The organism is Variovorax sp. LG9.2 (genome assembly GCF_035018885.1).
GTDB lineage: Bacteria > Pseudomonadota > Gammaproteobacteria > Burkholderiales > Burkholderiaceae_C > Variovorax.
Genome location: NZ_JASJXB010000014.1, coordinates 1 through 113,531, shown reverse-complemented (window position 1 = coordinate 113,531; position 113,531 = coordinate 1). Strand labels below are relative to the sequence as shown.

The window sequence follows — 113,531 nt, the reverse complement described above, 5'->3', positions numbered from 1 at the left end:
GCTGCCATTGCCTGCATCGACACCGACACCGTGCTCACGGTCGACGGCGACACGCTGCTCGACGTCAAGGCCATCGCAGCCGTGCGCAATGCGTTTTCGGCCGAGCCCGATCTCGTGGCCGCGACGGGCGTCATCACGCCGGTGTGCAGCCGCACACTGGCGGGCCGCTGCTTTCAGTGGTTTCAGACGTACGAGTACATCCGTAATTTTCTGTCGCGCTACGCGTGGATGCGGGTCGACGGGCTGCTGCTGATCTCCGGCGCGTTCGCCGGTTTCCGGCTCGACGCAGTGCGTGCGGTGGGCGGTTTCGACACCGACTGCCTGGTCGAGGACTACGAGCTCATCCACCGCCTGCACCGCTATGCGCAAGCGCACGGATTGCCGTGGACCGTGCGCGTGCTCGGCGATGCACAGGCGCACACCGATGCGCCGAGCGGTGTGATGCCCTTTCTGCGCCAGCGTCGCCGCTGGTTCGGTGGCTTCCTGCAAACGCAGTACTGGTACCGCGCGATGGTCGGCGACCGGCGTTACGGCTGGCTCGGCACGCTGATGCTTCCGGTGAAAGCCATCGACACGCTGCAGCCGCTGTACGGGCTGGCCGCCTTTGCCTTGCTGCTGGTGTACATCGTGGAGGGCAACCTCGGCGCGCTGGCGCCTGCGGCGGGTGTGATCGGGGCCAAGATCGTGCTCGACCTGCTGTTCCATCTGTGGTCGGTGTACCTGTACCGCCGCTGGATCGGCGAGCAGAGCGAGGTGAACATGGTGCAGGCCTTTCTGGCCGCTATCGTCGAGCCGTTTACCTTTCAACTCCTTCGGCACACGGGCGCAGCCTGGGGTTGGTGGACCTTTTTGACCGGGCGCGGCACGTGGGGCCGGCAAACGCGCGTCGGGCTGGTCAACGAAGACGGCGAGACGCGGCGCAGCTGAGGGGCGGTGCGCGTCGACGCCGGGCGCGCAGGACGCACTCAGGCGTTCGCCGCTGTGCCGAACCTGAAGCTCGACACCACGAGTCCGCCCATGAAGGCGTCTTCGTGATAGATCCGCTCGCCGACATCGCCTTCGGCCGCACCCACGGCCACCATCAATGGAATCAGGTGCTCCTCACGCGGATGCGCGATACGTGCTGCCGGCGCTGACGACCACGCCTCCAACTGCTTCGCGCGTTCGGCCGGCGCGCCCTGCACCACCGCATCGTCCAGCCAGTCGTCGAAGGCCTTCGACACGTCGTGCGCCTGCGGGCCGAAGTTGCGCAGGTTGTGATAGCTCAGTCCGCTGCCGACGATGAGCACGTCTTCGTCGCGCAGCGGCGCCAGCGCGCGGCCCAGCGCCAGATGTGCGGCCGGGTCGAGCCCGCGCATCAGTGACAACTGAACGACCGGTACATCCGCTTCGGGATAGATCGCGACCATCGGCGAGTAGGTGCCGTGATCGAAGCCGCGTTCGACATCGAGCGCCACCGGCAGGCCCGCGCCTTCGATCAGTTCCATCACGCGGCGCGCCAGCGTCGGCGAGCCGGGCGCGTTGTATTGCACCTTGTATGTGTGCGCGGGAAAGCCGCCGTAGTCGTAGATCATCTGCGGCCTGGGGTTGCCCATCACCGTGAAGGCGGACTCTTCCCAGTGGGCAGACACCATCAGGATGGCGCGCGGCTTGCGGCCGATTTGCCGCGGCATGTCGGACAGCGAGGCCTCGAGTTGCGCATAGGCGTTGCCCATCTCTTTTTTCATCCAGGGCCAGGGGCCGCCGCCATGGGATATGAAGTAGGTCGGCAAGCGCGGGGTCGCTGGGTTCGTGGTGGCATTCGTGGTCATGGCAAAGCTCCTTCACATCGAATGTAGTGATTTCCCTTGCAGAATTCGAGAGCCGTGCATTCAATGATCGGTTTCTTCTGAGGAAAGCATCGATGGACCGAATGACCAGCCTCCGCGTGTTTCGTGACGTCGTCGAGTCGGGCAGTTTTACGGCAGCAGCCGAGCGGCTTTCGATGTCGCCGCCGATGGTCAGCAAGCACATCGCACAGCTCGAAAAGTCGCTCGGCGCGCGCTTGCTGAACCGCTCCAGCCGTCACCTGAGCCTGACCGAAGCGGGCACCGCCTGGTACGAGCAAAGCGGCCAGGCGCTCGACATGCTCGACGCAGCCGAAGCCACGATCAGCCAGCGCAATGAAGCACCACGCGGCCGGCTCAAAGTGAGTGCGCCGGTCTGGTGTGCGACGCCCCGCTTCGCCCGCGTGCTCGCCGACTATCGCGAGCAGTACCCGGAAGTGTTGATCGACATCCATCTGGAAAACCGCAAGATCGATCTGGCCGCCGATGGCTACGACCTGGCGCTGCGGGCGACGCAGGAGCCTTCTGCCGCGCTGATCGCGCGGTCGCTGTGCAAGGTGCAGTTCCATCTGGTGGCGGCGACCCGCTACGTGCGTCGAATCGGCGAGCCCTCGGCGCCGGCCGACCTCGCCAAGCTCGACGCCATCGTGCCGAGCTACGTCAACATCGAAGGGCTCTCGCTCAAGGGTTCGGGCGGACGACAGGCACCGTTGCGACTGCGGCCGGTGATGTTGTCGGACGACACCACGCTCACATTGCATGCAGTGCGCGCCGGCATGGGCATGGCGTTCTTGCCCGCGTGGCTGGTCGACGACGACCTGGCAAGCGGCGTGCTCACGCGCTTGGTGCCGGACTACGCGGCGCCCGCGGTGACGCTGTTCGCCGTTTACACGAGCCGGCAGTACATGGCACCCAAGCTGCGCAGCTTCATCGACTTTCTGAGCGACCGGCTGAACCCCCGGTTGCGCCCGTAACTTTGGCGAACAGGGGAAGCGGTTGCATGAGAAGCACTTGCGGTCGCGACATAGCCGCACGCACCCGGCGACCATCCCGCATCGCAGACAATTCCACCATCGCGCATCGACGCTGGAGACCGACCCCTTTGCTTGCCTTGTTCCGCTTTTTCGAGAAGCTTCTTCACCCCTATCCGCCCGCCGAACCGCCGCTGCCACCGCACGGTTTCTTCGCCTTCTTGTGGGCCTGCACGGACGGCGTGCGCGGCAAGATCGCGACGATGGCGCTGCTCACCGCAGCCATTTCGTCGTTCGAGGCACTGCTGTTCGCGATGCTCGGTCGCATCGTCGACTGGCTCGGTGGCCAGGTGCCGGCGCGCTTGTGGGACGAGCGCGGCACCACATTGATGTGGCTCGGCTTCGCTCTGGCGGCGAGCATCGGCGTGGTTGCATTGCAGACCATCGTCAAGCACCAGACGCTGGCGGTGAACCTGCCGATGCGCCTGCGCTGGAACTTCCACCGGCTGATGCTGGGGCAGAGCATGGCCTTCTACCAGGACGAGTTCGCCGGCCGCATCACGGCCAAGGTGATGCAGACCGCGCTGGCGGTGCGCGATACCGTCTTCGTGCTGGCCGACGTGCTGGTGGCGATGGGCGTCTACATCGCGACCATGATCGTGCTGGTCGCCGTGCTCGACACGCAACTGATATGGCCCTTCGTGATCTGGCTCGCGCTCTATCTGGCACAGCTCGCTTTCTTCGTGCCGCGCCTCGGCAAGGTCGGCAAGGCGCAGGCCGATGCGCGCGCCTTGATGACCGGCCGCATCACCGATGCGTACACCAACATCGCGACCGTCAAGCTGTTCTCGCACACGCAGCGCGAGGCCGGCTTTGCGCGCGACGCGATGCGCGAGTTCATGCACACCGGCTACGGGCAGATGCGGTTGGTCAGCCTGTTCGAGATCACCAATCACGCACTCAGCATGGGGCTCACCGCCGGCATGTGCGGCATGGCGCTGTGGCTGTGGTCGAACGGCGCGGTCGGCATCGGCGCGGTCGCCGCATCGACCGCCATGGCATTGCGGCTGCAGGGCATGTCGCACTGGATCATGTGGGAAATGACGAGCCTGTTCGAGAACATCGGCACCGTGCAGGACGGCATGAAGACGCTGTCGCTTCCGCGCACGGTGCTCGACGTGCCGGCCGCGACGCAGCTGGTGGTGCCGCGCGGTGAGGTCCGCTTCGATCACGCGAGCTTTCGGTATTCCGATGGCGGCCGCCGCGTCATCGACGATATGACGCTCACCGTGGCGCCGGGTGAAAAGATCGGTCTCGTCGGCCGCTCGGGCGCCGGCAAATCGACACTGGTCAACCTGCTGCTGCGCTTCCACGATCTGGAAAGCGGACGCATCCTGATCGACGGGCAAGACATCGCCAAGGTCACGCAAGACTCGCTGCGGCGCCACATCGGCATGGTCACGCAAGACACGTCGCTGCTGCACCGATCGGTCTCCGACAACATCGACTACGGCCGGCCCGACGCGGGCGACGCTGCCGTGCGTTCAGCCGCAGAGCGTGCCGAGGCGCACGAGTTCATCCAGACGCTCGGCGATGCCAAAGGCCGGCAGGGCTACGACGCGCACGTGGGCGAGCGCGGCGTCAAGCTATCGGGCGGCCAGCGGCAACGCGTTGCCATCGCGCGCGTGATGCTGAAGGACGCGCCGATCCTGTTGCTCGACGAAGCCACCAGCGCGCTCGACTCCGAAGTCGAAGCCGCGATCCAGCAGAGCCTCTACACGCTGATGGAAGGCAAGACGGTGATCGCGATCGCGCACCGGCTGTCGACCATCGCGGCGATGGACCGCCTCATCGTGCTGGACGAAGGCTGCGTGGTCGAAGAAGGCGATCACAAGACGCTGCTGTCGAAGAACGGCCTGTATGCGCGTCTGTGGGCGCACCAGAGCGGTGGCTTTCTGGGCGACGGCAAAGACGACTGATTCGACGGACCGATGAACGACCGCGTTTGATTCGCGAGTCCTACAGCGCGCGCCGACCGCCGCCGACAATCCAATATGCGCTTTGCCACGACCATTCATCCGTCTTAAACAAAGAGGGGTGCTTGCCGTGAATTCCATCATTTATATCGTCGGCCTGGTCGTCGTCGTTGTCGCAGTGCTTTCGTTCTTCGGCCTTCGCTGAAAGCGGATCGAAAGCAACGAGAGCGCATCAGCGCAACGCGATTCCGAGAGGGATGCTTTCAACGGGGCCGTACGCGGCCCCGTTTTCCGTTGTGGTCGTGGCCTGTGTGGCGGGCATAATTTCCGCGCCCTCCCACCAAGACTCATAACGACCAAGGAACTTGTTGAACACGACACTGGCAGACGCGGTCGTCACGGAATCGGTGCGGTGGGTCGAAACGACCGGCCCGTTGGACGACGCGGAGGCTGTGCGTACCGCGATGTCGTCGCTGCATCTCACCGGCGCCGCTCGCATCACCGAACGCGCCCGCATCCTCGGGCGTCGCATCGGGCTCGAAGCCGAAGTCGAACGCATGCGCGCCTCGGCCCCGTGGATCTTGCTGGCCATCGTCGCTGTGGTGGTGCTCGCGGGGCTCGGCGTGGCCGGCAACGTGATCGGCGGCGATCGCAAGATCAACGTGATGGTCGCGCTGGTCAGCCTGCTCGGACTGCACTTGCTGACGCTACTGGTATGGCTCATCGGGCTCGTGCTTCCGTTCGGCTCATTCGGCTCGTTCAGCGCGTCGTTCGGCTCGATCTGGCTCGCACTCACTGCGCATGTGGCGGGTGGCAAGCGCGGGCAAGCGCCGGTGCTGGTGCGCGCGACGACCGGCTTGTTGACACGTGCGCGGCTGCTGCCGTGGGCACTCGGATTCGTGAGCCATACGATCTGGACGCTTTCGTTCGCGGTCATCGTCGCCGCCCTGCTCTTCTCGCTGGCGTTTCGCAACTACACGCTGAGCTGGGAGACGACGATTCTCGAGCCCGGGTTTTTCGTGCGCAGCGTGCAGTGGCTCGGCGCACTGCCATCGTGGCTCGGCTTTCCAGTGCCGGATGCACAGACGGTGCTTTCATCGCCGAGTGCCGCCCCGGATACCGCGTCGCTTGCCGGCCAGCGCGCATGGGCGTTGTGGCTGACCGGCTGCGTCGTGGCCTACGGCCTGTTGCCTCGGCTGCTGCTCGCACTGTTGAGCGCCGCCGTCTGGCAGGCGCGCAAAAGTGCGCTTCAGCCTGACCTGCGCAATGCCTACTACCTGAAGTTGCTGGCACGCTTCGATGCACTTCAAGCGCCCCGCGTGGTCGATGCCGACGGTGGACGCATGCGACAAGGTGCAGTGCCCGGCCTGGCCGCGAGCGACACCTCGAAGGCGCTCTGGATCATCGGTTTCGAGCTGCCCGACGAGGCGCCCTGGCCGCCTGCTCTTGCTGTTCCGGCTGCCGCCCACCATGTTCAAGTCGATGGCAGCGCAGCCCAGCGCGGCGAACTGCTCGCCGCGTTGACTGGGGCGCGACCTGCACGCGTGATCCTCGTGTGCAACGGCGCATCGAGCCCTGACCGTGGTGCGGAACGCTTCGTGCGCGAAGTGCAGAGCCGGTGCGGTGAATGCCGACTTTGGCTGTGGGGCGTGTCGGCCACGCCGGCACGCTGGCGCGACTGGATGGTCGAGGTCGGCATCGCGCCATGGCAGGAGGATGGCGTTTTAAAAGACGACAGCGCAGCGCTCACCGGCCGTGGAGAAGCGGGCGTCCGTTCATGAACGACAAGCTGTCTGTTGCCAGCAGCGACCCTCAAGCCATCGGCATCGCAGTCGTCGGCCATACCAACTCCGGCAAGACCTCGCTGCTGCGCACGCTGACCCGTCGCGTCGATTTTGGCGAGGTGTCGGAGCGGCCCGGCACAACCCGTCATGTCGAGAGCGTCGACCTGCGCATCGACGGCCGCAGCATCGTGCGGTTTTTCGACACGCCGGGGCTTGAAGACGCGGTGTCGCTGCGACAGCATCTCGAAGCCTTCGACACCACGCACACACCGCCCGATCGCATTCGCGCATTCCTTCAGAGCCCCGAGGCGCACGGCACCTTCGAGCAAGAGGCCAAGGTGCTGCGCACGATGCTCGATGTCGATGCGGCATTTCTCGTCATCGATGCACGCGAGCCTGTGCTGCCCAAGTTTCGCGCCGAGATCGAGTTGCTCAATTCATGCGCGCGACCGGTGTTGCCGGTATTGAATTTCGTGCGCGATGCGGCCAGCCGCGAGCCCGCGTGGAAGGAACTGCTGTCGGCTTACGGCCTGCACGTGCTTGTGCGCTTCGACGCGGCAGCGCCCTTTACCGGTGCCGAGCGTGATCTGTATCGCGACCTCGCGACCTTGCTGCGCGATCACCGCGAACCGCTGCATCGGGCTGTCGAACAACTCGAAGCCGAAGCCGCGCATCGACGCCACGCCGCGGCGGCCCGCATCGCCGAACTGCTGGTCGATGCGGCGGCCGTGCGTCGCACAGCGTCGGCCGCAGCGTTCGCCGACGCAGCCCAGCGCCAGGCGATGGTCGCGGCGCTGCGCCAGTCCGTCACCGACAAGGCACAGCGCTGTACGGACGACCTGCTCGCGCTCTACGGGTTTCGGCAAGGCGATGCAGACGAAGCGCCGCTGCAAGCCATCGAGGGCCGCTGGACGCTGGACTTCTTCGAGCCCGAGGCCATGAAGGCGGCCGGCCTGTTGATGGGCAAAGGCGTGGTCGCAGGCGTTGCGGTGGGCGTGGTGGCCGACCTCGCTTTGGCCGGCCTGTCGCTCGGTGCCGGTGCTGCGCTGGGCGGCGCCATCGGCGGTGCGGTGTCGCAAGGCTGGGGGCCGTTCGGCCGCAAGTTGATGAACATGCTGCGCGACGTGCAGGAGCTGAGCATCGAAGACAGCGTGCTGGTGGTGATGGCGGCTTGGCAGCTGCAGTTGGCACAGGCGCTGGAGCGCCGCGGCCACGCGGCGACCGAACGCATCGCAGTCGGCGGCAGCGCCGGTCGCGATGTGGCGCCGGCGGTGCGCGCAGCACGTCCCGCTCGCAGCCATCCCGAATGGGAAAGCACCCGTCGCTTGCGCTGGACTGCACCGGCCGCCCGCGAGGCGCTGGTCGCGCGCGTCGCCGGCCCGCTCGAAGCCGCATTGTCGAGTTGAAGAAGCGGCCATCGAGGTCGTCGGGCGCGCCGATGCGCTCATGCGCGACTTGCCATCCCGCTTCGAAGTCCATGCCGCGCACCAGCTGAGCGCCCTGTCGATTCGATCGCGAACATCGGAACGCGACTACAGAAACGGCTTTGCGTTTGCGCTAAGGTGCTTTCCACCTCCTCTGTCGAAAAGCCCTGCATGTCTACGCCCAACACCGCACCGCCAGCGCGCAAGCACTTCTCGATGATTCGCGGCTTCCATCTGGCTGACATGTTCACGCTCGGCAATGCGGCGTGCGGCGTGGGCGCTGTGTTCCTGGCGATGGCTTTCGTGGCGAGCCAGTCGATCGATCATTTTTTGTGGGCCGCCGCGCTGGCACCGGCTGCTTTTATCTTCGACGTATTCGACGGCCGCATCGCCCGCTGGCGCCAGACGCACTCGGCGCTAGGCCGCGAGCTCGACTCGCTCGCCGACATCATTTCCTTTGGCGTCGCACCCGCTGCGCTGGCGTTTGCCGCCGGGCTCAAGGGAGGTTGGGACTGCCTGTTGCTGATCTATTTCGTGTGCTGCGGCGTGAGCCGGCTGGCGCGCTACAACGTCACCGCCGAGGCGCTGTCCGAAGGCGCCGACAAGGTCAAGTTTTTCGAAGGCACGCCCATTCCAACCAGCGTTGCGCTGGTCGGCGTGCTCGCGCTCGCCGCCTGGCAAGGCCGCATCGGCGAGGCGATCTGGGGCGGCGTCTGGCTGGTTGGCCCGTGGGCCTTGCACCCGCTGACGTTGCTGTTCGGCCTGTCGGGCACGTTGATGATCAGCAAGACCTTGCGCATTCCGAAGTTCTAGCCTGATCGTTCAGGATGCCCGCTCGTTTCCGGCTCTCCACGGCGCTCGTGTCGATGGCCGCGGGCGCCCTGCTTGCTGCCAGTGGCTCTGCGTTGTCGGCCAACGCGCGAAGCGTGACCATCGAGCGAACCACCTTCGGCATCGCGCACATCACGGCGCCTGACTGGGAAGGCCTCGGCTACGGCACCGCCTATGCGCATGCGCAAGACAACGTGTGCCAAACGGCCGAGCACCTGCTCACGCTTCGCGGCGACCGCTCGCAATTCCTCGGCGCCCAGACCGCCGGGGACTTCGGCTTCGTCAAGATGCCCAACGCGCGCATCGATTTTTTCGTGCGCTCTCACATGGACGACGCCGCGCTGGCGCGGGCCGCTGCCACTGCCAGTCCCGATGCGCAGGCGCTGATGCGCGGCTATGTGGCCGGCTACAACCGCTACCTGCAAGACACGGGAATGGCCGGCTTGCCCGAACCCTGTCGCGGCAAGGCGTGGGTGCGCCCGATGACCACGAGCGACCTCGCGCGATCGACCGAGTTGTCGATGGTGCAAGGCGGTATCGGCGCACTGGCGGGTGCGGTGCTGGCGGCGGTGCCTCCGGTAGTCAAAACCGCTGCAGCAGTCGTCCCTGAAGCGTCGATCGCCGAGATCGCGCGCTATAGCTTCAACGCCAACCCGCAAGGCGGCGAACTCGGCTCGAACGGCTGGGCCTTCGGCCGCAACGCGACGCCCGACGGTAAGGGCCTGTTGCTCGGCAACCCGCACTTTCCGTGGGTTGGTATCAACCGCTTCTGGCAGGTTCACCAGACCATTCCCGGCCAGCTCGACGTGATGGGCGCAGCCGGTGCGCTGAGCCCCATCGTGTCGATCGGCTTCAACAAGGATGTCGCCTGGACGCACACCGTGTCGACCGGCAAGCGCTTCACGCTCTACGAACTGAAGCTCGACCCGGCCGACCCGACTGTCTACTGGGTGGACGGCGAGCCCAAGCGCATGGCGGTGCGCACCGTCACCCTGCCGTCCGGCAGCGGGGGAGCAGGTGACTGTGGCGCGCCGCTGCAGCACACCTTTTATTCGACCGATTGGGGTCCGGTGATCTCGCTGCCGCGCGCCGGCCTCGGCTGGACAGCGCAACGCGCCTATGCACTGCGCGACGCCAACACGTTGAACACACGATCGGCCGACAGCTGGATCCGCATGGGCCAGGCGCGCAACGTGAGCGAGTTGCGTGCTGCCATGGGCAACCAGGGCATGCCGTGGATCAACACCATCGCGGCGGACCGTGACGGCAACGCGATGTATGCCGATCTGTCGGTGGTGCCCGATGTGTCGGCGGATATGTTGAAGACCTGCACGCCCTCGCCCGCCGCGGCCGCGCTGCTCAACGCGGCCAATCTGCCGGTGCTCGACGGATCGCGCAGCGCCTGTGCCTGGAGCCGCGACAGCACAGCGGCGTCGCCCGGCCTGATCGCGCCGGCGCGCATGCCGGTCGTCATCACGCCCGACTATGTGCAGAACAGCAACGACAGTTTCTGGCTGAGCAACCCGGACATCGCGCCGATGCCCGGTGTGTCTCCTCTGGTCGGCTTGATCGGCAAGCCGCAACGCTTGCGCACGCGCAGCGGCATCATGGAAATCCGCGGTCGGCTTGCCGGTACCGATGGCCTTCCCGGCAACCGGATGAGCGCTGCAGACTTGCGCAGCGTGATCTTTCGCGACAAGAACCTCGCCGGCACGCTGGTGATGAACGACCTCGCGGCGGCGTGCGCTGAAAGCGCCTCGACATTGACGGCGGATCAGGCTGCCGGCTGCCGTGTACTCACTGCGTGGGACCGCACCAGCAACGCCGCGTCTCGCGGTGCGCCGCTGTTCCGCGAGTTCTGGCGCGCCGCCAAAGACATGCCCGGCGTTTGGCGCGTGGCGTTCGATCCGGCCCAGCCCGTGACAACGCCGGCCGGACTCGGCATGGCAACGCCTGCCATTCGCACGGCCGTATTCAAGGCGCTGGCCGAAGCCGCGAACACGCTGCGAGTCGCGGGTTTCGCGCTCGACACACCCTTGGGCAATCCGCAATCCCGGTTGGTGCGCGGCGAGAAAATCGGCCTGCACGGAGGCGAAGAATTCGAAGGTGTGCTCAACAAGCTCAGCACGCAAGGTCAGACAGCGATCGACTCGAAGGGCTACAACGTCAACTCCGGCACCGGCTACCTGCAGGTCGTGACCTTCGATGAGCGCGGCCCCGTTGCGCAGGGCCTGCTGACGTATGGCCAGAGCAGCGACCCGGCATCGCCACGCGCGTACGATCAACTGCCGATGTTCGCTGCCAAACAATGGCAGCCATTGCCCTTCCATCCGGCGGACGTCCAGGCACAGCGCCAGGGGCGGCCGCTGCAGCTTGTGTATTGAATGACCACACCTTCGACGCCTCCTCATTTCACGGTTCAGCATCCCGCAGGCTACGAAGAACTCGTTCGCCTCGCTGCCGCGGAGCCGCTGACGCCGGCCTGCGATCACTTCTACTTTCTGCGCCACGGTCAGACAGGTCGCAACGCGCTGCGCATTTTTCAGGCGGTCGACGAACCCTTGAGCGAGCTCGGGTTGCAGCAAGCGGCACGAGCGGCCGCAGTGCTTGCGGGCGAGCCGATCCGCACGTTGGTGGCGAGCGACGCGAACCGTGCGCTGACCACCGCGAAAGCCGTGGGCGCCACGCTCAAGCTGGTACCGCTCGAGAGCGAAGACCTGCGCGAGCGCCACTTTGGTGACCTGATCGGCACCTCGTCGGCCAACATCGACTGGGCCTGCGCCCCCGAGAACGGCGAAACGCTGGCGAGCTTCGTCGAGCGCAAGCGCGGGGCGCTGGCAGCCGCGCTGGCCGAGCCGGCGCCCGTGCTGGTGGTGGCGCATGGCGGCACGTTGTATGTGCTTGCCGCGCTGCTCGGCGTACCGATCGGACCCGATGTGCTCGGAAACGCGCAACCTTTGAAGTTCGAGCGAACGGGCAGTAAATGGACGGCGTATGCGCTAGCGCAAAACGTCGACGGCGGCGCCGCCATAGCCTAGACGTTTCTTTTCGGCGTTCATCGGCACACAAGAACACTTCATGGAATTCAAGGACTACTACAAAGCACTCGGCCTCGCGTCGACCGCGTCGGAAGACGAGGTGCGCAAGGCCTATCGCAAGCTCGCACGCAAGTACCACCCCGACGTCAGCAAGGAAGCCGACGCCGAGGTGCGCATGCGCGACATCAACGAAGCTAACGACGTGCTGCGCGACAAGGAAAAGCGCGCCGCCTACGATGCGCTGGCGGCACGTGTAGCGCGTGGTGAAGGCATGGGCGGCCGCGCCGGTAGTCCTGGCGGCCCAGGTGCAGGCGGTGACTTCCAGCCGCCGCCGGGCTGGGACGAAGGCTTCGAGTTCCATCGCGGGCCCCATGATGGCCCGGCCGATCATGCCGATTTCAGCGAGTTCTTCTCTTCCATGTTCGGTGCCTCGGAACGCCGCGGTGCCGAGCGCCGCAACCACCGCGCCAAAGGCGAAGACCATCACGCGGCCATCGAGATTTCGCTCGAAGACGCGATCAACGGTGCCGAGCGCGAGATCACCCTGCGCGCGCTCGACACCGATGCGCAGGGGCAGCCGGCCTTCGTCAACCGCACACTGAGCGTGAAGATTCCGGCCGGCGTGCATCCCGGCCAGTTCATCCGGCTGACGGGCCATGGCATGCCCGGCCAGGGCGGCGAGCCGGCCGGCGACCTGTACCTCGAAGTGCGCATCGCGCCACACAAGCTCTATCGCATCGAAGAGCGCGATCTCTACATGACGCTGCCTGTGACGCCGACCGAAGCGGCGCTGGGCGCGCAGGTGAAGGTGCCGACGCCGGGTGGCGGCGTGGTCGAAGTGACCGTGCCGCGCAATGCGCGCAGCGGGCTCAAGCTACGGCTCAAAGAACGCGGCCTGCCAGGCAAGCCGCGGGGCAATCTCTACCTGCTGCTCGAGATCGCCCTGCCGCCCGCCGACACCGACGCGGCGCGGCAGGCCTACGAGCAACTCGCGAAAGCAGCGCCTTTCGATCCACGTCGCCACCTCGGCATTTCGGGAGACTGAGCATGGCCAGCTACACCATCACTACACACACTGTCACCACGTCTTCAAGCGCGATCAGCGGCGCCCGGCCGCTCGCCGCGAGCGAATTGGCGCACGCGGTCGGCGCCGAGATCGACTGGGTCGTCCAGCTGGTGGAAGTCGGCATCGTCGAGGTCGAAGCGCCCGTGCCGGCGCGCACCGACGACTGGCGCTTTCATAGCGCTGCGCTGCAGCACGCACTAGAAGCACGGCGGCTGGAGCGCGATTTCGGTGTCGGGCTCGATGCCGCGGCGTTGATCCTGGACCTGCAGCACGAGGTGCGTCGGCTCAAGGCGGTGCTCCACGCGCAAGGCCGGCCTTGAGCGCTGCAAACGCAGACGCCGCAAAGGCGCACGCGCAACATCGCTGCGGCTGGGCGGAATCCAACCCCCTGCTGCAGTCGTACCACGACGCCGAATGGGGCGTGCCCGAGCACGACAGCCGCGCGCTATGGGAAAAGCTGATGCTCGACGGCTTCCAGGCGGGGCTCTCATGGCTGACCATTCTTCGCAAGCGCGATGCCTTCCGCAAGGCGTTCAAGAACTTCGATCCCGAGAAAGTCGCGCGCTTCGACGAAGCTGATATCGAGCGGCTGATGCAGGACGCCGGCATCGTGCGCTCGCGAGCCAAGATTCTGGCGACCATCGGCGGCGCGAAGGCCTATCTGGCGATGCAGGCGGCGGGTGAGGACTTTTCGAAATTCGTCTGGGGAATGGCTGGCGACGAGCCGATTCGCAATGCGGGGCCAGAGCGGCTGGTCAAGAGTGAGTTGTCTGAGCAGATGTCCGTGGCGCTGAAGAAGCGCGGTTTCAAATTCGTCGGGCCGGTCATTGTCTACGCGTGGCTGCAGGCGACCGGCGTGGTCAATGACCATTCGGCCGATTGCTTTCGGCGCGACCCGGGGTGAGTCGGCGTAAGGCAAAAAAATAGCGGCCCGATGGGCCCGCTATTTCAGGTTGCGCTGCAGGCGCCGTAGCGCCTTGGCCTTTTACAGACCGGCTTGGCGCGTGTTGGTGCGCTGGATCTTGTACTGCGAAGGCACGACGCTGTTCACGAAGGCTTTGCGGTCCAGATTCTGGTTGGCCGATTGAGCGGTTTCGACAGCTTCGGCACGAACGCCAGCACGGTCGGTCGAGCGGCCCGACAACTGGGTCACGCCTTCGCCAGCTGCGTCGCCGTAGATGTTCCCGCTGCGTGCAGCGACGATGGCCTGGCCGTTGACGGCTTCGCGGCTTTGCTGCGAGCTCACGGCAGTGACGCCTTGGTACGTTTCAGCGTGGGCAGCGCCCGAAGCGGCGATCACGGCGAGTGCAATGGCGGAGAGGAGTTTCGAGACAGTCATTTCAGTTTCCTTCAAATACGTTTTTGGATGATTTCGAACCGGTCTTGAATGAGTACCCGCCTCGTTGAAGGCGGCCTCCTCGCTCGGGGCCCTGTTCACCCAGGCCGGCTGGTGTGCCGATCTGATGGACTGAATTTTGAACTGAATGACTAAGTAAAAACCCTCAAGAAAAGAACCTCGGTGTTCGCGGTATGGAAACAATAGGCGCGTTAAACCGTAGGGTTAAACGCGCCGTTGACATTCAGTCTTCCTTCATGCCGGTCGCCTTGACCACGCTGCCCAGTCGCGCCCGTTCCTCGGAAACGAACTTGACGAACGAGGCACGTGTGCCGCCGATGGGCTCGATGCCCATGCCCTTCAGGCGCTCCACGGTGGTGGCGTTTTTCATCGCCGTGTCGACCGCTGCGGCCATCTTGTCGAGGATGGCGTCAGGCGTGCCTCGCGGTGCGTGGACGCCCGCCCAATGCGCGATCTTGATGTCCGGGAAGCCCTGCTCGGTGGCTGTCTTCAGGTCAGGGTAGGCAGAGATGCGCTGCGTCCAGGTATCGGCCAGTGCCTTGAGCTTGCCGCTCTTCAGATAGGGCAGCACCACGATGCTGGCTTCCGACGTGGCCTCGACCTGGCTGCCCAGCACCGCGGTGATCGACTCCGAGCCGCTCTTGTACGGCACGACATCGAGCTTGGCGCCGTACTTGGTTTCGAGCAGTCCTTCGACAAAGTGCGGCGTGCTGCCGGTGCCGGCCGTCGACCAATGAAAGCCGTTGGGTGTCTTCCTGGATGCGGCGATGAAGTCCTTCAGGTTGTCGTAGGGCGCGTCGGCCGGCACCACGATCACCGAAGGCGCGAGCCCGATCATCGCGACCGGCACCAGCGCCTCGTCATTGTACGGCATCGTCTTCTTGATCATCCCGTTGGAGATCACGCCCGCGGCGCTCACCAGAAACGTGTAGCCGTCGGGCGCACTCTTGGCGACGACATCGGCACCGAGGGTCGTCCCGGCGCCGGGTTTGTTGTCGACGATGATCGGCTGGCCCAACGCCTTCGATGCACCTTCGGCCGCGGCCCGCGCCATCAGGTCATTCGCGCCGCCGGCGGAGAACGGCACCACGAGACGAATCGGCTTGCTGGGCCAGGCTCCCGCTGCGGCTGCTGCGTGTGACGCGCCTTGCACGGTCATGACAGCGACCGCTCCGACGGCAAGCATCGTTGCCCGGTGAATGGATTTCATGAAAGCCTTCTGAATGTTTTCGATCGACGATTCTCAAGGATCCATCATGCCCCGCGCACTCTTCGCATCCGGGCAGTTCGGCCGACACGGTGTTCGTCCAGAAGGTGCGCGACATCATCGGCTTGTGCATGACCGCTGCATGAAGCAACGCAGGCGGCTCTAGAGACGGTGTTGGGCAATGCCCAGTCGGGCGGATGGCGGGACCATTCCTTGAAAAAATCGAGCAGGTGACGGACTCGCGTAGGCATGTTGCGCCGCATCGAAAATACGCCGTTGATGTCGAGCGCTTCAGGCACAAAGCTCGGCAAAAGCGCCTCCAGGGTTCCGGCTCTGAGCTCGTCGGACACCATGTAGTACGGGTGCAGCGAGATGCCGCTGCCCAGCCTGGGTTGTCTGCGCAACCCCTTTGTGGCTCAAGTGCAAGCCCGATAGCGGCAGACTCAACGCCGGCAACTCAGCGCCGGTCTTGCTTCCGAAACACAGGCGTCGCCAGACCCGCCGCATCAACCACCCGGAACGAAGTCACTCAGTGACCTCGACTTCGAGCGCGCACTAAGCACTGCGACTGGAAGCCGTTTCTTGCGTTGCAGTCAATGCGAAAGCCTGCCGCAGACGGCCTGGCGCCATGCCGAACTGCGTACGGAAGTGCCGGATGAAGTGCGATGCGTCTGCGAAACCGCATTCGAAGGCGATCTCGTTGACGGGCGTGTCAGAGGTCGTGAGCAGCCACCGACCGTACTTCAGTCGCAAGGTGCGGTAGTAGTCGGAGGGACTCAGTCCCGTCTCGGCAATGAACGCACGCCCCAGCTGTCGGGTGCTGGAATTGACGAGGCGCGCTATGACGCCGATCTCCAGCGGCGGCGAGAGGTTCTTTTCCATCAACACCACGACTTGTCGGAGCTTTTCCTTGTCGGTCGAGATGTAGCCGAGCGCCTGTCGCCGCGCAATGTGTCCACTCGACTTTCGCGGTGCCACGGTCATCTGGTGGATCACCTTGGCGGAGGTGCCAGCTCCGCAGTGTCTTCTCGTGAGCTCGGCGGCCAGTTCGATGATGGAGATGCCACCCGCGCAGGTGATGCGATCGTGATCGATGTGGTAGTCGGTGTTCGTGACGAAGGCCTGCTCAGGGTAGGCCGCTTTCCAGTCCTCGACATGGAACGGGTGGACACAAGCCACGCGCTGAGTTAACAGCCCATGCAGCGCGAGCACGAAGCTTCCGGTACAGATGCCGATGAGCGGAATGCCCGCTTGTGCGGCGTCTTTCAGATAGCGAGGGTAGCGTCGAGACACACGGCTGATTTGCGGGAGGAGCCCACCGATGACGGCGAGATAGTCGAAATCGAACGTTGACGAAAACGCTTCCTGAACCGGGACCGAGATGCCCGAGCTGGCGAGTACCGACTCGCCCTCCAACCCCAGCACGCGCCAGGTGCAGCGAACCTGGCGACTGCGGTCTCCGAGATCGGCTGCGTGCCGCAAGGCATCGCACAGTCCGGCAAGCGAGAGCAGCGGGAAGCCCGGCCACAGCACGATCCCGATGCGCAGTTCGGCTTGGCGGCGTGGCGCCTTTGTCGATTCGTTCCCGGTGTCGAGCCAGCCGTTGGGGTCGGGCGTCTTCACGCCGCTGTGCCTGTGGTGGTCGGTACCGGTGTTTTCGCGGAATGTCGCATACGTTCTATTGTGGCTCCAGTCGATGCCAGCGGGCGGAGCCACTTATCGCGAATATCAGGTCTCGCTGCACCCACTCGCAACTCCTTCATCTTTCCGGAGAACACCATGAAGATATCGGCTCTGCCACGCACCCTGTGCGCCCTCGTGGGCCTCGTCTTTCTGCTTTCTCCAGTTCACGCGGAAACCGTCGACAAGGACAAGCTCACCATCGCCTTCACCGGCGACATGCCCGGCACCGGCTATCAGGACGGCAAGATGATCGGCTACGACGGCGAGATCCTGCAACGCGTGGCCGACGCGTTGAAGTTGCAAGTCAAGCCGGCATTGATGGAATGGTCGGGCACCATCGCATCGGTGCAAACCAAACGCGTCGACGTGATGGCCGGCACCATGGGCTGGACCGAGCAGCGCTCGAAGATCATGACCCTGTCGGATCCGATTCACTACTTCAAGAACGGCATCATGCAATCGACCAAGACCAACTGGTCGACGTTGAAGGACCTGGAAGGCAAGAAAGTCGGCACCATCACCGGCTTCTCGTTTATCCCGGAATTGCGAAAGATCAACGGCCTTCAGTTGAGCCAGTACGACACTTCCGACGCCGCGGTTCGGGACATGCTGGCGGGTCGCATCGATGCGGTGATCGGCGACCCACCCGTGGTGCAGTACGCCATTTCGCGCAACCCGCAATGGAGCCTGCGCTTCAACGCGTTCACTGACACCAACCCCGACTTCCCGCTGCTCACCGGCCTCGGACAGGTGGTGTTCGGCCTCAACAAGGACAACCCCGAACTCGCTGCGTCGGTGAACACCGAGATCGCCAAGCTTTGGGAGAAGTGCGACATCAAGAAGATCGGCGCGCGCTACGGTCTTGTTCAAGACGTCTGGTACGTACCGGAAGGCAAGAACCTGCGTGCAGGCGTCGACCGCCCCGTCGGCTGGCAACTGCCGAGCTGCAAGTAGATCCAGTTCAAACCCGGCCTCGACAGATGAACACCGCCACCCTGCCCCTGCTGCGCGTCGACTCCCTCGTCAAGTCCTTCGGCGATGTTCAGGTTCTCAATGGCATCTCCTTCAGTCTGCACAAAGGTGAGACGCTCGCGCTGCTGGGGCCGAGTGGTTCCGGTAAGTCGACTTGCCTGCGCTGCCTGAATTACCTGGAGAAGCCCAGCGCTGGTTCTGTCGATCTGGAGGGCGAACGGATCGGCCAGCGGCCCGATCGGCGCGGCGGGTTTCGCTTGATGACCGACAAGGAACTCGCGCCGCAGCGGGCGGAGTTGGCCATGGTTTTTCAGGGCTTCTACTTGTGGCCGCACTTGAACGTACGCGACAACGTGGCGCTCGGGCCGATGCGGGCGGGGGGTCTATCGCGGGCCGCCGCTCATGAACTCGCCGACGCGATGCTGGACAAGGTGCATCTGCGACACAAGGCCGACGACTACCCCGAGAAGCTATCGGGCGGCCAGCAGCAACGTGTTGCCATTGCCCGCGCTCTTGCCCAACGGCCAAAAGTCATCCTGTTCGACGAGCCCACTTCTGCACTGGATCCTGAACTGGTCGGAGAGGTCCTCGGTGTCATCAAGGAACTCGCCGAGGAAGGCCGTTCGATGATCCTGGTCACGCACGAAATCAGCTTCGCACGCGATGTCGCGGACCGGGTGATCTTCATGGATGGCGGGCACATCGTCGAGCAGGGCACGCCCGCAGAGGTGATCGACAACCCGCAGGCCGCACGCACTCGCGCCTTCCTTCGCCAGGTCTCTGGTTCCGTCACGCCTTCGATGGCATAGCCGGCAATGGAAACGCTTCTGTCCATTCTCGATATCTTGTCGGTCGGCGCTCTCACCGCACTGCGGGTCGCGGCCGGTGCCTTTGCGCTGGCGGTGCTGGCGGGACTTGCGCTCGCACTCGTGAGGACTTTCGTCGCCAGCCGCATCGCGCAGGTCGCGATCGCTGCGTGGACCGAATGGATGCGCAACGTGCCGGCACTCGCACATTTGTTCGTGCTCTATTTTGGGCTGGCGTCGATCGGCGTGCGTCTGTCGCCCGTGACCGCAGCTTGTCTGGGACTCGGACTCGTTGGGGCGGCCGTGCTCTGCGATGTCTTCACGGCCGGCTTGCGCTCGCTGCACATCGGTCAACGCGAGGCCGCACTCGCCGTCGGATTGACACCTGCAAACACGCTGCGCTTCGTGTTGCTGCCGCAAATGCTCCGTGTCACTTTGCCCTCTCTGGGAAACTACTGCAGCCAGTTGATCAAGGACACATCGATCGCTTCGGCCATCGCCGTACCAGAGATCATGTTCTACGCAAGACAGCTGGTGACGTCGACCTTCGAGACGACGTTGATCTACCTCGCCGCCATGTTGTTGTACGCCGCCATGGTGCTGCCGCTGACCTGGGCGTTTTCGAGCGTCGAGCGACGCCTCGAGGTGGCGCGATGATCGCGTTCTTCGCTGCCTACGCCGAGCAGTGGGCCGATTGGGGTCCGCGACTTCGCGCCGCAGCACAAGTGACTGCTGGGTTGTCGCTGGGCGGCTTCGTTCTGGCTGCGCTGCTGGGCGCCTTGTTGACGCTGGCCTTGCGCAGCTCAAGTGCAAGCCTGCGGCGTATCGCCAGCGCGTATGTGCAGTTCATTCGGGCCGTGCCGCTACTGGCCTTGCTGCTCGCCATCTACTTCGTGCTGCCGCAAGCGGGTCTTACGTTGTCAGGCTTCTGGGCGGGGGTGTTCGGTCTGGGGCTTCAGGGTTCGGCCTATGTCGCGGAGATCCTGCGTGGCGGTATCGCCTCGGTACACAAGGGCCAGACCGAGGCTGGCCTGACAGTCGGCATGTCGCCCTGGCAGGTTTTTTTGAATGTGACGGCTCCGCAGGCCCTGCGCGTGATGATGCCGCCACTGCTCAACGCTTATGTTTCACTGCTCAAGGACAGCTCACTGTGCGCTCTGATCGCGACCGATGAACTGATGCTCACGGCACGCGCGATCAGCAGCGAATCCTTCCTGCCTTTGCACATCTTCCTGCTGGCAGGCGTCTTCTACTTCGCGATCGCATTTCCATTGTCGATGCTCTCGCGATGGCTCGAGGCGCGGCTGGCGCGCGGGCGCCGAGTCATGGGTACGTAGATCATGGAAACACTGAACACAGCGCTGGCCTTTGCGAGCATTGCCGTCCTGCGGGATTTGCTGGTACGCGGCGACATCTGCAGCCGCGAGCTGGTCGAATTGCACTTGTCGCGCATCGAACGACACGATCCCCTTCTGCACTCGTACGTCGATCTTCATGCGCAACAGGCCCTGACGGTGGCCGACGGCCTGGATCAATTGCGCCGCGGCGGCACGACACTCGGGCCACTGCATGGCGTGCCGATCGCGGTAAAGGATCTCTTCGACATCGAAGGTTGGCCGACCGGCGGAGGCTCGGTGGCGCAACCACCACGCATCGCTCAGGTAACTGCCACTGTCGTTCAGCGGCTGCGGCAAGCCGGCGCAATCGTGCTTGGCAAGACGCAGACCGTGGAGTACGCATTCGGTGGTTGGGGAACCAACGCCGTGATGGGAACGCCGTGGAATCCATGGGATCTGGAAACTCATCGCGTGCCCGGTGGTTCAAGCAGCGGTTCTTCGGTCGCCGTAGCTGCCGGGCTCGCATGTGCAGCGCTGGGAACGGACACGGGCGGCTCGATTCGCATCCCGGCCGGACTGTGCGGCGTGGTCGGTCTCAAGACCACACAAGGCCTGGTGAGCCGTCACGGATTGATCGAACTGTGCCCGACGCACGACACGGTCGGGCCGATCACTCGTGACGTCGAAGACTGCGCGATCTTGCTCGATTCGATCGCAGGCGCCGATCCGCTCGACGCCGCTTCCTTTTCGGCGCCCGGCGGCAGGGCCGATCGACTGCTCGACAACCCCGTCGCGGGCATGCGCGCCTGGGTGCTGCCGGATGAAGAACGCGGTGCGGTGGATGCCGAAGTGCTCGCCATCTACGACCGGTCGTTGCAGTCGTTCGAAGACCTCGGCGTGACGCTCGTCCAGCAGCCTCTGCCCACCAGCCTCAACGAGGCGATGCAGATCGCCGGGCAATTGATGAGCGCCGAGGGTTACGCGAACCTCGGCCCACTGTTCGAGCGCGACGACCTGGCGTTCGATCCGAACGTGCGGCGTCGAATTTTGCTGGGACGCGACATTACCGCGGCCAGCTACCAAGGCTTGCTTGCCGCCAGGGCACGCGCACAGACCGCCATGCGGCAGTCGATGACAACGGTGGACGTGTGCATTTTTCCGACCAACGCCATTGCTGCCATCGCGGTGTCCGCAGTCGACGAATTGGCCACGCCGCTGTCGCTGCTGGGCCGCTTCGTCAACCTGTTGAACCTGTGCTCGCTGGCGATCCCTGCGGGCTTCACCGTCGAGGGCATGCCGGTCTCGGTCCAGGTGATCGGGCCGAGCTTCGGTGAGGCAACGATTTTGCAACTCGGCCATGCGTTCCAGCGGGCCACGCGCTGGCACTTGATGCACCCGACCGGCCTGGACTGAACAGCATGATCTGCATCATTGGCGCAGGCATCGTCGGTTGCGCAAGTGCCTACCAACTGGCCCGCGAGGGGCATCAGGTCATGCTGCTGGACGCCGCGGCGGGCCCGGGCGAAGGCTGCAGCTTTGCCAACGGCGCCCAGTTGAGTTACAGCTATGTCGAGCCGATGGCCTCGCCCGCCACACTGCGTGCGCTGCCCAAACTGCTTTTGCAGTTCGACGCGCCAATTAAATTTCGGCCCACGCTCGATTGGCGGCAGTACGCATGGGGCATGCAGTTTCTGATGGCGTGCCGGGAGGCGCAAGTGAACCAGGGCACGCGCCAGTTGCTGGAACTTTCTTTTCTCAGCCGAGACACACTCGACGACTGGATGCGCGACGGTGAGTGGCCGATCGGGTTCCAGCGCAATGGCAAGCTGGTGATGTGCCACGACGAGATCACGATGGAAGGGCAGCGGCATCAGATGCATTTCCAGGCAGCCCTCGGATGCGAGCAAACCGCGCTGAGTGTCGATCAATGCATCGAGAAAGAGCCTGCACTGCTGCCTGCACTGAAGCGATTCCCCAGGGCCTATGTCGGCGGCATCTGGACCCCCGGCGATTGCGTGGCCGATGCAAGGCTGATGTGTCTTACGCTGGTCGAGCACTTGAAAGCCAAAGGCGCATCGACGCGCTTCGGGACGAAGGTCACTGGCTTCGTGACGGATCGGTCCGGGGTCACGGCGCTGAAAACGTCTCAAGGCGAAATCGCTTGCGATGCTGTGGTGCTGGCCGCAGGAACTGCATCGGCGCACCTTGCCCAGCTTTTAGGCGAGTACCTCCCCGTGTATCCGGTGAAAGGGTACAGCCTGACCTTGCCGATGGTTGCAACTGCGCAAACGCCCAAGGTGAGCGTGACCGACCTGGGACGAAAAACGGTCTTCGCGCCGCTGGGGACAGCGCTTCGCGTCGCCGCAATGGCCGAGGTTGCCGGTCACGGCGTGCAACTGGCGCCCCGCAGGTTTGCGCAGATTCGATCTGCGGTTTCAGCGGTGTACCCCGACGCTGTCGACGCACAGGCCGATGGCCAGCCATGGGCCGGCCTGCGGCCCGCTACGCCGACCTCGGTTCCCGTCATCCGGCGGATGAACAGCAGGTCGAACGTCTACCTCAATGTGGGCCATGGGGCGCTTGGAATGACGCTTGCGGCGGGCAGCGCCGCATTGCTATCCCGGTGCATACAGGAGTCACGTGCGCTGCTGCACCCGACTCGAAGAGATCAGCGGTTGAAGATGGAGGGTTGACGGACTCCGTCCGCGGCCACCTGTCGTACGGGGCGTTGTACCGGCGCTTTGATCAAGCGCCCTTCGTCTGCAGCAGTTTGATGACGCTCGAAAAATCTTGCGCCCCGTGACCTGCCAGGCTGTGCGCCGCATACAGGTTGCGGGCCAATCCACCGAGCGGCGTGGATGCACGAACTGCCGCCGCGTTTTCTTGCGAAAGCCCCAGGTCTTTCAACATCAGATCGGTGCCGAAGCCACCCGCATAGTTCTTCGACGCGGGCGATGTCTCCATGACCCCGGGCATCGGGTTGTACTTTTCGAGTGCCCAGTTGCCGCCCGAACTGCGCCGCATGATTTCCGACAGCACCTTCGGATCGAGCCCGTTGGCAACACCGAGTGCCAGCGCCTCGGAGGTGCCGATCATCAGGATGCCGAGCAGCATGTTGTTGCATATCTTGGCAGTCTGGCCGGCACCTGCGCCACCCGCGTAGAAGATGTTGGCGCCCATCTTTTCGAGAACCGGCCGTGCGCGCTCGAGGTCGGCTTCGGCACCGCCGACCATGAAGGTCAACGTGCCCGCAATGGCGCCGCCGGTGCCGCCCGACACCGGCGCATCGATGACGGCGATGCCGCGTTTCGCAGCCGCTTCAGCGACCTTGCGTGAGGTGGCTGCAGCGATGGTGCTGCTGTCGATGACCAGCGTGCCCGCGGGAATCTTCTCGAGCAGCCCTGCCTGATCGCCGCTGCCGAAGTAAAGACCGTCGACATGCGCGCTGGCAGGCAGCATGCTGATGACGACTTCGGCGCCGTCGACAGTCGCTGCTGCAGATTTCGCAATCGGCAGGCCTTCGGCCGCGAACTTCTTGCAAGCGTCAGCCGAGAGGTCGAATGCGCTGAGCGTGTGGCCGGCCTTGTGCAGGTTCAAGGCCATGGGGCCGCCCATGTTGCCGAGGCCGATGAATGCGATTTTCATGATGCTTGTCTCCGTGATCTCGTCGAATGTGCAGTGCGGTTCAGGTCAGCCCGACGAGTTCGGGTGCCATGTCGCCACGCGGTCGCAAGTGGTCTTCTATGAAGGTGGGCGTGATCTCTTCAAGGGTCGCGGGGTTCCACTTCGGGTTGCGGTCTTTCGCGATCAGCAAGGCGCGAATACCCTCCGCAAAGTCCTTGTTCGCACAAAAGCCCAGCGACGCAAGATATTCGAGGCGAAACACTTCCGCCAGCGACATGCGGTGCACGCGCTGCCACAACGCGAAGCTCAATGCGGCCGAGCTCGGCGCACCTTTGCTGAAAGTCTTGGATGCCGTTTGCATCCAAGAGTCGTCGCTTTGCAACGTACGCAGGCGCGCCGCAATTTCATGCAGATCGTCGCCGAACATCAACCCGTTGATGGTGTCGAAATGCTCGCGAACTTTGGAGTGCGGTGCTTCCGGGGCGCCCTCGGTATTGGCCGCGTCGGCCAGGATGTTCGACAGCGCGGCACGGTCCGCCTGCGCATCGCCCATCCATGTGCCAGCAGCGATCGCATCGAGCACGTGTTGCTTGCGCTCATGCGGAATCAGTACATCGGCAAGCCCACAAAAAATCGCGTCGGATGCGTTCAGGTTGGCTGCTGTCAATGCCAGGAACAGACCCACTCGCCCCGGCATACGGCGCAGGAACCAGCTGCCGCCCACATCGGGATACAGGCCGATGTTGATCTCGGGCATGGCAAGCCGGCTGTGCTCGGTGACGACGCGATGCGACGCACCGGCCATGAGGCCGATGCCGCCGCCCATCACGATGCCTTGGCCCCAGCAGAGAAACGGCTTCGGAAAGGTGTGGATCAGGTAGTCGAGCTCATACTCTTCGCCGAAGAAGCGCTCGGCATATTCGTTGCGCCCGGGGCCACATTCGAGCAGCGTCTGGTAAAGCTGCCGCAAATCGCCGCCAGCGCAAAAGGCCTTGTCGCCGGTGGACTGCAGCAGCACGCCAACGATCTCTTTGTCTGCAGCCCACGCACGCAGCTTGGGTGTGAGCAGGCGCACCATCGCCACCGAGAGCGAGTTGAGCGAAGCCGGCGCATTGAGCGTCGCGACGCCGAAGCGTTGGCCGCCGGCAGTGTCGATATCGTCGAAAAGAACCACGTCATCGCTCATCGGATATCACTCTCGTTGTCCAGCAATTTGCGCGCGACGATCACGCGCATGATTTCGTTGGTGCCTTCGAGTATCTGATGCACGCGCGTGTCGCGCACCAATCTCTCCAGTGGGAATTCGCTCAGGTAACCGTAGCCGCCATGCAGTTGCAGCGCGTCGTTGCAGACATTGAAGCCCGCATCGGTGGCAAAGCGCTTGGCCATCGCGCAATAGGTGCTGGCGTCGGCATGGCCTGCATCGAGCTTGCTCGCTGCGAGCCGCACCATCTGGCGCGCCGCCACGAGTTCGGTCGCCATGTCGGCCAGCTTGAACTGCAAGGCCTGGAAGCTCGCGAGCGGCTTGCCGAACTGCTGGCGGTCTTGCAAGTAGCGACGTGCCGCATCGAGGGCGCCCTGCGCAGCACCGACCGAGCAGGTCGCAATGTTGATGCGCCCGCCGTCGAGCCCCTTCATCGCGATGCGAAAGCCCTCGCCTTCGCTGCCGAGCAAGTGGTCGGCAGGCACACGCACATTATCGAAACTGATCGCGCGCGTGGGCTGGCTGTTCCAGCCCATCTTGTGTTCCTTCTTGCCGTAGCTGATGCCTGGCGCATCGGCCGGCAGCGCGAAGGCCGAGATGCCACCCGCGCCACCGCCACCTGTGCGCGCCATCAGCACCAGCACGTCGGTCGCGCCGGCACCCGAAATAAACGCCTTGCCGCCGTTGATGACGTACTCGCCGCCTTGCAACTCGGCGCGCGTCTTCAGCGAGCCCGCGTCCGACCCGGCGCCCGGCTCGGTGAGGCAGTAGGACGCCAGCTTGCGCCCGCTCGTCAGGTCCGAGCCCCACCGCTCGCGCACCGCGGGGCCGCCCCAGGTACCCAGCATCCAGGTCGCCATGTTGTGGATGGTGATGAAGGCGGTGGTCGACGGGTCAATGGCCGCCATCTCTTCGAACACCAGCGTGGCGTCGAGCCGCGGCAGCGCGAGACCATCGATGCTTTCGGGCGCATAGAGGCCGCAGAAGCCGAGCTCGCCCGCCTTGGCGATCGCCTCTTTAGGGAAGATCGCCTCGGCGTCCCACTTCGCCGCGTTCGGAGCGAATTCGCTTAGCGCGAAATCGCGCGCGGTTTGCGCGAAGGCGCGCTGCTCTTCAGAGAGTTCGAAGTCCATCCGAAGCAGTTACTTGAGACTGATCGTGGTGTTGACGCCCTGGCTCACCGTGCTGTCGTCGAACCAGCGCGAAGTAATCGTCTTGGTCTGCGTGTAGAACATGATGACCTGCTTGCCGTAGGGGCCCAGGTCACCCAGCTTCGAAGCGCGGGAACCGGTGAACGAGAACATCGGCACCGGCACCGGAATCGGCACGTTGATGCCGACCTGGCCGACATCGATGTCTTCCTGGAACTTGCGCGCGGCCGCACCCGACTGGGTGAAGATGGCGGTGCCGTTGCCGTTCGGGTTGGCGTTGATCAGTTCGATGGCCTCGTCCAGGCTCGCGGCATTCACCGTACACAAAACCGGGCCGAAGACTTCCTGCTCATAGATCACCATGCCGGGCTTCACATCGGCGAACACAGTCGGGCCGATGAAGTTGCCCTTTTCGTAGCCAGGCACTTTCGGATTGCGGCCGTCGAGCGCCAGTGTGGCGCCGTCGGCAATGCCACGTTCGATCAGGTAGTTGACGCGGTCGTGCGCAGCACAGGAGATCAACGGGCCGATGTCGACGCCCTTCTCCGTGCCGCCACCCATCTTCAGCGAGTTGGCTTTTGCGATCAGGTCGGGCACCCACTTCTGCGCATCACCCACCAGGACCGCGACCGACACCGCCATGCAGCGCTGGCCGGCAGCACCGAAGCCGGCACCGGCCAGTGCGTTGAGCGTCTGATCCTTGTTGGCGTCGGGCATCACGATGGCGTGGTTCTTCGCGCCCATCATGCATTGCGCGCGCTTGCCGGTGGCGATGGCGCGGTTGTAAACGTGCGTGCCGACCTTGGTCGAGCCGACGAAGCTGATGGCCTTGATGTCCTTGTGATCGCAGATCGCGTTGACCACGGCTTCGCCGCCGTGGATGACGTTCAGCACGCCCGGCGGAATACCGGCCTGCAGCGCCAATTCGCACAGGCGCATGGTCACCATCGGGTCTTGTTCGGACGGCTTCAGCACGAAGGTGTTGCCGGTGACGATCGCCATCGGGAACATCCACAAAGGGATCATCGCGGGGAAGTTGAAAGGGGTGATGCCGGCACACACGCCCAGCGGCTGCAGCAGCGTGTAGGTGTCGACGCCATTGGCCACGTTGTTGGCCATTTCTCCCAGCTGCAGGTTGCCGATGGCGGATGCGTGCTCGACCACTTCGAGGCCGCGGAACACGTCGCCTTCGGCATCGGGCAAGGTCTTGCCCTGTTCGGCCGTAAGGATGGCGGCGAGCTCGGCCATGTTCTCGCGGATGAGCTGCTGGTACTTCAGGAAGATGCGGGCGCGGGCGCCGATCGGGGTCTTTTTCCAGGTCTTGAAGGCGTCCTTGGCGGAGGCGACCGCGGCATCGACTTCGGCCGGCGTCGCGAACGGTACCTTGGCCAGCACCTCTTGCGTGGCCGGGTTCACGACGTCGCGCCACTCAGTGGTTTTCGACTCGATGAACTTGCCGCCGATGAGCAGCTTGACGGTGGCGACCGTGGTGGCCGGTTTGACTTTGGCGTCCATGAATTTGTCTCCTGATAGGTTGTCGCAGTGCCTGCGCAGCCCGTGATCCTAGCTTTGCAGATTTGCGATAGCAATAGACAAATTCGCACCCGACCTCTGCATAATTGCAGAGATGGATTGGGACAACCTGCGGTATTTCTTGGAACTCGCGCGCTCGGGCACCTTGCAGAGCGCCGCGCGCCGGCTGGAGGTCGATCACACGACCGTCGCGCGCCGCATCCAGGCGCTTGAAAAGCAGGTCGGCTCGCCGCTCTTCTCGCGGGAGGCCGATGGGCATCGGCTGACTGAGGCAGGTCGACGGTTGCAGCCGCAAGTCGAGGCGATGGAAGGTGCGTTTCGGGCCGTAGAGAGCGCCGCACCCACTTCGCACGAGGGCCTGTCGGGCGTGGTGCGGATCGGCGCGACCGAAGGCTTCGGCACCATCGTGCTGGCGCCGCAGCTCGCGCTCTTCGCGGGCCGACACCCCAAGTTGCTGATCGACCTGCTTGCCATGCCGCGCCTGGTGCACCTGTCGCGCCGCGAGGCGGACATCGTGATCTCGCTCGAACGTCCGGCCCGTGGGCCGGTGCTCGTGACCAAGCTCACCGACTACACGCTGCGGCTCTACGCATCGAAGAAGTACCTGGCGAAACACCAGCCCATCAAGGCCCGCGAAGACCTGCGCGGCCACACCTTCATCAGCTATGTCGACGACCTGCTGTTCAGCAAGGAGTTGCAGTACCTGGACGAGTTGTACAAACCCGATGCCTTCGCGCTGCGCAGCACCAGCGTGCTGGCGCAGTACGAAGCCACCTCAGCCGGCGCCGGCATCGCGGTGTTGCCCGCTTTTATTGCGGGCCGCGACAAATCGTTGCGCCGCGTGCTGCCCGATCAGCCGCAAGCGCAGTTCACGCGCAGCTTCTGGATGTCGATGCCGGCCGAGACCAAGCACCTGGCGCGCATGCGGGCCGTGTGGGATTTCTTGCGGCAGACCGCCGAGATGCAAAAGGACGTGCTGCTGCCGGAGTGAGCCGAGTGCGCCCCGCACAAGGCCGATCGAGCGCGCGGCGAGCCGACCCTGGGCGCCGGCCCTGGCGCTCAGATCCAGCGTACTGGATGGCTCCCCGGCGGCATCGAAGGCTTGCGCCACACGGCAGGCGTGCGCGACAGCTGCGCGCTGTGCCGCACCGCCCGCAGCAAACCGAAGCCCGATTCCGACGTCTCCAGAAACGGTGCCAGTTCCGGCCGCGGCGCCGACAGCCCGCCGGCGACACGGCCGAGCGAGCGCAGCCACTGCGCGGTCTGCGCAAGCGACACCTGCACATGCCAGCTGCCGCCTTCGCGCTGCTGGCGCCAGAGCGCGGCCGCCGCACCAAAAGCGATGAGGTAGCCGGTGGCTTCGTCGAGGATCTGCATAGGCATCGGGCGTGGCATGCCGTCGCCGGCCGCCTCGCCCTCGGCATGGTTGAAGCCCATGGCGGTCTGCAGCAGCGAATCGAAACCACGGCGCCCGGCCCACGGACCTTGCGTACCGTAAGCCGACAAGGAGACGCAGACGATGCCGGGTCGCAGATCGGCGAGATCGGCCGCCCCGAACCCCAGCGCGGCAAGGCCGCCCGAACGGTAGCCCTGCACGAAGACATGCGCCCCGCCGATGACGCGCTCCAAGGCGGCGCGGCCCGCATCGGTGCGCAGATCCGCATGCACCGACAGCTTGCCCCGGCTGGTGTCGGCGATGGCCGAGATGTTGGGCAGGGTCGGCGAATTGACCAGCATCACCTGCGCACCGTAGGCCGCCAGCGCCTTGCCGCCAACCGGCCCGGCCAGCACGCGTGTGAGGTCGAGCACGCGCACGCCGCCGAGCGGTCGTTGGCCCTCGCGCAACGGCGGCAATGCCATCGGCGGCGTGGCGTCGGATGCGGCGCCGTCACCGATGCGCTCGATGGTGAAAAGCGGCTGCCCTGCCACCGCTTGTGCTTGCGGCGTGGCATCCCATTCGTCGAAGCTGCGCAGCGCCGCGACGACCAGGCCGCGTTTCGCCGCGGCTTGTTCGAAATCGAGCGCGCGCCAGTCACGCAGCGCCTTTTCGGCATCGGCGCGCTGCGCCGTCGACGGATCGAGGCCGAGAAGCGCCAGCGCGCCGTCGCGATGGTGCGCGAAGTTTGCGTGGACGCGCACGTGCCCGTCGGCACAACGGTACAAGCCGGAGAACGCGTCCCATGGGTCGGGCGATACATCGTCGACGCTGAACCAGCCGGTGCATTCCACCGCGGCGTGAGTCATGTCGACCACTACCTCCTGGCGCGGCGCGCCGCGCAAGTGGCCGAGTTCGCAGGCCGCGAGAGCCGCCGCAGCGATGGTGCTTTGTGCTGCGGCACCAACCGCGAACGACGAAGGGAATACGGGATCGGTGCCTGCGAGATGCGCGCAGCCAAGCGCTTCGGCGGGCAGCCCGGCGTCGGCCCAAAGTTTGCCGAGGATGTCAGGAACGTTCACGTGCGATCTCCTGTTGCGTTCCGCGACCTGCATCTGCGTCTGCTCTCGCCCTACTGCAGATCGAAGTTCTTTTCCTTCACAGCTTCCGAGTCGAGGCCGATCTGAACCGTGAACGTACCCGGTTCTGCAACACGCTGCAGCTGAGCGTTGAAGAACTTGAGTTTTTCTTCGTCCACAGTGAAGCGGACGGCCTTCTCTTCGCCCGGCTTCAGCATGATCTTGCGAAAGTCCTTGAGTTCCTTCACGGGCCGCACGACGGATGCAGCGACATCGCGGATGTACAGCTGCACAACGGTTTCACCTGCGCGCTGGCCCGTGTTCTTCACCGTCACGCTTGCTTCCACCTTGCCGCCACGCGCCATCGTCGCGCTCGACAACGTCACGTCGGACAAGCTGAAGTCGGTGTAGCTGATGCCGTAGCCGAAGGGATAGAGCGCGCCGTTGGGTTCCTCGAAATATTGCGAGGTGTAGTTACCCGGCTTGCCCGGCGTGAACGGGCGGCCGAGGCGCGGATGGTTGTAGTAGATCGGGATCTGGCCGACCGAGCGCGGAAAGCTGATGGGCAGCTTGCCGCCCGGGTTGTAGTCGCCGAACAGCACGTCGGCAATGGCATTGCCGCCTTCGATGCCGGTGTACCAGGTTTCCAGAATGGCATCGGCCTCTTTCTGCTCGCGTTGCAGCGCGAGAGGTCGGCCGTTCATCAGCACCAGCACGATCGGCTTGCCGGTCGCCTTCATCGCGGTGATCAGGGCACGCTGGCTCTGCGGGAGATCCAGGCTCGTGCGGCTCGATGATTCGTGCGACATGCCGCGCGACTCGCCCACCGCCACCACCACCACGTCGGCCCGGCGCGCCGCCTTCACGGCCTCGGCGATCATTGCGGCAGGCGCACGCTTGTCCTGCGTCACTTCGGGCGAATCCCAGTTGAGGTAGTTGAGGTACTTGACGATCTCTTCGTCGTTGGTGAGGTTGGCGCCGCGTGCATAGATCAGGTTCTTGCCGATCGCATTGGCAAGCCCGGTTCGCAATGTCACGGAAGCCTTGTAATCGCCGGCCGCAGACCAGCTGCCCAGCATGTCGATCGGTGCATCTGCCAGCGGACCGACCAACGCGACCTTGGCGGTCTTCGAAAGCGGCAAGGTGTTGTTGCGGTTCTCCAGCAGCACCACGGATTTGCGCGCGGCATCGCGCGCCGCGGGCCGACTCAGGCGGCTGTCGGCTTTGAGGTCCGGCGGATCGTCCGCTGCCACGCCGATGCGCACATACGGGTTCTGAAAGAGGCCCATGTCGTACTTGGCGCCCAGCACTTCGCGCACCGCGTTGTCGATCTCCGTCATGCTGACTTCGCCCGACTTCACCAGCCCCGGCAACTCCTTTAGATAGACCGAGTCGGCCATGCTCATGTCGATGCCGGTCTTGATGGCGAGCTTGGCGGCCTCGCGCTCATCCTTGGCCACACCATGACGGATCAGCTCGACGATGGCGCCGTGGTCGCTTACCGCAACGCCCTTGAAGCCCCAGTCCTTGCGCAGCAGGTCCTGCATGAGCCAGGTGTTGGAGGTCGCCGGCACGCCGTTGATGGAGTTGAGTGCCACCATCACGCCGCCCGCGCCGGCATCAATGGCGGCGCGGTACGGCGGCAGATAGTCCTGGTACATCCGCATCGGGCTCATGTCGACCGTGTTGTAGTCGCGCCCACCCTCGACCGCGCCATACAGCGCGAAATGCTTGACCACGGCCATCACGTTGTGGGGCCCGATCGGCAGCTTGCCCTGGAAGCCCCTGACCACGGTCCTGGCGATCTCCGAGACGAGGTACGGGTCTTCGCCGAAGCCTTCGGAGGTGCGGCCCCAGCGCGGATCGCGCGAGATGTCGACCATCGGCGCGAAGGTCATGTCGGCCGCATCGGCGCTCGCTTCTTTGGCTGCCGTACGCGCCATCGACGTCACCACGTCCATGTCCCAGCTCGACGCCAGCCCGAGCCCGATGGGGAACGTGGTGCGGTGGCCGTGGATCACGTCGAACGCGAAGAACATCGGGATCTTCATCCGGCTGCGCTGGATCGCTGCGTCTTGCAGCTGCCGGTTGTGCGGGCGGTTGACCGAGTTGAAGGTGCCGCCGACCCGTCCGGCAGCGATCTCGTCGGCCAGCTGCGCGATCGGCATTTCCGGGCCGATGCTGATCAGGCGCAATTGCCCGACCTTTTCATCGAGCGTCATCTTTCCGACGAGGTCGGCGATGAAGGCGCTCTTGTCCGACATGGCGACCGCAGGCACCGTGACGGGCGCGGTCTGCGTAAAAGCCGGCGCACTGGCGAGGCCGGCCAGCAGGGCCATCGACAAAGAAAAACTCGGGGACAACTTGAACGACAACTTCATCGAATAACCTTCTGTGATCGGCAGCTGCTTCAAGACTTGTCTCGCAGTGCCGGTGCGTCTCTTGGGGCAATCTGGCGATGCTAAGCTAAACACTTGCACCGCCAGCAGTCACCCGCAATCACCGATGGCTGGCCTCGAATTTGCGAGACGCTTGCAACCCCACGCGACTCCGCCCTACGCCATCGCGCCTTCTCCATCGCGCCTTCTGGATCCATCCGATGTTGCTCACTGCCGCACTCCGAAGAACAAAGCCTTTTGCCCGCTTCGTTTCTGTTCCCTTCGTGCTGTCTTGCCTGATGGCTTTGTCGAGCGCTCTGATCGCCGGCCAAGCACAAGCGTTTTCGCTGGACGACGTCACGGCCCGGGCGCGCGACCTGATGGACAAGCCGTATGTCGCACCGGTCAGCAACCTGCCGCCGGTGTTCAGCAACATGCAGTTCGCCGACTACCAGAAGATGCAGCCGCTGATCGACAAGTTCGAGTGGCGCGACAAGGGCACGCCCTTCAAGCTGAGCTTCTATCACCAGGGCATGCAGTTCAACGCACCGGTCAAGATCAGCGAGATCGTCGATGGCGACGTGCGGGAGATCAAGTACGACGCCAGCCGCTTCGACTTCGGCGACCTCAAGTTCGACAAGGACGCCACCGCCAACCTCGGCTATGCCGGCTTCAGGGTGATGTACCCGATCAACCAGGAAGGCAAAGACGACGAAATCATGAGTTTTCTCGGCGCCAGTTACTTCCGCGTGATCGGCAAGGGCCAGGTCTATGGGTTGTCGAGCCGCGGACTGGCGATCGATACCGCGTTGCCCGCGCCTGAAGAGTTTCCCAACTTTCGCGAGTTCTGGATCCAGCGGCCCAATCCACAAGACAAGCAACTGGTCATCTATGCGCTGCTCGATTCGCCCCGTGCGACCGGCGCCTACCAGTTCATTCTGACGCCCGGCAAAGACGCGGTGCTCGACGTGCAGGCCAACCTTTTCATGCGCGGCGACGTCAACACGCTCGGCATCGCGCCGTTGACCAGCATGTTCCTGTATGGCCCGAACCAGCAGAGCGAGAAGCGCAATTTTCGCCCGGCCATCCACGATTCGAACGGTCTGGCCATACACACCGGCAGCGGTGAATGGCTATGGCGGCCGCTCAATAACCCGCGCAATCTGTCGATCAGCACCTTCCAGGTCGAGAACCCGCTGGGCTTCGGCCTGCTGCAGCGTGGCCGCGAGTTCTCGCGCTTCGAAGATCTGAAAGACCGCTACGACCTGCGCCCGAGCGCGTGGATCGAGCCGCAGGGCAAGTGGGGCAAGGGCAAGGTCGAGCTGGTCGAGATCCCGACGCCGGACGAGACCAACGACAACATCGTCGCCTTCTGGACGCCCGACGTGCAACCGAAGAAAGGTCAGGCGATTCAGTACGCCTACCGCATGCACTGGACCACCGACGAAGCTGCCCTGCACGGCCAGGACAACGCCTGGGTACGGCAGACATTCAACACGGCCGGCGAGTTGATGCAGCCCAACCTGATCCGGAAGCTCGATGGCAGCACGGCGTTGCTGATCGACTTCGAAGGGCCGCGGCTGTCGCAGCTGCCTGCCGATGCCGTGGTCACGGCGCAGGTCAGTGTCGGTGACAACGCGGAGCTGCTGGAGAACGTGCTTCAGCGCAACACGGCGATCAACGGTTGGCGGCTCACATTGCGGGTGAAGGTGAAGAACCCCGTACAGCCGGTGGAGATGCGCGCGGCGCTGCTGCAGGGCGACAAGGCGATCAGCGAAACCTGGAGCTACCAGATACCGCCGAATGCGGCACCGGTGGCGGCTGCCGCGCCCGCACCGACTGCGCCTGCCGTGCCACCGACCGCGCCCGATCCAGCATCGACAGCATCAAAGACAACGCCCTGAGCATTCGCATGCGCAGGGCGGCGGGCTCCTTGGGTGCCTTGGGTGCCTTGCAACGTCGCTTGCTTACTTGATCAGCTTCACGCCTGTCTTGGCCTGAAGCGCATCGAAGGTCACACCGTCGGCCAGCTCGACGAGCTTGAGGCCTTCAGGCGTCACATCGAGCACGGCCATGTCGGTGATGATGCGATCGACCACGCCCACGCCAGTCAATGGCAGCGTGCACTCTTCAAGAATTTTCAGGTCTTCGGTGCCGTCCTTCTTCTTGGCGACGTGCTCCATCAGCACGATCACGCGCTTGACGCCGGCCACCAGGTCCATCGCGCCGCCCATGCCCTTGACCATCTTGCCGGGGATCATCCAGTTGGCGAGGTCGCCCTTGGCGCTCACTTGCATGGCGCCCAGGATGCTGAGGTTGATCTTGCCGCCGCGGATCATGGCAAAGCTTTCGTGGCTGCCGAAGATGGCGCTGCCCGGCAGCGTGGTCACGGTCTGCTTGCCGGCGTTGATGAGGTCGGCGTCGACCATGTCTTCGGTCGGGAACGCGCCGATGCCCAGCATGCCGTTTTCGCTCTGCAGCCAGACTTCCTTGTCACCGACGAAATTGGCAACCAGCGTCGGAATGCCGATGCCCAGGTTCACGTAGAAGCCGTCTTCGAGCTCTTGCGCCGCACGGGCGGCCATTTGGTCTTGCGTCCAGGGCATGTCAGGCTCCTTGTTTCTTGTTGCTGGTGCCGGCGGGCACGACGGGAACAGGCATCTCGGCGCCAACGGCGGCAGCGTGCGCGATCACGGCCTTGGCTTCTTCCTTGGCAGCCGCCACGTCGGCCGGCGCAGCGGCGGTCACGGTGCGCTTTTCGATGCGCTTTTCAGGCGTCGCGTTCAGCACGATGCGGTGCACGTAGATGCCCGGCAGATGGATGTCGTCAGGTGCGAGTTCCCCGAGTTCGACGATCTTCTCGACCTCGACGATGCAGATCTTTCCGGCCATGGCCACGGCGGGGTTGAAGTTACGTGCTGTCAGCCGAAAGCGCAGGTTGCCGGAGGTATCGGCGATGTGCGCCTTGACCAACGCCACATCGGGCACCAGCGAATGCTCCATCACGTAGGTCTCGCTCACTCCGTCGGTGATGAACTCGCGCAGTTCCTTGCCTTCGGCCACCAGCGTACCGACACCGGTCTTGGTGAAGAAGGCCGGAATGCCGGCGCCGCCGGCGCGCAGCTTTTCGGCCAGTGTGCCTTGGGGCGTGAATTCGAGTTCGAGTTCGCCGGCCAGGTATTGCCGTTCGAACTCCTTGTTCTCGCCGACGTACGACGCGACCATTTTCTTGATCTGCCGCGTGCCCAGCAGCTTGCCGAGGCCAAAGCCATCGACGCCCGCATTGTTCGAAATGCAGGTGAGGTTCTTGACGCCGGAATCGTGCAGTGCATCGATCAGCGCCTCCGGTATGCCGCAAAGGCCGAAGCCGCCGACCGCCAGCGTTTGCCCGTCGGCAACGACGCCTTTGAGTGCCGCGTCGGCGGACGGATAGATTTTGTTCGCCATGGCCTGTGATCCTTGCTCGGTGAATAAAACGAAAGGGAAAAAACGAAAGGGAAAACGAACGAAAAGCGGTACCCGAAATGATCTTCGGGACTGCGCTGCCCGGAACGATACTACGTGGCCTTATACGTAGTAATTCGTAATGGCGACACCCTACCCTGCTCCTGCCGCCATCGATGATGAAGCAACTCGACGGCCTGTACGGCGCGCCGCGTGGCGAGACCTTCTGGTCGCGCGAACGTGAATGTCCCGGGCGCGGCTGATGCGAAAGTACATTGCATCGACGACCGCGGAGCTGGTGCAGAAGCTCATCGCTGCCTGACGCCGAATGCCGGGCAGGAGCGGCTCCGGACTACGAGTTGGTGGATAGCGTGACGTTACGCTCTGCGTCGATGCCTTCTCCCAACGACCGGCCCTGCAAAATAGACAGGCGTGCCTTTCTGTCCGCAGCAGCTGCCAGCGCGGCGCTGGCCGTATGGAGCACCGCCGTCGATGCACAAACCCGCACGGTCGCGCTCGACGCGGCCGGACTCAAGCTGGGCCCGCCGACGCCGTTTTCGTTCGACCGGCTGAAGGCACAGGCGCAGAGCATGGCCGCACGGCCCTACGTGGCGGCCGCACCGCTGGCGCCGGAAGTCATCGAGCGCATCGACTACGAAGCGCACGGCAAGATCCAGTTCAAAGCCGATCGCTCGCTCTTCGCCAATGGTCCCGGCGCGTTCCCGGTCACCTTCTTTCACCTCGGCCGCTACTTCCCGGCACCGGTCCACATGCACGTGCTCGAAGCATCAGGCGCCGACGCTTTCGCGCGCGAAGTGCTGTACGACCCGACCCTGTTCACCATGCCCGACGACAGCCCGGCAAGGCAGTTGCCCGAAGGCGTCGGCTTCGCAGGATTCCGTGTGCAGGAGAGCCGCTTCAAAAATCCAGCGAAGCTCGACTGGCACAAGAACGATTGGGTCGCGTTTCTGGGTGCCTCGTACTTTCGGGCCATCGGTGAGCTTTATCAATACGGGCTGTCGGCCCGTGCGGTAGCGCTCGATGTCGCAGTGCCCGACAAGCCTGAAGAGTTTCCGGCCTTCACCCACTTCTACTTCGAGCCGTCCCTATCCGACAAGGCCACCGACTCCCCGTCGATGACGGTCTACGCATTGCTCGAAGGACCGAGCATCACCGGCGCCTACCGCTTCGTCATGCGTCGCGACAAGGCGGTGACGATGGACGTCGAAAGCCGGATCTTCCTGCGCCGCAACGTGGCACGGTTGGGCCTGGCCCCGCTCACCTCGATGTTCTGGTTTTCCGAAACCATGAAGCCGACGGGCATCGACTGGCGGCCCGAAGTGCACGACTCCGACGGCCTGGCAATGTGGACCGGCAACGGCGAGCACATTTGGCGACCGCTCAACAACCCGACGCAAACGCGTGCCTCCACGTTCATCGACAAGTCTCCCAAAGGCTTCGGCTTGTTGCAGCGCGATCGCGCGTTCGATCACTACCTCGATGGCGTCAGCTACGACAAGCGCCCCAGCCTCTGGATCGAGCCGCGCAGCGACTGGGGCGAAGGCACGGTGCAGCTGGTCGAGATCCCGACCGACGACGAGATCCACGACAACGCGGTGGCGTTTTGGGTTCCTTCCGCGCCGGCCAAAGCGGGCACGCAGTACGACCTTGCCTATCGCCTTCACTGGGCTGCAGACGAGCCTTTTCCTTCGCCGCTAGCGCGTTGCGTCGGCACGCGCATCGGACGTGGCGGACAGCCGGGCAAAAAGCGACCTGCGGGGGTCCGCAAGTTCGTGGTCGAGTTTTTTGGTGGCCCATTGACCACGTTGCCGCCGGGCGTCAAACCGGGACTGGTGCCGAGCGCGGCGACGGGCAAGTTCTCGTACGTTTTTTCGGAAGCTGTGCCTGACGGCGTCGCAGGGCATTGGCGCGCGCAGTTCGACTTCACCGCCGACGGCAATGCACCGGTCGACCTGCGGCTCTTTTTGAAACTGGGCGAGCAGACGTTGTCGGAAACCTGGCTGTATCAGTACCAGCCGTCTTGAGCTCCGACGGACACGGATTGTGAGCAGATCGGAAACAGACAAGTCCCGCCTACCGTATTGGTCTCGACGGTCATAGCTCCCACACTTCGTTCAGCGGCGGCGCAAAGCAGGCAACGACACAAGCAATTCGCTTGACGCCTGTGCCGCACGAACAAGGAAGAACCATGACCGACAAACTCAAAGACAAGATCACCCTCGTCACCGGCGGCACCAGCGGGATCGGGCTCGCGACCGCCAAGCGCTTCGTCGCTGAAGGCGCTTATGTCTTCATCACCGGGCGCCGTCAGGCAGAACTCGATGCAGCAGTAAAAGGTATCGGTGCCAACGCATTCGGGATTCAGGGAGACGTCGCCAAGCTGGCCGACCTCGACCGCGTCTACGACGTCATCAAGAGGCAGAAAGGCCGCCTCGACGTGCTCTTCGCCAACGCGGGCGGCGGCAGCCTGGTACCGCTCGGGCAGATCACCGAAGAACACTTCGACTCCACGTTCAACACCAACGTGCGCGGCCTGCTGTTCACGGTGCAAAAGGCGTTACCGCTGATGCCCAAGGGCTCGTCCATTGTGCTCAACGCATCGATCACGTCGATCAAGGGCAATCCGGCCTTCAGCGTGTACAGCGCGACAAAAGCGGCAGTGCGAAGCTTTGCCCGCAGTTGGACGCTCGACCTGAAAGACCTCGGCATCCGCGTCAACGTGGTCAGCCCTGGCGTGGTGCCGACGCCAGCTTATGACCATCTCGGCCTGACAAAAGAGCAGATCGATGGCTTCGTCGAGGCACAGGTGCAGACCATTCCGCTGGGGCGCGTCGGCACGCCGGACGAGATCGGTAAAGCGGTGGTTTTCCTCGCGTCGGACGACAGCAGCTTCGTCAACGGGATCGAGCTGTTCGTCGACGGCGGGATGGCGCAGATCTGAGGCGTTTTCTGCTTACTTGCCTTTGACCGCGACCAGCTCGACTTCGAAGTTGAGCGTCGCATTCGGCGGGATCACGCCGCCGGCACCGCGTGAACCGTAGGCGATCGCCGGCGGGCAGGTCAGCTTGGCCTTGCCGCCGACCTTCATTTTCTGCACGCCTTCGGTCCAGCACGGGATCACGCCGTTCAGCGGAAATTCGGTCGGCTCGCCGCGCGAGTACGAGCTATCGAATTCCTTGCCGCTGTCCGGGAAGGTGCCCTTGTAATGGACCTTGACGACGTCGGTCGCGGCCGGCGAGGCGCCGGTGCCGTCTTTGAGGGATTGGTAGACCAGGCCGCTCGGGGTGGTGACGGGGGCGCTTTGCGCAAAGGTTGCAGTTGACAGGCACAGGGCAGAGATGCCGAAGGAAACAGAAAGGAGAAGAGATCGCACGGGAAGTCCTTGCAGGTTGAGAGCGGTCCATGAAGCCGCGCATGGAAAAGGTCCATTATTGCGAAGCTGCAGCGCCACGGCCGACACGCGGTGGCATTGGTCTTGCGGTGCAATGGCCATCTGCAACCTGGAAGGAAAAACCCCATGTCTTCGGGTCTTCGAAAAGTGCTCGGTCCGTTCCAGCTGTGGGGCATCGCGGTCGGCCTCGTCATCTCGGGCGAATACTTCGGCTGGAGCTACGGCTGAAACACCGCCGGCACGCTCGGCTTCCTGGTCGCCACCGTGCTGGTCGCGACGATGTACACGACCTTCATCTTCAGCTTCACCGAGTTGTCGACCGCCATTCCGCACGCCGGAGGACCCTTCGCCTATGCGCGGCGCGCCTTCGGACCGATGGGCGGCTTCGTGGCCGGCTTCGCCACGCTGATCGAGTTCGTCTTCGCGCCGCCGGCCATCGCGCTGGCGATCGGCGCGTACCTCAACGTGCAGTTTCCAGGCGTCAACCCGAAATGGTTCGCGCTCGGCGCGTACGTCATCTTCATCGCGCTCAATTGGGTCGGTGTCGGCATCGCGGCGGCCTTCGAACTCTTCGTGACGCTGCTCGCCATCTTCGAGCTGCTCATGTTCATGGGCGTGGTCACGCCGGGCTGGTCGCTGGCCAACTTCGTCGCCAACGGATGGGCGGGCGGCGACGTGCTCAACGGCGCGGCAGTCTCCGGCATCTTCGCGTCGATTCCGTTCGCGATCTGGTTCTTCCTCGCCATCGAAGGCGCGGCCATGGCGGCTGAAGAAGCGCGCGATCCGCACCGCACCATTCCCATCGCCTACACGACCGGCATCGTCACGCTGGTGATCCTCGCCTTCGGCGTGATGATCTTCGCGGGCGGCGTGGGCGACTGGCGCAAGCTGGCCAACATCAACGACCCGTTGCCGCAGGCGATGAAGGTGGTGGTCGGCGAGAACAGCGGCTGGCTGCACATGCTGGTGTGGATCGGCCTGTTCGGCCTCATCGCCTCCTTCCACGGCATCATCATGGGCTACTCGCGGCAGATCTTCGCGCTGGCCCGCGCTGGCTACTTGCCCAAGTATTTCGCCGCTCTGAGCCCCCGCTTCAACACGCCGCACCGCGCGCTGTTGGCCGGTGGCGTGATCGGTGTCGTCGCGATCTTCAGCGACGAGCTGGTCCAGTTCGGCGGCCAGACCCTGACCGCCAACATCGTGACGATGGCCGTGCTCGGCGCGATCGTGATGTACCTGATTTCGATGGCGGCACTGTTCAAGCTGCGCAAGTCCGAGCCGGATTTGTTGCGCACCTATCGCGCGCCCTTCTACCCCGTGTTTCCAGCCATCGCATTCGGCCTGGGGCTGGTGTGTTTAGGGGCGATGGTCTGGTTCAATGCGATGCTGACGTTGTTCTTCGTCGTGCTGATGGCATTGGGCTACGTTTACTTTTTGGCGACGGCCAAACAGCGCCTGGCTGCTGCGCCGGATGCGATGCTTTCCACATGAACGGGAAGTACCCGCTACCAGATCGACACGCCAAGAACATGCAATACAGCACCACGATAGAAGGCCAAGTCTTCACGTTCGATGACCTCAAACAGGTCATGGCGTTCGCGAGCCCGGCGCGTTCAGGCGACTATCTGGCTGGCATCGGCGCGGCCACGTCACAACAGCGCATGGCTGCCCGATATGTCCTTGCCGACACGCCACTCAAGCGATTTTTAAACGAAGCGCTGGTGCCTTACGAGAGCGACAACATCACGCGCCTCATCATCGACAGCCACGACGTCGCTGCCTTTGCGCCCGTCTCGCATCTGACGGTCGGCGACTTCCGCAACTGGCTGCTGTCGGAGCAGGCGACCACCGTCACGCTCACAGCGTTGGCACCCGGCCTCACACCCGAAATGGTCGCCGCGGTTTCCAAGCTCATGCGCAACCAGGACCTGGTTTCGGTCGCCAAGAAATGCAGCGTCGTCACGCGGTTCAGAGACACCGTCGGCCTGCCCGGCCATCTGTCGGTTCGGCTGCAACCCAACCACCCGACCGACGACCTGCGCGGCGTCGCGGCATCGACGCTCGACGGCCTTCTCTACGGTGCTGGCGATGCGGTCATCGGACTCAACCCCGCATCGGACAGCATGCCGGTGCTCGGCAACCTGCTGCACATGCTCGACGAGGTGATCCAGCGCTTCGAAATTCCGACGCAGAGCTGCGTGCTGACCCACGTGACCAACACGTTGAAGCTGGTGGAAGCCGGGGCCCCGGTCGACCTGGTGTTCCAGTCGATCGCCGGCACCGAAAAAGCCAACCTGTCTTTCGGCGTGACACCCGAGTTGCTCGACGAAGCGTATGCGGCGGCGTTATCGCTCAAGCGCGGCACGGTCGGCGACAACGTCATGTACTTCGAGACCGGGCAAGGCAGCGCGCTGTCGGCCAATGCCAACTTCGGCGTCGACCAGCAGACCTGCGAGGTGCGTGCCTATGCGCTGGCGCGGCGCTACAAGCCGTTTCTCATCAACACGGTGGTCGGCTTTATCGGACCCGAGTATTTATTCGACGGAAAGCAGATCATTCGCGCAGGACTCGAAGACCACTTCTGCGGCAAGCTACTCGGCCTGCCGATCGGTTGCGACATCTGCTACACCAACCATGCCGAGGCAGACCAGGACGACATGGACACGCTGCTGGTGCTGCTGGGCACGGCGGGCATCAACTTCATCATGGGTGTGCCGGGGGCCGACGACGTGATGCTCAACTACCAGAGCACCTCGTTCCACGACGCGCTGTTCCTGCGCGAGACACTGGGCTTGAAGCGTGCGCCGGAGTTCGAGGCGTGGTTGCAGAAGATGCAGATCACAGACAGCGCCGGTCGGCTCGCGCCACCCTCTTCCCATCAACCGAATCGACTGCTCGCGGGCATGGGCGGCTTGGCCGCGCTCGGCGTATGACTTCGCCGGTCACGCCCAACCCCTGGCAGGAGTGGCGCTCCCGTACGCCAGCACGCCTCGCCTTGGGCCGTGCCGGCTCCGGCATGCCGACCGACGAGACCTTGCGCTTCGGCTGGGCCCACGCGATGGCGCGCGACGCCATTCATGCAGCGCTCGATCTGGACAAGCTCGACGCCGAGTTGCAGGCCAATGGCTGGATCGTCGAGCGCGTGCGCAGTCGCGCGACCGACCGCACGGAGTACCTGCGCCGCCCCGACCTCGGCCGTCAACTCGATGCCGAAGACGCGGCCAGGTTGCGTGCCGATGCCGCGCAAGTCAACGAGGCGAATCGGGCCGAAGTGTGCATCGTGATCGGCGATGGCCTGTCGTCGCTGGCGATCGAACGCCATGCCGTACCGTTGCTCGCTGCACTGCGAAAACACTTGCCGCCCGACACGCGATTCGCGCCTGTCGTCATCGCATCGCAGGCGCGCGTGGCGCTGGCCGACGAGGCCGGTGAAGTGTTCGGCGCGGCGCTGTCGGTGATGCTCATCGGCGAGCGACCGGGCCTGAGTTCCCCCGACAGCCTTGGCATCTACCTGACCCATTCGCCGAAGCGCGGCCGGCACGACGCCGAGCGCAATTGCATCTCTAACGTGCGGCCCGAAGGCCTGGCCTATGACATTGCCGCGTTCAAGCTCGCGTGGCTGATGCGCGAGTCGTTGCGTCGCGGCCTGACCGGTGTGGCACTAAAGGACGAGAGCGATCTGGCGGTGCTTGATTCGGCACCGCAAGAGCCTCGCGTCATTTCGCCACACCCGCAGTCGCGCTCGTAGCGTCCTTGGGATCCGATTCGCGAGGTGACGCGGGAAGCGACGGCGCCGCCACACTTTCAGCCGGCGTTGCTTTCGTTACTGACTTTGGTCCAAAAACCCACGTCGTGAACGCAGCCGCAACGACCATGCCAACGGCGGTGATGCGCAAGCGCGTCGTGGTGGACATTGCCGCCGGAGGAGTTTCACTGGGCTCGTTCATCGTCTCAATGGGTTGTTGATGCATTGTGGCCGCGCGCGCCGCCAGCGCTGACTATGATCTTCGTCATGACCACACGCTACCCGCTCGCCGAACTCAAAGACTTGCCCGACGACATCCGCACCGCCGTGCTCGCGGTACAGGAGAAGGCCGGCTTCGTGCCCAACGTCTTCCTCGCATTGGCACGTCGCCCGGCCGAGTGGCGCGCCTTCTTCGCGTACCACGATGCGTTGATGCTGAAGGACGAAGGTTCGCTCACCAAGGGCGACCGCGAGATGATCGTCACCACCACCAGCGCTGCCAACCAGTGCCTCTACTGCGTAGTGGCGCACGGCGCCTTGCTGCGCATCTACGAGAAGAAGCCGCTGGTCGCGGACCAGGTGGCAGTCAACTACCGCAAGGCCGACATCACACCGCGTCAGCGCGCCATGCTCGACTTCGCGATGAAGGTCTGCGACCGCTCGCACGAAATCGAGGAAGCCGACTTCACCGCGTTGCATGCCCACGGCTTCGACGACGAAGACATCTGGGACATCGCCGCGATCACCTCGTTCTTCGGCCTGAGCAACCGCATGGCCAGCTTCAGCGGCATGCAGCCGAACAACGAGTTCTTCATGATGGGCCGCGTGCCACGCGAGAAGAAATAAGGCCTCAGGCCGCAGGGGCTCGGCACGCAGCGAACATGTCGAGCGCCGGCTTGTAGGTCGGCGACTGCACGTCCATTACACCGAGCGCGGTGTGGAACAGGTTGTCGTGCGTATAGGGCTTGTCGAGTTCGCCTTTCAGGCAAGCACTCGACAGCTTCTGGCGCTTGACCATGCCATCGCCGAACCACGCCACAAGCGGGATGTGCTTTTGCACTTCGGGTGCGATGCTGTAGGGCAAGCCATGCAGGAACAGGCCGAACTCGCCGAGCGATTCGCCATGGTCGCTCTGGTACAGAAGCGCGGTGTCGTAGTCCTTGGATCGCGTCTTGAGCCAGTCGATGGTGCGGCCGAGAAAACGATCGGTGTACAAGATCGAGTTGTCGTAGCCGTTGACCAGTTCGGTATGGCCGCATTCAGCCAACGCATTGGTCCGGCATTCGGGCAGGAACTGCTTCACGTCGGCGGTCGAGCGCTTGTAGTAAGCCGGGCCGTGGCTGCCCATTTGGTGCATGACGAGCACCACGCCTTTGTTGCGGCGTTCCGGCGGCAAGGCGGCCAACCGCTCGTCGAGTCCTTTGAGCAACGCATCGTCGAGGCACTCGTCGCCGTCGCAGAGCGCAGCCTTGTCGGCGGCCGAAAGACTTGTCACGGCCGACGCATTGGGCACGCGATTGCACACGTCCTTGCAGCCCGACTGGTTCTCGATCCAGAACACCGCGAGGCCAGACGCCTGCAGCACGTCGAGCAGGTTTTCATGCTCGTCCTTGCGCGCCTCGAAATCCGTCTTGCCGAGCGAAGAGAACATGCACGGCACCGATGCCAGCGTGTTGGTACCGCACGAGTGAACGTTATGAAAGCTGTAGACGTCGCGCTTCGCCAGTTCCGGGTTGGTGTTGCGCGCATAGCCGTTCAGCGCGAAGTGATCGGCACGCGCCGTTTCGCCGACGACCACCACGAAGAGAGGCGGTTTGGCCTGGGCGGCATAGCTGGCACCGAGCTTGGCGCCAGCCGTGATCGGAATCAATTTTCCGCTGCGCTGAAAGAGCGGCTTGACCACCACGCGCATCGCGGAGTAAAGCGGCGCCAACGGGTTGATCATGTAGCGCAGATGCACCTCGTTGCGCATCAACGGGGCGAGGTCGCGGTTCATGACAAAGGCGCCGCCGAGGCCGATGGCCAGCGCCACCGCGGCAAGCGCCAGGTTGCGCCAACCCTGCGACCACAGTGGCATCCGCTTGATGCGCATGCGCCAGATCCAGAAGGCCGGCAGCGCGACGACCAGCAAAACGTTGAGCGCCATGCGCCAGCTCAGCAGGTCGCGCACCTCGTGCGGATCGGTCTGCGTTGCATTGGCCATCATGCTCGGGTCCATCACGATGTGATAGGCCAACATGTAGTGCTGCACCACCGCAGCCAGCACCACGACCGCGAACCACAGCGGCTTCATGAAGCGCGACCACGCGGTGAACGACAGCAGCGCGGTGGTGCCCGCGATCATCAGCAGCGCCATCGCGCCGATGGTGCGCAGGTACACGCTGGGCGCACCGCCGATGCGGGCCAGATCGATCCACAGCGCCCAGTTGGCGGCCACTGCCAGATACAGGCTCAGGCAGAAAATGAACGTGCGTGCCGACCGCGGTTGGCGAACCCATGCATCGAAAGTTGCGAGCGGGCTGGAAGTCGTCGTCATTCTTTTAATCCCTTGATATCTTCATGGCGCTTCATGGCGCTTCATGCCGCCTCTTTAGCGGCAATGCGCACTGCGGGCCTCCGCGCGAAACGCACCGCCGCATCGATCGCGAACGTGACCGTCCAGCAAATCCATGCGGTCCACAACGTGTGGCTCATGTAGTGCGCGCCCCGCATTTGCTGAACGATGCCGAACACGCTGCCCATCACCAGCACCACGACCAGCCAGCGGCGCGCCACGGCCGGCGAGGCGCGCCTGAAGACGAAGTACCCGCCGAACCAGGCGAAGGCCGCTGAGGCATGACCGGCCGGAAAGCACCCACCCGGCCCACCGTCCGCCACCCCGATCGCCCAGTGCGAAACATAGCGCGCAATGCCGCCGAAAACCTGCAGATCCCATGGGCAACTGGTCTTGCTGTGCGACTTCATCAACGACACGGCGAGCACTGCGGCCAGCGCAGACAAGGCCAGCTGGGTTCGTTCGACGCGGTCGAGCTGCCGCAGCACGCTGACCGGCCAGCGAATCGACGCGAAGCAGGCGGCCAGCACGAACCAGCTGCCAATGCGGGGCACGTCGTGCAGCCAGAAAGAGAGCTGTTTGCTCCAGCGCCACGGAAATCCCGCCGGCGTGCCGAAGACCTGCGCCGCCGCCAGGTCGAGTCCGGACGCGTCCCAGGCCAGGACGCACAGGAGCAAGACGAGCGTGATGCCGACAAGACGGGACGTGCCGAGCGGAGCTGAAGGAAAAGAGGAAATGGGAGACGGTCGATTCATGCAGCGTTTAGACAGCGCAGCGAACGCGGGACGATCACGGTCGGTCGCGAAAACCGAGGAGAGAGCATAGGGCTTTAGCCTGAACGAAGCCTGAAGAGCGCACTAGACTCGACCGTCACCCATCGAGCGTCTTGAAGAGAGCCCAAGAAAAGGATACCGAGTGCGCGTTTTGCTGGTCGAAGACGACATGGCTTTGAGCGATGCGTTGCGGGGCTACCTGCAGGCCAAGTCGTTCGTGGTCGACGCGGCACCCGGCCTGGCCGAGGCGCGTGCCGCACTGCTTCAGGCGCAGTACGCCGCCGTATTGCTCGACCTGCATCTGGGCGACGGCGACGGCCTCTCGCTCTTCCCGCAAATACGCGCCCTGCGCGACCGTCCCATCGTCATCGTGCTCACGGCGCGCGACCAAGTCACCGACCGCATCCGTGGGCTGGATGCCGGCGCCGATGACTACCTCGTCAAGCCCTACGACCCGGCCGAGTTGCTGGCTCGCCTGCGTGCCGTCGAGCGCCGGCGCAGCTCGGTCGGCGCGCCGGTGCTGCAGTTGGGCACGCTCGAAATCGATCTGGCACATGACAGCGTTCGCAAGAACGGCGAGCCGGTCACCTTGACGCAAAAGGAGTGGGCGTTGCTGCGGGTGATGGCCACACGCCCCGAGCGCATCCACACACGCGAGCTGCTGCAAGACGCGCTCTACGGCTTCGACGACGACACCGACAGCAACACGTTGGAGGTCTTCATCAGCCGGTTGCGCCGCAAGCTTGGGCATGGCCATATCCAGACCTTGCGCGGTCTCGGTTACCGATTGGCATCCGCGACCGACGAAGGTCAGTGAGGTGCGCGGTATCCCACTCGACACACTGTCCGGCCGCCTTGCCCGCACGCTGATCTTCTGGGTCGGTGGCATCTGGCTGCTGAGCGTGCTGGCGGTGGTCTGGTATGTCGACCGCGAGATCAATTTCAACTTCGACAACGAGCTGGTCGAGGTATCGCATCGCATGTTCGACATCGCAGTCGCGGAGGTCGATCGCCGCATCGCCGACAAAGTGCCTGGCCAGCCATTGGTCGCGCCCACGCCGCTGTTCAAAGATGCGGCCGTGATCTACCAGATGGTCGATGCGAACGAGCAGGTATTGCTGCGCTCGGCCGAGACACCGCCGGACACCTTCGACGTACCGACATCGCCGGGCTTCGTCAACCTCGACACGTGGCGCATCTACACGGTGAAGCACCCGACGCGCCCGCTGTTTCTGCAAGTGGCCGATCCGCAAAGCGCGCGACGCGATGCACTCAACCGCACGCTCTTTGGTATGCTGCTTCCGCTGGTCGCGCTGGTGCCGCTGCTGGCCGTGTTGCTGGGACGCATTGCCCGCACCGAGCTGAAGGTGCTGCAACAAATGACCGGTGAAATCGAACAGCGCAGCGGTGCCGACTTGCGACCGATCAGCCTGCCTGGACTCCCGAAGGAGCTGCTGTCCGTTGGCGATCATGTGAATCGCTTGCTGGAGCGGCTGGCGCAGTCGCTCGACGTCGAACGCGCGCTTGCCGCCAACGCAGCACATGAGTTGCGCACACCGCTCGCGGCCGCACGGCTGCGTCTGCAAACCGCCCTCGACCATGATCTGCGGCGCGAAGACGTGGCCGCCGCGCTGGCCGCCCTGGAAACGCTCAGCCATCGCACTGAAAAGCTGCTGCAGTTGTCGCGTGCAGAGTCCGGCGCGGCCTGGTCGCTCGACCGGGTCGATCTGGTCAAGCTGGCCGGCACCGTGGCCCAGGAGTTCTGGCGAGACGACCGCAACGATGGCCCGGACGGTCGGCTTCAAGCCCAGCACCGCATCGACCTCAAGGTGCCCGGCGACGACGCAGATACCGAGACGGAGGCAGAAGCGCCCGCCACACTCGGCGACTTCGATGCGCTCGCCATCGCCTTGCGCAACCTGGTCGAGAACGCTTTGCAGTACGCCAACGGCACCCGCGTGACGATCGAAGTCACGCACGACTGCGAGCTCGTGGTGCGCGATGGTGGCCCCGGCGTTACGCCGTCGCAGCTGCAGTCGCTGCAGGAGCGGCATGTTCGACACAGCGCCGACCGGGCGGGCTATGGTCTGGGCCTGTCGATCGTCGCGACCATCGTGCAAAAACACGAGGGGCAGCTCGAACTGGCGTCGCCACCGCTCGGTGCGCTGCAGGGCTTCGAAGCGCGCATCGTGTTGAAGCCCGCGCCGAAGCGCATGTCGACGACACGAGCGCCGGAAAGCCAGCTCAGTCGCTGACGAGCGCGCGCAGCCAGTCCGGCAGAGTCGTGGCCTTCTGCTTGCCGTAGTCGATCCAGATCGTGGTCGCGCCACCCTCCGCACACACGACATCGGGTGCGTCGGCCCGCGCCATCGTCCCCCAAGTCTCGAAGGTGGTGCGTGCCGGGTCGCTCACATACATCTTGAGCAACACGTTGCCGGGGTATTCGAGCTGACGGTAGAAGTTGCAAAAGGCATTGACGATCACCATGCCCTCGCCTTCGGGCGCATTCGTCGGTACGCCGAGTGAGCTCATCCAGTCGATGCGCGCTGTTTCAAGGTATCGAAAGTAGGTGCCGTTGTTCAGGTGACCCATTGCGTCCATGTCGCCCCAGCGAATGGGGATCGACATCTCGTAGACCAGCTTTTTCTTGGCGGGGAGCTCGATCCGCATGCCTTAAACCCCGAAGCCGTCGTCGGCCGCGATCACCGCACCGTTCACGAAGTGGCTTTGCCCGCTCGCCAGCAACACGATCAGCCCGTCGAGGTATTCCGGCTTGCCGACCCGCTTGCGCGGCAGCATGCCCACCAGCTTCTTGCCGTTTTCGGTCTCCCAATGGTCGCGATTGATCTCGGTCGCGATATAGCCGGGGCACAGCGCGTTGACGTTGATGTCGAAGCGGCCCCACTCCAGTGCCATCGCCTTGGTCATCTGGATCACTGCCGCCTTGCTCATCGCATACACGCCGATCTGCGGCAACACCTTGAGTCCCGCCATCGATGCGATATTGATGATGCGGCCGCCCATGTAGGTGCCCGGCGCCGCACCGCGAGCGCGCGCGATCATGCGTTTAGCGACCTCTTGCGCGACGAAAAATGCGCCCTTGGTGTTGGTGTCGAAGACGAAGTCGTAGTCTTCTTCGGTCACGTCCTGCAGGCGCTGCGTGGTGCTCACGCCCGAGTTGTTGACCAGGATGTCGATGGCACCGACTTCGGTCTCGGCATGCGCCACGGCCGACTGGATACTTCCGATGTCGGTCACGTCCAGCTCGACCACGTGGGCGTCACCGCCCTCGCCCTCGATGCGGGCGCGCAGGTCTTTCAACCGGTCGACGCGTCGGCTTGCGAGCACCACCGCCGCGCCGGCACGTGCCAGCGTTTGAGCAAATTGCGCCCCAAGACCACTCGAGGCGCCGGTCACGAAGGCCACACGGCCAGAAAGATCGATGCTGTATGCCATAAAGGTAAATCCTGTCCAGGGGTAGCGAGGCGGAGTCGCCGATGGATGACATCGGTGGCCGGACGCGCCGCATAAAATGGGTTTCCCCGCGGTGCTTGTGCCTCAAAAAATCATTATCGACGAGACCTTACAACCAATGACCCACGACGAAATCCTCGCCCAGTTCGGCCCCCGTGAAGCCATGGAATACGACGTGGTGATCGTCGGTGGCGGTCCGGCGGGCCTGGCCACCGCAGTCCGGCTGAAGCAGCTCGCGGCCGAACAGGAGAAAGAGATCTCGGTCGTCGTGCTCGAAAAAGGCTCCGAGCCTGGCGCGCACATCTTGTCGGGCGCCATCATGGACCCGCGCGGCCTGGACGAGCTCTTTCCGACCTGGCGCGAGATGGGTGCGCCGCTGAACCAGCCGGTGACCGAAGACGCCTTCCTGCTGCTCAGCGAAAAAGGCGGCGTGCGTACCCCCAATTTCATGCTGCCGGGCAACTTCCAGAACCACGGCAACTACATCATCAGCCTGGGCAACTTCACCAAGTGGCTGGCGCAACAGGCCGAAAACCTGGGCGTCGAAATCTTCCCCGGCTTCCCGGCCGCCGAAGTGCTCTACACCGACGACGGCAAGGTGCGCGGCGTGGCCACCGGCAATTTGGGGCTAGGCAAGGACGGCGAGCCGACCGACAGCTTCCAGCTCGGCATGGAACTGCACGGCAAATACACCGTGTTCGCCGAAGGCTCGCGCGGACACCTGGGCCGCCAGCTCATCGCCAAATACAAGCTGGACGACGGCAAGGATCCGCAGAGCTACGGCATCGGCATCAAGGAGCTGTGGGAGATCGATCCGGCGCGCCACCAGCCCGGCCTGGCCATCCACACGGCCGGCTGGCCGCTGCCGAACGACACGTATGGCGGCTCTTTCGTCTACCACGCGGAGAACAACCAGCTGATCGTCGGCTACGTGGTCGGACTCGACTACCAAAACCCGTACATGAGCCCATTCGAGGAGTTCCAGCGCTTCAAGACGCACCCGAACATCCGCTGGTACTTCGAAGGGCAAGACAAAGGCTTGAAGGCCCCCAAGCGCCTGAGCTACGGCGCCCGTGCCATCACCGCCGGCGGCCTGCTCTCGCTGCCCAAGACGGTGTTTCCCGGTGGCGTGCTGGTCGGCTGCGAAGCCGGCTACCTGAACGCGAGCCGCATCAAGGGCAGCCACGCCGCGCTCAAGACCGGCATGCTGGCGGCCGAAGCGGCATTCGAGGCGGTGCAGGCCGGGCGGCAGCACGACGAGCTCGTCGCCTACCCGGCAGCTTTCGAGCGGAGCTGGCTGCACACCGAACTCAACAAGGCACGCAACTTCAAGCAGTGGTTCAAGAAGGGTCTGGCTGTCGGCACGGTGATGACCGGCATCGAGCAGCTGGTGCTGCGCGGCAAGATCCCATGGACCATCCACCGCAAAGAGGCCGACCACGTGCGGCTGAAGAAGGCCAACACCGCGAAGAAGATCGTTTATCCGCGGCCGGACGGCAAGCTGACCTTCGACCGGCTCTCGTCGGTGTTCGTGAGCAACACGAACCATGAGGAAAATCAGCCGGCGCACCTGACGCTGAAAGACCCGACGGTGCCCACCCGGATCAACCTGCCCGAGTACGCCGGCCCGGAGCAGCGCTATTGCCCGGCCGGCGTCTACGAGTACGTGGCCGACGAGGCGAATGCCGGCAAGGAGCGGTTGCAGATCAACGCGCAAAACTGCGTGCACTGCAAGACCTGCGACATCAAGGACCCGACGCAAAACATCGTGTGGGTCACGCCCGAAGGCGGCGGCGGACCTAACTACGTGGGGATGTAGTTCGGGTCACCTGACTGGGTCAGGCCTTCAGCGCGTCGTCGATGATGTCGAGTGCGCGGTCGAACAGCGCATCGGGGATGGTCAGCGGATAGAGAAAGCGGATCACGTTGCCGTACATGCCGCAGCTGAGCAGCAACAGGCCCTGCGCCATGGCGCGTTGTTGCACGCGGCGGACCGCCTCGGCGTCGGGCGCACCGGCCGCGTCGCGCAACTCCACCGCGACCATCGAGCCCTGCGCGCGAACTTCCGCGATGCCGGCATTCGATTCCTTGGCGGCCAGCAAGCGCATCGTTAGCTTTTCGCCAAGCCGCACCGAGCGTGCGCAAAGTTTCTCTTCTTCGATCACGTCGAGCACCGCGAGCGCCGCAGCAACCGCCAGCGGGTTGCCCGCGTAGGTGCCGCCCAGGCCGCCCGGCGCCGGCGCGTCCATGATGTCCGCGCGCCCCGACACGGCCGACAGCGGCATGCCGCCCGCCAGGCTTTTGGCCATCGTGATGAGGTCGGGCTCGACGCCGTGGTGTTCCATGGCAAAGAGCTTGCCGGTGCGGCCGAAACCGCTCTGTACTTCGTCGGCAATGAGCACGATGCCGTGCTGGTCGCACAGCGCGCGCAGGCCCTGCATCAGCTCGGTCGGCGCGACGTTGAAGCCGCCTTCGCCCTGCACCGGCTCGAGGATGATCGCGGCGACGCGCTGGGGCTCGATGTCTGTCTTGAAGAGGCGTGCGATCGCGGCCAGCGAATCGGCCGCCGTCACGCCCTGCAGTGCCTCGGGGTACGGCACGTGGAACACCTCGGCCGGGAACGGACCGAAGCCGACCTTGTACGGCGCGACCTTGCCGGTGAGCGCGAGCGTCATCATCGTGCGGCCATGAAAGCCGCCGCCAAAAGCGATGACGCCCGAGCGCCGGGTGTGCGCACGTGCGATCTTGATGGCGTTCTCGACTGCCTCGGCGCCGGTGGTGAAGAAGGCCGTCTTGGTCGGCCCGCTGATCGGCACCAGCGCGTTGATGCGCTCGGCCAGCGTGACCACGCTTTCGTATGGAACGATCTGGTAGGCCGTGTGCGTGAAGCACTCCAGCTGCGCGGCGATGGCTGCCACCACGCGCGGATGGCGGTGCCCGGTGTTGACCACAGCGATGCCCGCGGCAAAGTCGATGTACTCGCGGCCTTCGACATCCCACAGGCTCGCGTTCTCGGCGCGCTGGGCATAGAAGTCGCACATCACGCCGACGCCGCGTGGGGTGGCGGCAAGGCGGCGGGTTTGCAGTTCGCTGTTGGTCATGGCAATTCCTGTGAAGTCGATCGAAGGCAAAAGGAAGTCAGAAGTCCTGCGCCGATTGGACGCCGGATTGGCCCCAGACAAAAGATCCGCTTTGCGCGATTCAATGGAGCCAATCACAATCGACCATGAAATCCATTTGCGCGGACCTCGTTTTGCAGCGGATGTCGCCTGAGAACGGTACTCCACGGGAAGCAGGCACCGCACTCAACCGCCAGCTCTACGACTGCCTGCGCGGCGCCATCCTCGACGCCAGCCTGCCGCCCTCGTCGCCTCTGCCCGCCTCGCGCGACCTGGCCCGTGAGATCGGCGTGTCGCGCAACACGGTGCTGCACGCCTACGAGCAATTGCGCGCCGAAGGCTATGTGCACTCGCGCGTCGGCAGCGGCACCTTCGTCGCTGCGACCACGCCGGAAAGTTTTCTCTCGGTCGGCCGCACTGCCGCCGAAGTCGATGTCGCAAACGGGGACGTGCGCCTGTCGCGCCGCGCACAGGCGCTGCTCGCCAATGCCTCGGCCGCACCGCTGCAATGGGGCGCCTTCATGCCCGGCGTGCCGGACGTCACGCAGTTTCCGCATCGCCAGTTCAGCCGCATCCTCACGCGGCTGTGGCGCAATCCCGCGCCCGAGCTGCTGACCTATTCGCATGGCGGCGGCCACCCTGCCCTGCACGCCGCTATCGCAGAGCATCTGCGTGTGGCGCGTTCGGTGCGCTGCGCGCCCGACCAGATCCTGGTGACCGAAGGCGTGCACCAGGCGGTCGACCTCACGCTGCGCATGCTGGTCGATCCGCGCGATACCGTGTGGGTCGAAGAGCCTGGTTACTGGGGCTTTCACAAGGTGCTGCAGATGGGCTCGACGGTGGTGCGGCCCATGCGCGTCGAGGCCGTTGATTCCGTCGATGGCGGCTTGCCGCGCGGACGCACGCCGCCACGGCTGATCTTCACCACGCCGTCGCATCAGTACCCGCTCGGCTCGGTAATGAGCCTGGCGCGGCGACGCGAGTTGCTCGACATCGCACGCGCCTCCGAAGGCTGGGTCGTCGAAGACGACTACGACAGTGAGTTCCGCTTCGCCGGCAAACCGATTCCGTCGATGCAAGGCCTGGAAGCCGATGCGCCGGTGATCTACATCGGCACCTTCAGCAAGACGCTGTTCCCTGGTTTGCGCGTTGGCTACATGGTGCTGCCGCGCGCGCTGGCTGCGCCCTTTCGCACCGCGCACGCCGACCTGTACCGAGAAGGCCATGCCATCACGCAGGCGGCCCTCGCCGAGCTGATCGAACAAGGCCACTACGCCGCACACATTCGTCGGATGCGCGTGCTCTACGCACGGCGGCGTGCGTTGCTCGTAGCGCTGATCGTGCAGCACCTTGGCACCGATTTTCTCGATGCGCAATCGAGCAATGCCGGTCTGCATCTGGTGCTGCGTCTGCCCGACGATTGCGACGATGTGGCCATCGCCGAAGCAGCGCAGGCACGCGGCGTGTTGACCTGACCGTTGTCGCGCTACTACCTGCGCGGCGGCGGACGGCGTGGCCTGTTGCTCGGCTATGCGTGTGTCGAAGAAGCCGACATCGAACCCGCGCTTCGCGTGTTGATCGGGTGCTTGAAAGAGTTCATCAAGTTCAACGACCCGATCGGTCCCATCTGAAAAATGCACAGCGCCCGCATCGATTCACTCGCTACGCGACTCCTCTCCAGTCGCTACAGTGGGTATCCAGCCCATTCACCGGAGAGATTTGCAATGTCCCGACTCGTATCGATTCGCCCGCTCGATTCACCCCACCTGGACGCTTCGGACGAAACCTGGCGCGCGCGCGTGCACCTGGCCGCGGCAAACCGCCTGGCGGTCTACGACGAGCTGGAAGAGGGGATCGACAACCATTTCACGATGACCGTACCCGGACGGGACGATCGGTTCATGGTGCTGCCCTTCGGCAGGCACTGGTCCGAGGCCCGGGCGAGCGACCTGATCGTGTTCGACGAGACCGGCAACGTGCTCGACGGCGAGGGCGACCTGGAGTTGAGCGCGTTCTGTATCCACGCACCCTTGCACCGAATCACCGGCGCCAAGGTCGTCTTGCACACGCACCAGACTTGGGCCTTGGCGTTGAACATGCTTGAGGACAACCGGTTGTTGCCGGGTAGCCAGACCGCGGCGTTCTTCGCCCGCAACGTGGCTTACGACGACGGCTACACTGGGTTGGCGGCGGAGTTGAGTGAGGGCGAGCGCCTCGCTGCGATCCTGGGCGACAAGCAGATCCTCTTCATGAAGAATCACGGCGTGCTGGTCATTGGAGAGACGGTCGCCCAAGCCTATCGACGGCTCTACAAGCTCGAGAAGGTCTGCAAGGCGCAGGTGTTGGCCCTGTCGACCGGCCGACCCCTGGCACTGCTGTCCGAGGAGTTGGTGAAACGGGTCGACACGCCAAACCCGAAGGACAGCCACTCACGCTCGGAGCGCGAGCAGCTTTACTTCGCGGCGATGATGCGGGTCCTGGACCGGGTCAACCCAGGATATGCCGATTGAATTGAGGTGAATGCAGTCTTTGCTGGCGGCGAAGGGTCCGGAACTGCAGGCCGATCGAATGGCTGCTTGTGAATAGATCGAACTGGCGCTGCCGCAGGACTGACCGTGGCGCATCATCACCCGCTATGAGGCCGATTCCTGACCCCGGGGCGGTAGCGCCAGCGCCCAAACACTGCATGCGAAGGAACCCGCTCAGCCCGAAAAAGCTTTTGCTGACAAAGTGGACGGCGATGACGCCGCGCAATCGCGAGAAGCATTTCGTGGTGCTGCGGGTTATCGAGCCCGAGCCGCCGTCGATACGCGTCGAGCAGGTCGAACTGGAGGCCGTGCATTCCAAGCAGGTGTATCTGCTGCAATGGCGCGAACTGACCGACGCCACCCTGTGGCGCCAAGGTTGGGTCTGACGCGAGGCAGTCCCGGGCGTCTCCTGTCGCGGTTCCTGTCGCGGTTCCGTGACAAGCGTGAAACAAGGAAATTCTGCCGCTTGCTGCGCGTCTTGCCATACGCCGGCGCAGTGCAAAAGCGGCGCGGCCAGCATGCGGCCATGAGACTCAGGCGACGCGGATCAGCTTCTTGTTGACGAATTCCTGGATGCCGGCACTCGACAGTTCTCGGCCGTAACCCGAGTTCTTCACACCGCCGAACGGCAGTTCCGGCGATGAGACGGCGCTGGAGTTGATGAAGACCATACCGGTGTCGATGCGCCGGGCGACGGCTCGACCGCGCTCGATGTCGCTCGTGAAGACCGAACCGCCCAGCCCGAAGGGCGAGTCGTTGGCCAGCTTGACTGCGGCATCTTCGTCGGGGACACGGAAGAACAGCGCCACCGGACCGAAGAACTCCTGGTGATACGCAGGGTTGTCGGGTGCGATATCGGTCAGGATCGTTGGCTGCATGAACTCGCCGCGCTCGCCGTCGATGCGCCTGCCGCCCATCAGCAGGCGTGCGCCCCGGCCGACCGCTTCTTCGACCTGGCCGAGCAGAGTCTTCAGCGCCTGCGACGACGACAGCGGTGCCAGCGTGGTCTCCTTGTCCATCGGGTCACCCGGCTTGAAGCCGGCCATCGCAGCCTGGAATTTTTCCAGGAATCGATCGGCCAGCGACTCGACGACGATGATGCGCTTGGACGCTGTACAGGCCTGCCCCGCATTGCCCATGCGGCCGCTGACGGCATGTTTGACGGCCTTTTCGAGGTCTGCATCGTCCAGCACGATGAAGGCGTCGCTGCCACCGAGTTCCAGCGTGGTCTTCTTCAGGTTCTTGCCTGCTCGGGCCGCGACCACCGCCCCCGCGGCTTCGCTGCCGGTCAGCGCGACGCCGCGCACACGGTCGTCGTCGATGATGCGGCCGATCTGATCCTTGGAGACGAACAGGTTGGTGTAGGCGCCGGGGGGTGCGCCGGCGTCCGACAGCAGCCCTTCGAAGGCCAGTGCGCACTGCGGCACGTTGGACGCATGCTTGACCAGCACGACATTGCCGGCCATCAGGTTGGGCGCCGCGAAGCGCACCAGCTGGTAGTACGGGAAATTCCAGGGCTCCACACCGAAGAGGACGCCCAGCGGGCTGCTCTCGACCATCGCCTCGCCCCGGCTCGACGCCAGCTGCTCGGGCGCCAGGAAGGCCTCGGCGTGATCGGCGTAGTAATCGAGGATGGCCGCGCACAGCGCGACCTCGCCCTGGCTCTGCGCGATCAGCTTGCCCATCTCCAGGCTGATCAACTCTGCGAAGCCCTGCGAGCGTTCACGCATGATGCTTGCCGCGCGCTTGAGGATCGCCTTGCGCTCCTCGAAGCTCGTCTTGCGCCAGTGGTTGCGGAAGCAGTCATCGGCGGCCCTGATGCTGGCCTCGAGTTGTGCGTCACTGATCTCGTCGAAGATCTTGCCAACCTGTCCGTTATAGGGATTCGTGGTCTGGTAAGCCATGCGATGCTTTCTGTGGTGTGAATGGCGGGAGGCCGCGGCGTTGGCCGCGTGCCCTTTTGTCGTCAGCGCTGCTTGAGCTGATCCAGCAGCGCGACGGCTGCGGCTTCGGACGAAGCCGGGTTCTGACCGGTGATCAGCAGCCCATCGCGCACCACATACGGCTGCCAGTCGGCCGCCTTGCTGTAGTCGCCGCCCTTCTCGATCAGCATGTCCTCGACAAGGAATGGCACGATGGCGCTCAACTGCACTGCCGCCTCTTCGCTGTTGGTGAAACCGGTGACGTTGCGGCCCTTGACCAGAGGCGAGCCGTCCGCCCCACGGACATGGCGCAGCACTGCCGGCGCGTGGCAAACGGCGGCCACCGGCTTGCCCGCGGCGATCGTCGCCTCGATCAGGTGGATCGAGTTCTTGTCCTCCGCCAGGTCCCACAAGGGGCCATGACCACCCGGGTAGAAGACGGCATCGAAGCCGTCCCCCGCGACATCAGCGAGCTTGCCGGTGTGCGCCAGCGCAAACTGGGCCGCAGCGTCGGCCTTGAAGCGCCGCGTCGCGTCGGTCTGCGCGTCGGGCTCGTCGCTCTTCGGGTCCAGCGGCGGCTGCCCACCCTTGGGCGAGACGAGCGTGACCTGTGCGCCAGCGTCGGTGAAAACGTAGTACGGCGCAGCAAACTCTTCAAGCCAGAAACCGGTCTTGCGGCCGGTGTCACCCAGCTTGTCATGCGAGCTCAATACCATCAGAATTTTCATGTCTTCTCCTTGTCGGGGGTGAAGCCGCCAGGCGCAGTTGTCGCGCGGAGCGGCGCGAGACGTTGTGTGAGGTAACCATGGCAGCGCTAGCAGTCACATCACGCGAATGTGTCGACGCTAGCCCGACCCTCCTGCAGGCGGAAGGTGACAACCGCTGACCTCCTTGTCGGACAAGGTGTCGTCTGACGTGGTGCAGCCTGAAGCTGTGCCATTTGGCCCGGGCGAGTCAGCATTCCCGCAACACTTCCGACTCGGCGAACGCACGTCGTGAAGACCCAGTCAGGGCAAGTACCGGTGCCCCGCTGATTGTTCCGCGGGACGACTTCGAACGCCTCAAGTGGTCGTTCGGCTTTGGCTTTGGAACAGCGAGCCCTCCTGAGCTCGTCACCCGGCTACCGCAATCAGGCCAGCGCCTTGCCGAATGTCGCCAGCAGGCGCGCCCAGGCGCGCTCGGATTGGGCGGCGGCGTAGACCTGTGTATCGGGCGGGCACCACCCGTGGGCCGCCGGGTACACCTCCACCTCGGCCTGGAGCTTGGCGATGTCGAAAGCGGCGCGCAAGCTGGCCTTGGCTTCGGGATCTTTGGCGTCGTCGTTCTGGGCCACTGCAATCAGGTATTGGGCCTGCGTCTGGGCGACCAGGCGATGCGGGCTGTCGGGTCCTGCCGTCACCATCGCAGCGCCGTGGAAGGTTCCGACGGCGCCCACGCGGCCGGGCGCAACGGAGGCAGTGCGCACCGCGATCGGGCCGCCCATGCAATAACCGGTCGTGCCCAATTTGCGAGCCTTGTCTACCTCGGCTTGGGCATCGAGCCAGGCCACGAAGGTCTTGCCGTCGCTCAGATGCATGGCCGGCGTCAGGGCCTGCATCAGCGGCATCACCTGGGCGATTGGCGTCTGGCCGCCCTGCGCTGCGGTCGGCGCTTTCATCTGCCGGTAGAAGGGGTTCACCACCAGTACGCTATAGCCCGATTCGGCCAACCGCCGGCCCATCTGCCTGAAGGCGGGGCGAAGACCGAACACGTCGGGCCATACCAGCACGCCGGGTGCAGGGCCGGACGTGGGCGCGACGAAGTAAGCGTCGCAGCTGCCGTCTGCAGTAGTGATGGTCACCTCGCGCTCGGCCACCGCCGCAGCGTTGGCCACGGCGGGCAGCGCGGTCAGCAGGCCGGCGGATGCGGCCCACGTACCGAAGTCGCGGCGAGTGTATTTCTTAAGCTCTTCCTGGTCGTTCAGATCACACACGGTTGGTCACCTTATTTGAATCACGTCAAACCCGAGTTTTTGCCATGAATCGAGAAAGCCAGCAAGCAACGGGTGTTTTCCTGGCGCCCGCTCGGCCGATCACCCAATCCTTCACAGCCGCCCGCGCCCCGCCCGCACCGAGGTCGGATCCTGGAACAGCTGCCTGAAGTAATCGCGAAACGCCGTCATTGCCGGCGTGGACTCGGTCCCCTGCTTCCACCCCAGGCCGATATTCATCGTCGGCACAGCGTCGCGCAGGTTGATCGTCTCGATGCGCTTGCCTTCCAGTGACCAGGGCCGGTAGACCATGTCCGACAGGATGGTCACGCCCAGGCCGTTGGCGACGGTGCTGCGCACCGCTTCGACCGAGCTCGTGCGCATGCGCACGGCCGGCTGGTGCGGCGTCTTGCTCCAGTACTTGAGGGTGGTGGCGGCCGCCTCGTCTACGGTGAGCATGATGTACGGCTCGGCGACCAGGTCGGCGAGCGTGACCTCGGCCTTGTCGAGCAGCGGGTGCTTGGCCGGCACCCATAGCCGGCGTTGCGATCCAAAGAAGGTCTCCAGCGACAGCTCGCTCAACACCACGTTCGACGTGAGCAGCACGCCCATGTCGTAGCGTTGCGTGATCAACCCTTCTTCGATGGCTTCGCGCGCGACCTCGTGCACCTTCACGTTGACCTGTGGATGCAGCTGCGCAAAGCGCTGCAGGTGGTGCGGCAAGAAATAGCCCAACACCGTGTAGCTGGCCGCGACCGTGAGCGAACCTTCGACCTGTGCGCCGTCGTGCGGCATGCGCTCGGCTTCGTCTGCTGCCGCCAGCACAGAATAGGCGTGACCCAAGAAACGCCGACCTGCTTTCGTGAGTTCGACGCCATGCGGATGGCGCTCGAAGAGCTGCTGGCCGACCAGTTCTTCCAGCTCGCGGATCGCAGTGGTCACAGCCGACTGCGAGATGTTGAGTTGAAGCGCCGCATGGGAGATGCGGCCGACCTCGGCAACGGCCGAAAAATACCTGAGCTGGCGAAGAGTGAGAGACATGCGTGACCTTGCAAGGGGGAGCCTGGGCAGCGAACAAGCGGCAACGGCCGCTTCGAGCGCGAAATTCAGATAGCCCGCAACCGCTCGCATCCGAGCGTAGCCTCGAATACCTGCCGCACCCGCATCTGTTTTTTAGATATCGCACCGTCTGAAAACAATGCTTTCGGTCTCTCGGTGCGCTGGCTAATCTCCGTTTCGCACTAAAGCCCATCCGGCAGAGTGCTCACCGAACCGAAGGCGAACGCAAGTGAAAAAGCTCATCGATCTGAACTCCGACATGGGTGAAGGTTTCGGCCCATGGACCATCGGTGACGGCGTCGACGAGCAGCTGATGCCGCTGGTGAGCTCGGCCAACATTGCCACCGGCTTCCATGCGGGCGACCCGAACATCATGCGCAAGATGGTGCTGCTGGCCCGGGACAACGGCGTTGGTATCGGTGCCCATCCGGGCTTTCGCGATCTGGTCGGGTTCGGGCGGCGCCACATCAATGCACCGGCCGACGAGCTGGTCAACGACATGGTCTACCAGCTTGGTGCACTGCGCGAGTTCGCACGGCTCGCGGGCATGAACTTGCAGCACATCAAGCCGCACGGCGCGCTCTACATGCATGCGGCGCGCGACGAGGCGCTGTCGGTCGCACTGGTCACGGCCCTGCAGATCATCGAACCCAAGCTGTATCTCTTTTGCATGGAGGCATCGGTGACCTATCGGGTGGCACGCGAACTCGGTCAGCCGGTGGTGCGCGAGTTCTATGCCGACCGCGACTACGACATGAGTGGCTCCATCGTGTTCACCCGGCACGTCGGCGCGCTCGACCCCGACACGGTGGCCCGCAAGGTGGTCCGCGCCTGCGAGGAAGGCATGGTGCGCACGGTCGATGGTCAGGATCTTGCAATCGACTTCGATTCGGTCTGCATTCACAGCGACACGCCCGGCGCGCTCGCGCTGGTGCGCGCCACGCGAAGCTTGCTGGCCGAAAAAAATATCCGCGTTGCAGGCATTGCCGAGCTGGGTTTGACCTGAGCATCGAGCGCAGTTCCCAGCCGAATTTCAGTTTCCCCCAGGAGTTACCGATGTCCGTTTCCCACGAAGTCCTGAGCCCGTTGCCAGGCACCTTCTATCGCCAGTCCGCACCCGATGCGCCGCCCTACAAAGCGGCGGGCGACGTGGTCGCGATCGGTGACGTGCTCGGCCTGGTCGAGGTGATGAAGCAGTTCAGTGAAGTCACGGCCGAAGTGGCCGGCACGCTGAAGAGTTACGCCATCGAAAACGGCGACCCGGTCGATCCCGGCCAGGTGGTGGCCCTCATCGAGGCAGATTGACGGACCCAGCAGCACCCACATGAAAGCCGTGTCCATCGAACCCGCCTTCGACAAACTGCTGATCGCCAACCGTGGCGAGATCGCGGTTCGCATCATTCGCGCCGCGAAGGAGCTGGGCCTCAAGACAGTCGCCGTTTATAGCGATGCCGACGCGACCAGCCTCCATGTGCAGATGGCCGACGAGGCGGTTCGCATTGGCCCGGCCCACGCCATCAAGAGCTACCTCGACGTCGATGCCGTGATGCAGGCGGCGGCCGACAGCGGTGCCGGCGCGGTGCATCCGGGCTATGGTTTTCTATCCGAGAACGCCGACTTCGCCGAGCGCGTGAAAACCGCCGGCCTGGTGTTCGTCGGCCCCACGCCGCACGCCATCCGCACCATGGGCAACAAGGCCGCAGCACGCGCCGCTGCGATGAAGGCCGGCGTGCCGACCGTCCCCGGTAGCGTCGGCGTGGTGACCGATGCCGACGCCGCCATCGCGCTGGCCGAAGACATCGGCTACCCGATCATGATCAAGGCGTCGGCTGGCGGCGGTGGTCGCGGCATCCGAGTCGCAAAAGACGCAGAAGAACTGCGGCAACAGTTCACCACCGCCACAGCCGAAGCACAGGCCGCTTTCGGCAACGGCGAGGTGTACCTGGAGCGTTTCGTTCGCCAGGCGCGCCACATCGAGGTGCAGATCCTCGGCGATGGCCAGCGCGTGGTGCACTGCTTCGAGCGCGAATGCTCGCTGCAGCGGCGCCGTCAAAAGGTCTGGGAAGAAGCGCCCTCGGCGGCCATCGGCGAAGCCACGCGCACCGCGCTGTGCGAGTCGGCCTTGCGGCTTGCCAATGCGGTGTCTTACCGCGGCGCCGGCACGCTCGAATATCTTTACGACGACGACACCCGCGAGTTCTTCTTCATCGAGATGAACACGCGCATCCAGGTCGAACACCCGGTCACCGAGATGATCACGGGCATCGATCTGGTGAAAGAGATGCTGCGCATCGCGCTCGGCCAGCCGTTGCGGTTGAAGCAGGAGGACATACGCCTCACGGGTGCCGCCATCGAGGTGCGCATCAATGCGGAGAACGCGGCCAAGAACTTCATGCCGAGCCCTGGCGTGGTGTCGAAGCTGGTCGTACCGGGCGGGCCTGGCGTGCGCTTCGACAGCATGCTGTACGAAGGGTACAAGGTGCCGGCCTACTACGACTCGCTATTGGGCAAGCTGATCGTGCACGACACCGACCGCGCCAGCGCGTTGGCCCGCATGCGGCGCGCGCTCGGTGAACTCAAGGTCGAAGGCATCCACACGACCATTCCGCTGCACCGCGCGCTGTGCGACGACGCGGCCGTGGCAGAGGCCGCGTTCCACACCGGCTTTCTCGAAACATGGCTGACGGCGAACCCGTTGGAACCCGCCGTGCCACCTGCCACCACACCCGCCACCCCGCCCGTCACCCTGACCGTCACCCTGCCCACGAAGGAAAACGCATGAGCGACATGAAGGACTTCACTGCTGTCCCGGCCAAAGCCCGCTACACCTTCGGTGGCGACGAACACCTCTTCGTCGAGATCAGCGAGGAGATGTCGCTGGCCGCGTTCTTCAAGGGCATGGCGATCTGCACCGAATTGCAGCGCCGCGCCCTGCCCGGCGTGACCGAGATTTGCCCCGCCAATGCGGCGCTGCTGGTGCGCTTCGACCCCGACGTGATCGCGCCCGATGCGTTGCTGGCAACCCTGCAATCCATCAAGGCCGACCTGGGCGATGGCGCCCTGCAACTTCAGACCCGCATCATCGAAATCCCGGTGCTCTACAACGACCCGTGGACACACGAAACCTTGATGCGCTTTCGCGAGCGTCACCAGGACCCAACCAGCACCGACATCGAGTACGCGGCCCGCATCAACGGCCACGCCTCGGTCGACGAATTCATCGCGGCCCATTCCGGCGCACCCTGGTTCGTGTCGATGGTCGGCTTCGTCGCAGGCCTGCCTTTTCTGTTCCAGATGGTCGAGCGCGAAAAGCAGATCGAGGTGCCCAAGTACCTGAGCCCGCGCACCGACACGCCCAAGCTCACACTGGGCCACGGCGGCTGCTTCAGCTGCATCTACTCGGTGCGAGGCGCGGGCGGCTACCAGATGTTCGGCGTGACGCCGGCGCCGATCTTCGACCCGGCCCAGCGGCTGTCGTACTTTAAGGACCTGATGGTGTTCTTTCAGCCGGGCGACATCGTCAAGTGGAAGCCGATCGACCGCGTCGAATACGACCGACAGATCGCCGAGGTCGAAGCCGGCACCTATGCGCTGCGCATCGTGCCGGTGTCCTTCTCGCTGAAGGAATTTCTCGCCGACCCGAACGGCTACAACACACAACTGCTGAAGGTGCTCCATGGCGATTGACGTGCTCAAGCCGGGTCTCGCGACCAGCGTGCAAGACGCCGGCCGCCCCGGCTACTACAACCTCGGCATTCCGCTTTCGGGTGCGCTCGACCAGCAGAGCCTGCTGCTCGCCAACCTGCTGGTCGGAAACGACGCGGGTGCTGCCGTCATCGAATGCACGCTGCTCGGCCCCGAGTTGCAGTTCGATGCGCCGGCGACGGTGGCCGTGACCGGCGCAGAAGCCAAGGTGAAGGTCAACGGCATCGAAGTGCCGCGGAATGAAAGCTTCTCTGTGCAGGCCGGCGACAAGCTGAGCTTCGACTTCATGAAGCTGGGCGCGCGCATGTGCATCGCGGTGGCCGGCGGCATCGATGTGCCGATGGTGCTCGGCAGCCGATCGACCTACGGCCTCGGCGCCTTCGGCGGTTTCAATGGCCGCAAGCTCATGGCGGGCGACAAGCTGCCGGTCGGCGCGCCCTCTTCGACCGCTTCCACCGCGTCCACCGCATCCGCCGCTCGAGCCGGCAGGAGTGCGCCACCCGAACTCGTGCCGGTGCTCGGCAAAGAGATCGAACTGCGCGTGCTGCCGGGCTTGTACTTTCATCGGCTGCAGGAGGTGTCGATGCAGAGCTTCTTCGCCGACACCTGGACCGTGGGCTCGGAAGCCGACCGCATCGGCTACCGCTACAAGAACGGCACGCCGCTGAAGTTCGTCGAACGCACGCCGCCGTTCGGTGCCGGTGCCGACCCTTCGAACATCGTCGACGCCGGCTACCCCTACGGCTCGATCCAGGTGCCGGGCGGCCGCGAGCCGATCATCCTGCACCGCGATGCCGTCTCCGGTGGCGGCTACGCGATGGTCGGCACGGTCATCAGCGCCGACATGGACCTGATCGCGCAGATGCAGCCCAACCACAAGGCCCGCTTCGTCGAAGTCGACATGGCCGGCGCACTGGCTGCCCGTGCCGAAAAGCGGCAAAGACTCGCCCGCTTGCGTGCCGCGCTCGCCGCGTGAATCACTTTTTTCCCAGCGTTTCTTTTCATCCACCCAAGGTATTCACCATGAACCGTTCATCCCTGCGCGTCTCGCTGCTCGTCAGCTCCCTGATGGCCACCGCCACCATGTGGCACGGCACCGCTTCGGCGGCAGACTGGTTTCCCTACAAGGCCGAGTCCACCGAGCCGGCCTTCGCGGCCGACGGCAAGAAGTCGCCGATCGACTACAAGCCGCTGGCCAAGGCCTCGAAGAAGTGGGACATCTGCGTGTCGTTCCCGCACATGAAAGATGCGTACTGGCTGGGTGTCGACTATGGCGTCATCGAAGAAGCGAAGCGCCAGGGCGTGAAGCTGCAGGTGGCAGACGCCGGCGGCTACACCAACCTGAGCAAGCAGGTCTCGCAGATCGAAGACTGCGTTTCACGCGGCGCCAACGCAGTGATCATCGGCGCGATCTCGGGCGATGGACTGAACAACGTCATCAAGGCGACCGCGGCCAAGAAGGTGCCGGTGATCGACCTGGTCAACGGCATCAACTCGCCGGACATCTCGGCCAAGTCGCTCGTTTCGTTCTACACGATGGGTCAGAGCACCGGCGAATACCTTGCCAAGAAGCACCCGGCCGGCTCGCCCCCGGTCAAGGTCGGCTGGTTCCCCGGCCCTGCCGGCGCCAGCTGGGTCGAAGCCGCGAACAAGGGTTTCATGGACGCAGTCAAAGGCAGCGCCGTGGTGGTGCTCGACCCCAAGTACGGCGACACCGGCAAGGAAGTCCAGTCGAAGCTGGTCGAAGACGCGCTGCAGGCCAACCCCGACCTCGCCTACATCGCCGGCACGGCCGTCACCGCCGAAGCGGCCACCGGCGTGCTGCGTTCGCGCAACCTCGACAAGAAGGTGAAGGTGCTCTCGTTCTACATGACGCCAGGCGTCTACGAAGGTATCCAGAAGGGCCGCATCGTGGCCTCGCCGGCCGACTCGATGGTCATCCAGGGCCGTATCGCGGTCGACCAGGCGGTGCGCCTGCTCGAGGGCAAGGAAGTGACCAAGCATGTCGGCCCGAAGATCTTCGTGGTGGACAGCGCGAACATCAAGACGGTGAAGCTCGACGACATCCTGCCGCCTGCCAGCTTCAAGCCGGTGTTCGAAGTCAAGTGAGCCCGGCTCTGCTGGCTTCGTGACCCGCGCGATGAGTGCCGCCGTCCCGCTGCTGCAGACGGTGGCGCTCAGCAAGCGCTACCCCGGCGTGCTCGCGCTCGACGATGTCGACTTCGAGCTGCGCGCAGGCGAAGTGCATGTGCTCTTCGGTGAAAACGGAGCCGGCAAGTCGACGCTGATCTCATTGCTCGCCGGCGCCAACACGCCGACGAGCGGAGAGATTCGCCTGAACGGCGAGTCCGTCAAATTCTCGAACGTGCACGACGCGCGGCGGCTCGGCATCAGTGCGGTGTTCCAGGAGTTCTCGCTCATCCCGACTCTCTCGGTTGCACAGAACCTGAGCCTGGGCGACGAGCCGCGCAAAGGCGGCCTGCTCGACCGCAACGCCGTGCGCGAGCGTGCGAAAACCATGCTGGCCGACCTCGGTTTCGAGATCGATCCCACCGCGCCGGTGTCAGGCCTCACGCGCGCACAGCAGCAGATGGTCGAGATCGCCAAGGGCCTGCGCGGCGATGTCTCCGTACTCATCCTCGACGAGCCGACCGCGTCTCTCACCGACAAGGAAACGCAGCGCCTCTTCGAGCTCGTCGCGCGGCTCAAGGCCCGCGGCGTGGGCATCGTCTATATCTCGCATCGCATTCAGGAGATCGCGCAGATCGCCGACCGCATCACGGTGCTGCGCGACGGCCGGAAGATCACGACCGTCGATGCCGCCGCGACCAACGCCGACCAGCTCATCGAGCTGATGAGCGGCCGCGCCATCGAACAGATCTATCCACACATCGCCAACCGGCCAGGCGATGTGGTGCTGCAAGTCGAAGGCCTGAGCTCGCCCAACGGCGTGCGCAATGCGAGCCTCGTGGTGCGCCGCGGCGAAGTGGTCGGGCTGGCCGGCCTCGTGGGCTGTGGCAAGTCGGAACTGTTCCGCGCCATCTACGGGCTCGATGCGGTGAGCGAAGGCAAGGTCACTTTCAAAGGCCAGGAGCGTACCGGCGCCACCGTGCGCAAGCTGCTCGACGAAGGCCTCTTCTATCTGCCGCCCGACCGCAAGGCCGAAGGCCTGGTGCTCGGCTTTACCTCGCACGCCAACATCACGCTGCCGCTGGTGAGCGGCCCGCTGCGCGGCCACGGCGGCTGGCTGCGCAAGCGGCTCGCTCGCAAGCTCTCGGCCGAGGCCGCAGCGCGGGTCGAGCTGGCGCCGCGCAACCTCGACCGGCCGGTCGCGCTGCTCTCGGGCGGCAACCAGCAGAAGGTGCTCTTCGGCAAGGGCATGACGCGAGAGGCGGCCCTGTACGTCTTCGACGAGCCGACGGTCGGTGTCGATGTCGGCACGCGCAGCGCGCTCTACAAGGTGATCCAGAGCTTGTGCGAGGGCGGTGCGGCCGTGGTCGTGATCTCGTCGGACTTGCCCGAGGTGCTGCACCTGAGCCACCGCGTCTATGTGATGTGCCGCGGCGAGATCGCCGGCGAGCTGCAGGGCGAAGCGATCAACGAGTCGCGTGTGCTCAATCTGTTTTTCGGCTCCAACGAAAGCAAGTCATGAATCCGAGTCCTGCCGTCGCGGCGGCAACCCCGCGTGCCTCCGGCGTTGCGCACCGCGTTCTTGGGATGTTGCGCAGCATGTTCCTGCGGCTGGGTGTGTTGCCCTTCATGCTGGCGATCGCCTTCGTCGTGTTCAGTACGCTGTCGGACCAGTTCCTCACCGTACAGAACCTGGTCAATCTGCTGCGCCAGTCGGTCTATCTCATCCTCGTGTCGCTCGGCCAGATGCTGGCGCTCGTCACCGGTGGTTTCGATCTGTCGGTCGGCACCGTCATGGCGATCACCTCCGTGGTGTCGGCGATGGCGATGCAAAGCCTGGGCGTGGCGTTGCCCGACGCAACCTGGGTCGTCGTCATCGTCGGCTGCCTGTGCGGCATGCTCGCCGGCCTCACGGTCGGATTGGTCAACGGCATCGGCATTGCCTTCATCGGCGTATCGCCTTTTATCGTGACGCTCGGCGTGCAGTCGATCGGCTTCGGCATCGCGCTGTTCCTGACGGGCGGCGTGCCGGTTTCGGGCTTGCCGAGCGAGTTCAGCGACTTGTTCGGCTTCGGCACGCTGCTCGGCATCCCGATACCGATTCTGGTGACGGCCGTGTGCGTTGCCGGCATCGGCATCCTCATGGGCCGCACGCCGACCGGCACGCACCTGCTGGCGGTCGGTGGCAATGCCAAGGCGGCGGCGCTCTCGGGCATCGACACGCGTCGTGTCTTGCTCGTCGCCTATCTGCTGTGCGCCGGCCTCGCGGCGGTCAGCGGACTGCTGCTCACGGCCCGCGTCGAAACCGGTGAAGCCAATCTGGGCGGCACGGTGGCGCTCGAGTCGATCGCGGCCTGCGTGATCGCCGGCGTCAGCCTGCGTGGCGGCATCGGCCGCGTGCCCAACGTGGTGATGGGCGCGATCTTCATCGGCCTGGTGCAGAACGGCATGAACCTGGCCAGCGTCGGCTCGTACCTGCAGATGGTGGTGCTCGGCGCATTGCTGATCGTGGCGGTGGTGGCCGATCAGCTCCGCCATCGCATGGTGATGCCGGGCGGGCACTGACCAGAGAGGCGCGCGCGACGCGCGCGGATTAACACGCATTGCGCCTTTCGCGCAAACGGCGGCACCCGGCCTGCGACCAGCGCGGTCGTGTACCTTCCTGTCATGTGAGAGGCCTAGGCTGCACCTGTCTAGGCAACCTGACCCGTTCGCACATATGGCACGCCAACTGCGGCATAGCGCATGGTGCGCTGCACGCGACACGCTTAAGGTGTGATCACTGCATTGAACAGGGCGGCTACGCACACATGTCATTTTCTCATCGGCGACCCGCCCGAAAGCGCCTTCCTGAAATCGAACTGGAATCCTCCAGGCTGCCTGAGCTGGGCTACGAAGTACCGAGCGCAGCGGGCCTGGTTCGATGCATCGAACACGGCTTTCCGACGCCTTTGGCGCGATGGCATTCACACGACGTCTTCGAGCTGCACCTGATCGTCGCGACATCCGGCAAAGCATTCGTAGGCGACTGGATCGGCACCTTCGAGCCGGGTCATCTGGTGCTGTGCGGCTCCGGCTTGCCGCACAACTGGATTTCGCTCGACGCACCTGCTGCCGGCGTGGCACGACGCGATCTGGCGATCCAGTTTTCACCCGACACGATCTTGATGGGGGCCGAGACTTTTCCAGAACTGCACGAGACGGCACGCATGCTCAAGCGTGCCTGCCACGGCATCGAGTTCTTCGGCATGGCTGAAGCTGCGGAGCAAAGCTGGCTCGCCATCAAGGCGACGCATGGCCTCAAGCGATTTCGACTCTTTTGCGACCTTCTCATCGATCTGTCGGGGTGCACCGACTACCGCCTGCTGTCGAGCGCCAACTCCGACGACGCCACCGACTGCGATCTGCAAGCGATCCAGGGACTGGTTGCCCGCATCGCCACCGATCCTGCGGCACCGCTGACCGTCGCCATCGTGGCAGCCGAACTCGGCATGAACACGGGCCGCTTCGGCAGGCTCTTCAAGCGCTCCACCGGCACCAGTTTTCCTGGCTATGTGAACCAGATGCGCGTCACGCATGCCTGCCAACTGTTGATGCAGACCAATCGATACGTGACGTCGATCTGCTATGCCGCGGGCTTCAACAACGTCGCGAACTTCAACCGCCAGTTTCTTGCCCTCAAAGGCGTGACACCGAGTGAATTCCGTCGGCAGAGTCATCTCCGGTTCTCGGGCGCGCTGGCCGAAGACGGCTTGTAAACCCGAGCGCGGCGCTTCAGGCAACAATTCGTTAACACTGACTTACACCTGACCACGGTTTTGTATCGGGGTTGGCGAGAAACCTACAGAACGTCCCTAAAGCCCCTTCATAGACTCGATTCGCGTGCCCTGCAAACCGTGGCCTGAACGCCATCGGAATCGCCTTGCAAGGTGTCTTCATCATGTCTTTCACAGGAGCTTCCATGAATACCCAACGTCTGAGCCAGGTTCGTCGCCACATCGTCTCGAAGATCAAGGTCAAGGGCCAGGGCATGACCGAGTACCTGGTGATCCTCGGGCTGATCGCCATCTCTGCGATCGCGGTGTTCAGCTTCTTCGGGCAGACGCTGCGCAACCAGGTGGCAGGCATGTCGCAGGAGGTCGGCGGCAAGACCGGCTCGGCCGAGGTGACCAAGGCGCAGACCGCCGCCGGCAAGGGCTCCACCAACGCCGATGTGAACTACAACATGAGCACCTACACCAAGGGCGCGGCGGACGGCGCCAAGTAACCAGGCGCTAAACATCCCGCGATCGCGCCGATGACCCGCCCGAACATGCCGAAGCATCAGACGGGTCGGCATCGACATCCGGGTCAGCAGGCCGGCCAGGCCATCGTCTTCATCGTGGCGATGTTGCCGATCGTTTTCTTGAGCATCCTGGTGGTCTACAACACCGCCACTGCGACGCGCGAAAAAATGAAGCTGCAGAACACGGCCGACGCGACCACCTACAGCGCCAGCGTGCTCACCGCCCGCAGCCTCAACTACCTTGCGTACACCAACCGCGCGATGGCGGCCAACGAGGCCAGCATCGCGACCCTGGCCAGCGTGCAGACCGCGATGGGCGCTTTCATTACGAGCGCGGCCAACATCCAGGAAGGTCGGGTAATAGCCAAGGGCTTCGAAGGGCTGAAAAATCTTCAAACTGCTGCCCGCACGCCGCCACCCTTTGACCTGATCTTCATAGCCAAGTGGGTCGTCAACTGGGGTCAGGCACAGCGGCTGCAACGCACCGCCGATCGCATCGCAGGTTTCGTGGAGCCAGCGTCCAAGCCGCTGCAGATCGGCGTCGACGTGCTGCGCATCCTGAACCAGGGCATCTCCGCAAGCCAGGTCGCGATGCTCGCCAGCACGGCCGCGCAACTGCCTCAGGTCATCGTCGACGTGCTTCGCGCCAACGACCCGGACGCCACCGTGCCGCCGGGCGAGACTGCCATCCTCGCGACCAAGTTCGTCGCAGATCTCGGCCTGTACCTGAAGAGCTATCACCAGTCGGCGCGCGGGCCGTTCGACGAGGACGACTACAACGAGGTGCTGCGCTTCGCCCATGCCGCGCAAGCCACGCGCGACGACTGGACCAAGAAGCGCCGCTTTCTGCCCGACTGGGCGACGTGGATCGGCTCCGGCGTCGCGGGTTCGCTCAAAGGCATCGTCAGCAATTTCCCGGTGACGCCGCCCGGGTTCGCCAATCTGGCGGGCAGCGTCATCAGCGGTCTGGTCGACTGGAACGGCGGGACCGAACTGGTGGCCGACCGCGGCATCCTCGGTGGACGACCGGGCCGCATCCGGTGGCAATCGGCCGACGCCATCGAGATCCGCCTGCCCATCGGCTTGCTCTACACCGACCTCATCGGCGGCGCGAGCGACATCGCACGCGGTCGCTTCGGACTCGGCGCCGGCGCCGCCGCGGCCGGCGGTCCCAACGTGATGAAGAGCTGGGAAGGCCAGCGCCTGACCCTCGACACCTTTGCGACCGAAGCGCGCGACTACGGCGGGCTGAACGACACCATCGGCGACAGCGCCTACATGGTCCGCGGCTCGTTCGAGCGCGCTGCGGGCAACCGCAACGGCGGCATCCTGCCCGGCGCCTGGCCAGTGCTCCAGTTCGATGCCAAGCTGCACTACGGCCCGCGCACCAGCATCGGCACCAACCTCACGCAGGACTGGTCGATGCCACGCTTCATCGACGTCAAGGCGCACGAGCCGATGGTCGCCCACGAGTCCGACAACTGGTTGGGCGAGAACGGCTTCAAGGGCAAGAACCCTCTGAAGTGGGGCAAGAACACCGACAAGGGCCCGGCCCTCACGCTGGTCGTGCAAAAGGGCGCCGAGCGCATCCGCACCGGGGAGGTGGCCGGCTTCGGCGATACGACCGAGGGTTCTCGTGCGGGGCTCAAGGACAACTTCGGTGGCGACCACATCAAGGCGGTGTCGACCTCGCAGGTGTACTTTCGGCGGCCGCAAGACCGTTGGGCCCGGCGCGACTTTTCTGCCGACGATCCACCGCAAATCGGAAAATTCAACGTGGGTTTTGCTGGCGGCTACATCGAGCACCGGAGCCTCTTCAGCCCGTACTGGCACGTGCACAACGTCGAGCCATCGTTGTGGGCACGGGCCATCGCCATGGGTGGCGCGGCGATCGGTGCCGTGGCCGAACCAGACAGCGGCGACTGATGAAGACCGCACCCGTGCCCCCACACCGCACCGCACGCATGCAGGGGCATGCGATGACCGAAACCCTGCTCGTGATCAGCTTTGCCGCCATCGCGCTCGCAGCGATCCCGGCCATTGCCGAATACGGCACCAAGCGCCAGCAGACCGTGGCCGCCGCCAAGCTCCTGGCATGGCAACGCACGGTTTGGATGCCGGGCACCAACGCGATCGACGCGGCCGAGGCCAAGGGTGCGTCGGGTGCCATCAAGAAATCCGACGACGAGGTGACCCGCGACCTGCGCCGTCATATCTTCAGAGATCGCGCGACCGCGGGCGCCACCATTCATGCGGCGGACATCGCGGAGTTCGAGCCGACGCTGCCGGCCATCGATGCGCGCACCACGCGCGTAGTGGCCACCACGAGTGCGGCCACCCTGCCCTCGCTGCTCAACGCCAGCGACACGCTGTGGGACACCATCCGGGTGGCGCAAAACGCGCTGGGCAACAACATCATCACGCAGTCGCTCGGCAAATTTACTTTCGTGAGCGGCGGCTACCTGCGCAACCAGGTCGACGTGACGCAGACCAATGCGTCGTTCACGCTCATGCCGCAAATCGAGATGACCGAGCAGGTCACGATGCTGACCGAAGCGTGGAACGCCGGCGGCACCAACCGCGAGGAAAAGAAGATCCAGGGCCTGGTGCCGCTCAAGCTGACCGACAGCGTGTTCTATCAACAACTGCGCGGCGGACTGCATCAGTCCGCATACGCGATCAGCCAGGTCTATCCCGGCTTCAAGAATGCGAACCTCACCTTCGGCCTGACGCCGGGCGATGCGATCGAGAAGACGCCTCTCGACCGCTTCGAGCGCATCACGCCGCAGGCGACCACCGAGACGGGCGGCGGTGCCGATGCCGATGGCGGCAGCCCCAAGGACAAGTTCCGCTACTACCGCGCGTTTCCGCCGACACCCGTGGTCAACACGCTGCCGTGAACGCCGTACCGCCGTTCGCTCTGCAGCACGCTTCGCAACGCGTCCGCGTCGCCGCCTTCATCGGCGCCGTGGCGCTGTGGCTCGCAGCGACTGCGAGCTGGGCCGCTGCACCGCAACGCGACTGGCCGCTGGTGCCGCCACCGCCCGATGCCAGGAGCTACTGGATCGCGCAGTACATCGAGCAGAACACGGTGCCGATGCAGATTCGCGGCTTTGAAACCGATGCTTCGGTGGCCGAGGTCGTGCGCTGGTACGAGGCGTGGTTCAAGGACAAGGTCGGCTACGCCGCGAGCCAGGTCGGCGAGGTGCGCGTGCTCGGGGCGCGCATGGGCATCTATCAGGTGACGGTTCAGTTGCGCGGTACGCCGGGCAAGACACTCGGCCGGCTGGCGAGCGCCGCGCTGTACGAAGAAGGCGGCCCGAGCGAGCAGGAGCGCACCGAGCGCATCGGCAAGGGCTTCCCGCGGCCGCCCGGCTCTCAGGTGGTGTCGGACACGCTCTCGTTCGATCCCGGACAACGCAACCGCACCATCATGCTGACCAACGGGATGAGCGTCGAGACCAATGCGCTGTATCTGCGCGAGCGCATGGTGCTGCTGGGTTGGGCGCTGCTGCAAGACCGCACCGTGGAGGCCGGCACGCGCTCTGCGCTGGTGTTCCGTCGAGGCACCGAGGAAATGGTCGTGACCATCGCGCGACAAGAAGGCAGCTGCTTCGTCGTCGCCAGCCAGACGACGCCCGAATGAAGCGATCCGAATGAGGCGACGTCAACGCGGCCAGGTGATGACCGAGTACGTCATCGTCGCCGGCATCCTGGCCGTGGCGCTCTTCGCCACCGTGCCGGGCTACGACCGCTCGGTCGTCGGCCTGCTGATCAAGGCTTTCCAGGATGCCTGGTCGACTTATTCGTACACCCTTTCCTATCCGCTCTAGCCGCCTGCAGACCTCCCCTACCGCCTCTACACAGACATCGATGAAACCTTCTCCCGGCCTCCTCAAAGTCAAGCAGAACCTTCGGCGGTTGTCTCCGCTCATCGGCGCACTGATCCTCGGGCTCCTGGCGGCCGGCCTCGGCTGGTACTACCTGCGCGCCAGCGAGCGCGAGATTGCCGCCAGCCTCGAACAGGACGCCAACAGCCAGCGACGCGACGTGGTGGTGGCGCGCCAGGCGCTCGGCGACGGCATGGTTGTGCTGCCGACCATGGTCGCCAAGCGATCGGTGCCGACCGAGTACGTGCACAACGACGCGCTCACGCCCGAGACCTTCGTGCAGTTCGCCGGACGCCAGTTGACAGTGCCGGTGGCTGCCGGCAAACCATTGCTCGCCTCGTTCTTCGCGGCGCCGCGCAAGGTGTTCGCCGAAGAGATCGAGCGCGGCGTGCGCGCGATCACCATTCCGGTGGACGAGATCAGCTCGATCTCCGGCATGCTGCGCGCCGGCGACCGCATCGATTTCATGTACGTGGTCGAAAAGCAGAAGGAAGGCACGCAGGCCGTGGTGGTGCCGCTGCTGCAGGACGTCGAGGTGCGCGCCACCGGCCAGATCACGTCGGAACAATTCGCTTCGATGCGCAAACGCTCCGAGGTGTCGGCCGAGGCCGATCCGTATGCGCAGCAGCGCTATTCCACGGTCACCGTGGCCATCGCGCCCGCCGATGCGCAGAAGCTGATCCTCGCGCAGCGCATGGGCAAGATCGTGGCCGCGCTGCGCAATCCCGAAGACCGCCAGACCATGCGAACCGGCGTCGATGCGATGGACCTCGATGCCATCGTCGACGGCTTTCGGCCGTACCGCATGCGTCCCTCCGCCGCCGTTCACGCAACAGCGCCGCCGGGAGTGGAATACATCGTCGGCGGCTCGAACGGGCGCAGCGGCGCCGGTGGATCGGGGCTGGGCCAGGGGCTGCAACAAGCGATCGCAGCGGCTGCAGCAGCCAACGCGGCACCCGCGCCGTCAGAGCCTGCAGCCGCGCCGCCACGGTGAAGCCGCATCGACCCCGACCCCTTTCCGCCGTGCTGTCGAACATCGACCTCGGTGCTTCCGATTTCTTATCCACGACGCCCGAGAGCGCCCTGCCTTTGACCTACTGCAAACGTTCGATCGTCCGCCGAAGCAGCCTGGCTGCGACTGCCGCTGCAACCGCGACCTGGTGCCTGCTGGCGCAGGGTCCCGCGCTGGCCCAGCAACGCCCCGCTACCTTGCCACCGGGGACGGTCGCACCGGCTGCGATGTCGTCCGGGTCCACGTCGTCGCCAGCATCGCCGTCGATGTCCGCGCCGATCGAACGCTCCCCCGGTATCCGCCCTCTTGCGCCTGTCGTTGCACCTGCAGCGGGCGCTGCCGCCCCCTCCACCAGTACGACCAATAGCCCGACCACGGGCCCGACCATCAGCGCCGCCGAACTCGATCAACTCGCCAGCCGCGCCACGGTCATGCAGGACCTGCCGGCCAATCTCACCCTGTATGTCGGCCAGATGGCGCTGGTGCGCATGCCGAACGTGGCACGTGTCGCCATCGGCAGCGGCAAGGTGCTCGAAGCGCGTGTGCTGGATGGCAACAACATGCTCATCACCGCGCAGGACGCGGGCGACAGCACGCTGCATGTGTGGGACAAGGCGGGCCGCGTGCGCAAGGTCAAGGTGCGCGTCAACATCATCGACCTCGAGCGCATCGAGGCCGAGTTGCGTGAGATCACCAAGGGAATGACGGGCGTGAACATCCGCCGCATTGGCGAGCGCATCGTCATGGACGGCAGCAACCTCGACCCCGGCGCGGTCGAGCGACTGGGCACCGTGGCGCAGCTCTACAGCCCGGCCGTGGTGTCGCTCGCAACGGCCGATCGCATTCGCGTCGATCGCATGGTCGACATCCAGGTGCGCATCGTCGAGTTCAACAAGACCGCGCTGGACGATCTGGGCGTGCGCTGGCAAGGCACGACCAACGGTGGCTTCAGCCTGGGATTGTTCTCGGACATCGCATCGAGCGGCTCCTATCGCGTGCTGCCAGCCGACACCACCTTCACGGATGCGACGCCTGCCGGCGCCGCGCTGCTCAGCCGCAACCAGCGCACGCCGCAAAGCTACTTCGGCGTGGCCGCGACCTTGGGCTCGCAAATCAACCTGCTGGTGCAGCGCGGCAATGCGTTCCTGCTGGCCACGCCCAACCTGTCGACCCGCAGTGGCGGCGAGGCCAAGTTCCTGGCCGGTGGCGAGTTTCCGCTGCCCGCCCTGAGCACGCAGGGTGCGGGCTCGGTCGAGTTCAAGCCGTATGGCGTGCGACTCAACATCAAGCCCATTGCCGACGGTGCCGGCAACGTGTCGGGCAGCATCCTGACGGAGGTGAGCAGCATCGACCGCAGCGTCGCGGTGCAGGGCATACCGGGCCTGCTGATCCGCCGCACCGACACCGAGTTCAACGTGCGCGACGGGGAGACCATCGTGCTGTCCGGCCTGATCAAGCGCGAGTCGTCGCGCGCCAGCGACGGCCTGCCGGGCCTGCGCCGCGCACCGATCATCGGGCGCGCCTTTCGTGCCGACACCGACACCGACACAGAGCAGGAAGTGGTCGTCTTCATCACGCCGCGCGTGGTCGACCCAGCCTACAGCGCGCCGCGCATCGAGCGCGCGAACCGCATCGAGGACCAGGTCAACCGCGGCTTCGGCAACCTGGTGGAAGACCAGTCGAAGCCAGCCACCGGCGACGGTGCCGCGCGCCGTGCAACGCCGGACGGCGCACCGCCCCTGGCGCCCAGCCAGCAAGAGGCGCCCTGAGGCCCGCGGCGATGCACAAGGTCCTGGTCAATTCGCCCCAGCAGCCCGTGCGCGAGATCGCGCTGGACGTGCCCGAACTGCAGATCGGCAAGGACAGCGCAAGTGCCATCGTGCTGCCCGGCTGGAACGTGGCGCGCCAGCACGCGCAGTTCGTCGTGAACGATGAAGAAGTGTTCCTGCAGGACCTGGGGAGCCTGTTCGGGACCTGGGTCGACGGCAACCGCGTAACGCGCTACGGGCCGATGGCCGGCGGTGAAGAAATCATCATCGGCGGCCACACGCTGGTGGTCTTGCTCGACGCCTCTCTGCAGCCCGCCGGCGCGGAGCTGCCCAACGACTCGGACGCGCCAGTGCGCACCGCCGTGCCGCTGCTCGAAGATCCGTTGCTGCGCTGGCGTCGATCGCTGCATCGCACCTTGCTGCAGCAGTTGGAAAACCGCCGCATCGACACGGCGCAGATGAAGGACGAAGAGCTGCGCTCGAATATCCGCGCGCTCATCGCCGAGATCATTCGCGATACGCGCGACCTGCCACCCGAACTCGACCGCAACCTGCTGAGCCAGCAACTGCTCGACGAAGCCATCGGCCTCGGCCCGCTCGAAGTGCTGCTGAAGGACGACACCATCACCGAGGTGATGGTCAACCGCTTCGACGAAATCTGGATCGAGCGTGCCGGTCGCCTGGAGCGCACCAACGTCGCCTTCACCAGCAACATCGCGGTGCTGGGCGCCATCGAACGCATCGTGACGCCGCTGGGCCGGCGCATCGACGAGAGCTCGCCGATGGTCGACGCGCGGCTGAAAGACGGCTCGCGGGTGAACGCCATCATTCCGCCACTGGCCCTGCGCGGCCCGAGCATCACGATCCGCAAATTTCCCAAGAACCGGATGGGTCACGAGGGCATGATCCAGATGGGTTCGATCACGCCGCAGATGGTGCAGTTCATGCGCATCGCCGTGCAGGAAAAGCTCAACATCATCGTCTCCGGCGGCACCGGCACCGGCAAGACGACGCTCTTGAACATGGTGTCTAACTTCATCCCTCCCGACGAGCGCATCGTGACGATCGAAGACGCCGCCGAGCTTTCGCTGGGGCAGCCCAACCTGGTGTCGCTCGAATCGCGTCCCGCCAATATCGAAGGCAAGGGCGCCATCGCGATTCGCGACCTGGTGCGCAACTCGCTGCGCATGCGGCCCGACCGCATCGTGGTCGGCGAGTGCCGTGGCGGTGAGGCGCTCGACATGCTGCAAGCCATGAACACCGGTCATGACGGCTCGCTCACCACGCTGCATTCGAACTCGCCGCGCGATGCCGTCTCGCGGCTCGAAGTGCTGGTGACGATGGCCGGCATGAACATCCCGGTCTCGGCCATCCGCGAACAGATCGCTTCGGCTGTCGACCTCATCGTGCAGCTCACCCGCTTTCCGTGCGGCAGCCGCAAGGTGACGCAGATCACCGAGATCACCGGCTTTTCGGAAGGCGTGATCCAGATGCAGGACATCTACGTGTTCCGCAAGACCGGCGTCGATGCGGACTTCAGGACGGTCGGCAATTTTGGCGCCGCGGGGCCGGTGCCGGAGTTCTTCACGCGGCTGCAGGAGCACGGCGTGAAGCTCGACATGAACTACATGTTCGGCGAGGCAACGGCATGAGCCCCAATACGATCGCATTGACGGGCGCCGTGCTGTGCGGCATGGGCTTTTTCTGCCTGGTGGGATACCTCGTGCTGCAGCGCTCGTCGGTCTTCACGGCAAGGGTCATGCAGAAGCTGCAGAGCAGCGGTCGCCGCACCCTGAACCTGTCGGAGTTCCAGGCACAGCACGCGATGGCTTTCGCGTCGGGTCACATGGCGATGGTCATCGCCGGCGCTGCGGTCGGCTGGCTGCTGTCGGGGCGGCTGGTCGGCGGGCTGGTGCTGGCGGTGCTGATCTATCTTCTGCCGGCGCGCTGGTTCGCATGGCAACGCAAGAAGCGTCGCCAGCTGATCGAATCGGAGCTTCCCGATGCGCTGCTCTTCATCGCCAGCGCATTGCGCGCAGGCAGCGCCTTGTCGGTGGCCATTCAGGTGCTGGTGCGCGACCAGCAAGGCCCGCTGGGGCAGGAGTTCGGGCTGGTTTTGAAGGAGCAACGGCTGGGTGTCAGCTTCGACGATGCGATCCAGAAAATGGCGCAGCGGCTCGATATCCAGGACTTCGTGCTGGTCGTGGTCGCGCTGCGCGTGTCCAAGGAAGTCGGCGGCAATCTGTCGGAGCCGCTGCAGGTGCTGGCCGAGACATTGCGCCGCAAGGCCATCCTCGAAGGCCGCATCAAGGCGCTGACCGCACAGGGTCGCATCCAGGGCATCGTGATGACGCTGTTTCCGCTGTTCCTGATGGGTGTGCTCTACCTGATGCAGCCGAGCATGAAGCTGCTCTTCACCACCACCGTCGGCTGGGCCGTGCTGGGCGTTGTCGCAGTGATGCTGTCGCTGGGCTACGCAATGATCCGCAAGATCGTCGCGATCGATATCTGACAGCAGGACACACGATGCGCCAGCTCATCCTGCTTCTCATCATCTTCCTGTGCGCGACCACGGGCGTGGTGCTGCTGCTGTACGTCATCGCGCTCATCCGCAAGGCCCGGCCTTCGGAGCGCACCCACATGGACCCGCTGCCGATCGCGTTGCGCGTGGTGTGGCCGGCCATCAACATCCTGCAGTTCCACGTATCGGAAATCATGCCGACGTCGATGCTGGTCAAGCGCAAGCGCCAGCTGCAACTGGCCGGGCTGGAGTTCGTGCTGCGCGCCGAAGAGTTCATCGCGGTGCAGATCGTCTCGATGCTGATTGTCGGCGGGCTCGGCCTGTGGACCGCGGGCATGCTCAACGCGGTGGCAGGCACCAAGGTGTGGATCATGCTGCTGGGCTGCGTGCTGGGCTGGTTCTATCCGGTCATGTGGATGCGCGACCGGCGCAAGCGCCGCGACAAGGACATCCTGCGCACCCTCCCGGGCTACCTCGACATGATCACGCTGTGCTGCCAGGCCGGGCTGAGCCTCACAGGCGCCATTGCGCAGGCCGTGCAGAAAGGCCCGAAGGGTGCGTTGGGCGAAGAGTTCGACCGGATGATGCGCGAGATGCGCACCGGCGCGAGCCGCATGGACGCCCTCAATGCGCTGGCCGACCGGCTCGACAACCGGCACATCAAGAGCCTGGTGTCGAATCTGACGCAGGCCGAATCGCTTGGCGCCAGCCTGGCCGACACGCTCTCGGCCATTTCGGACCAGCGCCGCACCGAGCGTTTTCAGCATGCCGAGAAGCTGGCCATGGAAGCGCCGGTGAAGATGATCGGGCCGCTGGTCATCTTCATTTTTCCGGTGACTTTCATCATCATCTTTTTTCCGCTGGTGATGGAGTTCCTTGCGTCGACGCGGACGAACTGAATCCATGCGTGCCGTTCACCTTTTTGCCACGTCGACGGCGCAGCCGATCGGCCCGGTGCGCATTGCCGAAAGCGGCTGGGACCGCACGCGCGGGTTACTCGGCCGGCCGGAGTTGCAGGGCAGCGAGGGCCTCTTCATCACGCGCTGTAGTTCGGTCCACACCGTCGGCATGCGGCATGACATCGACGTCGTCTTCGTCGATCGCACCGGCCGCATCGTGCGCATCGCGGAGCGCCTCGCACCGATGCGCATGGCGATGTGTCGGAAGGCTGCGAGCGTGCTCGAACTGGCGGCAGGCCAGGCGCGCGCACTCGGACTCTTCGTCGGTACGAGCTTGCACGGATGGCAAACCGAAAAGGAACCCGCATGACCGCGCGACCCGCCCACCGGCCCAGCGGCCGAAGCCGCCAGCACGGCATCTCGATGACCGAGACGCTGATCGCACTGCCCGTGCTCATCCTGTTCGTGATGTGCCTCGTGCAGTTCGGCCTGATCTACCGAACGCGGCTGACGCTGGAATACGCAGCGCACGAGGCCGCGCGGGCCGGCTCGCTCAACAACGGCATGCCACTGCCCTTCATCATGCGCATGCCCAATGCGACGGGCTGGGGCGCGGTGAACAGCGCGGCACTGGAGACCACCACCAACGTACTGACGCGCGGCAGCGTCTGGCAAGGACTGGTCAAGGGAATGATGCCGCTCAATGTGCGCGAAGCCAGCCCTGGCGGTCTCGTCAAAGGCTGGGTCGACACCAACAAGGACCTGATCGAATCGGCTTGCATCGAGTACCTGAACCCGACGCAACATGCCTTTATCGACTGGTCGTTCGTCGAGAACTTCGGCGAGAACCGCTGGGTGGTGCAGATCCCGAACGACACGATGCGCTACCGAAAGCCCTTGCCCTACGACTACAAGGCGAAGGCGCTGTCGACCGGCGCCGGCATCAACGACCCGACGCCGCCCGACGGCGAACTGCGTGGCGCTATTTCGAACGAGACGCTGGGCGAAGCGAGCGTGCTGCACTTGCGCGTGCACTACGGTTATCGGCTCGGTATCCCTATTGCGAATCGCCTGATCGTGAAAGCGTTGCAGGGCTACCAGTTCGTCGCCGAGGCTTACTTCAAGGTGCTGTCACCCGATGGCGCCACCGCACCCGCAGGCGACTTCCGGCTCACTCAGCTGGACGCGTTCTACCTCGACCAAGGCAAGATTCCGCTGACTGCCGAAGGCGTCGTCGGCATGGAGTCGCCGATCTACTGGCATCCGTTCTATGCCTTCGGCCCTAAAAGCGATCGCAGCATCGATCTGCAATGGGATCCGCAGTGGAACAACAATCTGGGTAACAACGTGCTGGAAGCACCGGGCGATGCGATGACCAATGTGTTTGCCTTCGTGCGCAACAACAGCACCGAGTGGGCGAACCAGTTGCTGGGCAGCGGCCTGGATGCACTGGGCGACAAGGTCGGTACGGCCAATGCGTTTTGTCCGGCCATATGGAGTGGTGCAGTCACGGGTGCGCTTGCTGGCATACCCAACCCGGGTGGCGGGCCCTGAGCACAAAGAAACATCTGCCGCCGGTTCATCCACTACACTGGCCCGGGTCAGGAGAGCGCCCCGCACGACGGGACCGCCGAAGGCGCAGGAACCCTCCAAACGCTCAGGCAAAAGGACTGACACAGCGCCCGCGAAATCGGGCGTTTCCTTGCTGGAGAGAGACCGGCCCGCGTCGACTCGATTGAGATGTCGACATGCACCGGTCCACCGAAGGAGCAAACCCCGATCGTGGGGTGAATCTCTCAGGTAAAGCGGACAGCAGGGGTGGCCCATGGCTTGCGTCATGGCATTCGACCGCCCCTTTTTGTTGCTGGAAATCGCCATGGCCGACGCGCTGCAGAAAACCCCGCTCCACGACCTGCACGTCGAACTCGGCGCCCGCATGGTGCCGTTCGCCGGCTACTCGATGCCGGTGCAATACCCGGCTGGCCTGATCGCCGAACACAAGCACACGCGCAACGCCGCGGGCCTGTTCGACATCTCACACATGGGCCAGCTGCGGCTGGTCGGGCCCGATGCGGCGGCAGCTTTTGAAACGCTGATGCCGGTCGACGTCATCGGCCTCGCGCCGGGCAAGCAGCGCTACGGCCTGCTGCTGAACGACGAAGGCGGCATCCTCGACGACCTGATGTTCTTCAACGAAGGACAGGACTCGATCTTCGTCATCGTGAACGGCGCCTGCAAGGTGGCCGACCTGGCGCACATCCAGCGCAAGATCGGCAGCCGATGCGAGGTCCAGCCGTTGCCCGACCATGCTTTGCTCGCGTTGCAGGGGCCGCAGGCTGCGGCCACGATGGCGCGCCTGTGTCCAGGCATCGAAAAGTTCGTTTTCATGACCGGCGGTGCGGTGTTGATCAACCACGGCGACGGTCCAAAGATCCCGGTCTTCGTCACGCGCAGTGGCTACACCGGCGAAGACGGTTTCGAGATCTCGATGGCCGCGCGCGATGCCGAAGCGCTTGCGCGACTGCTGCTGGCACAACCCGAAGTCCAACCCATCGGCCTGGGCGCGCGCAACTCGCTGCGGCTCGAAGCCGGGCTGTGCCTGTACGGCAGCGACATCGACAGCACGACGACGCCCGTCGAAGCCGCGCTCAACTGGGCGATCCAGAAAGTGCGACGCGCCGGAGGTACGCGCGAAGGCGGTTTTCCGGGCGCAGACAAGGTGTTGGCACAGCTCACTGCCTCGACCGGCGGCGCAGGTCATACCGATCACGCGACGCTCAAGCGCAAGCGCGTCGGCCTGGTCGCGCTGGAGCGCATCCCGGTGCGCGACGGCACGCTGCTCGAATCGTTCGAGGGCGGACTGGCCATCGGCCAGGTCACCAGCGGCCTGCCTGGCCCGACCGCCGAACGGCCGATCGCGATGGCTTATGTCGCGTTGGCTTATGCCGAGCCCGGTACGCGCATTCAGGCGATCGTGCGCGGCAAGCCGGTCCCGATGGAAGTGACCACGCTGCCTTTCGTTCCGACGCACTATTTCAGAGGCTGAATTTTTTTCCCAAGGAGTTTTCAGATGACAGTCAAATACACCAAAGACCACGAGTGGGTCGATGCCGCCGAGGCAGGCGCTTCGGTCACCGTCGGCATCACGGTCCACGCGCAGGACGCACTGGGCGATGTCGTCTTCGTCGACCTGCCTGAAGTCGGCAAGACCTTTGCGCAGGGCGAAGTCGCCGGCGTGGTCGAGTCGGTCAAGGCCGCGGCCGACGTCTTCATGCCGCTGTCGGGCGAGGTCACTGAAGTGAACGAGGCTTTGCGCGCCGACCCATCGCTGGCCAACAGCGACCCGCTCGGCGCCGGCTGGTTCTTCAGGGTGAAGCTCGCCGATGCGCTGCAGCTCGATGCGCTGATGGACGCACCCACCTACGACAAGTTTTCCAGCGAAGCCTGATCACGCACCATGCCGATGTCTGCACTGCCCTCCTTGCCTTCCCTGCCTTCGTTTCGTGAACTCGAAAACGCAGATGAATTCATCGCGCGCCACATCGGCATCGAAGCGGCCGACGAGGCGCGCATGCTGCCCGTCATCGGCTCGGCCACGCGCAAGGAACTGATCGACGGCATCGTGCCGCCATCGATCCGTCGAAGCAAGCCGATGGATCTTCCGCCGCCGATCAGCGAAGCCGGCGCATTGGCCGAACTCAAGGCGATCGCGGCGAAGAACAAGGTCGCGCGCAACTTCATCGGGCAGGGCTACTACGGCACCTACACACCCGGCGTGATCCTGCGCAACATCCTCGAAAACCCCGCCTGGTACACGGCCTACACGCCCTACCAGGCCGAGATTTCGCAGGGTCGCATGGAGGCCTTGCTCAACTTCCAGACGATGGTGTGCGACCTCACCGGCATGGCGATCGCCAATGCGTCGATGCTGGACGAAGCCACCGCCGCGGCCGAAGCGATGACGCTGGCCAAGCGCAGCGTCAAGAGCAAGAGCGACGTGTTTCTGGTGGCGGGCGACTGCCATCCGCAAACCATCGAAGTGCTGCGCACGCGCGCCGCGCCGCTGGGCATCGAGATCAAGGTCAGCACCGCTTCCGACACGCTGCCGCACATGATGACCAGCGGTGATTTCTTCGGGGCGCTGGCGCAATACCCAGGAACGACAGGGCAAGTGCACGACCTGCGTCCGCTGGCCGGCCTCGCGCATGCCAAGGGCGCAGCCTTCTGCGTCGCAGCCGACCTGCTGGCGCTCACGTTGCTGGCGCCTCCCGGCGAGTGGGACGCCGACATCGTCTGCGGCACCACGCAACGCTTCGGCATGCCGATGTGCAACGGCGGCCCGCACGCTGCTTACCTGGCATGTCGGGATTCGTTCAAGCGCTCGCTGCCGGGCCGTCTGGTCGGCGTGAGCATCGATGCGCATGGTCAGACTGCCTACCGGCTCTCTCTGCAAACGCGCGAGCAGCACATCCGCCGCGAGAAGGCGACGTCGAACATCTGCACGGCGCAAGTGCTGCCGGCCGTCATCGCCAGCATGTACGCGGTCTATCACGGCCCGGCCGGGCTCACGCGCATCGCGCAACGCGTCGCCGCACTCACCGCGGTGCTGGCGCAAGGACTCGAGCAGATGGGGCGCGAACTGGTCAACACGACGGCGTTCGATTCACTCACGGTGAAGAGCGGCGACGACACCACGCACATCCTCGAGCGCGCACATGCGGCCAACGTCAACCTGCGCCATCGGCTGCAACAGCACCTGGGCATTTCGCTCGACGAGACGACGACGCGCACCGACATCGAAATGCTGTGGGCGCTGTTCGTGCCGGCCGGCACGCCGATGCCGCGCTTCGCGGTACTGGCTGAAAAGGTGACGCCGCGCATCCCTGAAGCGCTGCGCCGCACCAGCGCTTTCATGACGCACCCGGTGTTCAACACCCACAAGAGCGAGACGGCGATGCTGCGCTACATCCGCAGCCTCTCCGACAAGGATCTGGCGCTCGACCGCACCATGATTCCGCTCGGCAGTTGCACCATGAAGCTCAACGCGACGAGCGAGATGATCCCGATCACCTGGCCCGAGTTCGCGAACATTCATCCGTTCGCACCGGCTGATCAGCTCCGGGGCTATGCCGAGCTCGACCAGCAACTGCGCGACTGGCTGTGCGAAGCGACCGGCTATGCCGGCATCAGCCTGCAGCCGAACGCGGGCTCGCAAGGCGAGTACGCCGGCTTGCTGGCGATCAAGGCGTTCCACGCATCGCACGGCGAAGAGCGGCGCAACATTTGCCTCATTCCGTCGTCGGCCCACGGCACCAACCCAGCCAGCGCACAGATGGCCGGCATGCAGGTGATCGTGACGGCCTGCGATGCGCAAGGCAATGTAGACCTCGACGACCTGAGGCGCGCCTGCGAAAAACACAGCGCCGAACTGGCCGCGGTGATGATCACCTACCCGAGCACGCACGGCGTGTTCGAAGCTGGCGTGAAGGAACTGTGCGCGCTGGTGCACGCGCACGGGGGTCGCGTGTATGTCGACGGCGCCAACATGAACGCGCTGGTCGGTGTGGCCGCGCCGGGCGAGTTCGGCGGCGATGTGAGCCACCTCAATTTGCACAAGACCTTCTGCATTCCGCACGGCGGCGGCGGGCCGGGTGTCGGGCCGGTGTGCGTGGTCGCAGACCTCGTGCCCTTCTTACCGGGACATACGACGGCCGGTATCGCATCGCATGGCGTCGGTGCGGTATCGGCCGCGCCACTCGGCAACGCCGCGGTGCTGCCGATCAGCTGGATGTACTGCCGCATGATGGGCGCTGAAGGCTTGCAGGCCGCAACCGAGACGGCCATCCTGTCGGCCAACTACATCAGCGCACGGCTGAAAAACCATTACCCCACGCTTTACGCCAGTCAGAACGCCGAAGGTCGCGGGCATGTCGCGCACGAGTGCATTCTCGATCTGCGCCCGCTGAAAGAGACCAGCGGCGTCACCGCCGAAGACGTCGCCAAACGGCTCATCGACTACGGCTTTCATGCGCCGACGCTGAGCTTCCCGGTGCCGGGCACGCTGATGGTCGAGCCGACCGAAAGCGAGCCGCTGGCCGAACTCGATCGCTTCGTCGACGCCATGATCGCCATCCGTGGCGAGATCCGGCGCATCGAAGAAGGCGTCTGGCCGCAGGACGACAACCCGCTCAAGCACGCGCCTCACACCGCAGCCAGCCTGCTCGGCGCCGAGTGGCCGCACCCGTATTCGCGCGAGCTGGGGGCGTTTCCGCTGGCCGCATTACGGCAAGCCAAATACTGGCCGCCGATCGGGCGGGTGGACAACGTTTATGGGGACCGCAATCTGTTTTGCAGTTGCGTGCCGGTGGAAATGTACGAGACAACTGTGGAGGACAAGACATGAAAGACACCGAAACATTTTCCGGCTTGCTCGAAGGCCAGATCGCCTGGGTGACCGGTGGTGGCAGCGGCATTGGGCTGGCCGGCGCCGTCGCGCTCGCGCAAGCGGGTTGCCGCGTCGTCATCTCGGGGCGCGACGCAGCCAAACTCGCCGGGGCAGTCAAGCAGGCAGCAGACCGCGGCGCGCCATCGGGCAGCATCACGGCCCTGCCGCTGGACGTGTCCGATCGCGCCTCCGTCGAGCGCGTCGCAACCGCCATCCAGGCGCAGCACGGTGGCGTCGACATCCTGGTCAACAGCGCCGGTGTCAACTTTCCGAAGCGCTTCTGGAAAGAGACCGACGCGGCCACCTTCGAGCAGGTCATGGCGATCAACCTCAACGGCGCCACGTTTTGCACGCTGGCCGTGCTGAAGGGCATGCAGGCGCGCCGCCGCGGCACCATCATCAACGTCGCGTCGTTCGCGGGCTGGCACTTCAGCTACCTCACCGGGCCGGCCTACATCGCGAGCAAGGCGGGCTTGATGGCGCTCACGCATTCGTTCAACATCGAAGAATGCGTGAATGGTCTGCGCGCCACCGCGCTGTGTCCTGGAGAGGTATCAACGCCGATCCTCAAGCAGCGCCCGGTCGAGCCGAGCGAAGAAGACAAGGCGCGCATGCTGCAAGAAGACGACATGGGCAAGACCATTCGCTTCATCGCCGAGATGCCGCCGCACGTGTGCATCAACGAGTTGGTGATCTCGCCAGTGTTTAACCGGGTGTACCTCGGCGGGGCGGATATTCAGCGGCGTTGAGTGACAGCACGTCCGGCTCTTGCTAACGCTTCGCCATTTCCCCCGTAGCCACCTGCCCACGCAACGCCCGCAGCTTTGACTTCATCCGCCGCTCGTTGTCCGGCCCCATTCGCACCAGCAGCTTCTGCCCGCTCGACAACGCCTCGAGCTGCGGGTCGGCGAACTCGTAGCGGGTCCACGGCCGTGACGACGGCACGGTGCCTTTCACCTCGGTCAGCTTGAGCTGCAATGGACCCTGCGGCTCGGGGGCCGCCAGCAAATGGTCGATAACCGCGACCAGCCGGTCATTGAAGTACTTGCCCGGATAACCCAGCTCTTCATAGGCCTGCTGAAACAGCGGGTACAGGCGCGCATAGACCGCGACGGCCTTTGCGCTGTCGATCGAATCCGTGAACGCGATGAAGGCGGTGTAGCGCCCGGCATTGGCCGGATCGAGGGTCAGCGTCTCGTCTGTGCCCGTCACTTCGAAGCGCTGCGGCGTGGGTTGCGTTGGCCACATGCGCGAAGGCGCTTGCGCACGCGGCAGGTTGTCGACGGTCGCAACGAAGCGGCGCACGAAGTCATCGATCTGCAGGAACGATGCCACCGACTTGGCGCTCAGCAAATCGGTCAGCGCCTTGGTCACTGCCGCATTCGAATCGGCCAGAGAAGGCAGCGCCGCGTCCGGCTGCGCAAGGGCGTCGAACGGGTTTTGCGGGCCTGTGGCAGCGGGCGCAGCAGGCGGTGCCGCAGGTGTCGCTTGAATGTCCGGCTGTGGCGCCATCGCAGTCGGTGCGGGCGGTGTCGTTTGCCGCTGTTGCGACCAGTACCACCACCCTGCTGCTGCAGCGGCGGCAAGGACGAGCAGCACGATGACGATGCGCAACGTCGGCGACTCGCGCGTTGGCCTGAATTCTGCTGGGTCTCTGGAATACTCTTGTGGATCGCGTTCTGGCATGCGCCCCATTAAAGACCCACCAGCATGACGGTCCGTAACCTCATGTGAACACCAGGGAACCCGGATGGACATCGACTTCTCCAAGCTCACCGAGCACCAGCGCTACAAGCTCATGGCGAGCTTGATCGTGCCGCGGCCGATCGCGCTGGTGACTACGCTCGGCGCCGACGGCGTGGTCAACGCGGCCCCCTTCAGCATGTTCAACATGATGGGCGAAGAGCCGCCGATCGTGATGATCAGCGTCAACCGGCTGCAAGACGGCGCGCTCAAGGACACCGCAGCCAACATCGTGCGCGAGCGCGAGTTCGTGGTGCACCTGGCAGACGAAGACACTGCCGAACAGATGCACCGCTGCGGCGAGCGGCATCCGCCGCATGTGAGCGAGCTCGACGTGGTCGGCTTCACTGCGCTGCCGAGCAACTACGTCAAGCCGCCACGCATCGCCGAAGCGCCGGTCGCTTTCGAGTGCACGTTGTGGGAAACGCTCGAAACCGAAAGCCGTCAGATCTTTATCGGCCAGGTGCGTTGGATGCATGCGCGCGACGAACTCATCGACACCGAAACCTGGCGCGTGCGGCTGCAGCACTACTTCCCGGTGGGGCGCTTTGGCGCTAGCTTCTACGTGAAGACGCGCGAGCGGTACTCGCTGGCAGCGCAGGGCGAAACGCGCAGTACGCAGATCGACGAGATGTAGCAAAGGGCATCCGTTCGCAGGTCAGTCGCGCGAACATTTCGCCCCGCTGTTGATATACGCATTGCGTAGGTTTTCCGCGTATTCGCATTGCTCATAGCGTATATTTCGTCTATGAGCCAGCAACAAGATCTCCTCCGCGACGCAATGCGCCGCCTCAACCTCACGCGCGACGCATTCTCCGAACGGCTCGGCGTGCGCCGCCGCGCCCTCGACACCTGGCTGCTGCCGTCAGAGTCGAGCGAGTCGCGCGCCATGCCGGAGATGGTCGGCAAGTTCGTGGCGGAAATCCTGCAACGCGAAGCACTCGGAGCGGCAGCCGGATCAACAAGCACAGACCAGCGCCCCCTTGTGCAACGCATCGCGGGCGAAGGCAAACCGCAATTGCTGTCGGTCGCGCAATTCGACCGCGGCAGTCTGGAGGATTTGTTCCAGGTCGCCGATGTAATGCAGCCGATCGCGCGCCGGCAGAAGGTCACGCGCATCCTGGAAGGGGCCGTCCTCGGCAGCCTGTTCTTCGAGGCCAGTACGCGCACGCGGGTGAGCTTCGGCGCGGCCTTTTGCCGGCTCGGCGGCACGGTCTGCGACACCACCGGATTTACCTTCTCTTCAATGGCCAAGGGCGAGTCGATCTACGACACCAGCCGCGTGATGAGCGGCTACGTCGATGCGCTGGTTGTCCGACATCCGGAGCAGGGTTCGGTGGCGGAGTTCGCACGCGCGACCAACATTCCGGTCATCAATGCCGGCGATGGTCCGGGCGAACATCCGAGCCAGGCCGTACTCGATCTCTACACGATTCAGCGGGAGTTCTCGCGCATGGGCAAGCTGGTCGACGGCACGCACATCGCGATGGTCGGCGACCTCAAATACGGCCGCACGGTGCATTCGCTGATCCGGCTGCTGTCGCTGTATCGCAACCTCAAGTTCACGCTGATCGCACCGCCGTCGCTGGAGATGCCGGCCTACCTGGTGGAGCTGGTGGCACAGAACGGTCACGTCATCGAGCAGACTTCATCGCTCGAGCAAGGGCTGCGCGGTGCCGACGTGGTCTACGCGACACGCGTCCAGAAAGAGCGCTTTGCAGAGGGTGAAGTGATGGAGGGCTACACGCCCGAGTTTCAGGTGCGCAAGGCACTGGTCGACGCAGTCTGCAAGCCCGACACCATCCTCATGCACCCGTTGCCGCGCGATGGGCGAGACGGCGCGAACGACTTGAGCATCGACCTCAACCACGATCCGCGGCTGGCGATCTTCAGGCAGACCGACAACGGGATTCCGGTGCGCATGGCCCTTTTCGCAGTGCTGATGGGTGTGGACAAGCAGGTGGCGCGGTCGATGCGCGATGCCGGCTGGCGCTCGCCCGCGCACATCGGGCCGGACGACGCGGATTTCGACGGGCTGGATTGAACTGCCTGGCCTGAGCCGGTCGCTCAGGCCAGCGACTGCAGCCACGCAGTCGCCTGCTGCAACTCCGCCGGCCTGATCTCGTGCCCGCCCGGGAAATCGGCGCCCGACAACGCGATCGGCAGGTTGCCGACGAAGGCGCGCGTGTGCTCTGCAGCAGCCAGCGGAATCACGTTGTCCGCGGTGCCATGGCTAACCCACAACGCCTTGCCTTCGAAGGCTTCACGCGGCGCCAAATGGCCTTCGACCTGGGGCAGCAAACGGCTGTGCCAGACCATCGCAGCGCGAACTTTTTCAGGCTGCGTGAGCAACAGCGACAGCGACATGATGCCGCCCTGGCTGAAGCCGCCGACGACGACGCGCTCCGGCGGAATGCCCAATTGCTGCGCGGCTGAAACCAGCATCTCGCCGACCAGGAAACGGCTCTCGCGCTCCTGCGCTTCGTCGATCGTGCGCTGGCCGGTCGCGCTGACATGAAACGAGAACCACGCGTATGAATCGGGTGACAACACGTTCGGCGCACGCAGGCTGACGACGTGGAACGCCGGCGGCATGTGCGGCGCAAGTCCGAACAGATCGGCCTCGTTGCTGCCGACGCCGTGCATCAGCAGCAGCAGCCATGGCTCGGCCACATCGGCAGCGGCAGGTCGCTCCAGAAAAGAAAGCGGCAGGCGCAAGCGAGGTGATGTCGAGGAGGGTTCGGTCATGGAGGCGTCGGGTCGAAGGAATGGGAAAGGAGTGATTGCGCAAAGCCTTTGGCAAGGCTTTGCACGATGTCGTGCGCAGGCAGCGGCTTGCAGCCCGTCGCGTTCTGTCCCGACCATAGCGGGGAAAAGTCGCCACTGCCCTGCGCTTCGGCCTTGGCACGCAATGGCGCGATACCGGCGGTCGCCATCGGAAACTCCGGCGGCGCGGTGCCGATCGGTCCGAGCTCGCTCATCACGCGGTTCACGATGCCGCGTGCCGGTCGCCCAGTGAACACATTGGTCAACGCCGTGTGCCGCGCGGCCTCGCTTTGCAATGCCGCGCGATGCAGGCTCGTCGTCGTGGCCTCGGGGCACAACAGGAACGCGGTGCCGACCTGAACTCCCGCGGCACCCAGCGCCATGGCCGCCGCGACGCCATCGGCATCGGCGATGCCGCCCGCAGCGATCACCGGCACCTTCAGCGCGCGCACCAACTGCGGCAAGAGCGCGAAGGTACCGAGTTGCCGCGTGAGATCGTGCGAAAGAAAGTGGCCACGATGGCCACCCGCCTCAAGGCCTTGCGCGATGACCGCATCGGCGCCGTGCGCTTCGAGCCACAGCGCCTCGTCGAGCGTGGTCGCCGAGGCCAACACCTTCGAACCCCAACGCTTGACTTTTGCGAGCAGCGCGGGCGACGGCAAGCCAAAGTGGAAACTGACCACCGGCGGCTCGAATTCGGCCAGCACGGCCGCCGCCGCTTCATCGAACGGGTTGCGGCCAGGCCCGGCACCGACGCTCTTCGGGTCGATGTCGAACTCGCGGTAGTAAGGCGCCAGGGCGCTGCGCCATGCGGCGTCTCGCGCGGCATCGGGCTCCGGCGGCGTGTGGCAAAAGAAGTTGACGTTGTAGGGCTTGTCGGTGCCTGCGAGGATGGTGGTGATCTCGCTACGGATCGCGTCGGCGCCGAGCATGGCGCAGGGCAGCGAACCGAGGCCGCCTGCGTTGCTGACTGCGATGGCGAGCGCACTGCCCTGCACGCCTGCCATCGGCGCCTGAGCAAGGGGTAACGCAGTGCCGAGAAGGGTTTGCAAAGTGAGGTGCATGACTGGCTCCTTGGACGGGAACGCCATTGTCCACCGCTCTTCGCCGGTCTTGCACACGCTGTGAACTCGCCTAAATCGCGATCACGAACAGGCCAATGTGGGTGCTGCCCGCCGCAGCTGCGGCAGCACGCGGCAAGGTCGTCGTGTTCATGGTCCGGCTCAGTCGAACATGTCCGGCTGCGTTGCCGCGATCTGGTCGTATAGCGTCTGGAAATGCAGCCAGCCGATGAACTCGCTACCGACATGCTCGCGGCTGTAGCGCGCGCGTTCCGGCGTGACCAGCCGTGGCGTGACGCCGCTGGCGTCGACCAGCAGTTGCTGCTGGCAGCAACGTTCCAGCGCGATGAACCAGAAGGCCGCCGCATCGATGCTGTGGCGGCTGGCCGTCAGCAGCCCGTGGTTTTGGTGGATTGCCGCCTTCACGCCCTTGAACGCGTTGGCGACCTTGTTGCCAGCCTCCTTCTCGACAGCGACCTGGCCCGCCTCATCACCGATCACCGCATGGTCTTCGAAGAACGCAGCGGCGTCCTGCGTGATGGGTTCGAGCTTCTTGCCGAGCGATGCGAAGGCCGTGCCGTACACCGTGTGCGCATGGCACATCGCGAGGATGTCGGGGTGCGCGTCATGCACCGCGGCATGCAACACGAAGCCGGCGCGATTGACTGCGTAGTCGCCTTCGACGACCCTGCCATCGTGGTCCACCAGGATCAGGTTCGACACCTTGACCAGCGAGAAATGCACCGCCATCGGGTTGGTCCAGTACAGGTGCGGCCGCTCCGGATCGCGGATCGTCAAGTGGCCTGCGAAGCCGTAGTCGAATCCTTGCTGCGCGAACGCACGGCAGGCGGCGACGAGATGTTCCTTCAGGTACTGGCGCTCGTCGGCGTGGTTCGTGAAGGTCGGGATCTCGGGGAACTTCAGTCCAACCTGTTCGGGCTGATAGACCGAGATGCGCTTCTTGATGTCGAGCATATTGTTGTCTCTGGCTGGTTGTGTTGCAGGTTGCGAATGCAAGTCGTGACGAGCACGCAAGACGCAGATCATCCGCATCGGCGGCCGCGTTGACAAAGGACGACTGTTCACCAATGGCTGAAACAGATTCATCTATGCTCGTGAAAACCAGCACTTCCGATGCGACGTCTTCCATCCTTCTTCGCACTCCGCGCCTTCGAGGCTGCGGCGCGGCTTGGCGGCTTCACGCAAGCAGGCGAAGAGCTGCATCTGACGCCGTCCGCCATCAGCCATCAGGTGCGCGCGCTTGAAACATGGTTCGGCCGTGCGCTCTTCACGCGCGGTGTACGCAAGGTGACGCTGACCGTCGACGGCCAAAGGTTGCTGGACCAGCTAAGTCCGGCTTTCGATCAGATCGAGGATGCCTGCGCCGAGCTGCGTCCACTGCAATCCCGCAGCGAACTCGCGGTCCACTGCTCGCCGAGCTTTGCCGCCAAGTGGCTCGGCCCACGGTTGCCGCAGTTCATGGCGGCGCATCCGTCGATCGTGATCCGCATGTCATCGAGCGCGGAACCTGCGGACCTTGCCAAATCGGCGGACATCGATGTCGACATCGCCTATGGATTGCCCCCGCCGCATGCCAATGTGATGGTCGAGCCGCTGGGACTCGAGTCGACGGTGCCGATGTGCTCGCCGCGCCTGCTTGAAGGCCGTGGCTCGATGACGCCGGCCGATGTGCTGCGATTCACATTGATCGATTCCAAAGTCAATCCGGTGCAGTGGACAGATTGGTGCAAGCTGAACGGGCTCAAGCTGCCGACCGGTGCGCGGCCCTCTTTCGATCGGGGTTCGATGGTTATCGCTGCTGCAGTCGACGGCATGGGCATCGCATTGGAGACGACGCGCTTTGCCCAACGAGACCTCGAACAGGGCGATCTGGTGATTCTGGAGGGCCCGTCTTTCCATCGGATCGAGCGCGTCACCCACTTCATTTGCTATCGCAAGTCGGCGATCGACAACGAGCGCCTTATCGCGTTTCGTGACTGGATGAAAGCGCAGTTGCTGCCAGCGACCTGAGCGAGCGCCTGTGCGCAGCTAGACCAGCCGCAGATCGCGTGGCGCGACCCCCGCAAACACCCGATCGAGCTGCGCAGGCGACAGTCCGTACATCCGCGCGAACAAGCCGCCGAAGACCGCGCGGTATTCGTTCAGCACCGGATAGTCGCGGTTCTGGAACAGATTGGCTTGCGACACCTCGACCTGCTCGCCCAACACGCGACCGCCGGCCTGTGCAGCGAGGCCGCCGCCGAGCACCCAGTACACGGTGCCGTGGCCATGGTCGGTGCCCTTGTTGCCGTTCTCACGGAAGGTGCGGCCGAACTCGCTGATCACCACCACCACGGTGTCGCGCCAGGCGTCGTCGCCCATCTCTTCGGCAAAGCCGGCGACGCCACGGCCGAGTTCCTCGAGGCGGTTGGCGAGGTAGCCGGTGCCGGCGCCCTGCCCCACGTGCGTGTCCCAGCCGCCGACATCGACGAAGCCGAGGTCGAAGCGTTCGCGCATCAGTCGCGCCATGCGCCGCGCGACCAGCTCGAAGCCCTTCGACGTCATCGCGTTGCGGCTGGCCGCTTCCATCTCTTCCTTCACGGCGCGCTGTACCTCGTCACGCACCGCAAAGCCTTCGACCACCGGCTGCGCGAGCTTGGTGTTGCGATACATCGCCTCGATCACCTTGCTCTGTCGCCCGTCGATGGCCTGGCGGCCGACCGAGCCGAGCGCCATGTTGGCGGCCTTGGCGTCGCCCCTGAGCGCGATCGGCAGCTGGTCGGTAAAGGCCATCGGCGACACCGCCGTCAGCGGTCCGGCACCGAGCACGCCGGCCAGCCGATTCAAGAAGCCCGAGCGATAGTCACGGCCGCGGTCGAGTGCCTGGCCGAGCTCGATCGAGTCCTGCGTTTCGAAGTGACTGCGCGTGAGGTCGTCCGTGCCGGCGAACGGAATGAACGCCGCTTGCTGCTTCTGAAACAACGGCATCACGCTGGTCGCGAGCGCCGGGTGCAGTCCCCAGTGCGCATCCAGCTGCAGCGCGCCATTGGGCTGACCGGGCCGCGGCACTGCGATGGTCGGCCGCGCGCTGCGATAGAAGTCGTCGGTGCTGCCCGATGCGATGGGCACCAGCAGGTTGGCGCAGTCGTAAGCACCGCGCAGGAACACGACCAGCAGCTTCGCGTTGCCGGCGGCAGGCGCGGCCATGAGCCGGCCCGCGGCACCGGCGAGCGGTGCCGCGCCCATGAGCTTCAAAAGATGTCGGCGTTGCATGTGAGTTTCCGGTGCGTGTTCAGCGATTCATCAACTCGGGCGAAGCGAGCAGGAACGTGTTCCAGTCCTGCGGCGATCGTGCATCGGCCAGCGCGGCCCGTGTGTCGGCGCCCAAGCCCGGCAACGCCGCACGCACCGCGCCCGACTCGGCCAGCGCTGGAAACGCCGGACGCTCCAGCGGCGCGCCATCGTCGGTGCGAAACAGCACTGCGCCGTTGGCACCGATGGCGCGCGCGATCTCGAAGCGCGTGGTCATCTGCCCGGCACTGGCCCACGCCGATTGCGTGAGCGGATAACCATCGGGCGTCTCGTGGCCGTACAGCGGCTCGCCCATGCGGTTGATCCAGCCGATCAGCGGGGCTGTATTTGTCACCACGCGATCGTCGTACGCCAGCCGCACGCCGGCCAGCGCGTAGTGGACCGGATCACGAAACTTGTGGCCGAGCGACGCGCTGAACTCCGGCGAAGAGAACATGGTGGCCAACGTCGCGGCGATGTCGCCGTCGCTGTGCATGAAGCTGTCGGCCATGCGATCGACCAGCGCCTGCGACGGCTCGTCCGCAACAAAATACACGGCCAGCTTGCGTGAGATGAAGCGTGCCGTGGCCGGCGCCCGCGCGAGGCGGTCAAGCGCCTCGTCGACTTCAGCCATCCCATGACCCGTGATCGGTCGGCCCAGCAAGGTCTTGCCGCCATAGTCGTGGCGCTGCGGGTTGAACTCGAACAGCCCGCGGCGCACGTAGTCCTCCGCGAGCGCGGGACGCATGCGCGGCGCTGGCTCGTCGGTCGCGCGCAGCGTCACGCCGACGCCGGTGAGCACGCGCGCCAGCTCCTGCACGTCGGCTTGCGAATAGCCGCTGCCGACGCCCAGCGTGTGCAGCTCCATCAGCTCGCGCGCATAGTTTTCGTTGATGCGATTGGCAGCGTTTTGCGCGTTGTCCAGATAGCGCAGCATGGCCGGATGCCGCAACGTGGCACCGAGCAGATCGCGAAACCTGCCGAGCGCGTGCGGCCGGATTGCGCTGTCTTCGTAGTCGCCGATCAGCGCGCGAAGGTTGTCCTTGCGCACGTTCACGTTGAAGTGATTCATCCAGAACCATGTCATCTGCTCCTGCAACTGGTTCGGCGAATAGAGCGCCCGCAGCACGAAGCGTTGTTGCGCCTCGCGCGACAGCCGGTTGAGCTCTTGCTGATAGGCCTGGCGCGCGGCCTTCTTCTGGTCTTCGTCGGGCAAGGCATCGGCCGCCTTGCGTTGTGCCTCTAGCGCGATGGCGAGCTGGTGGACCGGGGTGCGCGAAATGGTCATGCCGTCGACCTGCGCCTGCGCTGCGGTTGGCAGTGCGGCCGGTCTTGGATTGAGCTGGTCGCGCATCCACGGGCCGAGCCCTCGGCGCGTCAACTGCGCCTCGGTGGCGGTGCTGGCGCCCCAGCTCACCCGATTGAGCCAGAGCAGGCGTGTGGCTTCGTCCACCGGTGCCGCTGGGAACGTGACCGTAGCGACCGCGCGACCCGAACCGGGACCAGTGGAACAACCCGTCAGCAACATCATCGCGCAGGCGCCGAGCACGCCCAGGCCAACCGCTGCGCGCAGGGTGGTCATTCGCGGCGCGTGTTGTGACGCCGCACGTCGCCGATGGCATGTTGCGCCGCGTCGAGCGCTGCATCGACATGGGCCAGTCCGTGCTGCTGGAACGGACGCGAGCGTGGATCGTCTTCTTCACGCGCCACGTCGGAGTGCACCTTGCGCAACAGGTCTGCCGCTGCATGCAGGCGGCCTTCGCGCGGTAGCCATGCATCTGTCGGCGGCTGCCACTGCAGCGACTTGCCGTCCAGCCACGCGGCGCGCTGCAGATCGTTGATGGCGGCAGCGACCTCGTCGCGAACGATCATCTCGTCCTGCGAGACCTGACCGTCTTCAGGGCGGCGATGGTCGACTTGCCAGGCCGCGGAACGCAAATCGGACAACGCGTGAAGATAGAAAGGATGCTTGCCGTATTCGTCGGCAAAGGCGGGTGCAGTGGCTGCAACGGCAGCGGCAGCGAATGCCAGTGCCGCGATAAATCTTGTCTTCATGTAAGTGTCCTTGACGGGTGAACAACGGCGATAGCCGCCTCCTTTCAACCCGCCAGGGCACACCGGCGTTGACCTGCTTTACCCGCAATGCACAAAGGGAATTAATTTACTCTTTGTGCCCGCACAAGTCAGGCTGTCGACAGCCTCGCCGGGGCCGCGCCGGCGATCTGCCGCAGCGCGCGTTCGAACACTTCGACCGGCTGGCCGCCCGAAATCAGGTGCTGGTTGTTGATGATGATCGCGGGCACCGAGTGGATGCCGGCGTCGGTGTACATCCGTTCGCGCTCGCGCGTTTCTTCGGCGTACTCGTCGCTCGCCAGAATCTCGCGTGCACGCGCTTCGTCGAGCCCCGCTGCACCGGCGAGCCGCACCAGCACCTCGGGGTCCGAAGGGTTTTCGCTGTCGGTGAAGTAGGCCTTGAGCAGCGACTTCTTGAGCACGATCTGCTTGGTCACGTCTTCCAGCTCGGCCCAGTGCAGCAGCCGATGCGCATCGAAGGTGTTGTAGATGCGCGGCCGGCCGCCGGCACTGAACTGAAAGCCGACCGCAGCGCCGCGCGCACGGATCATCTCTCGCGACTCCGCCTGCTGCTCGCGCGACGAGCCGTACTTCTGGTTCAGATGCTCGAAGGTGTCTTGCCCTTCCTTCGGCATCTGCGGGTTCAGCTCGAACGGCTGAAAGTGCAGCTCGGCCTTGACGTCCGGCGCGACACGGGCCAGCGCCGCTTCGAGCGCACCGAGTCCGACGGCGCACCAGGGGCACGACACATCAGAGACGAAATCGATCTTGAGTTGAGTTGTCATAGTTTCATTGTTCACAAGCACCACAACCCTTATCGTGCGCAAGGTTTTGCCCTCGACAAAGTTGGTGCGGCAAGTTCACTCCTGCGCCTGCGATGCCATACGCGCCGGTGCGTTGCTGGCGCCATAGCCGTCGTATGCGCCGATGCGCTGCACGACTTCAAAAAACAGTCCCTGCTCGAAACTCTCTGTGTAGATATGAAGGTAGTCGCCCGTGGCCGAACGGTCGAACAGCACGCCTGCAGCGCGCATGCGGTCGAGCAGCGCGGCGTCGATGTCGAGCCGCGTCTGCAGGTCGTCGTAGTAGTTGCCGGAGATGGGTACGAATTGCAAGCCGTTCCCACGCAGCGCAGCGACCGTCTCGAAGATGTCGTCGCAGGCCAGCGCGATGTGATGCACCGCGCCGCCACCCGTCACGCTCAAGGTGCGCGCGGTGCGGGTGCGCTGGCTCATCGACACGTTGAGTACCAGCCGCACGCTGCGGTCGGCGTTGGCGACGCCGCGGCTGCGGATCAGGCCGAAGGGGTCGGCCAGCTCCAGGCTTTCGCCGGGTTCCAGGCCGAGCACGGCGCGCGAGAACAGCACCCATGTGTCGAGCTGGTCCACTGCGAGGCCGAGGGCGACGTGGTCGATCGAGTGCAGCCCCACGACGGCTGCGTCGGACGTCGAAGGGGCATCGTCTTCCATGACGAAGTCCGCTTCGTAAAGGCCCCTGCTGCCGAGCGATGAGGGTACGAAGTGCACCAGATTGCCGCCCGGCGCGACGATGGCCGGCACCTGCACTTCGTCGGGGCCGAGCGGGCTGTCATGCCGCTGCGAGCGCATGGCAGTGGCGCGCGCCGCAGCGCCCTGTGGATCGTCGGTGCGAATGCCCAGCGCACACACCGAAGTGCCGTGCGCCTCGAAACGACTTCGCGCGAACGAGTCGGGTTGCGCGTTGACGATGAGATGGATATAGCCCTGCCGATACAGCGCGACCGCCTTCGAGCGATGCTGCCCGACGCGCTTGAACCCAAGCTGTTGCAGCAGCGCGCCGAGCGTGCCGGCCGATCCCGCCGGACCCTCGCTGGCTGCGAACTCGATGAAGGTGATGCCAGAAAGTGCCGGCATCGGCGGCGGGCTGAACAGCTCGATGGTGTCGCCCACGCGCTGCGCCCGCGTTGAAGTTTTGCGTGTCGTTGACTGCGTCTCGGACCGCGCTTCAAGACGATCGCGCACCTGGCTTTCAAGGTACAGCAGGGACCGCATTGCATCGACCGCGGTGCGACGGTTCGGCGTTTCGCGGAACACGTCGTTGAAAATCTCGAGCGACAACGGCCCCGTATAGCCGGCCAGCAGCGTCTTCTCGAAAAAGGTCACGACATCGAGATCGCCCTGCGCCGGAAACAAGCGATGGTGGCGTGCCCACTGCAGCACCGACATGTCGAGTAGCGGCGCGTCGGCCATCTGCAGGAAAAAGATCTTGTCGCCGGGGATCTCGACAATGCCGGCCGGATCGTCCTTCAGCGACAGCGTATGAAAGCTGTCGAGGATCAGGCCCAGATGCGGATGATCGGCGCGACGCACGATGTCCCAGGCCTGGCTGTAGAGGTGGGTCTTGCGACCCCACGCCAGTGCCTCGAAGCCGACCCGCAGGTTGCGGCGCGCCGCGCGCTCGGCCAGTTCGTGCAACTGCGCCGCGGCGAGCGCCGGGTCGTCGAGGGTTGCCGGCGAGGTGTTCGAGCAGCACAGAACCAGCGGCGCGCCCATCGCTTGCATCAGGTCGAACTTGCGCTCGGCACGCTCCAGGCTCCGGCGGAATTGCGGCTCCGGCATGGCTTCGAAATCGCGAAACGGCTGGTACAGATCGATCGACAGGCCCAGGTCTTTGGTGATGCCACCGAGTTCGGCCGCGCTGCCGTTGAAGTTGATGAAGTCGTTCTCGAACAGTTCGATGCCGTCGAAGCCTGCAGCAGAAATCGATTCGAGTTTTTGACGCAGCGTGCCGCTCAGGGACACGGTCGCGATGGAGCGGTGCACGGTGTGGGTCAGTCGTTCGATGTGGTGCGGGAGGCCATGGGTGCCACTTTAGAAAAGCATTGCGCCGCTCAACTCAGTACGCCAGCTTCGGATACCAGTCGCTGCCCCGCCCCGCCGGCGTCAGGTCCAGGATGTTCCACAGCGGCGTCGGGTCCGGCGCACCGCGAGCGTCTTCACCGGGGTCGGCCGTGCCGCCGAGTTCCGATCCCCAGAAATGGAAGACCTTGCCGTCACGCTTGACCCACACGTCCAGCGCCGGCCATTCGTTGCCATCCGGCGCGAGCCCGCGATAGTCGCGAGCGAATTCGTCGCCGACGGTCGCGTAGAACTCGAGGTTGCGCCAGCCGCGCTCGCGTCCGAACGCCAACTGACGCTCGACCGGCGAGCGCCCGATCACGGCGATTGCCACCTTTTGCACCAGGTCGCGCACCGGCGTGTCCATGGCACCCAAAAACGACGTGCACATCGGGCAGGCTTGCTGTCGCTCGGGGCCGTACATCCAGAAGTAGGTGACGAGCGTGTCGTGCGCGCCGAACAAGTCGACCATGGGCAATGTCTTGCCGTTCTCGTCCTTGAACTCGTAGCCGCGCGCTTCGCCGCCTGGAGGCAAGGCGCGGCGTTGGGCGGCGACGCGCTCGATGTGGCGCCGGAGTTCGATCTCTTCGGCCAGCAGCGCCGTGCGTGCCTTGCGGTACTCGGCGCTGTCGTTGGGGTAAGGCTTGCTCGCTGCGGCGGCGAGTTCGGTCGCAGGTTTAAGTGCGGTCATCGCGTTCCTTTCAGAGACTGCGCCAGAAGTCGATCAGCAACTGAGTGAACTCGACCGGGCGCTCCACTGCGCTCAGGTGCGCTGCGTCGATGGTCGCCAGCCGCGCGCCGGGGATGGCCGCCACCATGGCTTCCGACATCGCCATCGGCGTGGCCTCGTCCTGCAGGCCACCGATGACCAGCGTCGGCACGGCGATGCGTCGGTTGCTCTCGCGAAAGTCGATGGCCGCGACCGCCTTGCAGCTTGCGATGTACGCCTGCGGCTCGTTGCGCAGCAGCACGTCTTTCAGCGCCTCTGCGGCGGCCTTGCCGTCATGGGTACTGGTGTAGCCGGGCGTGAGCCAGCGCGAGACGGCGCCCGGCGCGATGGCTGCAATGCCGGCGGTGCGCACGGTCTCCTCACGGGCTGTCCAAGAGGCTTGGTCGGGGTAATGGGCCGCCGAGTTGGCGATCGCCAGCGTCTTCAACAATTCCGGGTGCTGCACTGCCAGTGCTTGCGCCGTCATGCCGCCCATCGAGAGCCCGACGAAGTGCACGGGCTCGCCGTCGGCCTCGCGCGCGATGAGGTCGGCCGCGTCCTGCGCCAGCATTTCGATGCGCAAGTCGCCAGGCACGATTTCCGATGCGCCGTGGTTGCGGTGGTCGTAGCGCAACACGGTGTGCGCGCGAGACAGCAACGCGGCCACGCCGTCCCACATGTGAAGGTCGCAGCCGAGTGCATGGCTCAGCACGACGATCGGGCCTTCGCCTTCGCGCAGGACGTTGAGACGGGTCATGGTGTTCCTGGTGGTTTCGGTGTCACTGGTATGCCTGCGGGCAGCAGCCCCTTTTCGCGCAGGATGCCGGCTGCGATGCCGAAGGCATGGTTGGCGACCGGCACGCCGCAGTAGATGGCGGCCATCATGATCACTTCCTTGATGTCGTCGGGCGTCAGGCGTGACTCGGGCGGGCCATCGAGCGCGGCGCGCACGTGCATCGCGAACTCTTCGTACGCATGGATGCCCAGCATCATCGACAGCACCATGTAGCGGCGCGTCTTGTCGCCCAGCGCCGGCCGGCCCCAGATGTCGTTCCACGCATGGCGCGTGATGAGCTCCTGGAACTCGGCGTTGAAGTCGTTGCGATTGGCCAGCGACTTGTCGACCCATGCATCGCCCAGCACGCGGCGCCGGCTGACGAGCCCGGACTCGTAGGTGTCATCGGTCATTGCGAAATTTCCTTGCTTGAAAGTCGGGCCTTGAGCGCATCGACTTCGGCCAGCGCGATGGCACCGGCGTTGTTGGCCAGCGCGACCGAGAACCATTCGTCCGCGGCGTCTTGCGGCAGCTCGGCGCGCAGCCGTTCGATGTTGGCGCGCATACGTGCGGCATCGACCTGCAGGCCCGGCAAGGCGCTCGCCATCGCTCGCACGCTGCCGTGCGCCGACATCAGCAATTGCGGCCACTCGGCGAGCTCGGCCTGCCAGGCGCCGAGCGCACGCTCGTGTTCTTGCGGCATGGCAGCCAGCAACGCGGCCACACGCTGCGGGGTGCGGTGCGCGGCCGCGATAGCGACCATCGACGCCACCGGATTGCGTTTGTGCGGCATGGCCGACGAGCCGCCGCGGCCGGGCTCGCTCGGCTCGGCGACTTCGCCCACTTCGTACTGGCCCAGCAGCGCGATGTCGCCGGCGATCTTGCCGAGACTGCCGGTCATCAACGCCAGCTCGCAGCCGAGAGCGACCCACTCGTCGCGCTGCGTGTGCCAGGTTGCGCCGGGATCGCCGAGCGCCAGGTCGGTCGCCATGCGCCGGCGCACCGCCACGCCCTGCCCGCGCATCTGCGCCAGCGTGCCGACCGCACCCCCCAGCTGCACCTGCAGCGCGCGCTTTGTCGCGCTGCGCAATCGCAGGCGGCTGCGCACCAGCGGCGCCGCCCAGCCCGCGCACTTGAAGCCGAAGCTGGTGACCGAGGCCGGCTGCATCAGCGTGCGCGCCAGCATCGGCGTGGTCGCATGCAACGTGGCGAGCTTGAGCAGCGCATCGGCCGCCTTCGCCAGATCGGCTTCGACCAACGCCACCGCCTCGCGCGTGACCAGCGACATCGCCGTGTCGATCACGTCCTGGCTGGTGCTGCCGAAATGCACGAACGGCGCAGCGTCCTTGTTGAACAGGCCGACGGCCTCGCGCAAGGTCTTGACCAGCGGGATGGCGACGCTACCGGCACGGCCACTCTCGCGCACGATCTTGGCGACGTCGAACAGCTCCACCTTGCAGCTGCCGACGATGGTCTGCGCCGCCGCTTCGGGGATCAGACCCTCTGCTGCCTGCGCTCGCGCCAGCGCGGCCTCGAAGCGCAGCATCGCGCTGACGAAATTGGTGTCGCTGAACGCCGCCAGCGTTTCGGATGTGGAAAGAAAACCTTCGAAAATGCTCATGTCAGTAGCGTAACTGCGCCACGGCGCGCAGGTCGTCCGGCGATGCAGTGCCAAAGCCGAAAAACTCCAGGTACGCCGGGATCATTTCGAACAACATGTCGGTGCCGACTTGTACCGCGCAGCCCTTGTCTTTGGCCGCCTGCAGCAGCGGCGTGTACTCGGACTTCATCACGACCTCGCCGACGAAGGTGCCCGGCGCGATGCGGTCGATGTCGAACGGCAACGGGTCGCCGTCTTTCATGCCGAGCGGCGTCGCGTTGACCACGACGTCGAAGCCGGCCGGGTCTTTGGAGCCAGTGGTAACGACCATCTTGGGGTAGTGCTCGCGCAGCCGCGCAGCCAGCGCATTGGCCGATGCATCGCTCATGTCGAACAACGCCAGTTCAGCCGCCCCCGCTGCAGCGATCGACGCAGCAATGGCCGAGCCGACACCGCCCGTACCCGACACCAGCACACGCGTCCCCTTGAAAAGCCGGCCCTTGCGCTCGACGCCGCGCACGAAGCCGGCGCCATCGAACTGGTCGCCGAGCAACGTGCCATCGGGTCGCTTCAGGATGGCGTTGCACGCGCCTGCGATGCGCGCTGTCGGCGTGACCTCGTCCATCAATGCGACTGTCGAAACCTTGTGCGGCATCGTCACCAGCGCACCGCGAATGTTGCTGAACCGGAAGATCGCCGCGAGCGACGCAGCGTAGTCGTCGGGCTTGACGCCCATCGGCACGACCACCGCATCGATGCCCTGCTGATCGAACCAGGGGTTGTAGATCATCGGCGCCTTGAAGGCTTCGGTCGGGAAGCCCAAGTGAGCGATGAGCATGGTCTTGCCGGAAATCATGGTGACGATCTGAAAAGGTCGGTGCGGGTCAGCGCAAGAAAGAAAGATGGGCTTGGCGCGGGATGTCGATGGGCACGGGCTCAGCCTTGATTTCGAGCACCGTGGGCTTCGTGGATGTCGATCGACTCGCATCCGATGGCGCGAACTGCGGCCAATGCGGCAGGCCTTGGTCGTCTCCTTCACCATTCGGGTTGCCGCTCTTCGCGAAGTTGGCCCACCAGCCCTGCATCAGCGCGGTGATGCGGTCGTCGTCGGCACCCCAATCGCGATCGAGCACGCGCGTGGTGCCGAAGATGTACGGGTACTCGGAGCTGTGGAACACGCCGAGCTTCGCTGCCGGTTCGCCGTCCCCGGACTCGCGATAGCGCTGGCCTTTCCTGAATGGCTGCAACTGCGCGAAGTGATAGGCCCAGGTCGGTGCGACGGCAGCTTGCGCACTCGCCGCTGCGACCACGCCGCCAGCGAAGAGCCCATCGCCGAAGAGCGCGCGGCTCGATGTCACTGCCTCGGCATCGCTGCCCGCGGGATAGAAGCGCTCAGCCTCTGCGGCACGGTCGCCGAAGCGTTTCTGCAGATGCGTTTTGAACGACGTGGCCGACGATGCTGCCGGAAAGGTCGAGCCTTCGTCACGCGTCCAGCCGGTCAGGAACGGCACGCGCTGCTGCTCACCCGCCGCAAAGCTTTCGGCCAGCGGCTTCTGCAGGAACTTGCCGTCGACGATCGGCATGAAGCGGTGCGGTTGCGCGAGGTAGCGCTGCATCAAATCGTCTGCGCTGAGCGCGCGCAACGACGCGAGCGAATCCGCGTCGGTACCGCCCGCGAAGTCGACGCCCTGTGCCTCGCCGGTCGCAAGGCTCGGCGTCGGGTTGAGGCCGAAGCTCTGCGCGATCGCGTGCTTGAAGAGGCCGCGCGCTTCGGGCGCCGCCATCAATGCGATCACGCCATGCGCACCAGCCGACTGGCCGAACACGGTGACGCGCGCCGGGTCGCCGCCGAACGCTGCGATGTTGCGCTGGATCCAACGCAAGGCGGCGGCCATGTCGAGCAGCCCGTAGTTGCCCGACGCGCCTTCCGCCTCCGCATTGAGGGCCGGATGCGCCATGAAACCGAAGGGCCCGAGCCGGTAGTTGAAGGTGACCAGCACCACGCCCTGCTTTGCCAGGTCACCGCGCACGAACACGGGGTTGGAAGCCGCGCCTTGCTGGAAGGCACCGCCATGGATCCACACCATAACGGGCAGCGCTTCACCGCCACGATCCGCCGGTTCGTTCGACGTCCACACGTTGAGGTAGAGACAGTCTTCGCTCATCGGCTGCACGCCAGAATACTCGGCGTAGACCGAATCCGGCGCGCGGCCCGGTTGCGTGCATTGCGGCGAGAACTTGTCGGCACGGCGCACGCCGTCCCAAGCGGTGAGCGGTGCCGGCGCACGCCAGCGCAAGTCGCCGACAGGTGCCGCAGCGAATGGAATGCCGCGCCATGCACACAGGCCGGTCGCCTCGTCGTGAACACCTTCGATGAGGCCGCTGTCGATGCGCACCGGCGCGAGAGCGGCGACCTTCGACGCCACCTCCGACATCACGCACGAACCTTGTTCATCTTCTTGCCGAGTTCATGCATCGGCACCTTGTACGTCTCCGGTGCGGTAAAGATCGAGATCGCCGCAATCACGGAAGCCGCACTCACGAGCCCCGCGACCGGCATCCAGCCGTTGATGCCTTCGCCCATGATGGCCGCGCTGATGGTCGGCGCGAAACCGCCGATCGCAAAGCCGATCTGCGTGCCGATGGCCATGCCCGACAAGCGAACGCGCGTGTCGAACATTTCGCCGTAGAGCGAAGGCCACACCGCGTTGGCGGCGCTGTAGACGATGCCAGAGGTGAGCAGGCCGAACAGGAAGATCAGATTCAGGTCGCCGCGGCTGATGGCCCACAACGTCGGCCAGATGAGCACCGCACAACCCAGCGCGCCGAAGATGAAGATCGGGCGGCGGCCGACCTTGTCGGACAGCATCGCCCACAGCGGAATCGCGGCCAGCGCAACGACGTTGGCGCAGACCAGCAACGTCAGCATGGTGGTGCGTGGGATGTGCACAGTGTTGACCGCATACGAGAGCACGAAAATGCCGAAGATGGTGCTGGTCACCGACACCAGCGCACCAAAGACCACGCGCAGCACAGCGGGCGTGTGGTCGCGAAAGAGCACGGCGGCGGGCATTTCGACGGTGGCGTTCGCGTCGGCTTCTTCCTTGAAAGCCGGCGTTTCCGGCAGCGTGCGGCGCACCCAGAAACCGACCGCCACCACGATCGCGCTCAGAAAGAACGGGATGCGCCAGCCCCACGAAAGCAACTGCTCTTCAGGCAACGACGCGATCGGCAAGAAGACGAGGGTCGCGAGGATGAAGCCCATCTGCGTTCCGCTCAATGTGAAGCTCGTGAAGAAGGCGCGCCGATGGGCCGGCGCGTGCTCCAGCGTCATCGAGTTGGCACCGGCCTGCTCGCCTGCGGCCGACAGTCCCTGCAGCAGACGCAGCACCACCAGCATGATTGGTGCGGCGATGCCGACCTGGTTGTAGGTGGGCAGCAGCCCGATCAAAAATGTCGAGATCCCCATCAGCAGCAGCGTGAATGTGAGCACCTTCTTGCGACCGAACTTGTCGCCGATGTGGCCCATGAAAAACGCACCGATCGGCCGCGTGACATAGCCGACGCCGAAGGTCGCAAAGGCCGCGACGGTCGCCAGCTTGGGATCGATTGTCGGAAAAAAGATCTTGCCGAACACCAGCGCTGCCGCGGTGCCGTAAATGAAGAAGTCGTAGTACTCGACCGCACTGCCGATCCAGCTTGCAAAGGCGGCTTTTCTGGGCGTCTTGACGCCCTCCGGTTCTCCCGTGTTGTCGAACGTTCGCACGTCATTCATCGTGATGGCCATGGTTTTGTCTCTATGGTTGGAAGTTGAAAATCGAAAAGGGAAGCAGAAGAGAAGCAGCAGGGAAGCAGCGGAAAAATTCAGCTGTAGCGCAGCGGGTTCTTGATCTCGTCGGCCATCGCCGCGGGGTAGATCAGCTCGCGCAGGAAGTCGGCGTCGTCGCGCAGCGCTGCGGCCGCGTCGACGTAGCCAAAGTAACCGAGGTAGTGCGGCATCTGCTGCACCAGCATTTCGAAGCCGGCTTGCGCATGCAAGCCACGCGCCCGCCCAGCGCGCACCAAGGGCGTCGGCTGGCCGCGCAGCAGGATGTCGAACACCGCTGCGTGGTTGTCCATGCGCGCTACATCCAACGGCAACGCATCGCCTTCGTTCAGCCCGAGCGGTGTCGCGTTGATGACCAGGTCATAGCCGGCCGGGTCGTTGCTGTCGACCGCAACCACCGTCGCATCGAAGAACGAATCGAGCTTCACCGCGACGCCGGCCGCCTTGCCCGCCACGATGTCGTGCAGCGCGATGTGCTCGGCGCCGTTGACGGTGCCACCCTCGGCCAAAGCGACGCCGATGGCCGCCGCGCTTACTCCGGCACCCAGGATGAGCACGCGCTTGCCGCGAAAAGGAATCCTGTAGTGGTCGAGCGCGCCGATCAGGCCTTCACCATCGAACAGATCGCCTTCGAGTTGGTCGTGTTCGGCGCGGCGCACCACGTTGACCGAGCCGGCGACACGGCCGAACAATCCGCAGCCATCGAGCAGGTCGACCACCAGCGGCTTGTGCGGCGGCGCGATCAACATGCCGCGCACATTGCGGGCTAGAAATGCGGACTTGAAGAACACCGCGAAATCGCGCCGTGGTACTTGCATCGGCAGCAGCACGGCGTCGATGTCGAAGCGCTCGAACACCGCGTTGAACATCCGCGGCAGGCGCACGTTGCGTACCGGATCGCCCGGTAGCAGGTACGCCTGGGTGCTGCCATGAATGGTGGAGGTCATGAATGTCTCTGCGCTTTGTTCGATCGCCCGTCTGGTGGGGCGTGCGGGGACTCTATCGACAGCGCTTCAGGCAGTACATTCGGATCTCACCCAAACGATCGATGAGCGAACGACCGAGTGCGTTAATCGCGCACATTCAGGGTTTCTCCTAGGCAGATCGGCAACACAGAGGACGCACCAGATGCCCAAAGAAGGCTCCCCGACGCCCGCCGGGCTCGAAAAGCGCGACTGGATCGCTGGCCTGGAGCGCGGCGTAAGCATCATCGAAGCCTTCGACGATGCCAACCCGCGGCTCACTGCCAGTCAGGCCGGGCAGCGCACGGGCATGACGCGCACGGCAGCACGCCGCTACCTGCTGACCTTGCAACACATGGGCTACGTCGCGAGCGACGACAAGCTCTTCTGGCTCACGCCGCGGGTGCTGCGGCTAGGTCAGTCGTACCTCGAATCGGCACGGCTGCCGCGCATCGTCCAACCTTTCTTGCAGCGCGTCGCAGCGGGTACGCACGAGATCGCCTACCTGAGCGTGATGGACGGCGACGAGGTGGTCTACATCGCGCGCAACGGGCCCAACCGCAGCATGAGCACCGGCTACGTGCTCGGGGCGCGCGTGCCGGCGCAGGTGACAGCGGCGGGCATGCTGATGCTGGCGCTGCGCAGCGACACCGACATGGCGATTTGGCTGGCGAAGCACGAGCTCAAGGTCTTCACTTCGCACACCATCGCGAGCAAGGAGCGCATGAAGCTCGAGCTGGCCCGCATCCGTGCACAAGGCTGGGCGATATCGGAACAGCAGCTCGACCTCAACTCACGCGGCATCGCGGTGCCTTTGCGCGACCGGCACGGTGAACTGGTCGGCGCCCTCAACATCACGATGCCGATGGGCCACGAGGGCTCTGACGAAGCGGTGGCGCGCGTGCTGCCCGTGCTGCGCGAAACGGCGCAGGCGATGCGCAGTCTGATTTGAAGTATTGGCGCCGGGGAAGCCCGATTTCTATACTGGCGACCCACTCAAAGGAGATTGAATGTTCGTGGTTTGCGGCGAAGCCCTGATGGATGTGTATGCGGGCGAATCGACACCGACCGGGTTGAGCTTCGATGCCCGCATCGGTGGCTCGCCCTTCAACGTAGCGGTCGGGCTGGCGCGCCTGGGCAGGCCTGTCGCATTGCTCACCGGCTTGTCGACCGACAGTGCCGGCGAGCGCCTGCTCACAGCGCTGCAAGACGAGCAGGTCGACACCTCGTTGCTGCTCAGAAGCGACGCGCCCAGCACGCTGAGCGTGATCAGCCTCGATGCCCACGGCGTACCGCGCTATGCGTTTCATGGCACCGGCGCTGCAGATCGGCAAATCACTTTAGACACCCTGCCCGCCTTGCCGCCCACCACGCGCGTGCTGCAGTTCGGCTCTTACGCATTGGTGGTCGAGCCTGTCGGCTCTGCGTTGCTGGCATTGGCCGCGCGCGAGCACACGCAACGGCTCATCGCCTACGACCCGAACGTGCGCCTCAACGTCGAGCCCGATCTGTCGCGCTGGCGTGCAGTGGTCGAGCAAATGGTGGCACTGTCGCACTTCGTGAAAGTGAGCGACGAGGACCTGGGACTGCTCTACCCCGGTGAAACGCCCGAGCAAGTGGCTGCGCGCTGGCTTGCGCTCGGCGTGTCGCTGGTGACGGTGACGCGCGGCGGGCATGGCGCGAGTTCGTGGACGCGAAGCGTGCAGGTCGACGTGCCTTCGTTACCGGTCAAAGTGGTGGACACCGTGGGTGCTGGTGACACCTTTCAAGCGGCGCTGCTGACCTGGCTCGACGAGCGGGACAAGCTGAGTGCGTCGGCGATGGCATCGCTCGACACGCAGGCCCTCGAAGCGATGCTGAAGTTCGCCTCGAAGGCGTCGTCGATCGCCTGCTCGCGCCGCGGTGCGGACATGCCGCGCCGCAGCGAATTGGACTGATCGCGAAGCGTCTTTCAGCGAACGCGGGTCTGAACCGTCAGGTCGCCGTCGCCGTAGGTCTGTGCGCCGGCTGACGTGATCGACAGCGCGCCCGCACGGACAGCGCTGCGATCCGCCATGTCGGTACGCGCGAGGGTACCGGTGCCGCCGTTGCTGATCGGCGCAGCATTGCGTGCCTGGGCCTGCACTTCAGCGCGCGTCATCGTCGACTGGAAAGGCTGCGGCGGCAGCGGGTTCTGTTCACCCTGAAAGGCCTGCGCGCCGAGGGCGGCAAAACCGGTGATTGCTGCAACTGCGATGAGCTTGATGTTCATGATGAAACTCCGTGAAAGAAGGATTTAAGTCGATCCGAATAGACCGCCTGCAACCTCTACGGATGAATCACCGCCGCAGATTCATTTCTAGAGAAAAGAAGATTGCGGGCCTTCGGACTCGTCGGAGGTGCCGGCTTCGCTGCTCGCATTGCCGAAGGGCCGTGAACGACGTCCCGAGTTACTGATGTCGCCGTTCTGCGCGCGATTTCGCAGTGCATGTTCCATCACCACCAACGCCAGCATCGCCTCGGCAATGGGCGTGGCACGAATGCCGACGCACGGGTCGTGGCGGCCCTTGGTCACCACCTCGACCGGCTGGTTGTTGATGTCGACCGACTGCCGCGGGCTGATGATCGAACTCGTCGGCTTGATCGCGATACTCACTTCGAGGTCTTGCCCCGACGTGATGCCGCCCAGGGTGCCGCCCGAGTTGTTGGTGGCAAAGCCCTGCGGCGTGATCGAGTCGCCGTGCATGGTGCCGCGCTGCGTCACGCTGGCAAAGCCGGCGCCGATCTCCACGCCCTTGACCGCGTTGATGCCCATCATGGCGTAGGCGATGTCGGAATCCATCTTGTCGAACAGTGGCTCGCCCAGGCCGACCGGCACCCTGCCCGCCGTCACCCGTATGCGCGCGCCGCAGGAGTCACCGGCCTTGCGCAGCGCATCCATGTATGCCTCGAGATCGCTCACATCGGCCTTCGGCGCGAAGAACGGGTTGTTCGGCACGTGCTCCCAGCCCTCGAACGGAATGACGATGCCGCCAATTTGCGCCATGCAGCCGCGGAACTGCGTTCCGTACTTTTCGAACAACCACTTCTTGGCGACCGCGCCGGCCGCGACCATCGGCGCCGTGAGCCGGGCCGACGAGCGGCCACCACCGCGCGGATCGCGAATGCCGTACTTCTTCCAGTAGGTGAAGTCGGCATGGCCGGGTCGGAACTGCTGCGCGATCTCGCTGTAATCCTTGCTGCGCTGGTTGGTGTTCTGGATGAGCAAAGCGATCGGCGTGCCAGTGGTCTTGCCTTCGTACACGCCGCTCAAGATCTGCACAGCGTCGGGCTCGTTGCGCTGCGTGACGTGGCGGCTGGTGCCGGGGCGGCGGCGATCGAGGTCGCCCTGGATGTCGGCCTCGGTCAGCGCCATGCCAGGCGGGCAGCCGTCGATGACGCACCCGATCGCGGGGCCGTGAGATTCACCGAAGTTGGTGACTGCGAAAAGGGTGCCGAAGGTATTGCCGCTCATGGGCCGGGATTATCGACGGAGCGGGAATGCTTTATGCATGCTGCGCCGCAGCAACCCCACCCCTGCCAATCCCACCTCTGTATTCACGCAAAGGAGCGCTTCATGCTGGACCGTACCGCCACCAAGTTTTCGCACGTCAAACCCGGCGACACCGATTTCAAGCCCGGCGGCCTTCGCGACTTCTTCCTGTACCGCGACCTGGGCGTGGCCGAAGCCACCAACGGCGCCGTCATCGCGCACCTCGTGAAGGCGAACATGCCCCCGGAAGAGGGCACCGGATGGCACCGACATGAGGCGGATTTCCAGATCGTCATCATGACCAAGGGCTGGGCCAAATTCATGTACGAAGACAAGGAAACACTGGTCGAGGCCGGCGACGTGGTGCACCAGCGCCCCGGGATACGGCATTTCTTGTTCGACTACTCGCCGGACATGGAATACCTGGAGATCGTGTCGCCGGCGGACTTCAAGAGCGTGGATGTCGAGGCTGCGGCTGAGGTGCCGGCGCCTATGCCCTGGAAATAAGCGCGATCTTTATCGAGCCACCATCGGACGCCTGGGAGATGTATCGCGTGTTGGCCGAAGAGCGCCGACAACGCGAGATCGAACCTATGTTGTCAATGCCACGCAATGCGCTGCTCGAAACCCAGACCAGCGATGCCGAGCGTCACGCGGAAGAGCTCTTGCGCGAGATGCACGACCTCAACGACCAAGGAGCGTTTGATCGGCGAGGCAAGGACAACAAGAAGGAGGGTTGAGAAGCGCTGGTGCGAGGCTCATGCCGGCGCGGTGCACTACTTCGCTCATGTCCCCCGGCTTCGCCTCCTCCTTTACTTCGCTGCGCAGTACACCCCACCGGCCTGCGCCATGTGAGGGCCGCGGTTGATCGGGGTGCGCGACCGTCAGCTTCGGGCGGCGGATTCAACGGGTCGATGCAACACACTAAGAACTGCACAGGCAGAAGGAGTGTTGCAAATGAAGTACCGGACACGAACCCACTACTCGGACAGTCAGAAGGCGTTGATGTGGGAGCGCTGGAAGACCGGCTGGACTCTTCACCAGATCGGCCAACTCTTTGA

Annotated in this window: 103 protein-coding genes, 2 pseudogenes and 2 riboswitches (1 of these 107 running past the window's edge); of the genes and pseudogenes, 63 read left to right on the top strand and 42 right to left on the bottom strand. The window is 64.7% G+C overall.

What is annotated here, in order from left to right; translation table 11 throughout:
• Positions 1-927, top strand: partial view of a glycosyltransferase family 2 protein gene (locus QN413_RS15895; protein ID WP_187051602.1) — the 3' portion only. It extends 543 nt beyond the left edge of the window; only the last 927 of its 1,470 coding nucleotides appear in the window; its start codon lies beyond the left edge, outside the window; the stop codon is at positions 925-927.
• 38 nt (positions 928-965) lie between these two features.
• On the opposite strand, the gene QN413_RS15890 is transcribed toward QN413_RS15895, so the two are convergent.
• Complete coding sequence (locus QN413_RS15890) at positions 966-1,811, bottom strand: class III extradiol ring-cleavage dioxygenase (RefSeq protein ID WP_323497551.1); 846 nt, start codon at positions 1,809-1,811, stop codon at positions 966-968.
• Between the two features lie 92 nt (positions 1,812-1,903).
• On the opposite strand from QN413_RS15890, the gene QN413_RS15885 reads away from it, so the two are divergent.
• The 10 genes from QN413_RS15885 (at position 1,904) to QN413_RS15840 (ending at position 13,820) form a co-directional block, all read left to right on the top strand.
• Positions 1,904-2,800, top strand: coding sequence for a LysR family transcriptional regulator (locus tag QN413_RS15885; protein ID WP_323497550.1), 897 nt, complete (start codon positions 1,904-1,906; stop codon positions 2,798-2,800).
• Positions 2,801-2,937: 137 nt separating this feature from the next.
• Positions 2,938-4,776: an ABC transporter ATP-binding protein gene (locus QN413_RS15880; RefSeq protein ID WP_323497549.1), complete on the top strand. Its 1,839-nt coding sequence runs from the start codon at positions 2,938-2,940 to the stop codon at positions 4,774-4,776.
• Positions 4,777-5,141: 365 nt separating this feature from the next.
• On the top strand, positions 5,142-6,554 hold the full coding sequence (locus QN413_RS15875) for a DUF2868 domain-containing protein (RefSeq protein ID WP_323497548.1): 1,413 nt from the start codon (positions 5,142-5,144) through the stop codon (positions 6,552-6,554).
• Positions 6,551-7,963, top strand: a complete 1,413-nt coding sequence (locus tag QN413_RS15870; RefSeq protein WP_323497547.1) for a GTPase/DUF3482 domain-containing protein — start codon at positions 6,551-6,553, stop codon at positions 7,961-7,963. Before QN413_RS15875 ends, QN413_RS15870 begins: the two co-directional genes overlap by 4 nt.
• A 189-nt stretch (positions 7,964-8,152) precedes the next feature.
• Positions 8,153-8,794, top strand: coding sequence for a CDP-alcohol phosphatidyltransferase family protein (locus QN413_RS15865; protein ID WP_323497546.1), 642 nt, complete (start codon positions 8,153-8,155; stop codon positions 8,792-8,794).
• Positions 8,795-8,808: 14 nt separating this feature from the next.
• A complete protein-coding gene (locus tag QN413_RS15860; RefSeq protein ID WP_323497545.1) occupies positions 8,809-11,196 on the top strand; it encodes a penicillin acylase family protein in 2,388 nt (795 codons plus the stop codon).
• On the top strand, positions 11,197-11,850 hold the full coding sequence (locus tag QN413_RS15855; protein WP_323497544.1) for a histidine phosphatase family protein: 654 nt from the start codon (positions 11,197-11,199) through the stop codon (positions 11,848-11,850). It abuts the gene before it with no gap.
• Positions 11,851-11,890: 40 nt separating this feature from the next.
• Positions 11,891-12,895 (top strand): DnaJ C-terminal domain-containing protein, encoded by a 1,005-nt coding sequence (locus QN413_RS15850; protein ID WP_323497543.1) that lies wholly within the window; start codon positions 11,891-11,893, stop codon positions 12,893-12,895.
• A 2-nt stretch (positions 12,896-12,897) separates the two neighbouring features.
• The gene (locus QN413_RS15845) at positions 12,898-13,236 is read left to right on the top strand and encodes a chaperone modulator CbpM (RefSeq protein ID WP_187051592.1); all 339 of its coding nucleotides are present in this window, start codon (positions 12,898-12,900) and stop codon (positions 13,234-13,236) included.
• Positions 13,233-13,820 (top strand): DNA-3-methyladenine glycosylase I, encoded by a 588-nt coding sequence (locus QN413_RS15840; RefSeq protein ID WP_323497541.1) that lies wholly within the window; start codon positions 13,233-13,235, stop codon positions 13,818-13,820. The genes QN413_RS15845 and QN413_RS15840 overlap by 4 nt, the downstream gene beginning before the upstream one ends.
• An 81-nt stretch (positions 13,821-13,901) precedes the next feature.
• Here QN413_RS15840 and QN413_RS15835 read toward each other — a convergent pair whose 3' ends face one another.
• The 4 genes from QN413_RS15835 to QN413_RS15820 all read right to left on the bottom strand — a co-directional run bounded on the left by QN413_RS15835 (position 13,902) and on the right by QN413_RS15820 (position 17,103).
• Complete coding sequence (locus QN413_RS15835; RefSeq protein ID WP_323497540.1) at positions 13,902-14,255, bottom strand: alpha/beta hydrolase; 354 nt, start codon at positions 14,253-14,255, stop codon at positions 13,902-13,904.
• Positions 14,256-14,496: 241 nt separating this feature from the next.
• On the bottom strand, positions 14,497-15,483 hold the full coding sequence (locus tag QN413_RS15830; RefSeq protein ID WP_416352192.1) for a Bug family tripartite tricarboxylate transporter substrate binding protein: 987 nt from the start codon (positions 15,481-15,483) through the stop codon (positions 14,497-14,499).
• Between the two features lie 44 nt (positions 15,484-15,527).
• Entirely contained in the window at positions 15,528-15,830 is a 303-nt protein-coding gene (locus QN413_RS15825) for a hypothetical protein (RefSeq protein WP_323497539.1), read from the bottom strand.
• 205 nt (positions 15,831-16,035) lie between these two features.
• Positions 16,036-17,103 carry a GlxA family transcriptional regulator gene (locus QN413_RS15820; RefSeq protein ID WP_323497538.1) on the bottom strand — a complete coding sequence of 356 codons (1,068 nt, stop codon included), beginning with the start codon at positions 17,101-17,103 and terminating at the stop codon, positions 16,036-16,038.
• A 156-nt stretch (positions 17,104-17,259) separates the two neighbouring features.
• Here QN413_RS15820 and QN413_RS15815 point away from each other — a divergent pair, with 156 nt between their 5' ends.
• The 6 genes from QN413_RS15815 to QN413_RS15790 are packed head-to-tail and all read left to right on the top strand — an operon-like array spanning position 17,260 to position 22,971.
• Positions 17,260-18,117 (top strand): ABC transporter substrate-binding protein, encoded by an 858-nt coding sequence (locus tag QN413_RS15815; RefSeq protein WP_323497537.1) that lies wholly within the window; start codon positions 17,260-17,262, stop codon positions 18,115-18,117.
• 26 nt (positions 18,118-18,143) lie between these two features.
• Positions 18,144-18,944, top strand: coding sequence for an amino acid ABC transporter ATP-binding protein (locus tag QN413_RS15810; protein ID WP_323497536.1), 801 nt, complete (start codon positions 18,144-18,146; stop codon positions 18,942-18,944).
• 6 nt (positions 18,945-18,950) lie between these two features.
• Positions 18,951-19,598 carry an amino acid ABC transporter permease gene (locus tag QN413_RS15805; RefSeq protein WP_323497535.1) on the top strand — a complete coding sequence of 216 codons (648 nt, stop codon included), beginning with the start codon at positions 18,951-18,953 and terminating at the stop codon, positions 19,596-19,598.
• Complete coding sequence (locus QN413_RS15800; protein ID WP_323497534.1) at positions 19,595-20,278, top strand: amino acid ABC transporter permease; 684 nt, start codon at positions 19,595-19,597, stop codon at positions 20,276-20,278. The genes QN413_RS15805 and QN413_RS15800 overlap by 4 nt, the downstream gene beginning before the upstream one ends.
• A 3-nt stretch (positions 20,279-20,281) precedes the next feature.
• Complete coding sequence (locus QN413_RS15795) at positions 20,282-21,691, top strand: amidase (protein WP_323497533.1); 1,410 nt, start codon at positions 20,282-20,284, stop codon at positions 21,689-21,691.
• A gap of 5 nt (positions 21,692-21,696) precedes the next feature.
• Positions 21,697-22,971 (top strand): FAD-dependent oxidoreductase, encoded by a 1,275-nt coding sequence (locus QN413_RS15790; protein WP_323497532.1) that lies wholly within the window; start codon positions 21,697-21,699, stop codon positions 22,969-22,971.
• Positions 22,972-23,023: 52 nt separating this feature from the next.
• On the opposite strand, the gene mmsB is transcribed toward QN413_RS15790, so the two are convergent.
• From mmsB to QN413_RS15770, 4 genes are read right to left on the bottom strand one after another with little or no spacing between them, the layout of a single operon-like run.
• A complete protein-coding gene (mmsB, locus tag QN413_RS15785) occupies positions 23,024-23,923 on the bottom strand; it encodes a 3-hydroxyisobutyrate dehydrogenase (protein WP_323497531.1) in 900 nt (299 codons plus the stop codon).
• A 40-nt stretch (positions 23,924-23,963) separates the two neighbouring features.
• Entirely contained in the window at positions 23,964-25,088 is a 1,125-nt protein-coding gene (locus QN413_RS15780) for an enoyl-CoA hydratase/isomerase family protein (RefSeq protein WP_323497530.1), read from the bottom strand.
• On the bottom strand, positions 25,085-26,239 hold the full coding sequence (locus QN413_RS15775) for an acyl-CoA dehydrogenase family protein (protein WP_187051585.1): 1,155 nt from the start codon (positions 26,237-26,239) through the stop codon (positions 25,085-25,087). The genes QN413_RS15780 and QN413_RS15775 overlap by 4 nt, the downstream gene beginning before the upstream one ends.
• Positions 26,240-26,248: 9 nt before the next feature.
• Positions 26,249-27,772 (bottom strand): CoA-acylating methylmalonate-semialdehyde dehydrogenase, encoded by a 1,524-nt coding sequence (locus QN413_RS15770; protein ID WP_323497529.1) that lies wholly within the window; start codon positions 27,770-27,772, stop codon positions 26,249-26,251.
• 112 nt (positions 27,773-27,884) lie between these two features.
• On the opposite strand from QN413_RS15770, the gene QN413_RS15765 reads away from it, so the two are divergent.
• Positions 27,885-28,781, top strand: a complete 897-nt coding sequence (locus QN413_RS15765) for a LysR family transcriptional regulator (RefSeq protein WP_323497528.1) — start codon at positions 27,885-27,887, stop codon at positions 28,779-28,781.
• Positions 28,782-28,849: 68 nt separating this feature from the next.
• Here the strand turns inward: QN413_RS15765 and QN413_RS15760 are convergent, their stop codons facing one another.
• Together QN413_RS15760 and bglX are read right to left on the bottom strand one after the other, a co-directional pair.
• A complete protein-coding gene (locus tag QN413_RS15760) occupies positions 28,850-30,247 on the bottom strand; it encodes a CoA transferase (protein ID WP_323497527.1) in 1,398 nt (465 codons plus the stop codon).
• A gap of 50 nt (positions 30,248-30,297) precedes the next feature.
• Positions 30,298-32,625, bottom strand: a complete 2,328-nt coding sequence (bglX, locus tag QN413_RS15755; protein WP_323497572.1) for a beta-glucosidase BglX — start codon at positions 32,623-32,625, stop codon at positions 30,298-30,300.
• 296 nt (positions 32,626-32,921) lie between these two features.
• Between bglX and QN413_RS15750 the strand changes: the two genes are divergently transcribed.
• Positions 32,922-34,526: a glucan biosynthesis protein G gene (locus QN413_RS15750; protein WP_323497571.1), complete on the top strand. Its 1,605-nt coding sequence runs from the start codon at positions 32,922-32,924 to the stop codon at positions 34,524-34,526.
• Positions 34,527-34,589: 63 nt separating this feature from the next.
• On the opposite strand, the gene QN413_RS15745 is transcribed toward QN413_RS15750, so the two are convergent.
• Complete coding sequence (locus tag QN413_RS15745) at positions 34,590-35,228, bottom strand: 3-oxoacid CoA-transferase subunit B (RefSeq protein WP_187051579.1); 639 nt, start codon at positions 35,226-35,228, stop codon at positions 34,590-34,592.
• Between the two features lies 1 nt (position 35,229).
• On the bottom strand, positions 35,230-36,069 hold the full coding sequence (locus QN413_RS15740; RefSeq protein ID WP_323497526.1) for a CoA transferase subunit A: 840 nt from the start codon (positions 36,067-36,069) through the stop codon (positions 35,230-35,232).
• A gap of 389 nt (positions 36,070-36,458) precedes the next feature.
• Here QN413_RS15740 and QN413_RS15735 point away from each other — a divergent pair, with 389 nt between their 5' ends.
• Both QN413_RS15735 and QN413_RS15730 read left to right on the top strand, forming a co-directional pair.
• Positions 36,459-38,111, top strand: a complete 1,653-nt coding sequence (locus QN413_RS15735; RefSeq protein ID WP_323497525.1) for a glucan biosynthesis protein D — start codon at positions 36,459-36,461, stop codon at positions 38,109-38,111.
• Positions 38,112-38,275: 164 nt separating this feature from the next.
• Positions 38,276-39,028, top strand: a complete 753-nt coding sequence (locus tag QN413_RS15730; RefSeq protein WP_323497524.1) for an SDR family oxidoreductase — start codon at positions 38,276-38,278, stop codon at positions 39,026-39,028.
• A gap of 12 nt (positions 39,029-39,040) precedes the next feature.
• On the opposite strand, the gene QN413_RS15725 is transcribed toward QN413_RS15730, so the two are convergent.
• Positions 39,041-39,427 (bottom strand): FKBP-type peptidyl-prolyl cis-trans isomerase, encoded by a 387-nt coding sequence (locus tag QN413_RS15725; RefSeq protein WP_323497570.1) that lies wholly within the window; start codon positions 39,425-39,427, stop codon positions 39,041-39,043.
• A gap of 177 nt (positions 39,428-39,604) precedes the next feature.
• On the opposite strand from QN413_RS15725, the pseudogene eat reads away from it, so the two are divergent.
• The 4 genes and pseudogenes from eat (at position 39,605) to QN413_RS15705 (ending at position 44,069) form a co-directional block, all read left to right on the top strand.
• A pseudogene (gene eat, locus QN413_RS15720) lies at positions 39,605-40,969 on the top strand (ethanolamine permease).
• A 38-nt stretch (positions 40,970-41,007) separates the two neighbouring features.
• Positions 41,008-42,411, top strand: coding sequence for an ethanolamine ammonia-lyase subunit EutB (locus QN413_RS15715; RefSeq protein ID WP_323497523.1), 1,404 nt, complete (start codon positions 41,008-41,010; stop codon positions 42,409-42,411).
• On the top strand, positions 42,408-43,226 hold the full coding sequence (eutC, locus tag QN413_RS15710) for an ethanolamine ammonia-lyase subunit EutC (protein ID WP_323497522.1): 819 nt from the start codon (positions 42,408-42,410) through the stop codon (positions 43,224-43,226). The genes QN413_RS15715 and eutC overlap by 4 nt, the downstream gene beginning before the upstream one ends.
• 264 nt (positions 43,227-43,490) lie before the next feature.
• Positions 43,491-44,069: a peroxidase-related enzyme gene (locus QN413_RS15705; RefSeq protein WP_323497521.1), complete on the top strand. Its 579-nt coding sequence runs from the start codon at positions 43,491-43,493 to the stop codon at positions 44,067-44,069.
• Positions 44,070-44,073: 4 nt separating this feature from the next.
• Here the strand turns inward: QN413_RS15705 and QN413_RS15700 are convergent, their stop codons facing one another.
• Together QN413_RS15700 and QN413_RS15695 are read right to left on the bottom strand one after the other, a co-directional pair.
• On the bottom strand, positions 44,074-45,759 hold the full coding sequence (locus tag QN413_RS15700; RefSeq protein ID WP_323497520.1) for a phosphoethanolamine--lipid A transferase: 1,686 nt from the start codon (positions 45,757-45,759) through the stop codon (positions 44,074-44,076).
• A gap of 41 nt (positions 45,760-45,800) precedes the next feature.
• Positions 45,801-46,532 (bottom strand): phosphatase PAP2 family protein, encoded by a 732-nt coding sequence (locus QN413_RS15695; protein ID WP_323497519.1) that lies wholly within the window; start codon positions 46,530-46,532, stop codon positions 45,801-45,803.
• A gap of 160 nt (positions 46,533-46,692) precedes the next feature.
• Here QN413_RS15695 and QN413_RS15690 point away from each other — a divergent pair, with 160 nt between their 5' ends.
• Both QN413_RS15690 and QN413_RS15685 read left to right on the top strand, forming a co-directional pair.
• Positions 46,693-47,367: a response regulator transcription factor gene (locus QN413_RS15690; RefSeq protein WP_323497518.1), complete on the top strand. Its 675-nt coding sequence runs from the start codon at positions 46,693-46,695 to the stop codon at positions 47,365-47,367.
• Between the two features lies 1 nt (position 47,368).
• Positions 47,369-48,805 (top strand): HAMP domain-containing sensor histidine kinase, encoded by a 1,437-nt coding sequence (locus QN413_RS15685; protein WP_323497517.1) that lies wholly within the window; start codon positions 47,369-47,371, stop codon positions 48,803-48,805.
• Here QN413_RS15685 and QN413_RS15680 read toward each other — a convergent pair.
• Complete coding sequence (locus QN413_RS15680; RefSeq protein ID WP_323497516.1) at positions 48,795-49,220, bottom strand: acyl-CoA thioesterase; 426 nt, start codon at positions 49,218-49,220, stop codon at positions 48,795-48,797. The two genes, QN413_RS15685 and QN413_RS15680, sit on opposite strands and share 11 nt — an antisense overlap.
• Positions 49,221-49,223: 3 nt before the next feature.
• Positions 49,224-50,006, bottom strand: coding sequence for an SDR family oxidoreductase (locus QN413_RS15675; protein ID WP_187051561.1), 783 nt, complete (start codon positions 50,004-50,006; stop codon positions 49,224-49,226).
• A 136-nt stretch (positions 50,007-50,142) separates the two neighbouring features.
• Between QN413_RS15675 and QN413_RS15670 the strand changes: the two genes are divergently transcribed.
• Entirely contained in the window at positions 50,143-51,843 is a 1,701-nt protein-coding gene (locus tag QN413_RS15670; RefSeq protein WP_323497515.1) for an electron transfer flavoprotein-ubiquinone oxidoreductase, read from the top strand.
• A 19-nt stretch (positions 51,844-51,862) separates the two neighbouring features.
• Here QN413_RS15670 and QN413_RS15665 read toward each other — a convergent pair whose 3' ends face one another.
• On the bottom strand, positions 51,863-53,125 hold the full coding sequence (locus QN413_RS15665; protein WP_323497514.1) for a 4-aminobutyrate--2-oxoglutarate transaminase: 1,263 nt from the start codon (positions 53,123-53,125) through the stop codon (positions 51,863-51,865).
• A 125-nt stretch (positions 53,126-53,250) separates the two neighbouring features.
• Between QN413_RS15665 and QN413_RS15660 the strand changes: the two are divergent.
• From QN413_RS15660 to QN413_RS15645, 3 genes and pseudogenes are all read left to right on the top strand, one after another.
• Positions 53,251-54,774 (top strand): annotated as a pseudogene (locus tag QN413_RS15660) (PLP-dependent aminotransferase family protein).
• Between the two features lie 93 nt (positions 54,775-54,867).
• On the top strand, positions 54,868-55,653 hold the full coding sequence (locus QN413_RS15650) for a class II aldolase/adducin family protein (RefSeq protein WP_323497511.1): 786 nt from the start codon (positions 54,868-54,870) through the stop codon (positions 55,651-55,653).
• A 125-nt stretch (positions 55,654-55,778) separates the two neighbouring features.
• Positions 55,779-56,057 (top strand): TIGR02450 family Trp-rich protein, encoded by a 279-nt coding sequence (locus tag QN413_RS15645; RefSeq protein WP_323497510.1) that lies wholly within the window; start codon positions 55,779-55,781, stop codon positions 56,055-56,057.
• 147 nt (positions 56,058-56,204) lie between these two features.
• Here the strand turns inward: QN413_RS15645 and QN413_RS15640 are convergent, their stop codons facing one another.
• The 4 genes from QN413_RS15640 to QN413_RS15625 form a co-directional block, all read right to left on the bottom strand.
• The gene (locus QN413_RS15640) at positions 56,205-57,575 is read right to left on the bottom strand and encodes an NAD-dependent succinate-semialdehyde dehydrogenase (RefSeq protein ID WP_323497509.1); all 1,371 of its coding nucleotides are present in this window, start codon (positions 57,573-57,575) and stop codon (positions 56,205-56,207) included.
• 62 nt (positions 57,576-57,637) lie between these two features.
• Positions 57,638-58,321, bottom strand: coding sequence for a type 1 glutamine amidotransferase domain-containing protein (locus tag QN413_RS15635; RefSeq protein ID WP_323497507.1), 684 nt, complete (start codon positions 58,319-58,321; stop codon positions 57,638-57,640).
• 401 nt (positions 58,322-58,722) lie between these two features.
• Entirely contained in the window at positions 58,723-59,565 is an 843-nt protein-coding gene (locus QN413_RS15630; RefSeq protein WP_323497506.1) for a dienelactone hydrolase family protein, read from the bottom strand.
• 111 nt (positions 59,566-59,676) lie between these two features.
• Positions 59,677-60,603 carry a LysR family transcriptional regulator gene (locus QN413_RS15625; protein ID WP_323497505.1) on the bottom strand — a complete coding sequence of 309 codons (927 nt, stop codon included), beginning with the start codon at positions 60,601-60,603 and terminating at the stop codon, positions 59,677-59,679.
• Positions 60,604-60,850: 247 nt separating this feature from the next.
• On the opposite strand from QN413_RS15625, the gene QN413_RS15620 reads away from it, so the two are divergent.
• The 25 genes from QN413_RS15620 to QN413_RS15500 all read left to right on the top strand — a co-directional run bounded on the left by QN413_RS15620 (position 60,851) and on the right by QN413_RS15500 (position 88,026).
• The gene (locus QN413_RS15620) at positions 60,851-61,627 is read left to right on the top strand and encodes a 5-oxoprolinase subunit PxpA (RefSeq protein WP_323497504.1); all 777 of its coding nucleotides are present in this window, start codon (positions 60,851-60,853) and stop codon (positions 61,625-61,627) included.
• Positions 61,628-61,677: 50 nt separating this feature from the next.
• Entirely contained in the window at positions 61,678-61,926 is a 249-nt protein-coding gene (locus tag QN413_RS15615; protein WP_323497503.1) for an acetyl-CoA carboxylase, read from the top strand.
• A 19-nt stretch (positions 61,927-61,945) separates the two neighbouring features.
• On the top strand, positions 61,946-63,403 hold the full coding sequence (locus QN413_RS15610; protein WP_323497502.1) for an acetyl-CoA carboxylase biotin carboxylase subunit: 1,458 nt from the start codon (positions 61,946-61,948) through the stop codon (positions 63,401-63,403).
• Positions 63,404-63,408: 5 nt separating this feature from the next.
• Complete coding sequence (locus tag QN413_RS15605; RefSeq protein ID WP_323497569.1) at positions 63,409-64,308, top strand: allophanate hydrolase subunit 1; 900 nt, start codon at positions 63,409-63,411, stop codon at positions 64,306-64,308.
• Complete coding sequence (locus tag QN413_RS15600) at positions 64,298-65,302, top strand: biotin-dependent carboxyltransferase family protein (protein WP_323497501.1); 1,005 nt, start codon at positions 64,298-64,300, stop codon at positions 65,300-65,302. The genes QN413_RS15605 and QN413_RS15600 overlap by 11 nt, the downstream gene beginning before the upstream one ends.
• A gap of 47 nt (positions 65,303-65,349) precedes the next feature.
• Positions 65,350-66,435, top strand: coding sequence for a TMAO reductase system periplasmic protein TorT (gene torT, locus QN413_RS15595; protein ID WP_323497500.1), 1,086 nt, complete (start codon positions 65,350-65,352; stop codon positions 66,433-66,435).
• Between the two features lie 31 nt (positions 66,436-66,466).
• Positions 66,467-67,978 carry a sugar ABC transporter ATP-binding protein gene (locus QN413_RS15590; RefSeq protein WP_323497498.1) on the top strand — a complete coding sequence of 504 codons (1,512 nt, stop codon included), beginning with the start codon at positions 66,467-66,469 and terminating at the stop codon, positions 67,976-67,978.
• Positions 67,975-69,021 carry an ABC transporter permease gene (locus tag QN413_RS15585; RefSeq protein WP_323497496.1) on the top strand — a complete coding sequence of 349 codons (1,047 nt, stop codon included), beginning with the start codon at positions 67,975-67,977 and terminating at the stop codon, positions 69,019-69,021. The genes QN413_RS15590 and QN413_RS15585 overlap by 4 nt, the downstream gene beginning before the upstream one ends.
• Before the next feature lie 245 nt (positions 69,022-69,266).
• The gene (locus QN413_RS15580) at positions 69,267-70,214 is read left to right on the top strand and encodes an AraC family transcriptional regulator (RefSeq protein WP_323497494.1); all 948 of its coding nucleotides are present in this window, start codon (positions 69,267-69,269) and stop codon (positions 70,212-70,214) included.
• A 203-nt stretch (positions 70,215-70,417) separates the two neighbouring features.
• Complete coding sequence (locus QN413_RS15575; protein WP_187051540.1) at positions 70,418-70,723, top strand: Flp family type IVb pilin; 306 nt, start codon at positions 70,418-70,420, stop codon at positions 70,721-70,723.
• A gap of 30 nt (positions 70,724-70,753) precedes the next feature.
• Positions 70,754-72,667 (top strand): Tad domain-containing protein, encoded by a 1,914-nt coding sequence (locus tag QN413_RS15570; protein WP_323497493.1) that lies wholly within the window; start codon positions 70,754-70,756, stop codon positions 72,665-72,667.
• The gene (locus tag QN413_RS15565) at positions 72,667-73,641 is read left to right on the top strand and encodes a hypothetical protein (RefSeq protein WP_323497492.1); all 975 of its coding nucleotides are present in this window, start codon (positions 72,667-72,669) and stop codon (positions 73,639-73,641) included. Before QN413_RS15570 ends, QN413_RS15565 begins: the two co-directional genes overlap by 1 nt.
• The gene (locus QN413_RS15560; RefSeq protein WP_323497491.1) at positions 73,638-74,387 is read left to right on the top strand and encodes a hypothetical protein; all 750 of its coding nucleotides are present in this window, start codon (positions 73,638-73,640) and stop codon (positions 74,385-74,387) included. The genes QN413_RS15565 and QN413_RS15560 overlap by 4 nt, the downstream gene beginning before the upstream one ends.
• A 10-nt stretch (positions 74,388-74,397) precedes the next feature.
• A complete protein-coding gene (locus QN413_RS15555) occupies positions 74,398-74,574 on the top strand; it encodes a hypothetical protein (RefSeq protein ID WP_323497490.1) in 177 nt (58 codons plus the stop codon).
• Positions 74,575-74,614: 40 nt separating this feature from the next.
• Positions 74,615-75,625, top strand: coding sequence for a Flp pilus assembly protein CpaB (gene cpaB, locus QN413_RS15550; RefSeq protein WP_323497489.1), 1,011 nt, complete (start codon positions 74,615-74,617; stop codon positions 75,623-75,625).
• Positions 75,622-77,412 carry a type II and III secretion system protein family protein gene (locus QN413_RS15545; protein ID WP_323497488.1) on the top strand — a complete coding sequence of 597 codons (1,791 nt, stop codon included), beginning with the start codon at positions 75,622-75,624 and terminating at the stop codon, positions 77,410-77,412. The genes cpaB and QN413_RS15545 overlap by 4 nt, the downstream gene beginning before the upstream one ends.
• An 11-nt stretch (positions 77,413-77,423) precedes the next feature.
• Complete coding sequence (locus QN413_RS15540) at positions 77,424-79,064, top strand: ATPase, T2SS/T4P/T4SS family (protein ID WP_323497487.1); 1,641 nt, start codon at positions 77,424-77,426, stop codon at positions 79,062-79,064.
• Positions 79,061-79,924: a type II secretion system F family protein gene (locus QN413_RS15535; RefSeq protein WP_323497486.1), complete on the top strand. Its 864-nt coding sequence runs from the start codon at positions 79,061-79,063 to the stop codon at positions 79,922-79,924. Before QN413_RS15540 ends, QN413_RS15535 begins: the two co-directional genes overlap by 4 nt.
• A 14-nt stretch (positions 79,925-79,938) precedes the next feature.
• Complete coding sequence (locus QN413_RS15530) at positions 79,939-80,832, top strand: type II secretion system F family protein (RefSeq protein ID WP_187051533.1); 894 nt, start codon at positions 79,939-79,941, stop codon at positions 80,830-80,832.
• A 4-nt stretch (positions 80,833-80,836) separates the two neighbouring features.
• Entirely contained in the window at positions 80,837-81,202 is a 366-nt protein-coding gene (locus QN413_RS15525) for a DUF192 domain-containing protein (protein ID WP_323497484.1), read from the top strand.
• Positions 81,199-82,386: a TadE family protein gene (locus tag QN413_RS15520; RefSeq protein ID WP_323497483.1), complete on the top strand. Its 1,188-nt coding sequence runs from the start codon at positions 81,199-81,201 to the stop codon at positions 82,384-82,386. The genes QN413_RS15525 and QN413_RS15520 overlap by 4 nt, the downstream gene beginning before the upstream one ends.
• A gap of 38 nt (positions 82,387-82,424) precedes the next feature.
• Positions 82,425-82,511, top strand: a riboswitch (glycine riboswitch).
• A 16-nt stretch (positions 82,512-82,527) separates the two neighbouring features.
• A riboswitch (glycine riboswitch) is annotated at positions 82,528-82,655 on the top strand.
• Positions 82,656-82,669: 14 nt separating this feature from the next.
• Positions 82,670-83,878, top strand: coding sequence for a glycine cleavage system aminomethyltransferase GcvT (gene gcvT, locus QN413_RS15515; protein ID WP_323497482.1), 1,209 nt, complete (start codon positions 82,670-82,672; stop codon positions 83,876-83,878).
• A 24-nt stretch (positions 83,879-83,902) separates the two neighbouring features.
• Complete coding sequence (gene gcvH, locus QN413_RS15510) at positions 83,903-84,280, top strand: glycine cleavage system protein GcvH (protein WP_323497480.1); 378 nt, start codon at positions 83,903-83,905, stop codon at positions 84,278-84,280.
• Between the two features lie 15 nt (positions 84,281-84,295).
• Entirely contained in the window at positions 84,296-87,235 is a 2,940-nt protein-coding gene (gcvP, locus tag QN413_RS15505; protein WP_323497479.1) for an aminomethyl-transferring glycine dehydrogenase, read from the top strand.
• On the top strand, positions 87,232-88,026 hold the full coding sequence (locus QN413_RS15500; RefSeq protein ID WP_187051523.1) for an SDR family oxidoreductase: 795 nt from the start codon (positions 87,232-87,234) through the stop codon (positions 88,024-88,026). The genes gcvP and QN413_RS15500 overlap by 4 nt, the downstream gene beginning before the upstream one ends.
• A gap of 22 nt (positions 88,027-88,048) precedes the next feature.
• On the opposite strand, the gene QN413_RS15495 is transcribed toward QN413_RS15500, so the two are convergent.
• A complete protein-coding gene (locus tag QN413_RS15495) occupies positions 88,049-88,963 on the bottom strand; it encodes a DUF3014 domain-containing protein (RefSeq protein WP_323497476.1) in 915 nt (304 codons plus the stop codon).
• A gap of 64 nt (positions 88,964-89,027) precedes the next feature.
• Between QN413_RS15495 and QN413_RS15490 the strand changes: the two genes are divergently transcribed.
• A complete protein-coding gene (locus QN413_RS15490; RefSeq protein ID WP_323497475.1) occupies positions 89,028-89,657 on the top strand; it encodes a flavin reductase family protein in 630 nt (209 codons plus the stop codon).
• 111 nt (positions 89,658-89,768) lie between these two features.
• The gene (locus QN413_RS15485; protein WP_323497473.1) at positions 89,769-91,064 is read left to right on the top strand and encodes an aspartate carbamoyltransferase; all 1,296 of its coding nucleotides are present in this window, start codon (positions 89,769-89,771) and stop codon (positions 91,062-91,064) included.
• A 23-nt stretch (positions 91,065-91,087) separates the two neighbouring features.
• Here QN413_RS15485 and QN413_RS15480 read toward each other — a convergent pair whose 3' ends face one another.
• From QN413_RS15480 to QN413_RS15470, 3 genes are all read right to left on the bottom strand, one after another.
• A complete protein-coding gene (locus QN413_RS15480) occupies positions 91,088-91,768 on the bottom strand; it encodes a phospholipase (protein WP_323497471.1) in 681 nt (226 codons plus the stop codon).
• Entirely contained in the window at positions 91,765-92,850 is a 1,086-nt protein-coding gene (locus tag QN413_RS15475) for a nitronate monooxygenase (protein ID WP_323497470.1), read from the bottom strand. The genes QN413_RS15480 and QN413_RS15475 overlap by 4 nt, the downstream gene beginning before the upstream one ends.
• A 159-nt stretch (positions 92,851-93,009) precedes the next feature.
• Positions 93,010-93,822, bottom strand: a complete 813-nt coding sequence (locus QN413_RS15470; protein WP_323497469.1) for a class II aldolase/adducin family protein — start codon at positions 93,820-93,822, stop codon at positions 93,010-93,012.
• Positions 93,823-93,981: 159 nt separating this feature from the next.
• On the opposite strand from QN413_RS15470, the gene QN413_RS15465 reads away from it, so the two are divergent.
• Positions 93,982-94,878, top strand: coding sequence for a LysR substrate-binding domain-containing protein (locus QN413_RS15465; RefSeq protein WP_323497468.1), 897 nt, complete (start codon positions 93,982-93,984; stop codon positions 94,876-94,878).
• Positions 94,879-94,896: 18 nt separating this feature from the next.
• On the opposite strand, the gene QN413_RS15460 is transcribed toward QN413_RS15465, so the two are convergent.
• From QN413_RS15460 to QN413_RS15400, 13 genes are all read right to left on the bottom strand, one after another.
• A complete protein-coding gene (locus tag QN413_RS15460; RefSeq protein WP_323497467.1) occupies positions 94,897-96,120 on the bottom strand; it encodes a DUF1501 domain-containing protein in 1,224 nt (407 codons plus the stop codon).
• Between the two features lie 19 nt (positions 96,121-96,139).
• Positions 96,140-97,720 (bottom strand): DUF1800 domain-containing protein, encoded by a 1,581-nt coding sequence (locus QN413_RS15455; RefSeq protein ID WP_323497466.1) that lies wholly within the window; start codon positions 97,718-97,720, stop codon positions 96,140-96,142.
• Entirely contained in the window at positions 97,717-98,193 is a 477-nt protein-coding gene (locus QN413_RS15450) for a hypothetical protein (protein WP_323497465.1), read from the bottom strand. The genes QN413_RS15455 and QN413_RS15450 overlap by 4 nt, the downstream gene beginning before the upstream one ends.
• 128 nt (positions 98,194-98,321) lie before the next feature.
• Positions 98,322-98,996: a DsbA family oxidoreductase gene (locus QN413_RS15445; protein ID WP_323497464.1), complete on the bottom strand. Its 675-nt coding sequence runs from the start codon at positions 98,994-98,996 to the stop codon at positions 98,322-98,324.
• A gap of 75 nt (positions 98,997-99,071) precedes the next feature.
• Positions 99,072-101,012, bottom strand: coding sequence for a bifunctional sugar phosphate isomerase/epimerase/4-hydroxyphenylpyruvate dioxygenase family protein (locus tag QN413_RS15440; protein WP_323497463.1), 1,941 nt, complete (start codon positions 101,010-101,012; stop codon positions 99,072-99,074).
• Positions 101,013-101,085: 73 nt separating this feature from the next.
• Positions 101,086-101,778: a DUF899 family protein gene (locus QN413_RS15435; protein ID WP_323497462.1), complete on the bottom strand. Its 693-nt coding sequence runs from the start codon at positions 101,776-101,778 to the stop codon at positions 101,086-101,088.
• A 10-nt stretch (positions 101,779-101,788) separates the two neighbouring features.
• The gene (locus QN413_RS15430) at positions 101,789-102,553 is read right to left on the bottom strand and encodes an alpha/beta fold hydrolase (RefSeq protein WP_323497461.1); all 765 of its coding nucleotides are present in this window, start codon (positions 102,551-102,553) and stop codon (positions 101,789-101,791) included.
• Positions 102,550-102,984 carry a carboxymuconolactone decarboxylase family protein gene (locus tag QN413_RS15425; protein WP_323497460.1) on the bottom strand — a complete coding sequence of 145 codons (435 nt, stop codon included), beginning with the start codon at positions 102,982-102,984 and terminating at the stop codon, positions 102,550-102,552. Before QN413_RS15425 ends, QN413_RS15430 begins: the two co-directional genes overlap by 4 nt.
• Positions 102,981-104,192: a 3-carboxy-cis,cis-muconate cycloisomerase gene (pcaB, locus tag QN413_RS15420; protein WP_323497459.1), complete on the bottom strand. Its 1,212-nt coding sequence runs from the start codon at positions 104,190-104,192 to the stop codon at positions 102,981-102,983. The genes QN413_RS15425 and pcaB overlap by 4 nt, the downstream gene beginning before the upstream one ends.
• A 1-nt stretch (position 104,193) precedes the next feature.
• A complete protein-coding gene (locus QN413_RS15415) occupies positions 104,194-105,027 on the bottom strand; it encodes a shikimate dehydrogenase (RefSeq protein WP_323497458.1) in 834 nt (277 codons plus the stop codon).
• 28 nt (positions 105,028-105,055) lie between these two features.
• Positions 105,056-106,606: a carboxylesterase/lipase family protein gene (locus QN413_RS15410; RefSeq protein WP_323497457.1), complete on the bottom strand. Its 1,551-nt coding sequence runs from the start codon at positions 106,604-106,606 to the stop codon at positions 105,056-105,058.
• Complete coding sequence (locus QN413_RS15405; protein ID WP_323497456.1) at positions 106,606-107,946, bottom strand: MFS transporter; 1,341 nt, start codon at positions 107,944-107,946, stop codon at positions 106,606-106,608. Before QN413_RS15405 ends, QN413_RS15410 begins: the two co-directional genes overlap by 1 nt.
• Before the next feature lie 89 nt (positions 107,947-108,035).
• Positions 108,036-108,944 carry a shikimate dehydrogenase gene (locus QN413_RS15400; protein ID WP_323497455.1) on the bottom strand — a complete coding sequence of 303 codons (909 nt, stop codon included), beginning with the start codon at positions 108,942-108,944 and terminating at the stop codon, positions 108,036-108,038.
• A gap of 181 nt (positions 108,945-109,125) precedes the next feature.
• Here QN413_RS15400 and QN413_RS15395 point away from each other — a divergent pair, with 181 nt between their 5' ends.
• The gene (locus QN413_RS15395) at positions 109,126-109,911 is read left to right on the top strand and encodes an IclR family transcriptional regulator domain-containing protein (RefSeq protein WP_323497454.1); all 786 of its coding nucleotides are present in this window, start codon (positions 109,126-109,128) and stop codon (positions 109,909-109,911) included.
• Between the two features lie 58 nt (positions 109,912-109,969).
• Entirely contained in the window at positions 109,970-110,896 is a 927-nt protein-coding gene (locus QN413_RS15390) for a carbohydrate kinase (protein ID WP_323497453.1), read from the top strand.
• 14 nt (positions 110,897-110,910) lie between these two features.
• Here QN413_RS15390 and QN413_RS15385 read toward each other — a convergent pair whose 3' ends face one another.
• Together QN413_RS15385 and aroC are read right to left on the bottom strand one after the other, a co-directional pair.
• Positions 110,911-111,210 carry a DUF4148 domain-containing protein gene (locus QN413_RS15385; RefSeq protein WP_323497452.1) on the bottom strand — a complete coding sequence of 100 codons (300 nt, stop codon included), beginning with the start codon at positions 111,208-111,210 and terminating at the stop codon, positions 110,911-110,913.
• Between the two features lie 87 nt (positions 111,211-111,297).
• A complete protein-coding gene (gene aroC, locus QN413_RS15380) occupies positions 111,298-112,452 on the bottom strand; it encodes a chorismate synthase (protein WP_323497451.1) in 1,155 nt (384 codons plus the stop codon).
• Positions 112,453-112,554: 102 nt separating this feature from the next.
• Here aroC and QN413_RS15375 point away from each other — a divergent pair, with 102 nt between their 5' ends.
• Both QN413_RS15375 and QN413_RS15370 read left to right on the top strand, forming a co-directional pair.
• On the top strand, positions 112,555-112,977 hold the full coding sequence (locus QN413_RS15375) for a cupin domain-containing protein (protein WP_323497450.1): 423 nt from the start codon (positions 112,555-112,557) through the stop codon (positions 112,975-112,977).
• Between the two features lie 47 nt (positions 112,978-113,024).
• Positions 113,025-113,210, top strand: a complete 186-nt coding sequence (locus tag QN413_RS15370; RefSeq protein WP_323497449.1) for a hypothetical protein — start codon at positions 113,025-113,027, stop codon at positions 113,208-113,210.
• Positions 113,211-113,531: the final 321 nt, after the last annotated feature.

What these genes read in the sequence shown, in the direction of transcription:
- QN413_RS15495 (WP_323497476.1), bottom strand. Translation starts at nt 88,963, where the DNA reads ATGCCAGAACGCGATCCACAAGAGTATTCCAGAGACCCAGCAGAATTC.
- QN413_RS15645 (WP_323497510.1), top strand. Translation starts at nt 55,779, where the DNA reads ATGAGGCCGATTCCTGACCCCGGGGCGGTAGCGCCAGCGCCCAAACAC.
- QN413_RS15410 (WP_323497457.1), bottom strand. Translation starts at nt 106,606, where the DNA reads ATGTCGGAGGTGGCGTCGAAGGTCGCCGCTCTCGCGCCGGTGCGCATC.
- pcaB (WP_323497459.1), bottom strand. Translation starts at nt 104,192, where the DNA reads ATGAGCATTTTCGAAGGTTTTCTTTCCACATCCGAAACGCTGGCGGCG.
- QN413_RS15790 (WP_323497532.1), top strand. Translation starts at nt 21,697, where the DNA reads ATGATCTGCATCATTGGCGCAGGCATCGTCGGTTGCGCAAGTGCCTAC.
- QN413_RS15855 (WP_323497544.1), top strand. Translation starts at nt 11,197, where the DNA reads ATGACCACACCTTCGACGCCTCCTCATTTCACGGTTCAGCATCCCGCA.
- QN413_RS15465 (WP_323497468.1), top strand. Translation starts at nt 93,982, where the DNA reads ATGCGACGTCTTCCATCCTTCTTCGCACTCCGCGCCTTCGAGGCTGCG.
- QN413_RS15640 (WP_323497509.1), bottom strand. Translation starts at nt 57,575, where the DNA reads ATGGCTTACCAGACCACGAATCCCTATAACGGACAGGTTGGCAAGATC.
- QN413_RS15530 (WP_187051533.1), top strand. Translation starts at nt 79,939, where the DNA reads ATGCGCCAGCTCATCCTGCTTCTCATCATCTTCCTGTGCGCGACCACG.
- QN413_RS15860 (WP_323497545.1), top strand. Translation starts at nt 8,809, where the DNA reads ATGCCCGCTCGTTTCCGGCTCTCCACGGCGCTCGTGTCGATGGCCGCG.
- QN413_RS15885 (WP_323497550.1), top strand. Translation starts at nt 1,904, where the DNA reads ATGGACCGAATGACCAGCCTCCGCGTGTTTCGTGACGTCGTCGAGTCG.
- QN413_RS15770 (WP_323497529.1), bottom strand. Translation starts at nt 27,772, where the DNA reads ATGGACGCCAAAGTCAAACCGGCCACCACGGTCGCCACCGTCAAGCTG.
- QN413_RS15485 (WP_323497473.1), top strand. Translation starts at nt 89,769, where the DNA reads ATGAGCCAGCAACAAGATCTCCTCCGCGACGCAATGCGCCGCCTCAAC.
- QN413_RS15740 (WP_323497526.1), bottom strand. Translation starts at nt 36,069, where the DNA reads ATGGCGAACAAAATCTATCCGTCCGCCGACGCGGCACTCAAAGGCGTC.
- QN413_RS15695 (WP_323497519.1), bottom strand. Translation starts at nt 46,532, where the DNA reads ATGAATCGACCGTCTCCCATTTCCTCTTTTCCTTCAGCTCCGCTCGGC.
- QN413_RS15845 (WP_187051592.1), top strand. Translation starts at nt 12,898, where the DNA reads ATGGCCAGCTACACCATCACTACACACACTGTCACCACGTCTTCAAGC.
- QN413_RS15520 (WP_323497483.1), top strand. Translation starts at nt 81,199, where the DNA reads ATGACCGCGCGACCCGCCCACCGGCCCAGCGGCCGAAGCCGCCAGCAC.
- QN413_RS15390 (WP_323497453.1), top strand. Translation starts at nt 109,970, where the DNA reads ATGTTCGTGGTTTGCGGCGAAGCCCTGATGGATGTGTATGCGGGCGAA.
- QN413_RS15795 (WP_323497533.1), top strand. Translation starts at nt 20,282, where the DNA reads ATGGAAACACTGAACACAGCGCTGGCCTTTGCGAGCATTGCCGTCCTG.
- QN413_RS15580 (WP_323497494.1), top strand. Translation starts at nt 69,267, where the DNA reads ATGTCATTTTCTCATCGGCGACCCGCCCGAAAGCGCCTTCCTGAAATC.
- QN413_RS15575 (WP_187051540.1), top strand. Translation starts at nt 70,418, where the DNA reads ATGAATACCCAACGTCTGAGCCAGGTTCGTCGCCACATCGTCTCGAAG.
- cpaB (WP_323497489.1), top strand. Translation starts at nt 74,615, where the DNA reads ATGAAACCTTCTCCCGGCCTCCTCAAAGTCAAGCAGAACCTTCGGCGG.
- QN413_RS15460 (WP_323497467.1), bottom strand. Translation starts at nt 96,120, where the DNA reads ATGCAACGCCGACATCTTTTGAAGCTCATGGGCGCGGCACCGCTCGCC.
- eutC (WP_323497522.1), top strand. Translation starts at nt 42,408, where the DNA reads ATGACTTCGCCGGTCACGCCCAACCCCTGGCAGGAGTGGCGCTCCCGT.
- QN413_RS15565 (WP_323497492.1), top strand. Translation starts at nt 72,667, where the DNA reads ATGAAGACCGCACCCGTGCCCCCACACCGCACCGCACGCATGCAGGGG.
- QN413_RS15385 (WP_323497452.1), bottom strand. Translation starts at nt 111,210, where the DNA reads ATGAACATCAAGCTCATCGCAGTTGCAGCAATCACCGGTTTTGCCGCC.
- gcvT (WP_323497482.1), top strand. Translation starts at nt 82,670, where the DNA reads ATGGCATTCGACCGCCCCTTTTTGTTGCTGGAAATCGCCATGGCCGAC.
- QN413_RS15780 (WP_323497530.1), bottom strand. Translation starts at nt 25,088, where the DNA reads ATGAGCGATGACGTGGTTCTTTTCGACGATATCGACACTGCCGGCGGC.
- QN413_RS15430 (WP_323497461.1), bottom strand. Translation starts at nt 102,553, where the DNA reads ATGACCCGTCTCAACGTCCTGCGCGAAGGCGAAGGCCCGATCGTCGTG.
- QN413_RS15590 (WP_323497498.1), top strand. Translation starts at nt 66,467, where the DNA reads ATGAGTGCCGCCGTCCCGCTGCTGCAGACGGTGGCGCTCAGCAAGCGC.
- QN413_RS15475 (WP_323497470.1), bottom strand. Translation starts at nt 92,850, where the DNA reads ATGCACCTCACTTTGCAAACCCTTCTCGGCACTGCGTTACCCCTTGCT.
- QN413_RS15650 (WP_323497511.1), top strand. Translation starts at nt 54,868, where the DNA reads ATGTCCCGACTCGTATCGATTCGCCCGCTCGATTCACCCCACCTGGAC.
- QN413_RS15600 (WP_323497501.1), top strand. Translation starts at nt 64,298, where the DNA reads ATGGCGATTGACGTGCTCAAGCCGGGTCTCGCGACCAGCGTGCAAGAC.
- QN413_RS15765 (WP_323497528.1), top strand. Translation starts at nt 27,885, where the DNA reads ATGGATTGGGACAACCTGCGGTATTTCTTGGAACTCGCGCGCTCGGGC.
- QN413_RS15480 (WP_323497471.1), bottom strand. Translation starts at nt 91,768, where the DNA reads ATGACCGAACCCTCCTCGACATCACCTCGCTTGCGCCTGCCGCTTTCT.
- QN413_RS15735 (WP_323497525.1), top strand. Translation starts at nt 36,459, where the DNA reads ATGCCTTCTCCCAACGACCGGCCCTGCAAAATAGACAGGCGTGCCTTT.
- QN413_RS15810 (WP_323497536.1), top strand. Translation starts at nt 18,144, where the DNA reads ATGAACACCGCCACCCTGCCCCTGCTGCGCGTCGACTCCCTCGTCAAG.
- QN413_RS15415 (WP_323497458.1), bottom strand. Translation starts at nt 105,027, where the DNA reads ATGATTTCCGGCAAGACCATGCTCATCGCTCACTTGGGCTTCCCGACC.
- QN413_RS15610 (WP_323497502.1), top strand. Translation starts at nt 61,946, where the DNA reads ATGAAAGCCGTGTCCATCGAACCCGCCTTCGACAAACTGCTGATCGCC.
- bglX (WP_323497572.1), bottom strand. Translation starts at nt 32,625, where the DNA reads ATGAAGTTGTCGTTCAAGTTGTCCCCGAGTTTTTCTTTGTCGATGGCC.
- QN413_RS15665 (WP_323497514.1), bottom strand. Translation starts at nt 53,125, where the DNA reads ATGACCAACAGCGAACTGCAAACCCGCCGCCTTGCCGCCACCCCACGC.
- QN413_RS15745 (WP_187051579.1), bottom strand. Translation starts at nt 35,228, where the DNA reads ATGCCCTGGACGCAAGACCAAATGGCCGCCCGTGCGGCGCAAGAGCTC.
- torT (WP_323497500.1), top strand. Translation starts at nt 65,350, where the DNA reads ATGAACCGTTCATCCCTGCGCGTCTCGCTGCTCGTCAGCTCCCTGATG.
- gcvH (WP_323497480.1), top strand. Translation starts at nt 83,903, where the DNA reads ATGACAGTCAAATACACCAAAGACCACGAGTGGGTCGATGCCGCCGAG.
- QN413_RS15730 (WP_323497524.1), top strand. Translation starts at nt 38,276, where the DNA reads ATGACCGACAAACTCAAAGACAAGATCACCCTCGTCACCGGCGGCACC.
- QN413_RS15540 (WP_323497487.1), top strand. Translation starts at nt 77,424, where the DNA reads ATGCACAAGGTCCTGGTCAATTCGCCCCAGCAGCCCGTGCGCGAGATC.
- QN413_RS15890 (WP_323497551.1), bottom strand. Translation starts at nt 1,811, where the DNA reads ATGACCACGAATGCCACCACGAACCCAGCGACCCCGCGCTTGCCGACC.
- QN413_RS15570 (WP_323497493.1), top strand. Translation starts at nt 70,754, where the DNA reads ATGACCCGCCCGAACATGCCGAAGCATCAGACGGGTCGGCATCGACAT.
- QN413_RS15585 (WP_323497496.1), top strand. Translation starts at nt 67,975, where the DNA reads ATGAATCCGAGTCCTGCCGTCGCGGCGGCAACCCCGCGTGCCTCCGGC.
- QN413_RS15850 (WP_323497543.1), top strand. Translation starts at nt 11,891, where the DNA reads ATGGAATTCAAGGACTACTACAAAGCACTCGGCCTCGCGTCGACCGCG.
- QN413_RS15450 (WP_323497465.1), bottom strand. Translation starts at nt 98,193, where the DNA reads ATGAAGACAAGATTTATCGCGGCACTGGCATTCGCTGCCGCTGCCGTT.
- QN413_RS15615 (WP_323497503.1), top strand. Translation starts at nt 61,678, where the DNA reads ATGTCCGTTTCCCACGAAGTCCTGAGCCCGTTGCCAGGCACCTTCTAT.
- QN413_RS15675 (WP_187051561.1), bottom strand. Translation starts at nt 50,006, where the DNA reads ATGGCATACAGCATCGATCTTTCTGGCCGTGTGGCCTTCGTGACCGGC.
- QN413_RS15750 (WP_323497571.1), top strand. Translation starts at nt 32,922, where the DNA reads ATGGCTTTGTCGAGCGCTCTGATCGCCGGCCAAGCACAAGCGTTTTCG.
- QN413_RS15395 (WP_323497454.1), top strand. Translation starts at nt 109,126, where the DNA reads ATGCCCAAAGAAGGCTCCCCGACGCCCGCCGGGCTCGAAAAGCGCGAC.
- QN413_RS15700 (WP_323497520.1), bottom strand. Translation starts at nt 45,759, where the DNA reads ATGACGACGACTTCCAGCCCGCTCGCAACTTTCGATGCATGGGTTCGC.
- QN413_RS15425 (WP_323497460.1), bottom strand. Translation starts at nt 102,984, where the DNA reads ATGACCGATGACACCTACGAGTCCGGGCTCGTCAGCCGGCGCCGCGTG.
- QN413_RS15535 (WP_323497486.1), top strand. Translation starts at nt 79,061, where the DNA reads ATGAGCCCCAATACGATCGCATTGACGGGCGCCGTGCTGTGCGGCATG.
- QN413_RS15775 (WP_187051585.1), bottom strand. Translation starts at nt 26,239, where the DNA reads ATGGACTTCGAACTCTCTGAAGAGCAGCGCGCCTTCGCGCAAACCGCG.
- QN413_RS15555 (WP_323497490.1), top strand. Translation starts at nt 74,398, where the DNA reads ATGAGGCGACGTCAACGCGGCCAGGTGATGACCGAGTACGTCATCGTC.
- QN413_RS15525 (WP_323497484.1), top strand. Translation starts at nt 80,837, where the DNA reads ATGCGTGCCGTTCACCTTTTTGCCACGTCGACGGCGCAGCCGATCGGC.
- QN413_RS15815 (WP_323497537.1), top strand. Translation starts at nt 17,260, where the DNA reads ATGAAGATATCGGCTCTGCCACGCACCCTGTGCGCCCTCGTGGGCCTC.
- QN413_RS15800 (WP_323497534.1), top strand. Translation starts at nt 19,595, where the DNA reads ATGATCGCGTTCTTCGCTGCCTACGCCGAGCAGTGGGCCGATTGGGGT.
- QN413_RS15400 (WP_323497455.1), bottom strand. Translation starts at nt 108,944, where the DNA reads ATGACCTCCACCATTCATGGCAGCACCCAGGCGTACCTGCTACCGGGC.
- QN413_RS15835 (WP_323497540.1), bottom strand. Translation starts at nt 14,255, where the DNA reads ATGACTGTCTCGAAACTCCTCTCCGCCATTGCACTCGCCGTGATCGCC.
- QN413_RS15830 (WP_416352192.1), bottom strand. Translation starts at nt 15,483, where the DNA reads ATGAAATCCATTCACCGGGCAACGATGCTTGCCGTCGGAGCGGTCGCT.
- QN413_RS15490 (WP_323497475.1), top strand. Translation starts at nt 89,028, where the DNA reads ATGGACATCGACTTCTCCAAGCTCACCGAGCACCAGCGCTACAAGCTC.
- QN413_RS15455 (WP_323497466.1), bottom strand. Translation starts at nt 97,720, where the DNA reads ATGACCACCCTGCGCGCAGCGGTTGGCCTGGGCGTGCTCGGCGCCTGC.
- QN413_RS15805 (WP_323497535.1), top strand. Translation starts at nt 18,951, where the DNA reads ATGGAAACGCTTCTGTCCATTCTCGATATCTTGTCGGTCGGCGCTCTC.
- QN413_RS15625 (WP_323497505.1), bottom strand. Translation starts at nt 60,603, where the DNA reads ATGTCTCTCACTCTTCGCCAGCTCAGGTATTTTTCGGCCGTTGCCGAG.
- QN413_RS15445 (WP_323497464.1), bottom strand. Translation starts at nt 98,996, where the DNA reads ATGACAACTCAACTCAAGATCGATTTCGTCTCTGATGTGTCGTGCCCC.
- aroC (WP_323497451.1), bottom strand. Translation starts at nt 112,452, where the DNA reads ATGAGCGGCAATACCTTCGGCACCCTTTTCGCAGTCACCAACTTCGGT.
- QN413_RS15470 (WP_323497469.1), bottom strand. Translation starts at nt 93,822, where the DNA reads ATGCTCGACATCAAGAAGCGCATCTCGGTCTATCAGCCCGAACAGGTT.
- QN413_RS15500 (WP_187051523.1), top strand. Translation starts at nt 87,232, where the DNA reads ATGAAAGACACCGAAACATTTTCCGGCTTGCTCGAAGGCCAGATCGCC.
- QN413_RS15605 (WP_323497569.1), top strand. Translation starts at nt 63,409, where the DNA reads ATGAAGGACTTCACTGCTGTCCCGGCCAAAGCCCGCTACACCTTCGGT.
- QN413_RS15865 (WP_323497546.1), top strand. Translation starts at nt 8,153, where the DNA reads ATGTCTACGCCCAACACCGCACCGCCAGCGCGCAAGCACTTCTCGATG.
- QN413_RS15715 (WP_323497523.1), top strand. Translation starts at nt 41,008, where the DNA reads ATGCAATACAGCACCACGATAGAAGGCCAAGTCTTCACGTTCGATGAC.
- gcvP (WP_323497479.1), top strand. Translation starts at nt 84,296, where the DNA reads ATGTCTGCACTGCCCTCCTTGCCTTCCCTGCCTTCGTTTCGTGAACTC.
- QN413_RS15435 (WP_323497462.1), bottom strand. Translation starts at nt 101,778, where the DNA reads ATGACCGCACTTAAACCTGCGACCGAACTCGCCGCCGCAGCGAGCAAG.
- QN413_RS15705 (WP_323497521.1), top strand. Translation starts at nt 43,491, where the DNA reads ATGACCACACGCTACCCGCTCGCCGAACTCAAAGACTTGCCCGACGAC.
- QN413_RS15405 (WP_323497456.1), bottom strand. Translation starts at nt 107,946, where the DNA reads ATGAATGACGTGCGAACGTTCGACAACACGGGAGAACCGGAGGGCGTC.
- QN413_RS15870 (WP_323497547.1), top strand. Translation starts at nt 6,551, where the DNA reads ATGAACGACAAGCTGTCTGTTGCCAGCAGCGACCCTCAAGCCATCGGC.
- mmsB (WP_323497531.1), bottom strand. Translation starts at nt 23,923, where the DNA reads ATGAAAATCGCATTCATCGGCCTCGGCAACATGGGCGGCCCCATGGCC.
- QN413_RS15680 (WP_323497516.1), bottom strand. Translation starts at nt 49,220, where the DNA reads ATGCGGATCGAGCTCCCCGCCAAGAAAAAGCTGGTCTACGAGATGTCG.
- QN413_RS15670 (WP_323497515.1), top strand. Translation starts at nt 50,143, where the DNA reads ATGACCCACGACGAAATCCTCGCCCAGTTCGGCCCCCGTGAAGCCATG.
- QN413_RS15635 (WP_323497507.1), bottom strand. Translation starts at nt 58,321, where the DNA reads ATGAAAATTCTGATGGTATTGAGCTCGCATGACAAGCTGGGTGACACC.
- QN413_RS15375 (WP_323497450.1), top strand. Translation starts at nt 112,555, where the DNA reads ATGCTGGACCGTACCGCCACCAAGTTTTCGCACGTCAAACCCGGCGAC.